General features: G+C 53.4%; 97 protein-coding genes, 1 tRNA gene, 1 pseudogene and 1 CRISPR repeat array (1 of these 100 running past the window's edge). Of the genes and pseudogenes, 40 read left to right on the forward strand and 59 right to left on the reverse strand.

Annotated features, from left to right (window positions below; all coding sequences use genetic code 11):
- Window positions 1–7: 7 nt before the first annotated feature.
- Genes LX59_RS00005 through LX59_RS15520 form a run of 4 tightly spaced genes read right to left on the reverse strand, consistent with a single transcriptional unit; the run spans window position 8 to window position 1,036 of the window.
- On the reverse strand, window positions 8–268 hold the full coding sequence (locus LX59_RS00005; protein ID WP_246118638.1) for a hypothetical protein: 261 nt from the start codon (window positions 266–268) through the stop codon (window positions 8–10).
- Complete coding sequence (locus LX59_RS00010) at window positions 265–597, reverse strand: hypothetical protein (RefSeq protein ID WP_144569801.1); 333 nt, start codon at window positions 595–597, stop codon at window positions 265–267. The genes LX59_RS00005 and LX59_RS00010 overlap by 4 nt, the downstream gene beginning before the upstream one ends.
- Window positions 597–866 (reverse strand): hypothetical protein, encoded by a 270-nt coding sequence (locus tag LX59_RS00015; RefSeq protein WP_144569802.1) that lies wholly within the window; start codon window positions 864–866, stop codon window positions 597–599. The genes LX59_RS00010 and LX59_RS00015 overlap by 1 nt, the downstream gene beginning before the upstream one ends.
- Window positions 863–1,036: a hypothetical protein gene (locus LX59_RS15520; protein WP_170234308.1), complete on the reverse strand. Its 174-nt coding sequence runs from the start codon at window positions 1,034–1,036 to the stop codon at window positions 863–865. The genes LX59_RS00015 and LX59_RS15520 overlap by 4 nt, the downstream gene beginning before the upstream one ends.
- Before the next feature lie 345 nt (window positions 1,037–1,381).
- Between LX59_RS15520 and LX59_RS00020 the strand changes: the two genes are divergently transcribed.
- Window positions 1,382–1,678, forward strand: a complete 297-nt coding sequence (locus LX59_RS00020) for a type II toxin-antitoxin system RelE/ParE family toxin (RefSeq protein ID WP_144569803.1) — start codon at window positions 1,382–1,384, stop codon at window positions 1,676–1,678.
- A 9-nt stretch (window positions 1,679–1,687) separates the two neighbouring features.
- Complete coding sequence (locus tag LX59_RS00025) at window positions 1,688–1,996, forward strand: addiction module antidote protein (protein ID WP_144569804.1); 309 nt, start codon at window positions 1,688–1,690, stop codon at window positions 1,994–1,996.
- Between the two features lie 105 nt (window positions 1,997–2,101).
- On the opposite strand, the gene LX59_RS00030 is transcribed toward LX59_RS00025, so the two are convergent.
- The 4 genes from LX59_RS00030 to LX59_RS00045 all read right to left on the reverse strand — a co-directional run bounded on the left by LX59_RS00030 (window position 2,102) and on the right by LX59_RS00045 (window position 5,386).
- The gene (locus LX59_RS00030) at window positions 2,102–2,767 is read right to left on the reverse strand and encodes a KilA-N domain-containing protein (RefSeq protein WP_144569805.1); all 666 of its coding nucleotides are present in this window, start codon (window positions 2,765–2,767) and stop codon (window positions 2,102–2,104) included.
- Complete coding sequence (locus LX59_RS00035) at window positions 2,768–3,031, reverse strand: helix-turn-helix transcriptional regulator (RefSeq protein ID WP_144569806.1); 264 nt, start codon at window positions 3,029–3,031, stop codon at window positions 2,768–2,770.
- 107 nt (window positions 3,032–3,138) lie between these two features.
- Window positions 3,139–3,822, reverse strand: a complete 684-nt coding sequence (locus LX59_RS00040) for a hypothetical protein (RefSeq protein ID WP_144569807.1) — start codon at window positions 3,820–3,822, stop codon at window positions 3,139–3,141.
- A 115-nt stretch (window positions 3,823–3,937) separates the two neighbouring features.
- A complete protein-coding gene (locus LX59_RS00045; RefSeq protein ID WP_144569808.1) occupies window positions 3,938–5,386 on the reverse strand; it encodes a tyrosine-type recombinase/integrase in 1,449 nt (482 codons plus the stop codon).
- 603 nt (window positions 5,387–5,989) lie between these two features.
- Here LX59_RS00045 and LX59_RS00050 point away from each other — a divergent pair.
- Window positions 5,990–7,102 carry a diguanylate cyclase domain-containing protein gene (locus tag LX59_RS00050; protein WP_144569809.1) on the forward strand — a complete coding sequence of 371 codons (1,113 nt, stop codon included), beginning with the start codon at window positions 5,990–5,992 and terminating at the stop codon, window positions 7,100–7,102.
- Window positions 7,103–7,468: 366 nt separating this feature from the next.
- On the opposite strand, the gene LX59_RS00055 is transcribed toward LX59_RS00050, so the two are convergent.
- Entirely contained in the window at window positions 7,469–8,008 is a 540-nt protein-coding gene (locus LX59_RS00055; RefSeq protein WP_144569810.1) for a methylated-DNA--[protein]-cysteine S-methyltransferase, read from the reverse strand.
- A gap of 18 nt (window positions 8,009–8,026) precedes the next feature.
- Window positions 8,027–8,774: direct repeats of the CRISPR family, unit length 28 nt; unit sequence TTTCTAAGCTGCCTACACGGCAGTGAAC.
- Window positions 8,775–9,049: 275 nt separating this feature from the next.
- Here LX59_RS00055 and LX59_RS00060 point away from each other — a divergent pair.
- Window positions 9,050–11,488 (forward strand): TonB-dependent siderophore receptor, encoded by a 2,439-nt coding sequence (locus tag LX59_RS00060; protein ID WP_144569811.1) that lies wholly within the window; start codon window positions 9,050–9,052, stop codon window positions 11,486–11,488.
- 48 nt (window positions 11,489–11,536) lie between these two features.
- Here the strand turns inward: LX59_RS00060 and LX59_RS00065 are convergent, their stop codons facing one another.
- From LX59_RS00065 to LX59_RS00080, 4 genes are read right to left on the reverse strand one after another with little or no spacing between them, the layout of a single operon-like run.
- Window positions 11,537–12,430: an efflux RND transporter periplasmic adaptor subunit gene (locus LX59_RS00065; protein ID WP_144569812.1), complete on the reverse strand. Its 894-nt coding sequence runs from the start codon at window positions 12,428–12,430 to the stop codon at window positions 11,537–11,539.
- 23 nt (window positions 12,431–12,453) lie between these two features.
- Window positions 12,454–12,654, reverse strand: coding sequence for a DUF1656 domain-containing protein (locus tag LX59_RS00070; RefSeq protein WP_144569813.1), 201 nt, complete (start codon window positions 12,652–12,654; stop codon window positions 12,454–12,456).
- The gene (locus tag LX59_RS00075) at window positions 12,644–14,824 is read right to left on the reverse strand and encodes an FUSC family protein (protein ID WP_144569814.1); all 2,181 of its coding nucleotides are present in this window, start codon (window positions 14,822–14,824) and stop codon (window positions 12,644–12,646) included. The genes LX59_RS00070 and LX59_RS00075 overlap by 11 nt, the downstream gene beginning before the upstream one ends.
- 6 nt (window positions 14,825–14,830) lie before the next feature.
- Window positions 14,831–16,339 carry an efflux transporter outer membrane subunit gene (locus tag LX59_RS00080; RefSeq protein WP_425457465.1) on the reverse strand — a complete coding sequence of 503 codons (1,509 nt, stop codon included), beginning with the start codon at window positions 16,337–16,339 and terminating at the stop codon, window positions 14,831–14,833.
- A 258-nt stretch (window positions 16,340–16,597) separates the two neighbouring features.
- Between LX59_RS00080 and LX59_RS00085 the strand changes: the two genes are divergently transcribed.
- The gene (locus tag LX59_RS00085; protein ID WP_144569816.1) at window positions 16,598–17,566 is read left to right on the forward strand and encodes a LysR family transcriptional regulator; all 969 of its coding nucleotides are present in this window, start codon (window positions 16,598–16,600) and stop codon (window positions 17,564–17,566) included.
- A gap of 54 nt (window positions 17,567–17,620) precedes the next feature.
- Here the strand turns inward: LX59_RS00085 and LX59_RS00090 are convergent, their stop codons facing one another.
- From LX59_RS00090 to LX59_RS00125, 8 genes are all read right to left on the reverse strand, one after another.
- Window positions 17,621–17,977 carry a hypothetical protein gene (locus tag LX59_RS00090; RefSeq protein WP_144569817.1) on the reverse strand — a complete coding sequence of 119 codons (357 nt, stop codon included), beginning with the start codon at window positions 17,975–17,977 and terminating at the stop codon, window positions 17,621–17,623.
- Window positions 17,978–18,176: 199 nt separating this feature from the next.
- Entirely contained in the window at window positions 18,177–19,352 is a 1,176-nt protein-coding gene (fadA, locus tag LX59_RS00095; protein WP_144569818.1) for an acetyl-CoA C-acyltransferase FadA, read from the reverse strand.
- A 15-nt stretch (window positions 19,353–19,367) separates the two neighbouring features.
- Window positions 19,368–21,515, reverse strand: coding sequence for a fatty acid oxidation complex subunit alpha FadB (gene fadB / locus LX59_RS00100; protein ID WP_144569819.1), 2,148 nt, complete (start codon window positions 21,513–21,515; stop codon window positions 19,368–19,370).
- 136 nt (window positions 21,516–21,651) lie between these two features.
- Entirely contained in the window at window positions 21,652–22,164 is a 513-nt protein-coding gene (locus tag LX59_RS00105; RefSeq protein WP_144569820.1) for a hypothetical protein, read from the reverse strand.
- Between the two features lie 127 nt (window positions 22,165–22,291).
- On the reverse strand, window positions 22,292–22,657 hold the full coding sequence (locus tag LX59_RS00110) for a hypothetical protein (protein WP_144569821.1): 366 nt from the start codon (window positions 22,655–22,657) through the stop codon (window positions 22,292–22,294).
- 75 nt (window positions 22,658–22,732) lie between these two features.
- Window positions 22,733–23,689, reverse strand: coding sequence for a hypothetical protein (locus LX59_RS00115; RefSeq protein ID WP_144569822.1), 957 nt, complete (start codon window positions 23,687–23,689; stop codon window positions 22,733–22,735).
- Complete coding sequence (locus tag LX59_RS00120; RefSeq protein WP_144569823.1) at window positions 23,679–24,380, reverse strand: hypothetical protein; 702 nt, start codon at window positions 24,378–24,380, stop codon at window positions 23,679–23,681. Before LX59_RS00120 ends, LX59_RS00115 begins: the two co-directional genes overlap by 11 nt.
- Window positions 24,381–24,390: 10 nt before the next feature.
- Window positions 24,391–25,290: a helix-turn-helix transcriptional regulator gene (locus LX59_RS00125; protein ID WP_144569824.1), complete on the reverse strand. Its 900-nt coding sequence runs from the start codon at window positions 25,288–25,290 to the stop codon at window positions 24,391–24,393.
- Window positions 25,291–25,500: 210 nt separating this feature from the next.
- Between LX59_RS00125 and LX59_RS00130 the strand changes: the two genes are divergently transcribed.
- Window positions 25,501–26,562 carry an RNA-guided endonuclease InsQ/TnpB family protein gene (locus LX59_RS00130; RefSeq protein WP_144569825.1) on the forward strand — a complete coding sequence of 354 codons (1,062 nt, stop codon included), beginning with the start codon at window positions 25,501–25,503 and terminating at the stop codon, window positions 26,560–26,562.
- A gap of 71 nt (window positions 26,563–26,633) precedes the next feature.
- Here the strand turns inward: LX59_RS00130 and LX59_RS00135 are convergent, their stop codons facing one another.
- Entirely contained in the window at window positions 26,634–27,860 is a 1,227-nt protein-coding gene (locus LX59_RS00135; protein WP_144570219.1) for a dicarboxylate/amino acid:cation symporter, read from the reverse strand.
- Window positions 27,861–27,971: 111 nt separating this feature from the next.
- On the opposite strand from LX59_RS00135, the gene LX59_RS00140 reads away from it, so the two are divergent.
- Together LX59_RS00140 and LX59_RS00145 are read left to right on the forward strand one after the other, a co-directional pair.
- On the forward strand, window positions 27,972–28,679 hold the full coding sequence (locus LX59_RS00140) for a queuosine precursor transporter (protein ID WP_144569826.1): 708 nt from the start codon (window positions 27,972–27,974) through the stop codon (window positions 28,677–28,679).
- Window positions 28,680–28,696: 17 nt separating this feature from the next.
- The gene (locus LX59_RS00145) at window positions 28,697–30,730 is read left to right on the forward strand and encodes a S9 family peptidase (protein ID WP_144569827.1); all 2,034 of its coding nucleotides are present in this window, start codon (window positions 28,697–28,699) and stop codon (window positions 30,728–30,730) included.
- A gap of 47 nt (window positions 30,731–30,777) precedes the next feature.
- On the opposite strand, the gene LX59_RS00150 is transcribed toward LX59_RS00145, so the two are convergent.
- Together LX59_RS00150 and LX59_RS00155 are read right to left on the reverse strand one after the other, a co-directional pair.
- Window positions 30,778–31,077, reverse strand: a complete 300-nt coding sequence (locus LX59_RS00150; RefSeq protein ID WP_144569828.1) for a topoisomerase II — start codon at window positions 31,075–31,077, stop codon at window positions 30,778–30,780.
- A gap of 25 nt (window positions 31,078–31,102) precedes the next feature.
- Window positions 31,103–32,323, reverse strand: coding sequence for an aspartate aminotransferase family protein (locus tag LX59_RS00155; protein WP_144569829.1), 1,221 nt, complete (start codon window positions 32,321–32,323; stop codon window positions 31,103–31,105).
- Window positions 32,324–32,554: 231 nt separating this feature from the next.
- Here LX59_RS00155 and LX59_RS00160 point away from each other — a divergent pair.
- The 7 genes from LX59_RS00160 to LX59_RS00190 all read left to right on the forward strand — a co-directional run bounded on the left by LX59_RS00160 (window position 32,555) and on the right by LX59_RS00190 (window position 43,244).
- Window positions 32,555–32,644 (forward strand) — tRNA-Ser (locus tag LX59_RS00160).
- Window positions 32,645–32,710: 66 nt separating this feature from the next.
- Window positions 32,711–32,977 (forward strand): type 2 periplasmic-binding domain-containing protein, encoded by a 267-nt coding sequence (locus LX59_RS00165; RefSeq protein ID WP_144569830.1) that lies wholly within the window; start codon window positions 32,711–32,713, stop codon window positions 32,975–32,977.
- Window positions 32,978–33,065: 88 nt separating this feature from the next.
- On the forward strand, window positions 33,066–35,807 hold the full coding sequence (locus LX59_RS00170) for a response regulator (protein ID WP_144569831.1): 2,742 nt from the start codon (window positions 33,066–33,068) through the stop codon (window positions 35,805–35,807).
- Window positions 35,800–36,519: a 4'-phosphopantetheinyl transferase family protein gene (locus LX59_RS00175; protein WP_144569832.1), complete on the forward strand. Its 720-nt coding sequence runs from the start codon at window positions 35,800–35,802 to the stop codon at window positions 36,517–36,519. Before LX59_RS00170 ends, LX59_RS00175 begins: the two co-directional genes overlap by 8 nt.
- A 421-nt stretch (window positions 36,520–36,940) precedes the next feature.
- Window positions 36,941–40,888, forward strand: a complete 3,948-nt coding sequence (locus LX59_RS00180; protein WP_144569833.1) for a ribonucleoside-diphosphate reductase subunit alpha — start codon at window positions 36,941–36,943, stop codon at window positions 40,886–40,888.
- 116 nt (window positions 40,889–41,004) lie between these two features.
- Window positions 41,005–42,261: a ribonucleotide-diphosphate reductase subunit beta gene (locus LX59_RS00185; RefSeq protein WP_144569834.1), complete on the forward strand. Its 1,257-nt coding sequence runs from the start codon at window positions 41,005–41,007 to the stop codon at window positions 42,259–42,261.
- Window positions 42,262–42,794: 533 nt separating this feature from the next.
- Entirely contained in the window at window positions 42,795–43,244 is a 450-nt protein-coding gene (locus tag LX59_RS00190) for a hypothetical protein (RefSeq protein WP_144569835.1), read from the forward strand.
- A 195-nt stretch (window positions 43,245–43,439) separates the two neighbouring features.
- Here LX59_RS00190 and LX59_RS00195 read toward each other — a convergent pair whose 3' ends face one another.
- Window positions 43,440–43,721 (reverse strand): DUF2790 domain-containing protein, encoded by a 282-nt coding sequence (locus LX59_RS00195; protein ID WP_144569836.1) that lies wholly within the window; start codon window positions 43,719–43,721, stop codon window positions 43,440–43,442.
- 391 nt (window positions 43,722–44,112) lie between these two features.
- Entirely contained in the window at window positions 44,113–44,748 is a 636-nt protein-coding gene (locus tag LX59_RS15800; protein ID WP_246118639.1) for a hypothetical protein, read from the reverse strand.
- Window positions 44,749–44,903: 155 nt separating this feature from the next.
- On the opposite strand from LX59_RS15800, the gene LX59_RS00205 reads away from it, so the two are divergent.
- The 3 genes from LX59_RS00205 to LX59_RS00215 all read left to right on the forward strand — a co-directional run bounded on the left by LX59_RS00205 (window position 44,904) and on the right by LX59_RS00215 (window position 47,949).
- Complete coding sequence (locus LX59_RS00205) at window positions 44,904–46,853, forward strand: peptidase U32 family protein (protein ID WP_144569837.1); 1,950 nt, start codon at window positions 44,904–44,906, stop codon at window positions 46,851–46,853.
- 177 nt (window positions 46,854–47,030) lie between these two features.
- Complete coding sequence (locus LX59_RS00210) at window positions 47,031–47,447, forward strand: Hsp20/alpha crystallin family protein (RefSeq protein WP_144569838.1); 417 nt, start codon at window positions 47,031–47,033, stop codon at window positions 47,445–47,447.
- A 163-nt stretch (window positions 47,448–47,610) separates the two neighbouring features.
- On the forward strand, window positions 47,611–47,949 hold the full coding sequence (locus tag LX59_RS00215) for a DUF3144 domain-containing protein (protein ID WP_144569839.1): 339 nt from the start codon (window positions 47,611–47,613) through the stop codon (window positions 47,947–47,949).
- A 51-nt stretch (window positions 47,950–48,000) separates the two neighbouring features.
- Here LX59_RS00215 and LX59_RS00220 read toward each other — a convergent pair whose 3' ends face one another.
- Window positions 48,001–48,405 (reverse strand): PA3611 family quorum-sensing-regulated virulence factor, encoded by a 405-nt coding sequence (locus LX59_RS00220; RefSeq protein WP_144569840.1) that lies wholly within the window; start codon window positions 48,403–48,405, stop codon window positions 48,001–48,003.
- A 97-nt stretch (window positions 48,406–48,502) separates the two neighbouring features.
- Between LX59_RS00220 and LX59_RS00225 the strand changes: the two genes are divergently transcribed.
- The 3 genes from LX59_RS00225 to LX59_RS00235 all read left to right on the forward strand — a co-directional run bounded on the left by LX59_RS00225 (window position 48,503) and on the right by LX59_RS00235 (window position 51,065).
- Window positions 48,503–49,234: a tRNA-uridine aminocarboxypropyltransferase gene (locus tag LX59_RS00225; protein ID WP_144569841.1), complete on the forward strand. Its 732-nt coding sequence runs from the start codon at window positions 48,503–48,505 to the stop codon at window positions 49,232–49,234.
- Between the two features lie 22 nt (window positions 49,235–49,256).
- A complete protein-coding gene (locus LX59_RS00230) occupies window positions 49,257–50,246 on the forward strand; it encodes a methyltransferase (protein ID WP_144569842.1) in 990 nt (329 codons plus the stop codon).
- Between the two features lie 225 nt (window positions 50,247–50,471).
- Window positions 50,472–51,065 (forward strand): TMEM165/GDT1 family protein, encoded by a 594-nt coding sequence (locus LX59_RS00235; RefSeq protein WP_144569843.1) that lies wholly within the window; start codon window positions 50,472–50,474, stop codon window positions 51,063–51,065.
- Here the strand turns inward: LX59_RS00235 and LX59_RS00240 are convergent.
- A complete protein-coding gene (locus tag LX59_RS00240) occupies window positions 51,062–51,874 on the reverse strand; it encodes a M48 family metallopeptidase (protein WP_144569844.1) in 813 nt (270 codons plus the stop codon). The two genes, LX59_RS00235 and LX59_RS00240, sit on opposite strands and share 4 nt — an antisense overlap.
- Before the next feature lie 209 nt (window positions 51,875–52,083).
- Here LX59_RS00240 and LX59_RS00245 point away from each other — a divergent pair, with 209 nt between their 5' ends.
- Entirely contained in the window at window positions 52,084–53,247 is a 1,164-nt protein-coding gene (locus LX59_RS00245) for a 1-acyl-sn-glycerol-3-phosphate acyltransferase (protein ID WP_211354795.1), read from the forward strand.
- A 45-nt stretch (window positions 53,248–53,292) separates the two neighbouring features.
- On the opposite strand, the gene LX59_RS00250 is transcribed toward LX59_RS00245, so the two are convergent.
- From LX59_RS00250 to LX59_RS00345, 20 genes are all read right to left on the reverse strand, one after another.
- On the reverse strand, window positions 53,293–53,880 hold the full coding sequence (locus LX59_RS00250) for a YajG family lipoprotein (protein ID WP_144569845.1): 588 nt from the start codon (window positions 53,878–53,880) through the stop codon (window positions 53,293–53,295).
- Between the two features lie 34 nt (window positions 53,881–53,914).
- On the reverse strand, window positions 53,915–54,790 hold the full coding sequence (locus LX59_RS00255; protein ID WP_144569846.1) for a DMT family transporter: 876 nt from the start codon (window positions 54,788–54,790) through the stop codon (window positions 53,915–53,917).
- 22 nt (window positions 54,791–54,812) lie between these two features.
- The gene (gene ligA / locus LX59_RS00260; protein WP_144569847.1) at window positions 54,813–57,161 is read right to left on the reverse strand and encodes an NAD-dependent DNA ligase LigA; all 2,349 of its coding nucleotides are present in this window, start codon (window positions 57,159–57,161) and stop codon (window positions 54,813–54,815) included.
- A gap of 14 nt (window positions 57,162–57,175) precedes the next feature.
- Window positions 57,176–59,017 carry a VWA domain-containing protein gene (locus LX59_RS00265; protein WP_144569848.1) on the reverse strand — a complete coding sequence of 614 codons (1,842 nt, stop codon included), beginning with the start codon at window positions 59,015–59,017 and terminating at the stop codon, window positions 57,176–57,178.
- 16 nt (window positions 59,018–59,033) lie between these two features.
- Window positions 59,034–59,519 carry a hypothetical protein gene (locus LX59_RS00270; RefSeq protein WP_144569849.1) on the reverse strand — a complete coding sequence of 162 codons (486 nt, stop codon included), beginning with the start codon at window positions 59,517–59,519 and terminating at the stop codon, window positions 59,034–59,036.
- A 1-nt stretch (window position 59,520) separates the two neighbouring features.
- The gene (locus LX59_RS00275; RefSeq protein WP_144569850.1) at window positions 59,521–60,222 is read right to left on the reverse strand and encodes a hypothetical protein; all 702 of its coding nucleotides are present in this window, start codon (window positions 60,220–60,222) and stop codon (window positions 59,521–59,523) included.
- Between the two features lie 9 nt (window positions 60,223–60,231).
- Window positions 60,232–61,779: a formylglycine-generating enzyme family protein gene (locus LX59_RS00280; RefSeq protein ID WP_211354796.1), complete on the reverse strand. Its 1,548-nt coding sequence runs from the start codon at window positions 61,777–61,779 to the stop codon at window positions 60,232–60,234.
- Window positions 61,772–62,974, reverse strand: a complete 1,203-nt coding sequence (locus tag LX59_RS00285; protein ID WP_144570223.1) for an ABC transporter permease — start codon at window positions 62,972–62,974, stop codon at window positions 61,772–61,774. Before LX59_RS00285 ends, LX59_RS00280 begins: the two co-directional genes overlap by 8 nt.
- 13 nt (window positions 62,975–62,987) lie before the next feature.
- Entirely contained in the window at window positions 62,988–63,665 is a 678-nt protein-coding gene (locus tag LX59_RS00290; RefSeq protein WP_144570222.1) for an ABC transporter ATP-binding protein, read from the reverse strand.
- 17 nt (window positions 63,666–63,682) lie between these two features.
- The gene (locus tag LX59_RS00295) at window positions 63,683–65,659 is read right to left on the reverse strand and encodes a vWA domain-containing protein (protein WP_144569851.1); all 1,977 of its coding nucleotides are present in this window, start codon (window positions 65,657–65,659) and stop codon (window positions 63,683–63,685) included.
- A complete protein-coding gene (locus tag LX59_RS00300) occupies window positions 65,656–66,738 on the reverse strand; it encodes a hypothetical protein (protein ID WP_144569852.1) in 1,083 nt (360 codons plus the stop codon). Before LX59_RS00300 ends, LX59_RS00295 begins: the two co-directional genes overlap by 4 nt.
- Before the next feature lie 2 nt (window positions 66,739–66,740).
- The gene (locus tag LX59_RS00305) at window positions 66,741–69,440 is read right to left on the reverse strand and encodes a putative virulence factor (RefSeq protein WP_144569853.1); all 2,700 of its coding nucleotides are present in this window, start codon (window positions 69,438–69,440) and stop codon (window positions 66,741–66,743) included.
- A gap of 140 nt (window positions 69,441–69,580) precedes the next feature.
- Complete coding sequence (locus LX59_RS00310) at window positions 69,581–71,188, reverse strand: type I restriction-modification system subunit M (RefSeq protein WP_144569854.1); 1,608 nt, start codon at window positions 71,186–71,188, stop codon at window positions 69,581–69,583.
- The gene (locus tag LX59_RS00315) at window positions 71,185–72,306 is read right to left on the reverse strand and encodes an AAA family ATPase (protein WP_144569855.1); all 1,122 of its coding nucleotides are present in this window, start codon (window positions 72,304–72,306) and stop codon (window positions 71,185–71,187) included. The genes LX59_RS00310 and LX59_RS00315 overlap by 4 nt, the downstream gene beginning before the upstream one ends.
- Window positions 72,303–73,547, reverse strand: coding sequence for a restriction endonuclease subunit S (locus tag LX59_RS00320; RefSeq protein WP_144569856.1), 1,245 nt, complete (start codon window positions 73,545–73,547; stop codon window positions 72,303–72,305). Before LX59_RS00320 ends, LX59_RS00315 begins: the two co-directional genes overlap by 4 nt.
- The gene (locus LX59_RS00325; protein WP_144569857.1) at window positions 73,537–76,518 is read right to left on the reverse strand and encodes a type I restriction endonuclease subunit R; all 2,982 of its coding nucleotides are present in this window, start codon (window positions 76,516–76,518) and stop codon (window positions 73,537–73,539) included. Before LX59_RS00325 ends, LX59_RS00320 begins: the two co-directional genes overlap by 11 nt.
- Before the next feature lie 55 nt (window positions 76,519–76,573).
- Window positions 76,574–76,933 carry a type II toxin-antitoxin system PemK/MazF family toxin gene (locus LX59_RS00330; protein ID WP_144569858.1) on the reverse strand — a complete coding sequence of 120 codons (360 nt, stop codon included), beginning with the start codon at window positions 76,931–76,933 and terminating at the stop codon, window positions 76,574–76,576.
- Window positions 76,927–77,169, reverse strand: a complete 243-nt coding sequence (locus LX59_RS00335; RefSeq protein ID WP_144569859.1) for an AbrB/MazE/SpoVT family DNA-binding domain-containing protein — start codon at window positions 77,167–77,169, stop codon at window positions 76,927–76,929. Before LX59_RS00335 ends, LX59_RS00330 begins: the two co-directional genes overlap by 7 nt.
- Before the next feature lie 144 nt (window positions 77,170–77,313).
- Window positions 77,314–80,295 carry a virulence factor SrfB gene (locus tag LX59_RS00340; RefSeq protein WP_144569860.1) on the reverse strand — a complete coding sequence of 994 codons (2,982 nt, stop codon included), beginning with the start codon at window positions 80,293–80,295 and terminating at the stop codon, window positions 77,314–77,316.
- 18 nt (window positions 80,296–80,313) lie between these two features.
- On the reverse strand, window positions 80,314–81,882 hold the full coding sequence (locus tag LX59_RS00345; RefSeq protein ID WP_246118640.1) for an SrfA family protein: 1,569 nt from the start codon (window positions 81,880–81,882) through the stop codon (window positions 80,314–80,316).
- Between the two features lie 101 nt (window positions 81,883–81,983).
- Between LX59_RS00345 and LX59_RS00350 the strand changes: the two genes are divergently transcribed.
- From LX59_RS00350 to zipA, 6 genes are all read left to right on the forward strand, one after another.
- On the forward strand, window positions 81,984–82,787 hold the full coding sequence (locus tag LX59_RS00350; RefSeq protein ID WP_144569861.1) for a sulfite exporter TauE/SafE family protein: 804 nt from the start codon (window positions 81,984–81,986) through the stop codon (window positions 82,785–82,787).
- A 95-nt stretch (window positions 82,788–82,882) separates the two neighbouring features.
- Entirely contained in the window at window positions 82,883–83,407 is a 525-nt protein-coding gene (locus tag LX59_RS00355; RefSeq protein WP_144569862.1) for a sigma-70 family RNA polymerase sigma factor, read from the forward strand.
- The gene (locus LX59_RS00360) at window positions 83,404–84,351 is read left to right on the forward strand and encodes a FecR domain-containing protein (RefSeq protein WP_144569863.1); all 948 of its coding nucleotides are present in this window, start codon (window positions 83,404–83,406) and stop codon (window positions 84,349–84,351) included. The genes LX59_RS00355 and LX59_RS00360 overlap by 4 nt, the downstream gene beginning before the upstream one ends.
- An 83-nt stretch (window positions 84,352–84,434) precedes the next feature.
- Complete coding sequence (locus LX59_RS00365; protein WP_144569864.1) at window positions 84,435–86,840, forward strand: TonB-dependent siderophore receptor; 2,406 nt, start codon at window positions 84,435–84,437, stop codon at window positions 86,838–86,840.
- Between the two features lie 193 nt (window positions 86,841–87,033).
- Window positions 87,034–90,522: a chromosome segregation protein SMC gene (gene smc / locus LX59_RS00370; protein ID WP_144569865.1), complete on the forward strand. Its 3,489-nt coding sequence runs from the start codon at window positions 87,034–87,036 to the stop codon at window positions 90,520–90,522.
- A gap of 220 nt (window positions 90,523–90,742) precedes the next feature.
- Window positions 90,743–91,597, forward strand: coding sequence for a cell division protein ZipA (gene zipA / locus LX59_RS00375; protein ID WP_144569866.1), 855 nt, complete (start codon window positions 90,743–90,745; stop codon window positions 91,595–91,597).
- Between the two features lie 31 nt (window positions 91,598–91,628).
- On the opposite strand, the gene cysB is transcribed toward zipA, so the two are convergent.
- Complete coding sequence (gene cysB / locus LX59_RS00380; RefSeq protein ID WP_144569867.1) at window positions 91,629–92,603, reverse strand: HTH-type transcriptional regulator CysB; 975 nt, start codon at window positions 92,601–92,603, stop codon at window positions 91,629–91,631.
- Between the two features lie 252 nt (window positions 92,604–92,855).
- Between cysB and LX59_RS00385 the strand changes: the two genes are divergently transcribed.
- From LX59_RS00385 to LX59_RS00405, 5 genes are all read left to right on the forward strand, one after another.
- Complete coding sequence (locus LX59_RS00385; protein ID WP_144569868.1) at window positions 92,856–93,803, forward strand: putative 2-dehydropantoate 2-reductase; 948 nt, start codon at window positions 92,856–92,858, stop codon at window positions 93,801–93,803.
- 254 nt (window positions 93,804–94,057) lie between these two features.
- Complete coding sequence (locus LX59_RS00390; protein WP_144569869.1) at window positions 94,058–94,567, forward strand: sigma-70 family RNA polymerase sigma factor; 510 nt, start codon at window positions 94,058–94,060, stop codon at window positions 94,565–94,567.
- Between the two features lie 3 nt (window positions 94,568–94,570).
- Entirely contained in the window at window positions 94,571–95,521 is a 951-nt protein-coding gene (locus LX59_RS00395; protein WP_144569870.1) for a FecR domain-containing protein, read from the forward strand.
- Between the two features lie 95 nt (window positions 95,522–95,616).
- Window positions 95,617–98,052 carry a TonB-dependent siderophore receptor gene (locus tag LX59_RS00400; protein ID WP_144569871.1) on the forward strand — a complete coding sequence of 812 codons (2,436 nt, stop codon included), beginning with the start codon at window positions 95,617–95,619 and terminating at the stop codon, window positions 98,050–98,052.
- A gap of 257 nt (window positions 98,053–98,309) precedes the next feature.
- Complete coding sequence (locus LX59_RS00405) at window positions 98,310–98,987, forward strand: thiopurine S-methyltransferase (RefSeq protein WP_144569872.1); 678 nt, start codon at window positions 98,310–98,312, stop codon at window positions 98,985–98,987.
- 280 nt (window positions 98,988–99,267) lie between these two features.
- On the opposite strand, the pseudogene LX59_RS00410 reads toward LX59_RS00405, so the two are convergent.
- The 3 genes and pseudogenes from LX59_RS00410 to LX59_RS00420 form a co-directional block, all read right to left on the reverse strand.
- Window positions 99,268–99,459 (reverse strand): annotated as a pseudogene (locus LX59_RS00410) (sigma factor); the annotation flags it as partial.
- Between the two features lie 99 nt (window positions 99,460–99,558).
- Entirely contained in the window at window positions 99,559–100,536 is a 978-nt protein-coding gene (locus LX59_RS00415; protein WP_246118641.1) for an alpha/beta hydrolase family protein, read from the reverse strand.
- Between the two features lie 23 nt (window positions 100,537–100,559).
- A complete protein-coding gene (locus tag LX59_RS00420; RefSeq protein WP_144569874.1) occupies window positions 100,560–101,531 on the reverse strand; it encodes an SDR family oxidoreductase in 972 nt (323 codons plus the stop codon).
- 108 nt (window positions 101,532–101,639) lie between these two features.
- On the opposite strand from LX59_RS00420, the gene LX59_RS00425 reads away from it, so the two are divergent.
- Complete coding sequence (locus tag LX59_RS00425) at window positions 101,640–102,251, forward strand: TetR/AcrR family transcriptional regulator (protein WP_144569875.1); 612 nt, start codon at window positions 101,640–101,642, stop codon at window positions 102,249–102,251.
- 28 nt (window positions 102,252–102,279) lie between these two features.
- On the opposite strand, the gene LX59_RS00430 is transcribed toward LX59_RS00425, so the two are convergent.
- The 3 genes from LX59_RS00430 to pgeF form a co-directional block, all read right to left on the reverse strand.
- Entirely contained in the window at window positions 102,280–102,918 is a 639-nt protein-coding gene (locus tag LX59_RS00430) for a hypothetical protein (RefSeq protein ID WP_144569876.1), read from the reverse strand.
- A gap of 162 nt (window positions 102,919–103,080) precedes the next feature.
- Window positions 103,081–105,645 carry an ATP-dependent chaperone ClpB gene (gene clpB / locus LX59_RS00435; protein WP_144569877.1) on the reverse strand — a complete coding sequence of 855 codons (2,565 nt, stop codon included), beginning with the start codon at window positions 105,643–105,645 and terminating at the stop codon, window positions 103,081–103,083.
- A gap of 127 nt (window positions 105,646–105,772) precedes the next feature.
- Entirely contained in the window at window positions 105,773–106,537 is a 765-nt protein-coding gene (gene pgeF / locus LX59_RS00440; protein ID WP_144570225.1) for a peptidoglycan editing factor PgeF, read from the reverse strand.
- A 147-nt stretch (window positions 106,538–106,684) separates the two neighbouring features.
- Here pgeF and LX59_RS00445 point away from each other — a divergent pair, with 147 nt between their 5' ends.
- Both LX59_RS00445 and LX59_RS00450 read left to right on the forward strand, forming a co-directional pair.
- Window positions 106,685–106,957: a type II toxin-antitoxin system Phd/YefM family antitoxin gene (locus LX59_RS00445; protein WP_144569878.1), complete on the forward strand. Its 273-nt coding sequence runs from the start codon at window positions 106,685–106,687 to the stop codon at window positions 106,955–106,957.
- Window positions 106,938–107,195 carry a Txe/YoeB family addiction module toxin gene (locus LX59_RS00450; protein WP_144569879.1) on the forward strand — a complete coding sequence of 86 codons (258 nt, stop codon included), beginning with the start codon at window positions 106,938–106,940 and terminating at the stop codon, window positions 107,193–107,195. Before LX59_RS00445 ends, LX59_RS00450 begins: the two co-directional genes overlap by 20 nt.
- 48 nt (window positions 107,196–107,243) lie before the next feature.
- On the opposite strand, the gene rluD is transcribed toward LX59_RS00450, so the two are convergent.
- A complete protein-coding gene (gene rluD / locus LX59_RS00455) occupies window positions 107,244–108,209 on the reverse strand; it encodes a 23S rRNA pseudouridine(1911/1915/1917) synthase RluD (RefSeq protein ID WP_144569880.1) in 966 nt (321 codons plus the stop codon).
- Between the two features lie 149 nt (window positions 108,210–108,358).
- Here rluD and LX59_RS00460 point away from each other — a divergent pair, with 149 nt between their 5' ends.
- From LX59_RS00460 to LX59_RS00475, 4 genes are read left to right on the forward strand one after another with little or no spacing between them, the layout of a single operon-like run.
- Window positions 108,359–109,411, forward strand: a complete 1,053-nt coding sequence (locus tag LX59_RS00460) for an outer membrane protein assembly factor BamD (RefSeq protein WP_144569881.1) — start codon at window positions 108,359–108,361, stop codon at window positions 109,409–109,411.
- A gap of 37 nt (window positions 109,412–109,448) precedes the next feature.
- Window positions 109,449–109,682: a PP0621 family protein gene (locus LX59_RS00465; RefSeq protein ID WP_144569882.1), complete on the forward strand. Its 234-nt coding sequence runs from the start codon at window positions 109,449–109,451 to the stop codon at window positions 109,680–109,682.
- Window positions 109,652–111,244, forward strand: a complete 1,593-nt coding sequence (locus LX59_RS00470; RefSeq protein ID WP_144570226.1) for a sensor histidine kinase — start codon at window positions 109,652–109,654, stop codon at window positions 111,242–111,244. Before LX59_RS00465 ends, LX59_RS00470 begins: the two co-directional genes overlap by 31 nt.
- A gap of 41 nt (window positions 111,245–111,285) precedes the next feature.
- Complete coding sequence (locus LX59_RS00475; RefSeq protein WP_144569883.1) at window positions 111,286–112,641, forward strand: sigma-54-dependent transcriptional regulator; 1,356 nt, start codon at window positions 111,286–111,288, stop codon at window positions 112,639–112,641.
- On the opposite strand, the gene arsJ is transcribed toward LX59_RS00475, so the two are convergent.
- The 3 genes in view from arsJ to LX59_RS00490 are tightly spaced (at most 48 nt apart) and all read right to left on the reverse strand, a layout consistent with a single transcriptional unit that may run on beyond the window.
- Window positions 112,638–113,858 (reverse strand): organoarsenical effux MFS transporter ArsJ, encoded by a 1,221-nt coding sequence (gene arsJ / locus LX59_RS00480; protein WP_144569884.1) that lies wholly within the window; start codon window positions 113,856–113,858, stop codon window positions 112,638–112,640. The two genes, LX59_RS00475 and arsJ, sit on opposite strands and share 4 nt — an antisense overlap.
- Before the next feature lie 3 nt (window positions 113,859–113,861).
- Window positions 113,862–114,866, reverse strand: a complete 1,005-nt coding sequence (locus tag LX59_RS00485; protein WP_144569885.1) for an ArsJ-associated glyceraldehyde-3-phosphate dehydrogenase — start codon at window positions 114,864–114,866, stop codon at window positions 113,862–113,864.
- 48 nt (window positions 114,867–114,914) lie between these two features.
- Window positions 114,915–115,343: the 3' portion of a cyclin-dependent kinase inhibitor 3 family protein gene (locus LX59_RS00490; RefSeq protein WP_144569886.1), read on the reverse strand. 72 nt of this gene lie beyond the right edge of the window; only the last 429 of its 501 coding nucleotides appear in the window; its start codon lies off the right edge, out of view — the gene reads right to left on this strand; it ends in the stop codon at window positions 114,915–114,917.

Below are 115,343 nucleotides of genomic sequence, written 5' to 3' on the forward strand. Positions count from 1 at the left end.
GTCATGGTTAGTCCTCGGTGGGGGCGTTCAGCAGATCAGGGTCAAACTGGTCGCACAGCTCATAACCTGTTTGTTGCACCAGCACGGCTAGGGCTTTGGCTGCATTAGCTAAACCGCTTTCCAATTCATGATGCAGGTGGTGTTCACTACCATCGGCCCCCAGCAGATCAGCAATGGCGCTTAAACCAAGTCCGGCACAGGTCAGGGTATTGGCCCGCTCATAAGCCAAAGCATCATTGTGGCGGCGATTGATCGGAGGGCGGCTCATGGAGTCACCTCCAGCGCTTGAGCCAGACTCAGACGTTCTTCAGCACCTCGGCTTAAATCCGTCATCACCAGACTGAGGTTACCCAGCTCTTGGAGTAACCAGCCAAGGCTCATTAGCTCATCGGCATTTAAGCCAAAGTCTTGGTTGTGGGCGGCACTGGCGATGCACCAGCCAATGGCAGAAACACCCGTAGTCAGGGTGCCAAAGCATGAATCCGCTGCTTGTGTAATACGTTGCAGTCGCTCGGTCTGCTCAGTGGTTAGTGGGGTATTTCTAAAGGCTGGGGCGATGCTGTCCAGATCCACCAGTAACTCACGCAGGCGGCTCATTACTTCACCTCCTGTACGGCGTTTAGGGCGTTATCCAGTCGCTCTGATTCAGCGTTTAAATACTGAGAACAGTCGTGGGCCAAGTAATGCCCCAAGCGGGCCAGATCCTTGGCTACGTCCATACGGTTTTCAGCGGGGGATGAGGCATCCAGTACCGCCGGAATAGCCGCCATCAATGCCGTGAGCCAGCGGGTGTGCTCTACGCCATAACGGACGGTTTCTAGGCTTTCATCAGCTACTTGAGCGGCACTAAAAACAGGCTGTTTCACTGAACACCTCCTAGGGTTTCCAGCGCGCGGGCCTTGTTCATGTGGTCGTTGTAGCGATTAAGGCGGGTAGAGAGGGAGGAATCAGCGTGTAAGGCAGCTAAGGCCATGCGCCGATGGGCGATTGCCCGAATTTTGGACGGATTGAGGCTGAGGATATGACGTAGTGTCATGGGTGTAGCTCCTTGATTAGTGGAGCTGCCACGAGTCGTCGCCAAACGATTTTGGGTGGCAGCTGTACGCAGGTTGGCGAACCGGGAATCAAGGCACCCGGCACACCCGAAGGTGTCCCGCGCACAGCCGCCATGACAGGACATTGCGGGCATAAAAAAACGCCACACAATGGTCATTGGGGCGCTGGTGCGCCTTGATTTGTTCGAGTCGCCAAACCCGTCCCCTGTCGCTTTCACAAGGGCAGGCACAGAGTAGCCTCTGAATGCCCCCATATCAACCCGTATGTAGACGTATGCGTCCAGTTGTGTACTAATAGGATGTAAACCATAGTTTACGGATAGAGCATGTCCATCGTCCTTCTCCAAACTCCAACGTATCAACAATGGTTTGCCAGCCTCAGAGATATGCGGGCCAAAGCACGCATTCAGGCCCGATTGCGGCGGATAGAGCTGGGTACTTTTGGGGACTGCAAGCCGGTGGGTACAGGAGTCTCCGAGTTGAGAATCGACTACGGCCCCGGTTACCGGATTTACTTCGTCCAACAAGGTTACGAGCTGGTTGTTCTGCTGGGTGGCGGTGATAAGTCCAGCCAAGAACGAGACATTAAAGCGGCTATTCAATTGGCCAACGAATACCGATAGGACACGATGATGACTGAGCACAAACTGACCCGCTGGGATGCCGCTGATTACCTGAATACAGAGGAAGATATCACCCTGTATTTGGAGGCCTGCCTTGAAGAAAATGATCCGGCTTTGTTTGCTGCGGCCTTGGGTGACGTGGCTCGTGCGCGAGGCATGATGCAACTGGCCCGTGATACAGGATTGACCCGTGAGGGCTTGTATAAGGCGCTGTCTCCTGAAGGTAATCCCAGCATGGCTACCATCATGAAGGTGATGACGGCTTTGGGTGTACGGCTGCACGTTGAGCCTTTGGCGGGCTCTAGTCATCAGGCTTAAATAAGGCACCAGCAACCCCACAGGGTTTTGGTTATACTGGTGGCGCAATATGCTGATTGTTTTAATGAGGCTGCCCTGACTGGCAGCCTTTTTTATGCCTGTCATTTAAGCAGCCTCCAAAGACTTGCCTAGCAAGCCTCGCATGTACTTCAACAGGTTCTGCTTTCGCTCAGCGTAGGGCATTCCAAGGCCGATCAGCACGGTATCCCGTAGTTCCGCTAAGGTCAGAGCCTCCAATTCAGCAGCGCTCAACTGGTCACGGTCACGGCCAGCAAAAGAACCTGCTATCACCTCATTGATGAGTTGAGCTTCATTGATGAAATGATGCCTAGCTGGTGCCTTACCGCGTAACTCGCAATTGAGCTTTACCGCATCACAAAGACCTCGGTAGCCAATAGCGGCTTCGCGTCGGGCTGCGTTCCAAGGCTTCCTGTGTCCGCGTAGAAGTTCATCGATACGCAAATCGCACCACGCCGCAAAGTCATCGGACAGCCAGCGGGCGAATGCTACAGCTAGTTTTGGGTGAATCCATGTACCACCATTCTTGCCGCGTTTGGTTCTAATGAAGTCGGGCACGTTGTAAATACCAGATTTTCCGGTATTTAAAGCACGCACCAATGCACTGATATAGCTGGTAGTGCTTGGCAGGGATGACCAGTCGTTCACACGCTTTCCAAATCGCTCGGCAATCTCTGTTGCATTGAGCCAGCCATCAGAATTGAAGCATACGGTATGGTTTTCGTAGACAAAGGGGATGATTTTAGTGGTCATTCAAGCCACTCCATCCAAGCGGGTGGCAACCCATTTATCTACCAAATCAGCATCCCAACCCACACTACGCTGACCTATTTTGACAGCCTTAGGAAACTCTCCCCTCCCCATCAAGGTATAAATCCAAGCACGGCCAAAACCAGTAGCTGCCATAACTTGAGGTAACCGATAGATACGGCGCTGAATATGATTTACTCGGCTGGTGCGGGACGGGGTAACAGAATTCGAGGTATCAGCCGAAACTTGACCAACAATGGCAGGCATAGCCAGTTCTCCTTGGCGCTCAGTGGCGCGTAGTGGAAGTGGCTAGGCAAGATATGCAATAAAATACAGCTTGTGCCTCATTGGGGTTTAGTAAAACCCCAATGGGGTCAGCTTTTATCCTTAAAAGCAGCGGCTTCACTGAGAAACTTCACTACCGTCTCAGGGCTATTTGGCATCTGTAGGCCGTATTGCGCGGCGGCGGCTCTTAAAGTCGTATCAGCAGCATAGGGTTTAGATAGATCAACATCGGCTATAGCCGCTAACGTAGCAATTATTTGATAAATACTTTTTCGTTCACTTGAGTGAAGAGGTTTGTCGGGCTGGCTCAGTTGGTTTTGGCTACCATTTATCTCTGCCTCCAAACTCAGAAGCACCTCTCCACGTAAGACCCATTGAGCTGAATCTGGCAATGTGGTCTCCAATATACGTACAACCCTGTTTTCTATATCCGAGTCAAAAACTAAAGGAAAGAGTGCGCTTTCTATCTCACCTTGTGAGTTTATACGGATAACTTGTCCACTAGGTCGTAGATCCCATACCTCAGCTATCCCACCCTCTATCGGAAAAGGATCACCGTAAAAAGTCTCTGAAAATCCTTCTACAGAGGACTTATGTACTGTTTCTGCTCTAGCTGGTGTTGGATCACCAAAATAAGCTGAAATTTTTATTTCCCCACTTACTGCTAAATGGATTAGATCCTTTTCTGTCAGCGTTTCTGTCGTTTTGGTCGACAAATAGGTTGCCGCCTCGCTTAAAGTCACCCATTTTTTACGTCTTATAAGCCAAGTCATTCCCTTCGCTCTCCCAAGCACTCCCACTAGAAAAAATCAGCCAACCAAGCGGGTGGGAAGTCCGCCTTTCGCCCCGTCGGGCTAGGTTGGCTGAGTAACTCTGATAAGCGCTGTCTTATAAGGTCTTGGTCTTTCGCATTGGAACCACATTGTCAGCCATCAATATCGCCTCAATGCGCTCCCCTAAAAGCCCCCAAGCCTGAGCTTTCTCTTGACTGTATTCATGGTGGAGGTAGTGCCGTCGAACTTTTGAGCCACCCAGTAGATGATTTTGGCAGCGGTCGATGATTTCTAAAGGAATCCCTAACTCCTGCATCATCGTAGCTCCTGTTCGGCGTAGATCGTGGGGAGTCCAAGCACCACGCGCACCAGCAGCCAATACCAATGAATCATCGTGATGGCGGCCGGCTAAGGGCTTAGCGCGGTTTTTAAACCGGCACTGGCGATCTCCCACCAGCTTTGAAACCGTTTTAAGGCAAACGTGGCCATCATTATGAGTGGCGGGAAATAAGTAGGTTGCATCACCAGTCAGACCATAAAGCTCTTTGAATTGGCGCAAAGCGAAGGGAGATAAAAACACATGGTGCTCTTGTCGCTTATTGCGCTTGCCTTTGGTGTTCTCAGCAGGAACAAACCACTCTCCTGTATCTAAGTTCACATGCCGCCATTCTGCTTTTAAGAGTTCACCAATACGGCAGAGCGTTGATAAGCAAATCCATATTGCACATTGGACTTTACGATTAACGGGACGAATACCCGTGTATTTTTTGCCTGAAGGTAAACCAGCGTAGTTTTGCTCTAACCCAACGAAGATATTGCGTAGCTCTCGAATTTCATCAGCGGACAGTACCCGGTCACGCTCTTCCTGATAGTCAGGGTCGAGTAGTTGTTCAACGTCGATTAGATCTGCTGGATTACCATCTAACATCAGCCCACGCCAAGGCTTGCGCTTTTCTGCCCATCGTAGCATTTGGCCTATGTCATTGTTCAAAACCACCACTGTACGGTTTAGGCCGCGTGCTCGGACGGTACGCAGAATATCTAGCAAATCCTTTTCCTTTAGTTCGTGTATTCGCCGTTTTCCAATAACGGGCAGCACATCTTTTTCAAAACTTCGCCGCAGCCCTGCATTCCCATCCTGTCGTGCAACGCCGTCCTTTATCCAGTCTGCGAATAAATCCGCTATGGTAAGGTTCTCAGTAGCCTTACGCTCTGCCTCGACAATAGTGGCTTCAATAGCGGCTTGGGCCTGAATCTTCACAGCCTTTTTCTCATCACAAGGATTGATGCCGTCAGCAACCTTCTGGCGAGCTTTATCGCGCTCTGCGCGAATATCTGCAACCCTAATATCAGGATAAGTACCACACTGATACCAAGCTACTTTTCCAGCCCAACGGAAAGCGTACTTAAAACGGATACTAACCGCCCCACTAGCGCCTACCCTGACCTCTCCAGATAAACCACCACCATCGCTAATAGTGTCCCCTTTCCAGTGAGCAGGTATCGCTTGCAGCTCCTTTACTGTCCATTCACCGCCTTTACCAGCTTTGGGGTATCGAGTCATGTCCGTCTCAGGGGTAAACAAAGGGGTAAACACAAAATCTGGCTTTAGGTAGAAACCAGTAGACTTCAGTAGACAACCAATATGCCTACAACCCTTATAAACACTGGAGTTAGCTTATTCCACTAACTTCTACTAACGTCCACTGAAATCTAGCTAATAATTGCATGGGGTGCAAGGGGTAGAGTGTTCAAATCACTCCGTCCCGACCAAATAAATCAACGACTTAGGCCGATCAGAAATGATCGGCCTTTTTCGTTTGCGCGAAGAAAGAGGTAAACCTAAACCAGTGTTGGAAGAGTAGCCACAAAATCGCAGGCCTTGCTCATGCACTGATTGAGCGATTTAGGTGGGTAGATTAAGAAGGAATCCGCATGTCAGGTAGCCAAAGCCAATTACCTGAATTTTACACGGATTGAGGCTAAGGACATGACACAACCTTATGGATAGTTCTCCACGAGTTAGATAGGAAAAAATCACTAAGCAGCTACCGAGCTGTAATGAAACATGCTATACAAAGCAAAATGCCACCTATACTTATCGAGTTAGTATATTTCTATCTGAATATCTAAATAGTGCTCAAGTATAAAAATTAATGGAGTAATAATGAAACAAACGGATCAGACGCTTCTTGAGCAAATGCGCATCACTGACTTTGAAGTCGAGCACCGAAAAAATTTGTTTTTATTCTCCAGCGTAGATGCACAACTACTTAAATCCTGTAAGTCGCTTATTGAGCAAAATATTGATGCAGTTGTATCCGAATTCTATCGAATGCAAACCAGTATCCCAGAAATTGCTCTATTAATTGGCGATGCGGATACATTGGCTCGACTACGCAGTGCCCAGCGCCGATATATTTTGGACTTATTCAGCGGCCTGTATGATCTTGAATATATAAATAATAGATTGCGTATAGGCCTTGTACACAAGCGTATTGGTGTAGAACCTAAACTGTATTTGTCAGCCATTTATACGCTTAAACATCTACTGCATGAAACGATAGAAAAGAACAGTCAGCCGGATATGAACCGTATCGCTATTATCTCAGCACTTGATAAGTTATTACTGTTCGATGTCACCTTAGTATTTGAAACTTATATCCGTAGCCTCGTATCAGAAATCGAAACTGCTAAAGACAAATCAGAGCAATATGCGCGCAGTATGGAGGAAAAAGTCAAGGAGCGAACGCGCCAACTAGAGGAGATATCCTGTACGGATGCCTTAACCGGATTACTCAACGTTAGGCATCTCCAAGACATTATCACTACAGCCCTACGCAGTGCCCAACGGCGTTCTGAACCCGTTTCAGTGATTTACATTGATATCGACGACTTTAAAAAAATTAATGACACACAAGGCCATCAGCGGGGCGATGAAATTCTTCGCACCGTTGGAAACCTAATAAAAGATACAGCCCGTATGGAGGATAATTGTATCCGTTATGGTGGCGATGAGTTTTGTGTTCTTTTAACCAATTGCCGAGAAGATCAAGCCAGAGAACAATTTATTAACCGTCTCACTCAAAAAATCAGTGAACGATTATCTGGTGTTACCATCAGTATTGGTGTAGCCCAAACCGGGCCTAATGAATATTTGGATGCTCATACACTCATCAAAATTGCAGATGAGCGCATGTATGCAGCAAAACAAACCCATAAGAACAACATAGCTAAAATCACCACCCTTGGTGTGGATAAACTCATTGAGTCCAGTTAAAAATCAACCCATTAAAACAGTTTACGAATACTAGACTTTAATAAATAGTTTAACAAAGCTCCATTAACAGTGTCTTAACAGAGACCCTAGCCAACGACTACAAACTTACAAATGCATATACTAAAACGCCTAAAGTTGCACTTGTGTACCAAGACCAGAGGGCATTATTGATGAGTAACTCCAAGGAGAAACTGAATCTGTTCTTGTCCTGTCGGAGCGCACTTGCAAACTACGCAGCCCTGATCACCAAAGACCGGGCCAAAACCGAGGACGTTGTGCAGATCGTTTACAGGCAGTCTGACGGCTAAGTTCTAAGAATCTGTCTGTCCCCCATGGAGCTTTTGAGGTTTTACTACGTCAGGCTCCTCAGCAAAGGGCTTTATTCTGACAGCGCTGTTCATGATTCAATAGCCACTGCTTACGATGCAAACCACCGCCATAGCCCGTTAAGGAGGCGTTGCTACCAATGACACGATGGCAGGGGATTACGATTCCAATGGGATTAGCCCCATTAGCCAAACCAACCGCTCGCACTGCTTTAGGGCGGTTAATACGCCGGGCCAGCTCGCCATAGCTGATGGTCTGCCCTTGGGGAATGCTGCACAGTGCCTTCCATACTTCACGCTGGAAATCCGTTCCGCCGGTGACCACCTGAATCTGGAGCGGTTCAATCATCGCAATGTCCCCCTCAAAGTACGCTAGCAAAGCTTGAGTAGCCGGTGACTTTTGCGGGTTCTCCTGCATGTTTATGGAGATTTTGGGGTATTGCCGACGCATCAGCAGGTGCATACGGTCTTCGTACTCCTGCCAGTCTATGGCCCGCAGATGCCCTTGCTCATCAGTAACCAACAGCATCTGGCCTAGCGGCGTTGCCACGCGCTCCAATAGAAAAGTCAGGGTTGGCATAGGTTTCTCATAGTTGCATTTCTAAGCTGCCTACACGGCAGTGAACTGGGCATCCGGGCTAGATACTCCTGCGCTAATTTTCTAAGCTGCCTACACGGCAGTGAACATTTCCCCCGTCGAATGAATGAAAGCCAAGCTTTTCTAAGCTGCCTACACGGCAGTGAACGAATCTCATCTGATTCAGACGCAAAAGTTGGCTTTCTAAGCTGCCTACACGGCAGTGAACGATATGTTCGGTGGCCTCATCCCAGCGGTTAATTTCTAAGCTGCCTACACGGCAGTGAACCGGCGAAGAACTTACGCCAACCTACACCGACATTTCTAAGCTGCCTACACGGCAGTGAACAAGTTGCGGAAAAACTATTTCAGCGCGCGACTTTTCTAAGCTGCCTACACGGCAGTGAACTGTATTCACTTAGGCATGGTGAAATACGTCATTTTCTAAGCTGCCTACACGGCAGTGAACCGAACCCTGACTCAACACTGGAGCAACATCATTTTCTAAGCTGCCTACACGGCGGTGAACGTGTCGTTATGGGGTGCGCCCGTCACGGAAGCTTTCTAAGCTGCCTACACGGCAGTGAACGATGACACTGGCGCTCTTGGTAGTTGCCTATTTTTCTAAGCTGCCTACACGGCAGTGAACGCCGTGCGGATTATCCAAGAGCAGGTTTTCTATTTCTAAGCTGCCTACACGGCAGTGAACGAGGAATTCGTCGAGGCCATCGCCCGCCTATTTTTCTAAGCTGCCTACACGGCAGTGAACAAGAGCTTAAATCATCCAACTTATTATGGCAAAAGGCAAAAACAGCTTTTTCTATCGTTTAACCCAAATTTTTACCCTACGCCACAAACCCCGAATAATGCGGGCTCTGCATCAAGATTAAAAAAAGGGTTTGAAGCGTTCACAGCACCTCGCCTTCAAATGTAAAAATATTTTCATAAATAGATGAGGACAACCCCCTGCTCCTTCGTGTCATTAGGCAGAACGCAATTATTCGCATTTATGCCTATGGCTTTAACCTAGGAGTGCTCCTTTCCATGCCACGCTTTTCCTGCGATGTAGGTCGCATTTCTTTATTACTGGCACTCGTCACCACAGGGATAGCAGGGGGCGGCTTACCTCACACCACTTGGGCGGCACAGGCCACGACTCAACTGGAACAAACCTACCCATTCAACCTAGCGGCAGGCCCATTGCCTCAGCGCCTCAATGAATTCAGCCGCCAAACGGGGTTGATCCTGATTTATACCGACAAGATTTCCTACAGCCTGCAAGCGCCCAGCGTGCGGGGAACCTACAGTGCTGAAACCGCTTTAGAGCAGCTACTGCAAAACTCAGGCTATCGTTTTCGCCCCGTGGATGAAGGCACACTTACCTTAGAACCCATTCCCCAAGACACCAGCAGCGGCACTTTAGATCTATCGGCTATGACTGTTATGGCACAAGGACCTTCACGTGGCACAGGCACCAGCTATCAGCCTGCCGAAACCACCAGCATCATGCGCACCAAAGCGCCGCTGTTGGAAATTCCGCAAACCATCAACGTAGTACCGGCCCAAGTCATTAAAGACCAAAAGCCACGCAATTTAGACGATGCCCTAAACAACATCAGCGGTATTACCCAAGCCAACACCCTAGGCGGCACTCAGGATGCGGTGATGAAGCGGGGTTTTGGCGACAACCGTGATGGCTCCATTATGCGCGACGGGATGCCCTCCTCCTTAGGACACAGTCTGACCGCCAGCGTTGATCATGTAGAGGTGCTTAAAGGCCCGGCCAGCTTGCTGTACGGCATTCAAGATCCGGGCGGGGTGGTCAACTTAGTCAGCAAAAAGCCCCAACTGACCGAGCAGCACTCCATCACCGCACGCGCTTCAGGCTATGCCCACGGGCGTAATGGCCACGGCGGACAATTCGACAGCACCGGAGCCATCGGCGACAGCAACTTTGCCTATCGACTGGTGGTGGATTACGACACCGATGACTACTGGCGTAACTTCGGCACCAACCGCGAGACCCTTGTTGCTCCCTCTCTAGCGTGGTACGGCGACAAAACACAGGTCACCTTCAGCTACGAACATCGGGAATTTTCGTATCCCTTTGATCGCGGCACGGCCATTGATCCTGCTACCGGTCGGGCACTGAATATCTCCAGACGCAAGCGCTTAGACGAAAAATTCAACATCACCGAAGGGCGCTCCGACCTCTTCCGCTTCAACCTAGACCACCAGTTTAATGATCAGTGGAGCGGCTCCTTTGCCTATGGCTGGAGCAATGAAACCTACGACGATAACCAAGCCCGCGTCACCAGCGTGAACTCCACCAAGAAAACGGTGACACGGCGGGTAGATGGAACCCACGGCGCGATCGGCACCAACAGCTTTGGCCGCCTCAGCCTCAACGGTGACTTTGAGTTGCTGGGTATGCGCCATGAACTGATGACCGGAATCGACAGCGAAAAACGCAAAATCTTTCGTGCGGATTTAATCCGAGGCAGCAACAGCACCATCAGCTATACCAATCCCGTTTATGGCACAGTCGGTACCTCTGATAACGTTGATACGAGCACCAGCGACCAAACAGATAAGCTACGTACCGACTCCTTTTACATCCAAGACTCCATCCATCTGGATGAGCGCTGGATTTTAGTACTCGGAACCCGCTATCAACGCTACGACCAATGGGCCGGTCGCGGACGACCCTTTAAAGCTAACACCGATGTGAAAGACCACGAATGGACACCACGCGCAGGCTTGGTGTACCGCATCAATGATGAAATGTCGGTGTACGGCAGCTACACCTACTCCTTTAAACCCAACTCCACTATTGCGCCTTTGTCCTCGGGTACAACTTTGGATGGTTCAACACCACCCGAAGAAGGCCGCTCGTGGGAAGTGGGTGGAAAATGGGATATTCCCGGCCGCTTTACCGCCAACTTAGCCTTATTTGATATTCACAAACGCAACGTCTTGGTGAATGAAACCGACGCTCTGGGATATACCTACAGCCGTGCCGCAGGCAAGGTGCGCTCCTACGGCGTGGAGTTAGACATCAGTGGTGAGTTGACCGAGCGCTGGAGTGTAATCGGCAGCTATGCGTGGTTGCACGCCGAAGTCACCGACGACCCAACCCTAGAGGACAATCACCTGCAAAACGTAGCCAAAACGACAGCCTCTTTATCCGCTACCTACGATGCAGGCTCTATCTTTGGTGGGGATAAATTACGCTTAGGCGGTGGTACACGCTATGTAGCTAAACGCTCTGGGGATTCGGCCAACAGCTTCACCCTACCAGCCTACACAGTAACGGACGTTTTTGCTCAGTACCAAACCCATCTGGGCGAGCGCAATCTGAGCTTCCAGTTCAACATCAAGAATCTGTTTGATAAGACTTACTACCCTTCCAGTGCCAACCAGTATTACGTCGCGGTAGGGGAAGCGCGGCAGTTTTTATTCTCCAGTACCCTAGAGTTTTAAGCCTTCAGCCGCTGGTTAAGGCCAGCGGCTTCTCAGCCGAGTTTCCCCCTAAAATAAATCGGGGTCAGGACGGGCACGATCTTCACCGGGAATCACCGTTACCGTACAGGTTAAACCCGCCGACAACACTAAGTCTGGCGGTACTTCCTCCAGCTCGATGCGCACCGGAATACGTCGAGCCAAACGCACCCAGTTAAAGGTCGGGTTCACATCCGCCACTAAGCTGCGGCTTTCCGGGTTGTCACGGTCGTAGATGCCCCGGGCAATGCTGTGTACCCGCCCCATCATCACCTGACCACTCATCAGGCGCATCTCGGCCTTATCGCCCTCACGGATCATGGGCAGGCGGGTTTCTTCAAAGTAGCCATACACATAGAAGGAGTGACTATTCACCACCGCCATCACCGCTTCCCCACGGTTGGCAAAATCACCCACAAATACGTTCAGGTTGGTGACATAGCCATCCACTGGAGCCCGTACTTCCGTGCGGTGCATGTTTAAACGGGCGGTCTCCAACTGCACCAAGGCTTGGTTATAGTCCGCCTGAGCTGAGGCTGCCAGCAAACCGGCATTGCTGCGTGACTCGCGCGAGACTACGCGCTCATCCATATCCGCGCGGCGGCTGGCATCGTCCTGACGCATTTGCCACTCCGCTTTACGGGCAGCAACTAGGGCTTCCGCTTGTTTTAAGGCATGGTGGTAGTGTTCGTGGTCAATTTGCAGCAGCAAATCGCCCTTCTTCACAAATTGGTTATCCCGAACCGCAACCTCAGTCACCAGCCCGGTAACGTCGGGGGCAATACGCACAATATCGGCCCGTACTCGACCATCCCGCGTCCAAGGCGAGTCCATATAGTGAACCCATAATAAACGCACAGTGACAGCCGCCGCACAAAACACCAGCAGCGTAAATAAGACACTGATTACTTTTTTCCAAGACATATCAGCCACTCACAGCAGCAGAACTAACGATAAATATACAGGGCCAGAACACCGTAAAAGCAGGTAAACAAGCTGACCCGCAATAAGATAGGATGCCAAGTGTGCTGATAGAACCCCGACCATGCGATAAGCCGATCAATTCCCCAGCCCACCGCCAGACAGACCAAAAACAATAGGGTGACGCTGGGCATATAAATGCCAAATAAGGCGACTTCACGAGGCAAGGTGAGACCTCCCAGCCGTAGTTGATGATCCTTCCGCCAAGGGGGAGTTGGGATCGAGTAAAGAACTACGAATAAAGTGTAGATAGCTCAACACCCGCCGCAGAGGTGAGCTATCAAACTGAGGGGGACGGGGCTCTGGGGTTTCCCGTACCGCAACAATGGCTTGCTCCACCGCATTGAGTGCCCGCTGATGATTTTCCGCATCCGGCTGAATGAATAGCCGTACTAGAGACCGCCCCAGTACTCGAACGCTTAAGCGCCATTCTGTGTCCTCTCCGTACCAAGGCTCTTTGGGCAAGCGCGCTTGCTCTTCGCGCAGCTCAATCACCGCATGGCCGATTTCCAACACGGTAAACATCCAGCGCATCAGGCGTTTTTGCACATCGGGCCTCCCTGCTGCCAGTGCATAGCCTTGGTTTAACAGATCGCGGGTTCCACTTTCAAAGCCTGCAATCATGCCCCGCAACTTACCACTGACGGCAAATACCACCCGCATGCGCAAATCCTGCTCCAAACGCCCCCATAGCCAAGGTTGGTTGGGCGGCAGAATAAAGGTTGAAGCCAGTGCCGCAATGGCAATCGACAGGATGGCCGCCAGATAATTGTTTAAGAACAGAGCTGGGTTATACAGCGTGAGGTTATTGGGCAGAGACAGAATACAAAACCAGATCAGTAACCCCACGCCATAACCTGCGGTTTGCGGACGAGCTAACCAGAAGGTGCCCAGCGTCAATATGGGAACAAAGCTGCAATACAACAGCGGGAAGCCATCAATCTGGGGATAAATCCAGAAATACAGGAAAAATCCCAAGATCCCGCTCAGGGTTGCGCCCCAAAAAATCTGGGATGCTAAACGCCCCGGATTACCTGAAATAGAGGTCAGCGCAGAAATCAAGCCCACAGTTAATACAGACGTAGGGCCACTGGGCCAAGCGGTGGCAATCCAAAAAGCACTCAAACCTAACACCAACAGAGCACAGCGCACACCCGCTACCGCCGCCGCCACTCCGTTAGCACGGGGCGTAAAGCTGTATTGCCACTGCTCGCGCTCGTGTTGGTGCTGCACCAAAGAGGCTTGGGTCAGGGTGTAGTTGTGTAGATCGTCTAAGAAGCGGAACAACAGCTCAGCGGCGGTGTTGTAGTCTAGGATCAGGGAATCACTGGCTCCCTTCATACTGAGCTGTTGCCGCCCTTCGCGAATTTGGGGCATCAGATCGCGCTTACATTGGTCTAAACGGGCTGCTTGGGCCGCTGCCTCTGAATCCATCAATAAATGTTCGGCCAAAGGCGCTAGGGCGGTGCTGATGTCGTCCAAACAGGGCTGCAAAATATCAACCACCACCTGCCCTTCTGGGGTTGCCTGTAACCGCTGCACCAACTGATACAGGGCGTGGTAGCGGGTGGAAACCACCATGAACTCGTTGTTCATGCGCGCTAAGCGGCCACTACGCACCCGAATGCGCGGATCTTCAAAGGCACTGGCATTGCGCAGGTTTTCCAAGCTCACCGCTTGGGCAGCAAAGCGGGCATGGCTTTGTTCAACCTCTAGGGGTTCTAGCTGGCCACTGAGCCCAGAACGGGCAAAACGGGCAAAGTCCCTCAGGCGGCTATTAGAGGTGGCCCGCAAGGTGGCGCTACTGGTTTGCGGCAAGATCAAGCCACTGACCAAACCGGTACACAAAATACCGACGGTGATTTCCACCACCCGCCATAACGCCTGCATAAAGGCTTCTTCAGGGTGTAGGCTGGCGGGCAAGCCGATCATGATGGCGGTGTAACCTGCCAACACGCAGGCATAGCCGCGAAAGTCCCGATAACGGGCAGCCCCTGCGGTACAGAGCCCCACCCAAAGGGCCAAACAGAGCAAAAACAGCACCCGCTCCTGATTGAACAGCGCAATCAGCGTCACCATCAGGGTTAACCCCAATAATGTGCCGATGATGCGGTAAAAGCTTTTGGCCAATACCTCACCACTTTGGCGCTGCATCACAATAAACACCGTGACCACCACCGTCCCCGGCTGCGGTAACTCCAAGCGGTACGCCACCCACAGGGCGATAAACACACTGAGCAGCGCTTTGAAGATGAAGATCCAAATCACGCCTTCACTTTGAGCCCACTCACGCAGGGCCCGTCGAAACAGGGGCCCCTGAGTCGTCATGACGGACATAGGAAATTACTCGGACTGATGGAATGGAGTGCTTAGGTTGATCTCTTTAGGCGTTAATTGGCCCTCACTGACCTTCATCTGCTTCTCATCTAACACGCCGCCACCTAACTCAACCCAAAGCCCCGCTTGGGTACTCAATTGAGCTGCCCGAATTTGCTCCTGCAAACGTTGTTGGTCAAATAACAGAGTTTGAGCCTCCAAAACCCCTCGATAATCGGTTAAACCACGCTTAAAGGCCTCCTGAGCCAATTCATAGCGCAATTCAGCGGTTTCAATACCATGGGCTACAAAACCCAGTTGCTCATGCAAAGAATGCAGGCGTACCAGATGATCTGAGATGCTTTTCAAGGCTGCCACCAAAGTCTGATTGTATTGTTCAACCGCTTGATCATAGCTGGCCGTAGCAGCCTGTAATTGACCCCGACGACGTCCGGCATCAAAAATCGGCAGATTTAAGGCGGGCCCCACGCTGTAGGTCAGTTTATCCCGTGTCAGAAACTCCAGCAGACTGCCCTCGGCCGAACGTCCGCCTAAAGCAGCCTTAAGGTTTACGTTAGGGTAAAAGTCCGCCTTAGCCACCTCAATTCCACGCGCCTGCGCCGCAACCAACCAGCGGCTAGCCACTACGTCCGGGCGATGTCCTACTAACTCTAACGGCAAGGTCGCCGGAATATTGGCTTCTGCATGCAAAGACAACTTAGGCCGTGTGAGGCTTTCCCCTGCGGCTGGGCCTTTCCCCGCTAAGGCCGCCAATTGGTTTTTGGTGAGCTTGATGTCCTCGTGCAACAAATCGACTTGGCGATGGGCTTCTGGAATGGGGGATTCCGCCTCGCTGACTTCAAACTCTGTACCCAAGCCCATGCGCAAGCGTTGTTCAGCCAGCGCCAATAGCTGCTCTTTTTGCTGGAGTGAGGCTTCGGCAATATCTAGTTCGGCGTAATACATGGCTAAATGAATGTAGCTACGCACCACATTATGTTGCAGCTCAAGGGCGGCGGCGCGCTCTTCGGTCGCGGTGACGCGCACTAAGTCTAAAGCCCGCTCTTGGTTGTTACGTAAGCCTCCCCAGAGGTCAAAGTTGAACACAAAACCCAGATCGGTCACACCATTCCAAGTGGTGGCACCGGATAAGGCACCGGGGCCATAAAAGTGAGGGTCTTTAGGCCAGCGTTTGCGCTGTACCTCAGCCATCAAGTCTACTTGGGGATCGCGCATCGCCTCGGCTACCCCGGCCATCGCCTGAGCTTTACGCACCCGAGTACCGGCTTCAGCTAATGAGGGGTTATGGGCTAAGGCTAAATCCACCCAAGCATTAAGCTGGGCGTCTCCATAAGCATGCCACCATTGATCTTTAGGCCAAACGGCTTCATGGGCCGCCTCTTGAATCGCTGAATCGGTCACTAATTCAGAGTCATCCAGCCGGCTGGCTTGGGGGAGAATGCCATTGCTGCTAATGCAACCGGCAAGGCTCGAGAACACGGCAAGCAGACTGGACAGATATACACCCGACCGCATATTGCAAGTCACTGTCATCATCCTGTTTTTTTAATAAAAGGGCTTAGTTTAGGCAAGGCAGGAAAAAGAAGAAGGCGATTTAATTCTAAAAGGAGTTTTAGGCGCAGAATAAGGGGGCTTCTGAGGATGCACTCTGTACCCAGAGACCACAATAATTGGCAGACTTCATGCTAATGCCCAGAGCCTGCCACCCCAACTACAATCAGCCTGTCACCGAATAGGCTCAGTTTTTTCCCGTGATTGCCAGAGAATCCATTCATGGACACCCTTTTTCTCATGCGTGCCTTCGTGTGTGTAGCCCAAACCGGCAGCTTTACCGCTGCCGCTATACGCATGGATTTAACTACTTCCTACGTCTCCCGCGCGATTTCTGCGCTGGAAGATCATCTGCGCACCCGCTTACTGCACCGAACCACCCGCCGCATCGCCCTAACTGAGGCTGGCCAACGCTATCTACAACGCTGTGAGCAAATATTAGGCTACATTGAGGAAGCGGAGGTCGAAGCCAGCGAAGCCCACGCCCTGCCTAACGGTAATTTAAAAATTCACTCCATGACCGGGATTGGTCATCGTTACCTGATTCGCGCCGCGGCTGAATATAGCACCCAATACCCTGAAGTGCATTTTGACCTCACCCTCGCCAACCGCCTTGTGGATATTCTGGAAGAAGGCTATGACGTTTCAGTAGTTGCAGCCCGCGAATTACCCGACTCGGGTTATATTTCCAAACATTTAGGTAAGGTGTACAGCGTGCTCTGTGCCGCTCCCAGCTACCTACAACAACAAGGAGCGCCACAGCAACCGAGCGATCTACTCCAGCACCAGTGTCTGCGTTTGGTGTATTCGGTGATGAGTTTGGATAAGTGGACGCTAGAAGGCCCGAATGGCCAAGAGGAAATCACCATCGACCATACTCACTTCCAAGTGAATACCGTAGAAGCGATGGGCGAAGCGGTTAAAGCCGGGATGGGAATTGGAGCTCTACCCATTTATTCTGCGGTACAAGGCATTCAAGAAGGTCGTTTGGTGCGGGTACTCCCCGAATACACCCTCTATCCTTTAGGGGTATTTGCGCTCTATCCCTCACGCCAGTATTTGGATGCCAAAATTCGTACTTGGCTGGAGTTTCTACGCGAGTATCTACCGAAGCATCTGGCTCAGGACGAGCAATTGTTGCTGGAATACAGTCAATCTTCTGCGCCTAATGCGGCGGTGAAATCCGACTAAGCATCCTATCTACAACTCTGCCGTGATCCTCCACCTGATCACGGCCTTTACGCATCAGCTATTCACATCTAAAGGACGCACTCGACCCCGAACGATGTGCACTTTTTCACCAACCGCAAAACGGTATTTAGGGGAGCGGTAACGGCGCACCTCACCAGAATCGGTGCGAACTAAATAGGCTTTTTGTTTGTTGCCTGAGCCCTCTTGTACGCCGCTGCCACCAAAAACACCGGCCACAGCACCTGCGACTGCGCCAATAGGGCCACCTGCGGCCGCACCCATCATCACACCAGATAAACCGCCAAAACCGCCACCGATGCTGTTGTCATCCAATTCAGCGACAATTTCGGCTGCGTTCGTCAGACCTGCGTTGAGAAAGAGGGCAAAAGAAAGGGGGAGGAATTTTTTCATGGTGGAGTTCCTGTAAAGCTTGGTATCAAATCAGTGACGTACCTAGGCCTTTCAGAAAACGTGCCAATCCACCCCCAGCCTTTATTTTCGCTTTCGTTGATACAGATCAATAAAATCAAGTTAACAATTTGGCACCAGCGCTGAGCACTGAAATAAAACCCCTGCCTAGCACTGGTGCAGAACAAGGGTTTAGAGCGGTTTACAAACGCTCAAACACCGTAGCGATGCCCTGCCCCATGCCAATGCACATGGTGGCTAAGCCCAGGGTACCGCCCTGCTGTTGCATCACGTTGAGCAAGGTGCCGGAAATGCGCACCCCAGAGCAGCCAAAGGGATGACCCAAGGCGATGGCTCCGCCGTTGAGGTTGACCTTCTGATCCAGCACTTCCAGCAGTTTGAGGTCTTTCAGCACCGGCAAGGCTTGGGCGGCGAAGGCTTCGTTCAGCTCCACATGATCAATATCGTTAATGGTTAAGCCCGCGCGTTTAAGGGCTTTTTGGCTGGCCGGAACCGGGCCATAACCCATGATCGACGGATCAACGCCCGCAATGGCCATGCTGCGAATCCGCGCGATGGGGGTAATGCCCAAATCCTGCGCCCGCTGGCCCGACATAACGATCATGCAGGAAGCGCCATCGGTGACTTGGGACGAAGTACCCGCTGTTACCGTGCCGTCCTTGGGATTAAACACTGGCTTCAGCGCTGCCAAACCCTCTAAAGTGGTGTCGGGGCGGATGGTTTCGTCGTAGTCGAATAGCTTGAGGAAGCCGTTTTCATCATGGCCTTCCAGCGGCAGGATTTCCGCCTTAAAGCGGCCCTCCTGAGTCGCGGCCCAGGCCCGTTGGTGAGAGCGCAGACCAAATTCATCTTGCTGAGCGCGGGTGATGCCGTGCATCTTGCCTAGCAATTCAGCGGTCAAGCCCATCATGCCGGAGGCTTTGGCCACATGCAACGACAGCGCCGGATTGGGATCGACGCCGTGGGTCATGCTCAGGTGGCCCATGTGCTCGACACCACCGACCACAAACACATCGCCCTGCCCGCTCATAATGGCTTGAGCAGCGGTATGCAGTGCGCTCATGGAGGAGCCACACAGACGGCTCACCGTTTGCGCGCCACTGCTGAAGGGAATACGGGTCAGCAGTGAGGCCATGCGGGCGATGTTCCAGCCCTGTTCTAGGGTTTGGTTCACACAACCCCAGATCACATCCTCCACCTCAGCGGGGTTGACCTTGGAATTGCGGGCTAACAGGGCATCTATCAGGCGCGCCGACAGCACTTCCGCACGGGTATTGCGGTGCATGCCGCCTTTGGAGCGGCCCATGGGTGTGCGACCGAAGTCGATAATCACAGCGTCTCTGGGATTTAGGCTCATAGCAAATTCTCGCGCTTAACCGTAGAAGGACTGACCGGCGGCTGCCCTTTCGCGCAGCTTGGCCGTGGGCTGATACAGCGGGCCTTGGGCGGCATAGCGATCCGCCAACGCCACAAAATTAGCCACGCCGAGCGTGTCGATGTAGCGCAGCGCACCGCCGTGGAAGGGCGGGAAGCCAATGCCATAAATCAGGCCCATGTCTACCTCAGCCGCCGTCTCCACAATGCCATCCTCCAGACAGCGTACCGCCTCCAAACACAAAGGCAGCATCATCAGGTGGATGATGTCTTCGTCCGTCCAGTCGTGACGCGCGGTCATCACCGGCTCCAGCAATACGGTAACGCTGGCATCCACCGATTTCAGTGGTTTTCCGCGCTTGTCAGCGCTGTAGGCGTAGAAGCCTTGGCCATTTTTCTGACCCAAACGCTTGGCTTGGTAGAGCGCATCCAAAGCCGAAGGCCCAGATTCCTGCATCCGATCAGGGAAACCGGCGGCCATCACGTCGCGGGCGTGTACGGCAGTATCAATGCCCACCACATCCAGCAAATAGGCTGGGCCCATCGGCCAACCGAATCGCTCCATCAGCTTGTCAACGCGCTGGAAATCCACGCCATTGCGTACCAGCTGAGTAAAGCCGCCCAAATAGGGGAACAGAATGCGGTTGACCAAAAAGCCGGGGCAGTCGTTGACCACAATCGGGGTTTTGTCCATTTTGCGCGCTAAGGCCACCACGGTTGCAATGGCTTCAGGGCTGCTTTTCTCGCCGCGAATCACCTCCACCAAGGGCATACGGTGCACGGGGTTGAAGAAGTGCATGCCACAGAAATGCTCGGGCCGCTTCAGGGCTTGGGCCAGCAAGCTGATGGAAATGGTGGAGGTGTTGGAAGCCAGAATAGTGCCTTCCTTCACCTGCCCTTCGGCCTCGGCCAACACAGCTTGTTTGACCTTGGGATTCTCTACCACGGCCTCGATCACCACATCGGTGTGGCCAAAATCACCGTAGGACAGGGTGGGGCGAATGCCGCTCAGGGCTTTGGCCATTTCTTCGGGCGTGGCGCGGCCTCGCTCGACCTTTTGCGTCAGCAGCTTGGCTGCTTCCTTCAGGCCCAACTGTAAGGCTTCTTCGCGGATGTCCTTCATCAGAATCGGCGTGCCCTTAGAGGCCGACTGATAGGCAATACCGCCACCCATAATACCCGCGCCTAGTACGGCAGCTTCTTTGACCGGATGGGCCAGTTTTTCAGCCGCTTTGCCTTTGCGCTTCAACTCTTGATCGTTGAGGAACAAGCCGACCAAGCTGCTGGCTACCGTGGTTTTGGCGACTTTGATAAAGCCCAGCGCCTCGACTTCTAGCGCTTTGTCCCGATCCAAGGCAGCGGCTTTTTGCATCACCTTCACTGACTCCAACGGCGCGGGATAGTGCGGCCCCGCTTGTTGGGCGACCACGGCTTTGCAGCTTTCAAAGGCCAGCATCTGCTCCATGATGCTGAGTTTAAGCGGCTCCAGCTTGGGTTTACGGCGGGCCTTGTAATCCAACTCACCGGAAATAGCGCGCTTAAGCAGATCCAAAGCGGCTTCACGCAGCAGCTCAGGAGCCACCACCGCATCGGCAACCCCAACTTTCAAGGCGGCTTCAGCCGTATGTTCCTTGCCAGCGGCGATCCACTCCACCGAATTATCTACCCCAATGAGGCGCGGCAGACGCACTGTACCGCCCCAACCGGGGAAAATACCCAGCTTGGTTTCTGGCAACCCGACCTTGGCGTTGCTGGCCAATACCCGGAAATCGCAAGACAAACACACCTCAAAACCACCGCCCAAAGCTAAACCGTTAATGGCTACTACTGTGGGTACGGGCAAATCTTCCAAGTCACTGAAGATACGGTTGACGGCACGGTTGCTGTTTAACAAAACCTCATCCGGTTCGCGGAACATGCCTAAGAATTCGGTAATATCCGCTCCGACCACAAAAGCCTCTTTGCCGCTACTGAGCAAAACGCCCCGCAGCTCCGCATTCGCTTTGAGTTGATCAACGGCTTGGCGCAGTTCAGCCAAGGTTTGCCGGTTGAATTTATTGACCGAGGAGTCCGGCAGATTGATGTTCAGCTCGACGATGCCCTCGTCCAGCACAATCAGGCGGATGGCGTTGCCTTCATCACTCATGGGCTAGTCCCTTTTATGGCGTGTGAAAATCGTTCAATCAAAAGCTATTGGTGATGACAGGTTAATGGAAGCGGTGGGAGTGGGATAGGTGGCGAAATGATAGATAGGTAAGTAAGCCATTGCCCAGCTCATACGCTTAATTTAATGAACGCATTTTGGGGCGTAATGCCTCTGGAACGTCCTCTAGCAATACGATGGAAAAACCCTGTTCGCCGCTATACCTTGACTGGCTTTCTTTGGCATCCAAATGTGCATTAAGCTGTTCAGGAGAAAGGTTATACATGGCACCGTTATAAGGATCGACAATAAACCAGCCGATTAATCCACCAAAAATTATATTCCCACCGATATACCAACCGTTAGCACTGGCTGTAATGGGGATAATCTGAGTTTCGTAACCATGTTTATGCACTTTCAAGATAAAGCTCTTCTTACCCCAGTAACTTCCATCACTTTTTTGCAAGGTTACGCTAGTAGGTGTTACTCCTTTGAATACCTCTACCCCTTTTTCGTCAGTAATTAAAATACTGGCATCACTCGGTGTACTACTAATAGGGATCACCTGTGTTTTATCCCCTACGATAGTGGCGCAAGCGGTAATTAATAGGCAAAAAGCGACCATAGCCGCATTATAGATACAACGACTCATACAAGCATTTCCTAATTAATAAAACCACTATTGCTTACCAAAAAGCAATATATCCCCATCCAAAACTAAATAAGCTTTGGGTATTTAATTATGATTAAAATTAAAAAAACAGCTTATAAAGTCTCAGCTATCCACCTAAAGCTTTCCCAGCCACTGTCACAACCGTTGTTGTTACTTGCTCTGCAACCTTTGATAGCACCTCTTCTGCCACCATATTTGCTCCCTCATCAGCAACACTTATAGCAGCACGATCTTTAAAATTAATATTTTCTCTATAACTCCCGCCTCTAAACCGCAAAACTAAACCTCGAAAAATAAATTTAATAAATGAAAAAGGCAGCTTTACAAAAACAAATATAAGTACAACCTTTAAAATCTTAAAAAACAACACAAAAACCCAAGATATCGCACTTAAAATCGACTTAAAAAATAAAAACGCTAACTTAAAATAAAGTGCGACAACCAAGTATACTAAAGTAACAATAGAAGCCAATAGAAGCAAATACCCAAAATATAGCGTTAGAAATAAATCGCATCATTTAAAGATACCCATCTTAGATAACTAAATCTAAGCTTCCAACAAAATTATCGGATGCTTTGTATTAGCATTCATTTCAGAAATAAATTGATTTCCACTAATGCTTTTATCTATCAGATGCTCAATCAGCAATACTTTGGTTAATGAGCTGTTAGTAACTTCACTAAGACCTTCAGTTACCTTACTCGCATCCCACTCTATTTTTTTATAATCAATGAGCGATTTTTCATCCGTATTGGCCAGTATTTTATTACTGAGCTTTACCGGCCCCATCGCATCAAATAAATCACAATAGGTTTCAGCAATTTTAGCTGAGGTATGTTTAGCCGCTGACATTTCATCGGACATCAATAAGCATTGAATACGGGATGAATCACAAACAAGCAAACAGGATACTAATGTATTAAACCAGTTCAAATCGAATTTATCCTGATCCCAGTGATGGGCTATTTCGCCACACAAGAACTCACTGGAAAAGCAAAGACCGCTTTCAATATCAACGCTACGTGTTCGTTTATAGTCTAAACTTGAAAAATGCTGAAGTTGCTCAAGCTGCCCGAATAACGCATGAATATCTACAAACCTTCTACGCATTTCACGCTCATAAAGTTCCTGAAAATGCTTATCCATTTTCTTGGATAAAGTTTCTATAGAAGACTCTAATCCCTTTATCTTCTTATGTAGATGAATAAATCCAATAACACTCACACCTAGGCTTACCGCAGCAATGCCTATATTGGTGTACTGCAATAAAGCTAGATGCTCCATCATTTGTTTTAATTGTAGATTTTGGGCCAAACCAACAGGATCAAAACTAAATGGAGAAAAAGGCAAGCTTAAAGCTTGGCCTAATCCAGATTCTTGAACATGAGCAAGAATCTTTCCAGTTTCCGCATCCTTGAGTAAGGTTCCAATACGAACAATACTGCCATCCGTTAAACCACTGGCAAATTGCTCAGGAATGGAGAAAGGTATATTATGCAGCATGGCTTAATTCCTTATACTTCAACTCCTTTAAGACACCCTCCGCCGTTTGCTCAATAGCTTTTCTCAAAACCTGTCGTAAGGCCGTTCCACCTTTATTAAAAATAATATCTGCATATACTCTTGAATTAGTAGTTTCTTTTAATCGTTGTTGCTGGCTAGACTTTACATTAGCAATCCTATTACGCGCTAAAAACCCAGCAGCAGTGACTACAACAACACCTGCTAATACTATGGGTGCAGCAATGGTGGTAGCACCAAAAAGACCTGCAATCCCACCCGCAGATACTACGGAAAGACTTGCTGTAACAGGAACCGCAGCAATGGCTACACTTGTAGAAGCTGTAGCACCAGCGAGATCCAATACTTTATCCATCAGTGGTTGATCGGCTAAATTATTATCAACCAAATTAGCTACAACAGATTTTTTAGACTTACTGGCTAAATCCTTTTCAGCCTCTAAAACTATAGAGTTAAGTCTATCAAGCTTCCATTTTAAGATAATGGGGTCTAATGTTTTCTCAACAAAACTATCAGTAAAAACAATATCCTTTACTGAAAAATTATCAATTTCAGTATTTAAATTCAGATTCAGCATATAGAGCTTATCCGCTATACGCTTATCCACTTCATTCAGCCAACGATTTCGCCACGCAATGATTGAGTGACGCGCCTCAATATACTGAACACCCATAATTTAAATCCTATTTATCCAAATAAGCTGCTAACCCCAGCTCTAGCTCTGATCTAATATCTTCAGGGCTTATGATTCTTAAATGGGGTATCCAATATCGCACAATAGGCAATACTTGCTTAGTATGCCCAATCAGTGCAGAAATAATTAATCCACCCTCTTCCAGCTCTTTCTCAATCACCTGATTATTAATCAGCTTGCGGCGTTTAAAGTGTATGGCAGCCTCTTTATCCACCTGAATCATCACTTTGACTTTATCTTTACCCAACCAAATTCCATCTTCCTCAATTAAAATCTTCTCTACGGTAGGATCAAAGTCAAAGCCTTGCTCTAAAACCTGTACCTGTTCAATATGGCTAAAACCAAAGGTTTTAAGCTGTCCGGCATCGCGTGCGGCTAAATACCAAACACCTCTGTGGTTTACCATTTTATAAGGTTCTACATTCTGGTAATGCTTTTTACGGCTTTCAGTTTTGCAGAACACAAAACTCACACAGCATCGCTTAACAATGGCGCGCTCTAATCGGCGGAATAGCTCTTCACGTCCCTCTAAACTTTCGTAATGTTGACCTTTAATCAACAGAGCCGACTGAATGCGGTTATCAAAAATATCGCGCAAAAAGTCATTGGATAGGGAAGGAAATAAACCTCGCACCCCAGCTAAACTGGCAAAACGCTCAATGTCTTTCAAACCGATTTTGCCCAAGCAGGCCGGATCAAGGCGGTAGCGAGTACCATTTTTCTCTAACGGCAGATAGCCAAAACGCTCGCTTAAATCACGCTGGGCTGTGCGGATACTGATATTGAACTCTTCGGCCAGTGATTTGGCATCTAGCTCTTCCCCTTGGTTCAACTTGACCAATATCTGACACAGGCGAAATACCAAGGGATCATGGGCAGCTTTGGACATAGGGGAAAACAATTCCTTGTAACTTCAGGATGGCTTCAACCAGCGAATACCATCATAAAGGCTCCCCGCGACAGGGTATGTCGTCGCGCCAGTCCGTGGGCTATTATTTTATCAATTTTGCGCGAAAAACCCCTTACTTTAGTGCAGGGACGGATAGCGCGGGAGGGCATAGCCTCTCTAAAGTGGCCTTAATTCAGTTAGCAGTGACTTATGAAACAGACCAAGACCCTCAAAGTTCGGGTTCGAGATAAGCATGCTGCGCTCCTGCAACAGATGGCTCGGAGTGTGAACTGTGTCTGGAACTATCTGAACGAACTCAGCACTCGATCCATTCGGGAGCGTGGCCGGTTTTTGTCTGCCTTTGACCTGCATCCTTACACCAAGGGCGCGAACAAAGAATTGGGGCTGCACTCTCAAACTTTGCAAGAAATCGCCCGCGAATACGTCACGCGCCGTAAGCAGTTTAAAAAGTCACGCCTGAACTGGCGCAAGTCGGGTGGAGTGCGCCGCTCACTGGGTTGGATACCCATCAATACCGGCGCAGCCAGCTGGAAGAATGGTCAGGTTTACCACAACGGCCATTACTTCAAGGTTTGGGACTCCTATGGCTTGAGCCAGTATCAGTTCCGCTCCAGCAGCTTTAACGAAGATGCCCGAGGCCGCTGGTATTTCAATGTAGTGGTTGAAGTAGAGGCTATTGTTCCAGCGGGTCAGGACAAGATCGGCATTGATCTGGGCTTAAAAGATACGGCTACCTGTTCCGATGGTACAAAATTGGAAGCAGGCCGTTTCTATCGTGAATTAGAGCCCAAACTAGCCATTGCCCAACGCGCCAAAAATAAAAAACGCGTGAAAGCGATCCACGCCAAAATCGCCAACCGACGTAAAGATGCACTACACAAATTCACGCGGCAACTGGTGAACCGTGCCGGTGCAATCTACGTTGGTAATGTGAAATCTTCCTCACTCACTCAAACCAAGATGGCCAAATCCGTACTGGATGCGGGATGGGGCCTGCTCAAAACAATGCTGGAATACAAGTGCGCGGGCGCAGGCATTGTTTTTAAAGCAGTGAATGAGGCGTACACCACCCAAACCTGCTCAAATTGTGGCGCATTGCCCGATTCAAGGCCGAAAGGTATCGCAGGGCTTGGAATAAGAGAATGGACATGCAGTGCCTGTGGTGTCAGGCACGACCGCGATATCAACGCGGCTCAAAACATGCTTGCGGTCGGGCATGGCCGTCCAGCAGTGGGAATCCCCGTCCTTTAGGGCGGGGAGGATGTCAATTTCAATCCAACAATCTCTGTTCGGCATCCTTTGAACAGATCTAAAGCACCGCTTTAGCTTTTATCCGCCCATCGCTGCACAATCACACTCCCCACCAAATCCCCTTGTACATTCACTGCTGTGCGCACCGTATCCAGCACCCGATCAATAGGCAGCAAAATGGCAATCGCCTCTGCTGGTAAGCCCACCGCTTGTAGCACCATCACCATAGTCACCATCCCCGCACTGGGAATTCCCGGCGCACCGATAGAAGCAATCATAGCGGTAAAGAACACCACCAACTGTTGAGACAGACTTAAATCTATTCCCACCAAATTAGCCACAAAGAGCGCGGCGGCAGCCTCGTACAGGGCGGTGCCGTCCATATTCATGGTTGCGCCTAGGGGCACCACAAAGCCAGACACCTCTTGGCGTACCTGTAGTTGCTCGGCACAGCCTAGAGTGATGGGCAAAGTCGCGGAACTGGAGCTGGTAGCAAAAGCAGTAATCAATGCGGCCCGCGCACCGCGCCAAAACCACAAGGGAGAGCGTCCTGTGCTCAAATACAGCAATCCGGGTAACACCACTATGCCGTGGAACAGAGTGGTAGCAAAAATCAGAATTACAAATCCCAGTACCGCGTTTAACAGCGCTAGGTTTTGTTCAGCCACCAACTGCACCAGCAAAGCCAAAATACCCAAGGGAGCCAAACGCATAATCCAACCCACCATGCGCATCACTAACTCTAAAAAATCTTGCAGCACCTTTAAAATATACTGATGACGCTCACCTCCAACCACCAGAGCAACGCCAAGCAGTAAGGCGAATACCACCACGGGCAATACGCTGTTATTGGCCAAAGCCGCAAAGGGATTTTGAAAAATACCGCTCACAAAGTGGGTGAAAAACTCGGACAAACTAAGCTGCTTAGCCTGAAACCCTTGCGTTGCATCGGCAAATAGCTCTAAAGACAAACCGGCACCGGGTTTAAACAGGTTGGATACCAGCAACGCCTCTAACATGGCCAAGCTGCTGCTGAGGGCGAAAAAAATCAGGGTGATCTTCCACACCCGATTCGCTTGATGATGGGCCTGCAAATTAGCGACACCCACCACAATTGAAGTAAAAATCAGCGGCATCAATACCATTTTCAGCAGCCCTATAAACAGGCCACTGACTAATGAGCTTCCATAAAGCACGCCTTGGCGTAGCTCGGATTCCGCCGGTACTAGGCTTAACAAAGCACCCAACACTAATCCCGTAATGGCGGCGATCAGAATTTGCAGGTTTAAACTGGGCATGGATGCATCGGCTCCCTTGGCAATCCGGCAAAACAGACATCTTAGGGACAAATCCCCATCCTTGCCTATGCGCAGGCATAATGCCGATTATTTCTGCCAAGGATTCCGGCCATGCCCAGCGCCCGCTCCTACCGCTACTATGATTTTGTGATGGCTGCCTTTGTCTGCGTGCTGCTGTGCGCCAACCTGATCGGCGCGGCCAAGGTCACGGAAATCAATCTACCCTTAATAGGCAGTGTCACCTTTGCCGCTGGGGTGTTGTTCTTCCCCATCTCGTACCTGTTTGGCGATGTGCTGACCGAGGTCTACGGCTATGGCCGCGACCGACGGGTAATTTGGGCCGGTTTTGGGGCACTGGTGTTTGCCGCAGTGATGTCCGCCGTGGTGGTGGGATTACCGCCGCCAGCAGATGCTTTTAACAGCGCTTACCAAAGCCATTTAGAAGGAGTTTTTGGCAACACCCCGCGCATTGTGGCCGGATCGGTGATTGCCTTTTGGTGCGGCAGCTTCGTCAACAGCTATGTGATGGCGCGGATGAAGGTCTGGATGCAAGGCCGCCATCTGTGGATGCGCACCATCGGCTCGACTCTGTGCGGTGAGCTGGTGGATTCGGGGCTGTTTTACGTCATTGCCTTTGGCGGAATCTGGCCGCAGGAGCAGTTGATTAAGGTCATCATCGCCCAATATGCACTCAAAACCGCGTGGGAAGTGCTGATGACCCCCGTCACGTACCGCGTGGTGGCCTTCCTCAAACGTCAGGAACAGGAAGATTATTACGACCGCGATACCCACTTTAACCCTTTCCGCCTCAAGCCCTAAACGCCGGAGTCTTTGCCATGTCCCCTGCCCCCATCGCCCGCATTGAGCCGGGCCAAGATCCCTACCGCTGGCTAGAACAACGCGATGCCCCTGAAGTCTTAGCCTATCTGGAGGCGGAAAACGCTTACCTCGAAGCCCAGCTTCAAGACCAAGCGCCGCTGCGCGAACAGCTGTTCCAAGAGATCAAAGGCCGCATTCGTGAAACCGACCTGTCGTTGCCGGTACCCTGGGGGCCGTACCTGTACTACAAACGCACCACGGCGGGCGATGAGTACCCGCGCCACTACCGCTGCCCACGTCCTACGGACAACAGCCTTAAGGTCGATGAGGCGCAAGAACAACTCTTGCTTGACCCTAATGCGCTGGCCGGGGATGGCTTTCTGTCTATTGGTGCCTTCAGTATCAGCCCCGACCATCAAAAACTGGCCTACAGCCTAGACACACAGGGCGATGAGATGTACCGGCTGTACGTCAAAGACCTCAGCAACAATGCTTTGCACGAACTTCCGTTTGAGGATTGCGACGGCAGTCTAGTCTGGGCCAGCGACAGCCAAACCCTGTTCTTCGGCGAACTGGACGAAACCCACCGCCCACACCGCATCCAGCGCCATAAGCTCGGCGAATCGGGCAGCACTGAGGTTTTTCACGAAGCCGATGGCCGCTATTTTGTCGGCTGCCACCTGAGCAGCTCCGAGCAACAACTGATCATCCTCAGCCACAGCAAAACCACCAGTGAGGCTTGGGTGCTGGCAGCGGATCAACCCGAAGGTACGTGGCGCTGCGTGGCTCCGCGTGAGGAAGGCCACGAATACTTCCCCGACCACGGCCAGTACCAAGACCAAGCCGCTTGGCTGATTCGTACCAACCAAGACGGCATCAACTTCGCCCTTTACTACAGCGCTGAAGAGCAACCCGAGCGCACCCACTGGAAATCCCTCATCCCCCAGGATCCAGAGGTGATGCTGGAAGGCGTGAGCCTGAACGCCAGCGCCCTGACCCTCAGCCTGCGCCACAACGCTCTGAGCCTGATTGAAGTCCATCCCGCCCAGAGTGCGCCCTACCGCGTCAGCCTGCCGGATGAGGTTTACAGTCTGGAAGTGCAGGACACGCTGGAATTTCACAGCCCGGTGATTCGGCTGCGCTACGAATCTTTGAACCGTCCAGCCCAAATTCGGCAACTGACTCTGGCTAACGGCCAGCAGCAGATTCTGAAGGAAACGCCGGTCGAAGGCTCCTTCACAGCCGATGACTACATCAGCCAACGCCTGTGGGCCACCGCTGGGGACGGCACCCAGATTCCCATCAGCTTAGTCGCCCGCCGCGATACGCTGGGCCAACCAGCGCCGCTGTATCTGTACGGATACGGTGCCTACGGACACAGCCTTGATCCTTGGTTCTCCCATGCACGGCTGTCGTTACTGGAGCGTGGTTTTGTGTTTGCCATTGCCCATGTACGCGGCGGCGGTGAACTGGGCGAGGCGTGGTATCGCGCTGGAAAGTTGGAGCACAAAACCAACACCTTCGCTGACTTTATCACCTGCGCCGAACACCTGATTGCCGAGGGCTATACCGACCATAATCAGCTCGCCATCAGTGGGGGCAGTGCGGGCGGACTGTTGATCGGCGCGGTGCTCAACCAACGGCCTGAGCTGTTTGCCGCCGCCATCGCCGAAGTGCCCTTCGTGGACGTACTCAACACCATGCTCAACCCCGAATTGCCCTTAACCGTGACGGAATACGATGAATGGGGCGACCCCAATCAATCCGAAGTTTATGAACGCCTGAAAAGCTACGCCCCCTACGAAAACGTGCGCACCCAAGCCTATCCCGCGCTGTTAGCGGTAGCCGGTTATCATGACACGCGGGTGCAATATTGGGAGGCAGCCAAATGGGTAGCGAAATTACGCGCCCAACGTAGAGACCAAAACCTGCTGCTGTTAAAAACCGAATTCGCCGCCGGACATGGCGGCCTCAGCGGACGCTATCAAGCACTGCATGATGTGGCGTTGGAGTACGCCTTTATCTTGAAGGTATTCGGGTTGAGTCAGTAAGCCAGACAACCTGCACCCCGCCCCTTGGAGTGCAGGTTTGTAGCTTGTTAATGATGGTGATCGTGGTCTTGGCAGCAGTGTTCTTCTTGATAAACACTGTGCTCTTCGTCAGCATGGGGCTCCATTTCTAACTCCAAACTGACCAAATTCACCGCCAGCGGGCGAATCAGCAGATTGGCGTATTCAACATCCCCTTCCTCATCATCCACACCGATCAACAACTGGCCGTCATCACCGGGTTGAATCCAGAGCTCACGGCCTTGCCAAATCACGGCTAGGCGCTGGCAGCCTAAGGTTTTCTCCTGCCCTTCGGCCTCTTCCAGAATAATCTGCAACGCATCGCTCATCATCGAGACTCCTGTTTGCGGAATATTAAGCCTTCACCACGCGGGCAACGGCACGCTCAAAGCGGCTCAAGCCTTCATCAATATCAGCTTCACTGATAATCAGGCTGGGCGTGAAACGCAAAACGTCCGGCCCCGCTTGCAAAATCATCAGGGCTTCTTTTTCCGAAGCATCGAAAAAGTCCTTGGCTTTACCTTTCCAAGCCTCGGCCAGCACACAGCCTATTAGTAAGCCTGCGCCCCGTACTTCAGTAAAGATGCCGTAATGCTGGCCAATTTCCAGCAATCGTGCTTTGAATTGCTCATGGCGGGATTTTACACCACCCAATACTTCAGGTGTGTTGACGATGTCCAATACGCGCTCAGCTACAGCACTGGCCAGCGGGTTGCCGCCGTAGGTAGTACCGTGAACCCCCACACTGAAGTATTTGGCCACCGCATTAGTCGTCAACATCACACCGATGGGGAAACCACCGCCCAAGCCTTTGGCGTTGGTGAGGATATCCGGCGTTACCCCGTAATCCATATAGGCATACAGGGAGCCGGTACGACCCATACCGCATTGCACTTCGTCGAAAATCAACAGAGCGTCATGGGCCGAGCAGAGTTCGCGGGCTCCTTCTAGGTAAGCTTGCTCCGCTGGGAGCACACCGCCCTCCCCCTGAATCGGCTCTAACACCACCGCGCAGGTTTTATCGGAAATGGCGGCTTTTAGCGCCTCCAGATCGTTGTAGGGGACATGGGTGATGCCTTGGATTTTTGGCCCAAAACCGTCGGAATACTTGGGCTGCCCGGCCACGGTCACGGTAAATAACGTCCGACCGTGGAAGCTGTTCAGCGCGGCGATGATCTCGCACTTCTCCGGGCCATGCCGATCATGGGCATAACGGCGGGCCAGCTTAAAGGCGGCTTCGTTGGCCTCAGCCCCGGAGTTACAGAAGAAGGCACGGTCGGCAAAGGTGGCTGCCACCAGCTTTTTCGCCAAACGCAGCACCGGCTCATTAGTGAAGATGTTGGAGATATGCCACAGTTGTTGGGCTTGCTCGGTCAGAGCCTCCACCAAAGCAGGATGGGCATGCCCCAGCACGTTGACTGCAATACCGCCTGCAAAATCCACCAGCTCGCGCCCGCTCTGATCCCAGACGCGAGAGCCTTGGCCTCGCACCGGAATAAAGGCGGCAGGTGCAAAGGTAGGAACCATCACTTGGTCAAAATCGGCCCGTTCTACCGGGAGATGGGAAGCAGACATCAGGTTCTCCTGAAAGCAGCGTGTGAATATCCAATCCACCCTAAATAGGGATGGAGCGCAAAGTGTACTCTTGGAAATAGGTTACTGGTGCAGTTCCCTACAAATTATCTGTACTTAATGAAGAAATGGAGATGCTCTGGTTTGGAGGAAAAAAGCTAAAAAGTTTTTGCTTTTTTCAAAAGCTTAGGCTAGATTAGCGCGCCTCAAAGCTGATGAGGCTTTTGAGACTCTGGTGAGGTGTCCGAGCGGTTGAAGGAGCACGCCTGGAAAGTGTGTATACGAGAAATCGTATCGAGGGTTCGAATCCCTCCCTCACCGCCAGATCGAATATATAAACCCCTGATTACTAACAAGTTTTCAGGGGTTTTTGCTTTCTAGCTTCCGAGCATGTCGAAAAACCGTCGCAAGGATTTAGCAACACCGCCTCTTGTAGACACTCGCCGACAGCTCGATGACCTGCTGGCAAGCGGTGAATTACAGCCGCTGCTGCCTAGCTATTCGCTCACCCCAATGTCGTTCAACATGCTGATCGGGCCGGAACGCGCTAAGGTAGCACGCGTCCGATTGTTGATTGATTACCTCGTAGAAGAAGCCGCTCGTTTGCTGGGAATCGAGAGCGCAAAGCCTCTTCTGGGGAGCATGCCAAATAGCTAATTTATTGCTTCATACCGATACCTAAAGGGATTGGAGTCGCTACACTGGAAAAGTTATTTTCTTCATCATTAGCGAAGGCTTACCTCCTGTGTTGAATACTTTAGGAATCCGTAGCCACTTACTTATCTTGACCTTAGCCCCCAGCTTGTTACTGGCACTTAGCCTAGGCATCCACTACACACGCCTTCAGTTTGTGGATATGCAGCAACAACTGGAAGAACGTGGTCAGTTACTGGCAGAACAGCTAGCCGTTTTGGCGGCTCCACTGCTCAGTCAAGGTCAAGAACAAAGCTTACAACGGGTTCTCAACCAAGCACTCAATCAAGCCGATGTACGCACCTTAACCGCGCTCAGCCCCGACCGCAGCCTGCGTGCCCATGCAGGGCCAAGTATGCTGACCTCATCGCCGCCTAGTGATCCTTTGTCGATCACCTATGTACAAGGCCAAACTACCACCCGCCTGCTGATGCCTGTACTTAGCCGCCATCTATATAGCCTTGAACAGCGCCTTGGGGATGAAACACGCCTGTTAGGCTGGTTAGAGTTGGAGCTTTCAAACCAAGCGCCTTTACTAGGCTTACACCGCAACCTACTGGTGTCCTTGGGAATTATAGGATTTATCTTAATCGTGACGGCTTTGCTGGCGTTACACCTGAGTACAAACCTATGCCGCCCTCTCAACCAAATCACACAGGCCATTGCTCGAATTCGTGAAGGTCACTTGGAAACGCGCCTTCCTCCTTTAGGCAGCTCGGAACTCAATGAGCTGGCCGAGGGAGTCAACAGCATGGCCGAGGCTTTGCTCAAAGCCCATGAGGATCTGCAACAAAACATTGAGCAGACCATGGAAGACATCCAACAAAACATGGAAACCATCGAAATCCAAAATATCGAGTTGGATCTGGCGCGCAAAGAAGCCGAAAAAGCCAGCCGCATTAAATCCGAATTTCTCGCCAACATCAGCCACGAAATCCGCACCCCGCTGAACAGCATTTTGGGGTTCACCACCTTATTACAAAAAAACCAACTCAATGCACGTCAACAAGATCAGCTCAATGCCATCGAAATCTCAGCTAAAAACCTGATGGCCATCATTAATGAAATTTTGGATTTTTCCCGAATCGAAGCAGGCAAACTGATCCTAGAACCCGCGCCCTTTGATCTACGGGATTTGATTGAGGAAACCCTCAACAGCCTAGCGCCCTCAGCCCACGACAAACACTTAGAATTAGCCTGCCTGATCTACCACGATACCCCCACACAGCTAGTCGGTGATGCGGCCCGCTTACGCCAAGTGCTCACTAACTTGGTCAATAATGCGATTAAATTCACGGATAAAGGCAGCGTGGTAGTACGCGCCCTCCTAGAGGATGAAACCGAGCATCAGGCTCAACTTTGTATCAGCGTGCAAGACACTGGCGTTGGCTTAACCCAGCAGGACATAACCCAACTGTTTCAAGCTTTTTGCCAGACGGATAACTCTTTGTCGCGCCAATCGGGTGGTACTGGGTTAGGGCTGGCGATTTCTAAACATCTGATTGAGCAGATGAAAGGTAAAATTCATGTAGACAGCCAACTGGAGGTAGGCTCCTGCTTTTCAATCAGTATTAGCTTGCCCAAAGTCCACAAACATCAAAACTTACGCATCCCCCTTAGCCACTCAAACATCCGTGTGGCTTTGGTGGAGCCCTATAGCATTACCCGGCAAGCCCTCATCCATCAATTAGAAGACCTAGGTTTACACACGCTGATTTTTGAACAGATATCGACCCTGCATCAGCACCTACAAGACCATCCTGATGCGGCCCAATCCATGCCCATACTGCTCCTAGATCAGCAGGCCGCTTCCGCATACAGCCAGTGGCCTGAGTTAGCCCAGTATTTAGAGCAGCACAATTATCACTGCATCTTAATCTGTGAGCACAACAGCCAAAGTCCACTGCTGGATACACCCAATGTTCACGCCTTAACCAAGCCAGTACGCACCAGCAAACTACGGCAACTGCTGATTGAGCTGACCCAAGGATCTGCTCCTAAGCCTGCCCCCACAGAACCTTTAAATGCACAGACACCTCGGATTCTGTGCGTGGATGACAACCCAAGTAATCTACGGTTGATAGAAACCTTCTTACATGACATGGGCGCAGAAGTCTGTGCCGTGAGCAGCGGAGCAGCCGCTTTAGAAGCCATCCAACGCCAGCATTTTGACCTGGTGTTTATGGACATACAGATGCCAGTTATGGATGGCCGCCAAACCACACTGGCTATTCGTCAATGGGAAAATACTCGCGATACCCCACCGCTACCCATTGTAGCCCTTACCGCCCACGCGTTAACCAGTGAAAAACGCACGCTCCTGCAAAAAGGTTTAGATGATTACCTCACCAAACCCATTAACGAACAGCAATTGGCAAAAACCGTCTTAAAGTGGACAGGACGTGCCTTAAATCCGCAAGCAACGGCTACCGCTAACACCTTATTACTCCCCGAGCCCCGCTTTGCCGTACTCGACCCAGAAGAAGGCTTGAGAAGGGCTGCTGGCAAAACGGAGTTAGCCCAAGAAATGCTCAGCATGTTGCTCACATCCTTACCCAAGGAGCGCCAAGCCATTCAGCAGGCGCGGTACAGCGGTAATCAAGAAGCCCTTATCCAACAGGTACACCATCTGCACGGTGCGACCCAATATTGCGGTGTTCCACAACTACGCCAAGCCTGTTACCGCTGTGAGACACTCCTTAATCAGCAGCATCCAGCCAGCGAAGCGGCCTTAGATGAACTGGATGCCGCCATTGAGCGTTTACTACTAGAGGTAACGCCTCAGCATGCCTAAGCTAGACGGGACTCCCCCTAATGGATTTTGGCCCCTCGCAGAACATTGGCCCATTACCGACGCACTCCCCCGGCTCAGTCTGTATAAATTGAAATTCGATTCCGTAGAGCCGAGCACCCAAGATTTTGAGCGCTGGAATATTCCCATTCCTAGGGGGGTGGCTAAGCGCAAAGCGGAGTTTTTTGCCGGGCGTTTTTGTGCCTACCAAGCCATTCAGCAACTGACTGGCCAAGGCTGTGTACCCGGCAGTGCAGAAGATCGTGCCCCCCAATGGCCCAAAGGTCTGGTTGGCTCCATCAGCCACGGCCACAACCGAGCCGCCGCCATCGTTGCCGAGCAGCAATATTGGCATGGATTAGGCCTAGATATTGAGCAGCACCTAAGCTCAGAACGAGCCGATTATTTAGCCTCAGAAATATTAACTCCGCAGGAACTCGCTCAGTATCAATTACGACCAGCTCCTCAACGGGCTTTGCAGCTAACCCTAAGCTTTTCCCTAAAAGAAAGTTTATTTAAGGCCTTGTATCCTCTCACTCAACGCCACTTTTATTTTCAGGATGCGCAGTGCCTCTACCAGCCCCAGAGACAACCCATTGCCCTACGCCTGCTCACAGACTTATCCGAGGAGTGGCCTAAAGGCCGTTATCTTCAAGGGCATTACTGGGTTTTTGAGGATTATGTGGTCACATGGGTAGCCATTCCTCCGCCCTAAATCAGATGCTCATACCACAATATTTAGGATTTGTGACCCTGAGCGCAAAACCTTTTTTTCATCCCTAAGACGACTGAAGGCGCAGGCCTTTACCCACAAGGGATAGAGACATTTAGTCACCCAAATCCACAAATTTTGCCAATTGATTTTCCGGGGGATGCCGTTTATTTTGTGCCTCCTTACAGAAAGCAGCACTAGATATTGTGGGAGGCAAACGTGATCCATCAATTTTTGTCAAGCCCCTCAAGCTGCACTTTTCTCCCCTTTTCCACGCCCACCCTTAGGGGGCGACAGCGAATCCCTAAGGGTTAAGACCGTCACCGTATCCTGAGATACCCTCTACATCTAGTGGGTACTAGCTCTTTGCTTTTTCATTCACCCACCTCTTACGACCCAGACCGCATAAGGACTGACACACCTCATGTCACACGAAATTGCCCGCGAGACCCAAGCCAGCCCTGAAGAGCTCAACGCCCTCACACCCGGCCAACTGCACGTTATCAAACGCAACGGCACCGTTGTGGGCTACAGTGATGACAAAATCAGTCTGGCCATCAGCAAAGCCTTTCTGGCTGTGGAGGGTAGCTCAGCCGCCACCTCATCGCGCATCCATGACCGTGTACAGGAGCTAACCACTCAGGTGTCGGCGGTATTCAAACGCCGCTTACCTTCGGGCGGCACCATCCATATCGAAGAAATCCAAGACCAAGTAGAGCTAGCCCTAATGCGCGCCGGAGAACACAAAGTAGCCCGCAGCTACGTCATCTACCGCGAAGGCCGGGCCCAAGAGCGTAAACAGCGTGAAGCCGCAGGATCGGTAGCTCAACCTCACCCCAGCCTTCGCGTGACCAAAGCCGATGGCACACTGGTAGCCTTGGACATGGGCCGCCTGCAAACCCTGACTCGCGAAGCTTGCGAAGGTTTAGAGGAAGTGGACGGGGCGCTGATCGAACGCGAAACCCTAAAAAACCTCTACGACGGCGTGGCCGAAAAAGACGTAACCACCGCTCTGGTGATGACCGCCCGCACCCTAGTAGAACGCGAGCCTAATTACAGTCTGGTCACAGCACGCCTATTGACCGATAGCCTGCGCGCCGAGGCGTTAAGCTTTCTGGGACTGGCCGAAAGCGCCACCTACCACGATATGGCCGAACTCTACAGCCGTGCCTTACCGCTGTATATCGAAGCCGGTATTAAGCACGAGCTGCTCAGCCCAGAGTTACGCACCTTTGACCTCAATGCTTTAGGGGCTGCGTTAGACCATACCCGCGATCAACAATTTAACTATCTGGGCCTGCAAACCCTGTACGATCGTTACTTCATCCATAAAGACGGCGTGCGCTTTGAGTTGCCGCAAATCTTCTTCATGCGCGTGGCTATGGGCCTGAGCCTAAATGAGCCCCAGAAGAACCAACGCGCCATTGAGTTTTACCACCTGCTGTCCAGCTTTGATTACATGGCCAGCACCCCGACGCTGTTCAACGCCGGAACCCTGCGCCCGCAGCTCTCCTCCTGCTACCTGACCACCGTGCCGGATGATCTGTCCGGTATTTATGGCGCGATCCATGACAACGCCATGCTGTCTAAATACGCAGGCGGCTTGGGCAATGACTGGACACCTGTGCGCGCCATGGGCTCCCACATCAAGGGCACCAACGGTAAGAGCCAAGGCGTAGTGCCCTTCCTGAAAGTGGTGAACGACACGGCGGTAGCGGTGAATCAAGGCGGAAAAAGGCGCGGAGCTGTTTGCGCTTACTTGGAATCCTGGCACATGGATATCGAGGAATTTCTTGACCTGCGCAAGAATACGGGCGATGAGCGCCGCCGTACCCACGACATGAACACCGCCAACTGGATTCCTGACCTGTTTATGAAACGGGTGTTTGACGATGGCCAGTGGACGCTGTTCTCCCCCTCCGAAGTCCCCGATCTGCACGACCTGACTGGCCGAGCCTTTGAGGAGCGTTACGAGTATTACGAAGCCCTGACCCAGTACGGCAAGATCAAGCTGTTCAAGACTCTGCCCGCCAAAGACCTGTGGCGCAAAATGCTCTCCATGCTGTTTGAAACTGGCCACCCGTGGCTGACCTTCAAAGACCCGTGCAACCTGCGCAGCCCGCAGCAGCATGTCGGCGTGGTACACAGCTCCAACCTGTGCTGCATTGCTGCTGATCAGCGCGTAGTTACCGATCGCGGTCTGCTGACCATCGGCGAACTTTACAAGCTCGGCGGCCAAAACAAGGTAGTGGGGTTAGATGGGGTGTATTCCGCCTCGGAAATGCTACTGCCGCGCCCCAACGCGCCGATGGTGCGCATCAATACCCATGAAGGCTACAGCCATAAAGTCACGCCCGATCACAAAGTCTGGGTCAAGGATGTGGGTTGGGTTGAGGCTCAAGACCTCAAGGCAGGCGATAAGCTGCTGATTCAACAGTTGGAAGGTCTATGGGGTACAGAACACAATCCTGACCTCAGCTACCTGATGGGCTTAATTGCCGGAGACGGTACCTTCGACAAAGAAAAAGGCGCGGCCTATATCGACGTTTGGGCCAATGACTTTGAACATCTGCCCGCTATCGAACAGTGTGTTCACAGCCTGCTGGAAGGTAATACCCTACTGCGCACTACCTCCACCAATACGCCCAGCTTTGCCATCAGCGAAGCCCTAGGCCGTGCCCGCCTCAGTTCCGCCCCGCTGTCACGCTTACTAGCAGAGCATCAGTTCACCCCGGATAACAAGCTACAGGTTCCCGAGCTGGTTTGGCGCGGTGATCGTGACACCGTCGCCGCTTATCTGCGCGGGCTGTATCAGGCCGATGGCAATGTGGTCAGCTCTGATGAAGTAACTACCCTAGCGCTGGCCTCTACTTCGCTGGAGTTTATTCAGGAACTGCAAATCCTCTGGGCTAACTTTGGGGTTAAAAGCAGCATCAATCAGATGCGCAGCCACGAGTTAAAAGCCATGCCCGATGGCAAAGGCAGCACTAAAGAATACTGGAGCAAACCGCTGTACCGGCTGCTGATCACCTCCATCAAGGGCTGTCAGATTGCTGAAGACATCACCCAGTTGGCGGCCAATAAAACCTCTCCAGCAGCGGCTCAGTACCTGCGTAATCTGCAAAAAGAAGGCTACAGCCAGAAGCTCTACGCCACCTTTACTGATCTGACCGAGCTGCCCAACGAAGATGCCTACTGCCTAACCGTGGACTCCGATACCCACGCTTGGACGGTCAACGGCATGATCACCAAAAATACCGAAATTACCCTGAACACCAGCGCCGACGAAATCGCGGTGTGTAACCTCGGTTCAGTGAACTTGGTGCAGCACATCAAAGACGGCCAATTGGATATGGCCAAGCTGGAGCGCACCGTCAAAACCGCCGTGCGGATGCTGGATAACGTCATCGAGATCAACTACTACTCGGTGCCCCAAGCGCGCAATTCCAACCTCAAGCACCGTCCGGTGGGCTTGGGCGTGATGGGCTTCCAAGATGCCCTCTATCTGCTGAAAACCCCCTACAGCTCCGAAGCAGCCGTGCGCTTTGCTGACCAATCCATGGAAGCCCTGAGTTACTTCGCCATCCAAGCCTCCTGCGATCTGGCGGACGAACGTGGCACCTACAGCACCTTCGAAGGCTCTCTGTGGTCGAAAGGCGTGCTGCCTTTGGATTCGCTGGACATTCTGACCGAAGCCCGTGGCCACAAGTACATCGAAGTGGATCGCAGCACCACGCTGGATTGGGCTCCGGTGCGCGCTCGGGTGCAACGCGGCGTGCGTAACTCCAACATCATGGCGATTGCGCCGACGGCGACCATTTCCAACATCGTGGGCGTGTCGCAATCCATCGAGCCGACCTACCAAAACCTCTACGTGAAGTCGAACCTGTCCGGCGAATTCACCGTCATCAACCCCTACTTGGTACACGACCTCAAAGCCCGTGGTCTGTGGGACGAAGTGATGGTCAACGACCTCAAGTACTACGATGGTTCTTTGCAGAAAATCGAGCGCATTCCACAGGACTTGAAAGACCTCTACGCCACCGCCTTCGAAGTAGAAACCAAGTGGATTGTCGAAGCCGCCAGCCGCCGTCAGAAGTGGATTGACCAGTCTCAGTCCCTCAACCTCTACATTGCCGGAGCCAGTGGCAAGAAGCTGGACGTGACCTACCGCATGGCGTGGTATCGCGGCCTGAAAACCACCTACTACCTCCGTGCCTTGGCCGCCACCAGCGCCGAGAAGTCCACCATCACCACCGGCGCGTTGAATGCCGTGTCCTCCGTGATTGATGAGAGCTTGGCTGCGCCCCAACCGGCGCCGGTTCCGCAGGCATGCAGCATCGACAACCCCGACTGCGAGGCTTGCCAATAACAGCAGCCTTCAGCGGCTAGCCTCAAGCAACACGCTGGCCGCTGACTTCTAAAATTTCGATTATGGCTTGCAGCTTGACGCTTGACGCTAAAAGCTGCGACTGAAAGGAGCCCCCCATGCTGAGCTGGGACGAATTTGACCAACCCGAAGAAACTCCTGCCCGCGCCCAAGCGGCCAAACCCGTAGTTCAAGAGCCTGACCTCGACAGCCTCGAAAAACTCGACAACGCCGGTGATGCAGCGGCCCACAATGCCCGCGTCGTCAACGCCGGAGACTCCGAGGCCCTCGCCCGCGCCAAAGCCGCGCTGGATGCGCTGGACGTCGAAGAAGGTCTTGAGGAACTGGAAGGGGCTGCGGTGCGCGTGCGCGTGGACGAAAAGCGCATGATCAACTGCCGCGCCGACCTCAACCAGCTCGTACCCTTCAAGTACGACTGGGCGTGGCAAAAGTACCTCGACGGCTGCGCCAACCACTGGATGCCGCAAGAGGTCAACATGACCGCCGACATCGCCCTGTGGAAAAGCCCCGATGGCCTAACCGAAGACGAGCGCCGCATCGTCAAGCGTAACCTCGGCTTCTTCTCCACCGCCGACTCACTGGTAGCCAACAACTTGGTGCTGGCCGTGTACCGCCTGATCACCAACCCCGAATGCCGCCAGTACATCCTGCGCCAAGCCTTCGAGGAAGCCATCCACACCCACGCCTACCAATACTGCATTGAATCGCTGGGCATGGATGAAGGCGAAATCTTCAACATGTACCACGAAGTTCCAAGCGTTGCTAAGAAAGCCAGCTGGGGCCTCAAGTACACCCGCTCCATCTCTGACCCCACCTTCACCACTGGAACACCAGAGGCCGATCGGCAATTCCTGAAAAACCTGATCGCCTACTACTGCGTGTTGGAAGGTATCTTCTTCTACTGCGGCTTTACCCAAATTCTATCCATGGGCCGGCGCAACAAAATGAGCGGCACCGCCGAGCAGTTCCAATACATCCTGCGCGACGAATCCATGCACCTGAACTTCGGCATCGACATGATCAACCAGATCAAGATCGAAAACCCGCACCTGTGGGATGCTGAAATGAAGGACGAAGTGACCCAAATGCTGCTGCAAGGCACGCAACTGGAGATCGAATACGCCCGCGATACCATGCCGCGCGGTGTACTGGGCATGAACGCCGCGGTGATGGAGGAATACCTCAAGTTCATCGCCAACCGCCGCCTCAACCAGATCGGCCTGAAGGAAGAGTTCCCCGGCGCTACCAACCCCTTCCCGTGGATGAGTGAAATGCTCGACCTGAAGAAAGAGAAAAACTTCTTCGAAACACGGGTCACAGAATATCAAACTGGTGGGGCACTGAGCTGGGACTAATAAAAAGCTTTAGCTTTTAAGTGTGAAGTAAGCGACATAACTAATTAAATAGCCATCAAAAACAAACAATAAGTTTTTCTCTATTACTTAACTAAAAACTATTATAGGGTGAATAAAGTTTTATTGATTCACCCTATAATTTTTATCCCGTGCAACACACTACTTAAACCTATTGATGGGTTTTGTTACCTCTGCTAGCAAGGATAGTGAGCCCCTTGAAGGCTTCTTGTTACCTCTGTACTCAACCCTGCGACTGCTTCACATCCCGCTACACTCTGCACCATTATGGACAGTCTGTGCTCAGTCTTAGCCAAAAGCTGCTCAAAACGGCACAAAAACCCCGCAAGTGTTTCAGGCCCAAATAGCTGATTTAGCCTCACTGCTCTCGTCAATCATTGTCGCTAAATCAGTGGCATAGAAACTGCATTTGCATTGGCATGGGTCAGCAAAAAGCGTCCCTGTATGCCTTGTGCGATTTGTCACATTTTATGAAAATTATCGCAAGCTGGCCTATGTGCAGAAGGAAGTTTGACATGCGTGTGAAGAAGTTCGTTGCCATCGCACTCTCCTTGTTCATCGAGAGTGGTGTAACCCAAGCAGCCGACCGTTCGGTGACTATCCCCGAAACCCGAGTAGTAGCTACACGGGGGGGAACCATTGGCGAGGTTAAGGCCGCTATTAACGATGCTGCTGTGGGTAAGGGTTTTGGCGGTCTGTCTGGTGTTATGGCGGGTGCGGCTTCTGGTGGCCCCATTGGTGCGGTAGTGGGCGCTGTTGCCGGTATGTTCGCAGGGGGTACAGCGGAGCATGCTGTGGCTGATCCAGCACACACAGTAAATGATACCGGACGTAATGCACGCCGCGCCTACATCATACTGAAGGAAGATGGAGAAGAAATTCGGGTTCGCTCTCCCAACCGTGTATTCCAAGTGGGGGATAAGGTTGAAATTGTAAAAGGTAGACTGTACGCCATTGAGGGATAAAACCCCAAGCACTGACTTAGATAAAAATAGCCTTAATCGTAATGAATGATTCTTTGCGTGCCATTTAAAATTAGATTTAGTAAAAACTATTATTAGCTTCAGTAGGGTCTTTATTGTTGTTATTGCCTACTACTCGTTTCCGGTAAAATTTTATCGTTATCCTTAAAGCACCGTTAGAGTGTTTTCAAAGTATAATTAGCCACCGCAAGTAAAATTGGCGACCCTATAGTCCAAGATTTTATGCTCTCCTTCTGAGCTCTCATAAAGCATTTGTGCGGAGCGGATTGGGCAATCATGGATTGAGCCATAGTTGATCTCAATCACCCGTTTAATATCCAAAGGCTTGGGATCGGGAATAGATTCTAAAACTTCAACCACCTCTGATCGCACCTCTGCACTGACTCCGGTGGAAAAAATTAATGCATCAAAAAAGTAGGCAAAAAATATTGCCAAAATTAAGTTACTGATTAGGGCCATATAAACAGTTTCCTTAACAAGGAACGGGGCATTGGCTCTCAAAGAGCTATACCCATCCGGTTAAGCCCAAACGGGCATCGCCGATTCTATAGCCTCTGCCTGAGTTAATTGCCTATAAACTGTCATCAATATGTAACACACATTGCGAAATATAAATTTAATCTTACAAAAATTAAGATCCAGATTCAGTATTTTTTATTAACCAATATCTATAAATAACTAAAGCAGCCCTGAAATCACTCAAGGAGAAAGACTTTTATAATTGAGCGATCCCAACTATAAAAATAAATAACACCCTATTCCTATTAAGTTTGAATTCAGATAAATGGCCTCTTACTCTTAAAATAGAGGCCAAACCTCAAACCTAATACTTAAGTCCAATTAATATAACTTACTGATTGACTATAGCCCGATAGCGTCTTTGGTACTCTTCATAAGAAACTCCTTTTTCATTCATCAACTGCTGTAGTTGATGCTCCTGCCACTGACTTTTAGTCATCCCCGTGGAAGGTACAGTCTGATCGACTGAATTACGGGCGGGAGTCACTACACTTTCTTCCAGTTTATAGCTGGGCTTTGAAAAGCCTATAGGCTCGTAATTATCAAAATTGTATTTATCTTCAATTCTCTTTTTTTCCAGCAAATAAATATTTCTACTTAGATGCCCGCTAGAATAGTTATATTCTAAATCGGCCAACTCGGCCTGCTTCTTCATCTTCAGTCTCTGTTTGGTGGCGTTATAGTTAATAAACTGAGCACCATCATAACCATTAACAGGATCCCACAAGATCGACAGTGGCCAACAAAGTAAATTAACAATGCCCATGCCAGGCTCACGCGAATAAAAAGAACCACCACCCGGCAATAAACCAAGCCATGCCCCCGATGATGGGCTTTTTTCTTCGACCAAAACATTGGCAGCTTCCATAGCGGCATATTCTTGCTTCTGCACAGAGTTTAAATTGGATACACATCCAGAACCTGCAACCACTATTACTGCTATTGCAGTCCAATTTATTCGAGTCACGCTAGCTTCCTTGTCCAAAGGGCATAAAAGCCACAAATAATATCAAAACAACATCTAAACACCCAGATGACTGGGTATTTACCTGCAAAGCAGCTATCAAACAGATCTTGGGCCGCTACAATGGCGTACCTTCCCTCTGTACCAGCCTCCAAACCATGCCCCAATCCAAGCGCCTTCTGGAACTACTCAGCCCCGCCCGCGATGCCAGCATTGGCCGGGAAGCGATTCTGCATGGAGCCGATGCTGTCTATATCGGTGGCCCTAGCTTTGGGGCGCGGCATAATGCCGGTAACAGCGTAGCCGATATCGCCGAGTTGGTGAATTTTGCCCATCAGTACCGAGCGCGGATCTTCGTCACCCTGAATACCATCCTCCACGACCACGAGTTAGAGGAAGCCCGCCAACTGATCGGGCAACTGTACGAAGCCGGAATCGACGCGCTGATCGTGCAGGACATGGGTATTTTGGAGTTAGATATTCCGCCGCTGGAAATCCACGCCAGCACCCAATGCGATATTCGCACTTTGGAGAAAGCCCAGTTCCTCGACCAAGTGGGCTTCTCCCAACTGGTATTGGCCCGCGAGCTGAGTTTGGAGCAAATCCACGCCATCAGCAGCCGAGTAGAGGCTACGATTGAATTTTTCATCCACGGCGCGCTCTGTGTGGCCTATTCCGGGCAGTGCTATATCTCCCACGCCCACACGGGCCGCAGTGCCAACCGAGGTGAATGCTCCCAAGCCTGTCGCCTGCCCTACACCCTAAAGGACGATCAAGGCCAAGTCGTGGCCTTTGATAAGCACCTGCTGTCCTTGAAGGACAACAATCAAAGCAACAACCTGCGAGCCCTTGTGGATGCAGGCGTGCGCTCATTCAAAATCGAAGGCCGCTACAAAGATATGGCCTATGTAAAAAACATCACCGCCCATTACCGGCAATTGCTGGATGAGGTTTTGAATCAGCGCCCTGACTTGGCCCGTACCTCCAGTGGCCGTACCGAGCATTTCTTCATCCCCAACCCTGACAAGACCTTTAACCGTGGCAGTACGGATTATTTCGTCAATGACCGTCATGCCGATATCGGGGCTTTTGACTCGCCCAAGTTCACCGGATTAGCCGTCGGTGAAGTGGTGAAAATCAATAAGCGTGACCTGATCGCCAACACCTTCGAGCCACTCAGCAATGGCGATGGCTTAAACCTGCTGCACCAGCGCGAATTGGTGGGTTTTCGGGCCAGTGTGGTAGAACTGCTCAGCCAATCGGTGCAAGAGGGCCAAACCCGCTGGCAATACCGCATCCAACCCCACGAGATGCCGCCTGAGCTTAAACAGCTTCGCCTACCCCAAACCCTGAACCGCAATTTGGATCACAACTGGCAGCAGGCACTGCTGAAAACCTCAGCAGAGCGGCGGATTGCTGTGCGTTGGCAGGTCACATTGAGCCGTGAGTCCTTATCCATCACTGCCATTAGTGAGGAAGGTATTTCCGCTCATGCTAGCCTCACCGGCCCCTTTGAACCGGCCAAAAAACCGGAGCAACTCCCAGCCCAGCTCACCGATACTCTAAGCCAACTCGGTACCACAATTTACCATGCAGAAGCGGTGTCTATTGATGCACCGGAAGCCTTCTTCCTACCCAACTCCCAACTGAAAGCCCTGCGCCGCGAAGCCATTGAAGCCTTAACCGCAGCGCGTTTGGCCAGCCATCCACGAAGCATACGCAAGCCGGTCAGCGTACCGCCACCGGTTTACCCCGAATCGCATCTGAGCTTTTTGGCTAATGTGTACAACGAAAAAGCCCGCGCTTTTTACCAGCGTTACGGCGTGCAATTGATCGACGCTGCTTACGAAGCCCAGCAAGAAACCGGCGAAATCCCGGTGATGATCACCAAGCATTGCCTGCGTTTTGCCTTCAATCTGTGCCCCAAACAGGCTAAGGAAGGCGGCCAGAAAATCCGTCCAACACCGATGCAATTGGTACATCAGGATGAGGTATTAACCCTGAAGTTCGACTGCAAAGCCTGCGAAATGCACGTCATAGGCAAAATTCGTGGCCATGTGCTGAGTTTACCGCTGGTGGGCAGCATCCCGATTAAATCCATTTCCTGAGCGGCGTACACACGACAGACAGCTAAGCTGAGTAGAAAGGCTCTATCACTACCGCCCATCTACTGAGCAAAAATTAATCAATCCATCCCTTGAAGCTTCAGGATTACGCGCCTATATAAGCAGTGAGCCCCTATAAAAATGGCTCTACCACATACAAGGCAAGATAGGAGAATGGACATGAGCAACATTACTCGCCGCGATCCTTTCGACGAGTTCTTCCGTGGTTTTTTTGTACGCCCCGTTGAATTCGGCGGTGCTGGCGATGCTGCGCCCCCTATTCGGCTGGATGTCAAGGAAGATGCCGAAATGTATCACATACACGCCGAACTCCCCGGTGTGAAAAAAGAAGATATTCATGTGCAGATCGACGGCCCTATGGTCGCCATCAGCGCCGAACGTAAGCAGGAAAAAGAAGTGAAAGAGGGTGAACGTATCCTGCGTACCGAGCGGTACTTCGGGCAGGTATCTCGCAGCTTCCAACTGAGTCACGACATTGACGATGTCCACGCTACCGCCAAATTCTCCGACGGCGTACTGGAGCTGAGCCTACCGAAGAAATCCACACCTCAGGCCAAACACTTGACCGTCCAATAAGCAGCAACTGCCTCTGCGCCCGTATGCTAACCCGCATACGGGCCGCTGCCTTACCCAGAACCTCATCATTCCCGCTATAATTTGTGCTATTGGGTACAAAATACCCCTATGAAATACCGCTCGTATCGGTATTGCTCCTTACCTCTCGCACAGGATTTTCATTATGTCCGCCACCAACCCAGCCGAAGAAGAAGTCAGCTCCTTTTTTGACTTGGCGAATCAGTTTATTGAAGTCGCCAACCGTCAACTGGAAGAAGAGGAAAAAACTCTGGAAGAAGTGGCCAGCGCCTTCCGTTACGCGGTCGCTCGCTTTACCGCTTATGAGACCGTCACCCGCTTGGGCGCGATTTTCAGCGCTGAAATTGAAGGTCTACCCAACCCCGACCAAGTCAAAGAAGAGTTATTGGCTAAATTTGTAGAACAGTTCCGCAGCATGCTGGATGAGAACCTATCCGAGCAAATCCAAGCAATGTCGGAGTCGGAAGAAGAAAAACAGCACTGATAGGCTGTTAATCCCCGCCTCAACGGAAGCGGGGATTGCTAAATCAACCGGCTATTTTTTGCCAGCGCAGGACTTAGCCGTAAACCGCTCGACCGCGATGGGCCTGTTGGTTTTGTATTCGCTAAAGTCATAGCGCAGGGTAGCGCCATCGCTCATCAATTTCCGAAAGCCTTGATTGGCACACACGCTGTCATGCAGTTGTGCACGCACCAGCTTAGGATTATCGCGCATCATCGCCGCATGATGAGGCTGCACACTGATGTAGTTAATCAGCTCAGTACCGTCCACATCATAGCCCTGATCCAATAAATTTTCGTTGATGGCTCGTGGTGTTCCCGCACTGCTTTCCTTAGCAACCTGTTTAAGTAACAGGTTCAACTCATGATCCTTTAAGGAAGCAGCCTGAACACTCAGACTGAAGAAACAGAGTACACACAACACCCATAGCCGTTTCATTAAATATCCTCTTAGCATCACCTAGCCTGACGGCCTCTTCTGTCGGTTATCAAGACAGACTGTTAGACTGATCTGCCCTGTTCCGGTTTCAGTGTACATGCCCCATGCCGTAGCTCGCTTGCGTGACCAACGTCTGGCACGCAGCCTTAAGCCTTTTTTAGCCCGTGGAGCCCGCGTTGAACGCTGCCCCCGCTGCCGTGTCTCACGCGCCTACTGTGTGTGCGCTTGGCAACCTAGGATCAGCAGCCAAGCCGGTGTTTGTCTGCTGATGCACGATACCGAACCCCTTAAGCCTAGCAATACTGGCTGGCTGATTGCGGATATTATCCCCGATACCTGGGCTTTTGGCTGGCAACGCACGGAAACTGATCCTCAATTACTGGCTCTGCTCAAAGATCCGCGCTGGCAACCATTGGTGGTTTTCCCCGGAGAATACGCCGCCCCTGAGCGCGTGATCAGCCATGTATCGCTACCCTCGGGAAAACGCCCGCTGTTTATTTTACTGGATGCCACTTGGACCGAGGCGCGGAAAATTTTCCGCAAAAGTCCCTATTTGGATGGCTTTCCCGTGCTCAGCATCCAGCCGGAGCAACTGTCTCGCTATCGGCTGCGGCGCTCCACCCGTGAGGAGCATCTGTGTACGGCGGAAGTAGCTGCAGTGTGCTTGGAGCTGGCCCAAGAGCCAGAAACTGCCCAAGCCCTGAATCTATGGTTGGATGCCTTTACTCAACACTATTTGGCCGCCAAACAGAATCAGCGGGTTGATACTTCTGATCTGCTCCACTACCAGTTGAGCCAATACAGCGCTGCCCGCCCCAAAGCGCCTTAAAACCCTGTATTCAAGAGGCTTTATGCACCCCCAAAGCCAAGTGTTATTACGCCAATCGGAGTTATTTACTGGCCCCCTGTTACTGGCTGGATTACCGGCTGATGCGCTGCTCGATGAGTTACCTCAAGCCATCGGTTGGAGTTGGCATGCCGGTGAATACCGTTGGCTGAATACGGCCTATGCCCAACGCAGCCATTTTGGTATTCAGCCACCCAGAGCAGATTGGGCAGCAGCGGTGCTGTTTTTGCCTAAATCCCGCGAACTCACCGAATATTTGCTGCAGGCTTTGGCCCACCAAGTACCGGACAAGCCACTGTATTTAGTCGGCGAAAAACGAGCCGGTGTTGAGCGGGCTGCTAAACAGCTCAGTATCTTCGGACAGCCTCGCAAATTGGACAGCGCCCGCCACTGCCAACTCTGGCAAGTGCGGGTGACTTCTGCGCCTGAACCGGTGTTAGAGCCTCACACTTTCACAGTGGCTTTAGCACAGGGCGCTTTATCGGTGCGCAGTCTGCCCGGTGTCTTCAGTCATGGGCGTTTGGATGTAGGCACGGCTTTGCTATTACAACACCTCGAAGATCTGCCCCAAGGCGATTGGCTGGACTATGGCTGTGGAGCCGGCGTATTAGGCGCAGCCCTCAAACAAAGTTATCCGCACAATCATCTGCACTTATTGGATGTGGATGCCTTTGCACTGGAGAGCAGCCATCTCACCTTAGCGGCTAATCAACTAAGCGCCGAGGTGATCGCTGGAGACAGTCTCGCCGACGCACCTACCAATCTTGCCGCCATCATCACCAATCCACCCTTCCACCAAGGAGTGCATACGGATTACCAAGCTACAGAGCGCCTAATCCGGGAAGCCAAACAGCATTTAAAACCGGGGGGCGTATTACGTCTGGTGGCTAACAGCTTCCTGCGCTACCCCGAGCTGATTGAGCAACACCTTGGCCCTTGTCGTATTTTGGCTGAGCAACAAGGATTTCGTATCTATGAAGCACGCCGCCCGTAATCAAGGCTTGCATCAAGTACGGAGCTTGGGCACACTGCGCTCGTCCTGAGGGAGTAGTCTCGGCCAGCTTCGCTGTCCGGCCCCTGTCAACAGGCTGAGTCCAACGACTCTGGCAGTGGCGGCCCTACCTAAAGCGGCCTGACAAGACTCATGACGCACAAAACCTGAACCGAGGGCGGGCAGGTTTGTGTGTCATGTCGCTATTCCCGCCCTTCAGGAAATCCCGTGGAAGCCTTCTTTATCCCTACGCTGATCGTCGCTTTAGCTGAGATCGGCGACAAAACCCAATTATTGGCTCTGGTATTGGCGGCCCGTTACCGCAAACCTTGGCCCATTATTCTCGGTATTTTAGTAGCCACCCTAGCCAATCACTTTGCCGCCGGTGCTTTAGGCAGTTGGGTGGCCGGTTTATTCTCTCCCCAAACCCTGACTTGGCTGCTGGCAGGCTCCTTCGCTGCAGTGGCTCTTTGGACGCTGATTCCGGATAAATTGGACGATGATGAGGGCAACACGGCCAAAAACTTTGGCCCCTTCGTCGCCACCCTGATTGCTTTTTTTATGGCGGAAATGGGCGATAAGACCCAAGTAGCTACGGTGATGCTGGCGGCCCAATACGATGCCTTTGTGCTGGTTATTTTAGGCACCACAGTGGGCATGCTGTTAGCCAACGTTCCCGTGGTACTGATCGGCAACTTTGCCGCCGAGCGTTTACCCCTTGATCTGATCCGTCGCCTCGCAGCCGCTGCCTTTGGTCTTTTGGCTTTGTACGCGGCCTACGAGGCATGGACTATGGGCGCTGTAGCCACAGCAGCCGCCTAACGGCGGGCTTTGGCCTGCTCATACAGCGGCATGACCTTAGGGATTGCCGCCTGTAGCGCCGCCATACGGTTGCTAGGGGCTGGATGGGTACTCAAAAACTCCGGCGGATTACCTCCTGCAGCACTCATTTTTTGCCATAAGGTGAGGGCTGCGTTGGGGTTGTATCCAGCGCGGGCGGCGAGTTCTAGGCCAATCAAGTCCGCTTCGTTTTCATTCTGCCGACTGTTAGGCAGCGTCATCAGGTACTTAACGCCTGTATTTGCCAGATCCGCCCCCGCACCAAAGCCAAATGCAGTGCCCACTTGCGTGGCCATTTGCACGCCATAGGCTTTCGACATAGCCTCACGCCCGTGCTCGCGTAGGGCGTGGGCGATTTCATGCCCCATCACGGCGGCAATTTCGTCGTCGGTCAATTTGAGTTTGTTGATCAGTCCGGTGTAGAAAATAATTTTCCCACCCGGCCCACAGTTGGCGTTTAGCTCATCGCTGTCAATGACGTTGACTTCCCAATTCCAGCTCAAAGCGTCCTGACGAAACACGCCTACTTGGGCAATCAAGCGCTTGGCAATGCCTTGAATGCGCTGATTTACGGTTCCACTTTGCTCTAACACTCCTTCTTTGGCGGCGGTGGTTAGGGTCTCTTGATAGGATTGAGCATACATCTGATTCACCTGTGCCTCGGACAGCATGCTGAACATGTACTGTTCCCGATGCACACCGAGGGCTCCGCCTTCGGTTGTATTCACTGGCTGACAGGCCGACAGCATCACCGATACGGCGACGATCCCCATAGAACTGCGTTGGTACATAATAACCTCTCCTGAATGCGGGCCGATTATGCTAAAGCCAGTCCTCAAGCACTACCGTCAAAGAGCACTGATACATAGACAGATAGGGGCCTCATTCATTCCCTAGGCAAAGCCTGCAAAGAATTTGCAACCTTTAGTTTCCCTCAAGACAGTTCGCTTTATAATTCGCAGCTTTCCCGCCCTGAACCCCCTTGCCGACCGAGAACCTGATGGACGCCTTCGAAGCCATCCGCCCTTATTCCGACGCTGAAGTAACCCCCGTGCTACAGCGACTGCTCAATGACTCAGAGCTTTTGAACACTCTGGCGCATTTTCGCTTTCCCCGACTGGCTCCATATGCAGATTGGGCCCTGCGCCCCCTGATTGCTTGGCGCTTACGTCGCGAATTTGCCGGCATTAACACGGTTGATGCCCTGCAAAAGAAAATCGAGCTCTATGTAGACTACACCGTGGAACAGGCCACCGATGGCATCAGTTACTCCGGATTAGAGCACCTGAGCGCGGGGCAGGCTTATCTGTTTTTATCCAATCACCGCGACATTGTGATGGATCCGGCCTTCGTCAACTATGTGCTCTTCCACGCCAAGCTCCCTACACCACGCATTGCCATCGGTGACAACCTGCTGCAAAAGCCCTTTGTCAGCGATCTGATGCGTCTGAATAAGAGTTTTATCGTACATCGCTCGCTAACAGGACGGCGTGAGAAACTGGCGGCTTATCAGCTACTGTCAGCCTACATCAATCACTCGCTGATTAAAGATCAGCACTCCATCTGGATTGCACAGGCGGAAGGACGTGCTAAGGATGGGGATGACCGTACCGATTCAGCCATCCTAAAAATGCTGCATATGAGCCGCAAGGATGAGTCCTTCGCTCAGGTGATGCAGGAGCTGCACATTGTGCCGGTCTCCATCAGCTATGAGTACGATCCCTGCGACCAAGCTAAAGCACGGGAGCTGTGCATTCGTGCCCAAACCGGCAGCTATACCAAGGTTCCGGGCGAGGATGACAACAGCATTGCCAAAGGCATCACCGGCTACAAGGGACGGGTACACATTCACTTTGGCACGCCTGTGAGCCACTCCCCGGAAGAAGCTAAGCAACTGGCCAATCAGCTGGATCGGCAGATTTTATCCAGCTATCGCCTATTTCCGGTGCATTACTTAGCTTATGCCCAGTGGGATCAGCGCGAGACGGACTTGGGGATTCCAGCCCTCGATCAGCTATTTAAAGGCTCTGAGATTCACCAAGCTCAAGAAACTTGGGAAAAACGCTTAGAAGCCTGCCCAGAAGAGCAACGTCCCTACCTGATTCAGCAGTACGCCATGCCGGTACGCAATCAGTATCGTTTGGCCGCAGGACGAGCGCTCTAAGCCGCCGATTCTCCAAGGGCAGCGCAAAGCTGCCCTCCTTTGCCTTTAACGCCCTAACATCAGTTGACCAATGCCCTGATCCTTGAACACGCGGCTAAGCACATCGCTTAACACTTCGCTAACCAGCTCATTATTGGTTTGCTCGTTAGGCGCCATGCCAAACTTCTGATCCAAAGTCGCTGAGTAACGTCCGTTATAGGAGCGATTAGCTACCCGCACCTCAACCAACAAGGTGGCACGAATCACCGCCTCAGTGACGTATACCGAGTCCTTGGGTGATTGATACTTCAACTCCGCCACCGTCAGGGTGAGGTGCGGGATATTCTGCGGGCCGGATGCTGGAGTAAAACCCATCAAACGCACTCCTGCCTCAGTTTCAGACTGTAAACGCGCCCGCAAGCGCTCCGCAGGTACAGTTACTGCGCTGGTTTCAGGATACAAACCACCTCGGGTTCCCAACACTGGGGATGGCCGATTGTCCACGATCTGCACCACCACAGGCTGTCCCTGACCTACGGGGGTGATTGGCCCTTTCAGCTTAGGAATAGGGTCCAGTTGCTGCGGGCTGTGCGCACAGCCCATCAAAACCAACACACAGGCCGCCATTCCTGCCCACAACAGGCGTTGCAACATGCCGCTTCTCCTCAGCCAGATAACTATTTTGATATTAAGCACACGCTGGTTTAGCCTGTATCACCAAGGCTACACCGCCTAAAACAGCCAAAGCGCACCAGAACAGACGCTCAGTCAGAGGCTCTCCCAACCAAAGCACTGCACCCAGCGCTGCAATAACCGGTACGGTCAATTGCACACTGGCCGCAGTGGTGGTGGATATTTGCCCCATTACGCTGTACCAAAGCGCATAACCGACCCCCGATGCCACCGCTCCAGCTAATACGGCATACAGCACGCCCGTCAGATTCAAACGCAGGGTGGGCATAATCACTAAGGTCAGCACCAGCGCTAATACGCTAGCACGCCAGAAATTCCCGGCGGTGGCGGCCATAAAATCCTTTGAGCGCGCACCGCGCAGTGAGTAAATACCCCAAGCAGCTCCCGCCAACAGCATCAGTAAGGCCATCGGCCAAGAAGGAGTTTCGGCACCGGGCAATAACATCACCACCAAACCCGCACAGGCCAGCAGTAAACCGAACCATTGTAGGGTTTTAAAAGGCTCCCCTCGATACAAGGCCCAGCCCATCATGGTGACTTGAACCGCCCCAAATAACAGCAGGGCTCCTGTGGCCGCCGATAGGCTGACATAAGCCCAAGAAAATCCAGCGGCATACACAAACAACGCCGCTGCTGAACACCAGTCACCCGCTGCTTCCGTTGCTGTAGAGTGCGTCTGCCGCCAACGCAAAATCAGCCACAGCACCAAGGCTCCTGCCACTAAACGTATACTGGTAAAACTGGTGGCATCCATGCCGGTACTTTTTAAGGCCAGACGGCACAGCAGTGAATTACCGGCAAAGGCCAGCATCGCCAACGCCACTGCTAATACCTTATATCCTAGGTTCCAGCCTACCGATCCAACTTGCATGGAAGTCACCATCCCACTGTTATTATTGTGTTTCAAGCTGAGCTAAGTAGGCTAAAAAAGCCGCCTCGTCCAGCACACTAATGCCTAAGTCTTGCGCTTTATCTAATTTTGAACCGGCCTCAGCTCCGGCCACGACACAGTGGGTCTTAGCCGACACTGAACCGGCAACCTTAGCTCCGAGCTGTTCCAATCGAGCTTTGGCTTGTGGGCGTGTCAGGCTACTAAGCGTGCCTGTTAATACCCACGTCTGACCTGCCAAGGGTAAAGCAGTATTCTGGGCTTTGGGCGAGTCCCAGTGCATACCAAAGTCCCGCAACTGAGCTTCAAGGGCTAAGGCGTACTTTTGACGCTCAGCGTGGCTAAAATACTCCGACAAACTGCGGCGGGCTTTTTCGTTCACGCCTTTAACCCCAGCTAACTCCAGCCAATCAGCGGTTATCAGCGCCTCTAGGGTTTTGAAGTGGCTGGCCAGTTTTTGTGCGCCTGTACGGGCAATACCGGGGATATTCAGACGCTCCAACAACTCGGCCAAGGTAGCGCAGGCGGAAAAATCCGAATGCAGAACTCCCTCCTCCTGCGCTTGCACACCTAAAGCCGCTAAGCGCTCCAATACCTGCTGATTGTGTGCGTCTTGGAAGAAGTGGTGAATCTCCCCCGCCACCTCTAAGCCCACATCAGGAAGCCACAACAGCACCTCCGGCAGTGCCTGACGAATCCGCGCCAAAGAGCCCAACGCCAAGGCCAAACGGCGGGCGGTTTCTTCACCCACTTCGGGGATGCCGAGGGCATAAATAAAGCGCGCCAAGCTCGGTTGCTTACTGGCCTCAATGGCTGCCAACAGATTGCGAGTGGAGACTTCAGCAAAGCCTTCAAGGACGATGATTTGCTCGTAAGTCAGGGCGTAAAGATCGGCAGGCGAACGAATTAGGGATTGCGCCACCAACTGCTCCACAATTTTCTCGCCCAAACCCTCAATGTCCATGGCTTTGCGCGATACAAAGTGGATGATGGCCTGCTGTACCTGCGCCTGACAGGCCAGACGACCCACGCAACGGTAAATTGCGCCCTCGGTTTGGCTTTCGCTGCCTTTGCTGTGGCGGGTTAAACGGGTGCGCTCCACCTGAGCACCACATACGGGACAGACTTCCGGAATCGCGACCGGACGTGCCTCGGCGGGCCGCTGCTCCGGCACAATGCCCAAGATCTGCGGAATTACATCCCCGGCACGACGCAGAATCACCTGATCACCGATGCGGATATCCAGCCGCGCCACCTCGTCCATATTGTGCAGGCTGGCGTTGGAGACCATCACCCCGCCTACTGCTACCGGCTGCAAGCGCGCTACCGGGGTAATGGCTCCGGTACGACCCACTTGGAATTCCACATCCAGCAATTCGGTGACGGCTTCTTGGGCAGGGAACTTATGGGCAATAGCCCAGCGCGGCTCACGGGCACGAAAGCCTAAAGTCTGCTGATCGGCCAAGGCGTTCAGTTTGAACACCACACCGTCAATTTCGTAAGGCAGTTGATCGCGGCGGGCAGCGATGTCTTGGTAATAGGCCAAGCACCCTTCTGCTCCCTCAACTAAACGCTGTTCCGGGCTGATGGGCAAACCCCAGCTTTTGAGCGCCTGTAGCACAGCGGTTTGAGTATCAGGCAGATCGCCTACCACTTCACCAATGCCGTAGCTGCAAAACGCTAAAGGCCGAGTGGCGGTGATGCGTGAATCCAACTGGCGCAAGCTGCCCGCCGCCGCATTGCGCGGATTGGCAAAGGGCTTGGCCCCGGCTTCAAGCTGGCGGGCATTTAAGGCTTCAAAACCCGCTTTGGGCATATAGACTTCGCCGCGCACCTCCAGCACTTCCGGCCAATCCTGGCCGTGCAGACGCAACGGGATGTTTTTAATAGTGCGCAGGTTGAGGCTAATGTCCTCACCCACGGCTCCATTGCCACGGGTAGCCCCAGACACTAGCACACCCTGCTCGTAGCGCAGATTGACGGCCAAGCCGTCCAGTTTCGGCTCGCAGCAGTAGGCCAATCGCGCTTGGGGTTGCTCTAAAGCCTCGCGGATACGGCGATCGAAGTCCCACAAATCTTGCTCGCTGAAGGCATTGCCCAAGCTGAGCATCGGCACGCGGTGTTGAATCTGACCAAAGGCCTCTAGGGCCTCGCCGCCCACACGCTGGGTTGGTGAGTCCGAGGTGAGCAGTTCAGGGTATTCGGCTTCCAGTGCCTGTAGTTCGCGAAACAGCCGGTCGTATTCGGCATCAGGGATGCTGGGTTCGTCCAGCACGTAGTAGCGGTGGTTATGGGTTTCCAGTTCGCGGCGCAGCTGTTGGGCGCGCGCCGCTGTCGTTGCATCTACAGGCATGAGTGAGCTTCAAATCAAGGACGACAATGGGCTGGCGGCAGTACATCGCGCGCAGCCTGTGTGGTCATAAAGTTTAACTCGTTCATGTTGCGGGCGGTAAATACACGCCCTCCGGTAGCCTGAGCTAAGCAGTTACCCGCTCCTGTACCCAGAATGTCCACCACATTGATTTTAAGGTGCGGTTTACGCCGCGCTAGATCACGGGCTACGGCGCAGGGGTCTTCATGGCAACTTTCTTTACCGTCCGAGACCACCAAAATCACCGATTCTCGATTCACGCCATCCACCATTTGCCCAGCTTTGGCAATGCCATCGGCCAGCGGAGTGCCATCTACCGGCTGAATACGCTGCAAATTACCCAGCATTTGGCCGCGTTGAGCCGCTGAGAAGAAGCCAACACTGCGCGCCCGATCGCAACGCTCGACCAACACCAAACCGGCATTCACGTCAGAGGGCAGTTGCTGTACTACGGCGGTAGTGGCTTGCTTGGCCACGGTGATGCGTTTGGGCTCGCGGTATAGATGTCCGGTAGTGTCGATACCGGGGTTGCCGCCTAAAATGAGGCGTGCTGCAAAATCCGTTACCCCCTGAGTCATCAGGGCACGATCAATTTCCTGCTCCGTAGCTAACATGCTCAGATCCATAGAGCCAGAAGCATCGAACACAATTACCAATTCGGGAGCTACTTCTTTGGGGCGCTCGTTGGGACAGAGGTTTTTGGCGTTGGTGATCATTTGCTCACGGCAGCGGCTGGCCAAGGTGCGCTGAATATCGGCTTTAATGTCCACCGCTTTGCCTTCAGGACGTTGCAGTAAGGGGTCTTGCAGCAGACGTTGCAAGTTGTCGCACTGATTGCCAGCAGCCTGTACCCGTTTTTCCAGTTGTTCAATCGGGCTGGGTGGCGGCGGTGGAACGGGCTTGGGCGGTGGAGCGGGTTTCGGAGGTTCTGGTTTCACAGGCTCGGGCTTAGGGGCAGGAGGTACGACAGCAGGCTTAGGCACTTCCACAGGTTTCACCGGAACCACGGGTTTCACAGGCTCAGGCTCTGGAGCTTTTTCAGGCACTTTTTCCTCAACCTTGGGCTCAGGCTCGGGTTCGGGCTTAGGCTCCTCGGCCTTGGGTTCTTCTTTTTTCGGCTCTTCTTCCTTAACCGGCTCCGGTTCAGGCTTGGGCTCTTCGGGTTTTACTTCCGGCTTCGGCTCCTCGGGCTTCACCTCGGGGACAGGCGGCACAACAGGCGGCTCCGGCTGCTGCTGTTGATTCCACCACCACCAAAGACCCGCGCCTAAACCGGCTAACAGCAACAGCGCCAACAACCAAGGCCAAATGCGCCGACCCGCAGTAGCCGCTGCTATCGGAGCGGCTGCGGCGGCACCCGTACCTAAAGCAGCCGCTCCCGCAACTCCAGCACCGGCAACCGCCGCAGGAGGTATGGGAGGCACAGGTGGTTTCCCACCGCCCCAAAAGGTTACTAAGGGCTGGCCATTGAGCGAGTACAGGTTCTTAAGATCTGGATAAGCCGCCGCCTGACGCAATAAAGCCGCCTGACGTGCACCCTCCTCACCTTGGGTTTGTAACTGAGTCGCCAGTTGTTCAATGGAGGTTAAACGCTCCTGCACATTGTTTTGCAGCGCTTCAGCATCGGCTTTATTTAGCTGATTGAAGGGTACGGGCTGGCCATCCAGATCCGAATACCATTCGATAATACCGCCCTCGGTTTGCTTAGGGCGGGCAAACAGCGCTGCGGTGCTGGGAGACAGATGGCGGCGCAGCAAAGACTCCAGCTCAGTGTATCCGGCTAAGGCTTCGCTGACTTGGGGCTGACCTTCAGCAGGCTGGCGGGCGACTCGTTTCATGTTGGTATCCTTCAGCCTAACGCAGACCCAAATCGCCTTCTAATTCGCTCAAGCGCGTGCGCAACTGTTGCAACTGCACCTGCTTTTGCATCACTGAGGCATTTTGTTGCTGGTTGACGTTTTTCATTTGCTGCTCTAACCCGGCAATTTCTTTTTGGGCCTTTTGATTGTTGGCAGCTCGGCGTTTCAAGTCGGCTAATAAAGCACTCAGGGAGCGGTTCAATTCGGCGGATTGGCGCTGCTGGGTAGCCAAATCCTGACTCACCGCCCACTGCTGTTGCTCAATAGCGCGGTAGGTATCTCGGAACAGTTGGTTGGCCTGCTGCTCCTGTTGCAACGTGCGCTGCTTTTGCTCCACTCGCTGGTCGTAAACCCCTTGGGAAGAGCAATTAAATTTGGTGATAAAGCCTATATCGGCGTTACGCGGATCGCACTCCGCCGGAGTCACCGAGCACGCGCCCACACTCAGAGCCAGCAATACCATTAAAGCCCGAGCGTACATATCAACCCAACCGAATGGCAGAACGCTGCCGATAAAGTTGCTCCATTTCCGACTCCAACTGATTGATTTGGCGCTGCATGCTGTAAATTTCGGCATTCAGGGTATCCACTCGGGCTCCACCTCCGTTACGCCGCTCAACCTCGGCCACTTGCTGCCATTCTTGCTGGCGTTTGCGGGTATCGGCCAGGGTTTTGCGCAAAAACGCCGCATTAGCATCCACAGTGGCCAATTGTTGGCGCGCTTGGGCTACCTGTAATCGCTTACTGGCCATGTCGTTTTGAATTTGCGCCAGTTTGCGTTGATCGTCCGCCATCACCGCGCGAGCGGTCTGGGTCAACTGCTGCAACTGCATATTGTCTTTGCGCACATCAGCAATGGTGGCATCCAGACGCTGCTCAGCATTGGCGTACTGGCTGCGGCGTTGATCCAGATAGTAGTTCGCCCCCATGCCCACGCCACAACCAATGGCGGCGGCGGCCAACATGCAGGTTTTCTTATTATCCGCATCGCCCAAAATACACAGCAAAGCCCCCGCACCACCGCCCAGAGCGCAGGCTTGCATCCCTGAGGTACTAAAGAACTGGGCTGAGTTGCTGTTGGTCAAACGCGGATCGGCTTGCTGACCATAACCTCCAGTTGTCTGGCAGCCTGACAACAAAGCCAATGCCACAGTCCACACACCCAAGCGGTACCATGCTGTCATAGGTTTCAATTACCCGGCTTTAATAGATTTACAAGAGTTCAGCCACTGGGTTCGGGACACCTTACCATTGCCCATATAGCCTTTGAGGTTACGCCAGTGGGTATCGAGGTATTGGCGCAGATTGCTCTTACCCCGCGCCTCGAACTGCTGGGTTACAGTATTGACCTGCGGCGCGATCAGTTGTTCGCTGTAGTTGAGCGAGGCGCTGACCACCGTATCGGCATAATAACTCAACAGGAAATCCAGTACCTTGCGATGGCTCTCAAGCTGCTCATTTCGAGACTTACAGCGATCCGCCGAAAGGTCGGTGCCACCGGCGGCACAGCTACGCTGATAGTTAGCGTCCAGCATGTCTAAAAACTCGCCGTCATCCTTGAGTTTGGTGCAGAGAAAAGCGCCCAATTGCAGCTCGGAGCGGATGGCTTGATCACGCTGCTCGTCGCGGGCTTGGGTGTTGGCGCGTAGATCGTTGCGCAGTTGCTCCAATTGTTTTTTCAGCGCCTCATCTTCGGTGCGGTTAGCAATGGAGGCAATCTGGGCCTCTGGAGCAGCGGGGGCGGCTCCACCCGCCTTGGTTTGACTGCCGAGTGTCTTCCACTCTTGCTCAATGCTCTGGATGCGGTCACGGGAGGTCAGGGTGGGAGCCACTAAGGCCAACCGCGCACCCCCAGTTTTCAGGGCGGTAGCTTCGGCTCCGTTAGCGCTGTAGTAAGGCTGCTCTTGGCGCAGGGCGGTACGCAATTCAGCTTGGGGCGTAAGGTAGTTGCCACCGCGCACAATGTAGCCGCCTGCTTGCCCGTGCTGCCGATCCAGCTTGTTCAGGCGGAAGGGCTCAAACAGCATCTCATCGGCATTGCCCAAAATATCGTGCAACCCCAGCGGGTTAGGCTCCAGCAAACCGGTGAGTTGCAGTTTGCCATTGGCCGATTGGGAACCGGCAAACCAAGCATAGGCATTCAAACCATCGGGCATGGGGAAGCGCAGGTCTCGAAATTCGGCATTGGACACCGCCAAGCCGCCCCGCGCGGCAAACTCCCATTCAGCCTCGGTGGGGAGACGCACAAAACCGGCCACGCCATCCTCTTTCGGCAACTTAGCCAAAGCATTCTGGCGCAACCAACGGTTGTAGCGATCAGCGGCTTGCATGGCCTCAAACCAACTGACTTGGGTTTGCGGCAGGCGCAAGCCCATATTGGGATTCGGGCAGGTACTGGCGGTAAGCGCTTGATATTGCAATTGGCTGAGTTCGTACTTAGCCATCAAGTAATAACGGCCCGGTTCCGGTTTTTTCACCGTAAAACTGCCGGCAATGTGGGTCGGATAGGTTTGCTCTAAATAGCCCCAATCATCCGAGTTTTGACCCAAGGTTACGGGGTAATCGCCCAGCGGATCAGCCACCGGAATCTGCACCTTACGAAACACCATCGCTCCGTCACAGGGCATGGGCAAAATCACATCGTCCGCTTGAGGCTTGGGGTTATAGAGTTTCTCCTCCCACGCCGCCTGCGCTGACAGGCTGCTGAGCAGCAGTACAGTCAAAAGGGTCTGTTTATACATCGCGCAGGGTCTCCGCCGGTTGAATCTGTAACGCCCGCCAACTGCCCAACGCAGCCACCAAGGCTGCTAAGGCCAAGGTTGAACCTAAGGCCAAAGCCAAATGCACGGGCTCCAAACGACACACAAAGGCAGTATCCGATAGCGACACCGCCAAGCTTTGGTTAAAAATCCAACTACCCACCGCATACAAGCCATAGCCAAGAGCAAAGGCTAAAGCCGTTAGCAACAAGGCTTGCAGCATGATATAGCAGCCCATCGCCGAGCGCCGAAAGCCCAAGAGTTGCAGCAAGGCCAAGTCGCGCCGCTTGCGCTCGATGTTGGCCAAGAATGCGCCCATCAGCGAAGCCGCACAGCCAATGGCCGCCGTCCAAGCGATCACGGCGAAGATCAAGCCCAAAACACGGTTGATGGCCTTTACCGATTCGATTTCCCGCAGCTTGGTGCTGCTTTCAATCTGGCGCGCACTCAGCCAATCAGCCAGTACCGAGACCTGATCCAAATCCTTGGCATACAGACGAGCCCGCGCATACTGACGGGGCGTGTCGGGGCGCAGGGTTCCGGTTTCCAAGCCCAACATAGGCACACGGAAACCATCACGGAAATCCTCCATTGCCAGCAGCAAATCCAAATGCACCAAAGCGGCGGGACGGCTAAAGGCTTCAGGTGGAAGGATGCCGATGACCTCGACTTCTAACTGGCCGCGCTCGTGTTGGCCACTGAGTTGGCGCATCACCACCAGCTTGAATGTACTGCCCTTCTGCACGCCTAGTTTTTGCGCGGCGCTGGCACTGAGTACAACTTGATTGGCCTGCGTCGGCGGCGGCACAGTGCCCAGCAAAGGATCACCGACAGCACTGGGGATCATCTCGGCATTGGCTACAAAGCGCTGGCTGTCCCACACCAAATCAGCTTGGGTGTTCAAAGAGCGGGTGAGCGGCACGACAAAGGCCGCACCCGGCTGGGCCGCCAGTTCATTTAGCCAGGCTTGGGACAGTTGGCCATTGCCGAGCATCCGCACTTCAAGGGTGTAAGAGTCTTTGAGCAAGGCATCCCGTAGTTGAGAAACCACGCCGTATTTGAGGCCAAACAACAACAGCAGGGGCGCAATCACTGCCACCAAGGAAGCCACAATGCACAATGAAAGTTTGCGGTCGTGCCAGAGGTCGCGCAGGGCCAAGTCAGTCAGCAGGCCCATACCGGGGCGGGCGTTAACAGGGGACAAAACAGCTTCCTCCGGCAGTGGTTTGCGCGGCCAAACGCGACAGGCCGCAGTCCTGCACCAGCGCCCAATCGTGGCTGACCAGCAAGGCGGCCATGTTCAAGCCCTGCACCAGCTCGATCATCAGCTCCAGCAAACGCCGCGCTTGAGGCGGATCAAGGGCCGCCGTGGGTTCATCGGCCAACAGTAAGGCGGGTTCGTGGGCGATGGCGCGCACAAAGGCCACCCGCTGCCGCTCACCGATGGACAGCTGGGACGGCTGTTGATGCAGCAACGGCTTGAGCCCCAAGCAATCAACCGCTTGGGCCACCGCATCGCTGTGTAGCGGCAAACCCAGCATGCGCCGAGGCAGCTGGATGTTCTGCTGCACACTCAAAAATGGCAGCAGGCCGCCGCTTTGCAGTACAAAGCCCAACTGCTGGGCGCGGGTGTCTGCCAAGCGCGCTTGGTCGTCCGCTTGCAGCCATTGACCGATGTCCTGCTGGCCCAAACGGTAGCAACCCAACTGCTCCGGCTTGAGCACCAAGCCAATCAACTCCAGCAGGGTACTTTTGCCGCATCCGCTGGCTCCGGTGATGGCTTTCAACTCACCTTTGGCCAAGTGCAACTCCGGTAACTGGATGTGCCATTGGCCACGGTGAATCGCCAGATCGCGGATTTCCAGCAAGGGTGCGGCACGGGTGGTCATGGCAAGGCTTCCAGCGGTACCGGATACACATGGTCACGCGGGTCGCTGCCTTGAGCCAAGGACACCCAACGATCCACGTCGGCGTTGTAGCGCTGGTAGTACTTGAGTTTGGTGTTCAGGCGGCGGATGAATTTCTCCTGCTCCAAGCCCTCCATGCCCTTCCAGGTTTCCTCGTCCAGACTCAGCACTTCGCTCTTGTAGGGCAAGCCCTCCAGATACTCGGCCATCAAGCCCATTTGGCCCAAGCTGGCTTTGCTGTTTTGCTTGAGTTGGTTGGGGTCTTGGCCCATGGTTGCGGCCACGGAGCGCAGGCGCTCGAACATATCCGAGGGCGAGATCAAACCTTGGTTGGCTGCATCGGCAATTTGCTTGACTACATCGCTTAGGTCGCTGAGCTGGCCCTTGGTCAGCAGCACCCGCACATCGGTGGTGGGCACGTTTTGGCGCACCGGATCGCGGTCGCTGATCCAGGCCTTAAACACCGGCGGCGCACTGCTGCCCGAAACCTCACCCAAATAAGCCAAGCGCATGGCATGCCCCAAGAGTTCAGCATCCTTCAGCAGCGGGTCTTTTTTGCCTTTGTCGTCCGCTTTGGCGTAATTAGCATCCGCGCCCAAGGCACTGCCAGCCGCCATATCGCCCTTATATGCGGCTTTGACCTGCGCGGTGATGGCCTCGGCCAGTGCATCCACTTTTTGGCCGAACTCGTTTACATCACCCGCATTCACCGGATAGTAGAGCGGCTTGTTCAGGTAGGCATTTTGGGTCAGGTCGCGGTATTGGGCTTCGGCGGTGTCGTGGTTTTTCGCGCCGCTGGGAGTTTTCAGGTGCAAGCCGTAGATGGCCACGCCGCGATACTGGGCTTCAAGGCGCACCTGATCGGCATTCAGTCCGGTGGAGGACAGTGGATCGTCGCCCGCCAAAGCGCCGGCGTCGGTAATCAGCACCACATAGCGCGCGCCAAAGTTGTTCCAATCCACCTGATCCAGCGCTTGCATCACACCGGCGTAGGCATCCTCATCAAAACGCGGCGAAGACACGCTGGCTTGCTTGAGGCTGGAAACCTTGTTCAAGAAGTCGTCGCCGCCCTTGACCTTGGAAGGATCAACAAACAGCTTGCTGACGTATTCCAGCGCCGGCACTTCCTTGGTATTGGAGCGGAAAGCCACCAGACCAAACTTCACCTGATCGCCCAGTTTTTCCTGTTCGATCTGCTGGTAGACCTTGCGCACTGCCTCGCGGGTACGGTCGATGTAGGGCCCCATGGAAATGGTGGAGTCGATGACAAACACCACCGCCGCCGAGAAGCCTTTCAGCATGTGCTGTTCTTGCTTGGCAGAGGTTCTAGCGGGGCTTTCTTTATCCTTCGCCGTCACCGAAGCCACGTTCAACACCCGCACTTGGAAGCCTTTTTCGGTGAAGATTTCCTTGGCTTCCAACACCGGCAGCAGGTAGAAGTTTTTGTCCAAATCCACCGCGTAATCGGGCTCACGGGCCAGCACGTTGGGGTCTTGGCCTTTGCTGCTCAGATTGGCGCGGATAGGTTTGAGCAAGGTGGCGGGATCTTTCGCACCAAAGACCTTTTCTAGGGTGGCCTCATCCTTGAAGAACAGCAAAGGATCGCGGCCCGCCGGATTGGTCAGCGCCAAGGTCATTTGCATCTTCCAATCCACGGCGCAGCTGGCCTTGATCCAACCGAGGGTTTTGCCGTAACTGTCGGGGCCGACTTGCAACCACTCCTCTGCTCCGCTGCCTTGGCGTTGGTAGACGTAAAAGCGGGTAAAAGCCGGTTGCACTTTGCCCGGTTGCGGCGCGGGGGTATCCGTAAGTTGGCAGGAGGGCGTGGTCAGTACCCGTTGGTAGAGGGTCTTTTTACCCGCTTGGAGCAAGGGTTTGTCTGCCGCCCACAGCGGGCTGCTCATCAGGCCAAGACTGAGGGCCAAGAGGCTGGGCATTAACTGAGGTCGAATCATTTTTTCAGCACCTCCAGACGTTCACGGGCCTGTGCGTTGTTAGGGTCGGCCACCAAGGCTTGCTCGTACCAGTACTGAGCGGTTTCCTTATCCGCCGATTTGATGCAACCCTCGGCCTTAAAGGTTTTAGGGTCGTACTCCGCCGCATAGGCCACCGCTACCGCCGCATTGCCTGACTGAGCAGTGAAGGCGTAGAGGCGCTGCACCACATTACAACGCTTGGCCGCTTTGGCGCGCTCAATCACTGCCAGCACTTGCTCCGCATTGGGCTTGCTGTCCAAGCAACCGCGAATAAAGGCCAGATCATCGCTGTTTTGCTGCAAAGCTTCAGTGGCGCAAGCGGCTTCACCCGTAGGCGTCGAAACGGTTGGAGCGGAAGCCGGAGCAGGCTCAGTGCTAGCAGTCGGCTCAGGCGTGGGCTCGGTTTTGGCTGGCCGCTGTTGCAACCACCACCAAACGCCCGCACCAATGGCTCCTGCTAATAGCAGGCCCAGCAGAATCCACAACCACGCTTTAGAACGCGGCTTTGGCGGCGGAGTTGGCCGTGTTTCGCGGGGCTCGGCGGCTAAGCTGGAGCCGTCGGCCAGATCATCGGCTTCGTCACGTTGGGCGCTGAAGTGTTCTTCCTTGGACGCTGGCGTGGGTTCAGGTGCAGGCTCGGGCAGCGGCTCCGGTTTCGGTGCGGGCTTGGGCGTGCGGTCGAGATGGGCTTCTTGATGCAACGACTGCCCCGCCGCCTGCGACGACAATAAATTGCCCTTCAAGCGCAGCACGCCTTTATCGTTCAGGGCGTTTTGGCGCAGGTAGAGCATATAGACCATCTGTGGCTCTAGGAGCAGCGCGTCCACCAGCCAAGGGCCGACTTCGGCAACCAAATTCGGGCCATCGGCTTGGGCGTCGAGGCTGATGCCAAACCACACCGGCTGGCCACTCCAACTGCCCTGATCGCCCAGATAGTATTGGTCTTGGTTGCGCTGGATGCTCAGCTCCAAAGCGCCGGCATCGCCCGTCCAACCTTGGATATTGAGTAACGCATGGCCGGGTTTGCTGCCCGCCGCGACGAGTTCAACTTTTAACATCCTTAGCCCACCTGTGCCTGTTTAAAGCGGGCCAAGACGCGGCCCAAGGCTTCATTTTGTTCGGGAGTGATTTCACGGCCAGCGCTGTGACCGGCGTTGTCTTCCGCCAGACGAATCAAGGCGCTCATCCAATCGGCCAAATAGCGCTCGCTGTGGTTTTGCGGCAGCGCGGCCATTTTCGGCAATTGACCGTAGGGAATGGGCGCTGGCGTTTGAAACAGCTTCTGGCCCGCCGCAAAACGGCTGTCGGGGCGCTCGGTCAAGGGCTGTTCGGCCATGCCCAGCCAGCCGATAAAATCGCCCAATACGGTGCGCGCACTCAACACTTGGCGGCCCACCAGTTGTTCGCGTTTGCTGCCGACTTGCTCGGTGGTGGCAACTGCATCCAGCAGGCGTTGTTGCAGACTCACCCGCGTGCTGGCGGTGATCAGCTCATCCATCAGAGCTTCAATGGCCTCACGGGAAATCCCCAAGTAGCCCACCAACGCCGTTTGCTCTGGGATGTGGCGCAAATGGCTGATCCACTCGCGCAGCACCGCTTGGGCAAAGCGCGCATCGCTGCCTCGGGCGCTCGGCTCAGCAGGTTTAATCGCGGCCACGGGCGCAGGTTCGGCAAAGGGATCGAAGCTGCTGCTCAGGTCTGAACCAAAATCCAGAGCCAAGCTGGGCGCGGCGGCAGGCTCCGCAGTTTGGGGTTTTGGCGCACTGACTTCCACCTGATCGGCACTCAGGTACAGGGCGCGCAGACGCTCATCCGGCAGTTGCATGCGCTGCATCAGCTCGCCCAACAACGGACGGCGCGGCCACACCGCTTCAAAAATCTGTTTGGCGATGCGGCGTTTTTTCTCCAGCTCGCCTGCACCCTCGGCATGGAACCAATGGCCAAGGCGGTTTTCCAGTTGATGCAATACGGCAGAAAGCTGCTCAGCGATGCGCTCCAGCTTCACCTCGACTCGCGCCACTTGCTGCAAGTAGTCGCTGATCCGGCCCATACCGCCATCATTCAACGCCAACATGGCATCCCACGCCTGAGGCGCTTGGGCAATATGGCGGTTGACGGTGGCATCCTCAATAAAGGTCTGGCGGATTAAGCCTAACTGCGGCTCGGTGGCAGGGTTGAAGCCCAACTCCTCGCCATCGGCTTGCAGGTTGAGGAAGGCCACGCCCTTCATGCGCGGTTTACGCACCAAGAAGGTATTGGCAAAGGGCTGACCGGCCACCCATTCCTGCAACCAGTCGTACTGGCCGAACCGCTCCAGCATGGTGGCTTTCATCATCCCACCCCAACCGAGGCGCAACAGGTCTTCGTTTTGGTTGAGATCGTTGCCGATCCGCAAATCGAACATGGTGATGGCCCAGAGCAAACCGGAACGGCGTTTGGCCCGCTCCTCCGGCGTTTCGCCCTGAGTTTTGCCGATCCATTTACTGAGCACCGGCCCCACGCTGGTCACGTCCGATTGCCGGTTGGATGGCGTACAGACGATCAGCACGTTCATTTCTTGGGCGTCGGTGTAGCGCTCAAACAGATAGGCCACCTTGCCGCGCAGCAGCAACTGCGCCACCGGACTGACTTCATCGCTGCCCAGCTTGCGCCGCACATCCTCAATGGATTCCGCGCCCACCCGCCCGCGATAACCGGGGAAGTCCAGCAAGTCCACCTGCTCGAATAAGGGCTCGCGGGTCGGCTCAGCCAAGGGCACCACCAGCTCCACAGTCAGAGCGGCCAACTGAGCCAAAGACAGGCTGACTTCCGGCTGAATCGCGCCGTTACGCCAAGGCCGCACCTTGATTTGTTGATCCGAGGGCTGACCGAGGCGCTCCAGAATGTCCACGTTCATGATGCTGTCGGACTGGGAAAAACCACCCTGTGGCCGCGCATGCACCAGCGCACTCAAAGGCGCATACACCTGTTCCGCGTGGCCTAAAGCGCTCAGGGTGCGGGCAAAGCCCAAATAACTTTCGCTGAGCTCATCCAGCCCACCCCAGAAAATGGCAAACAGCTGGGTGCGGTCTTCCGGCGACAGATAGGGCGCTAATTCCACCGCCTGCGGCCAGTAGTAACCGTTCAGGCTACGGATCAGCGCAGGGAAGCTTTCTTCCAAATAATCCCACAGCGACACCACGTCATCCGCCGTCACACCGGGTACGGGCTGGGCATAGCGGCGTGCGGCCAGTTGGCTCAATTGCGCGCGCAACTCCGACTCATGGAAGCTGTATTGCAGTTTTTTGTGGTCGAAGTCGTTGAAGAAGGCATTCGCCAGCACTTTGGCCAGCTCAATCTCGCTGAACAGTTTGAGTACCAGCGGATAATCCCCCGGCCCCGGCTGCGCGGTACGGCTAAAGCGAGTCACCAAGCCCGTGGCCTCTTTACCGCCGCCGGAGGGATTTATGTGCTCGATAAAATCCAGACGACTGCCGGCCAGATCGGTTTCCAGCTTGCCGTTTTCACCCGCCGCCAAGCTGGAAATCAGGTAAGACTTGCCCGCCTGCGACAAACCAAAAAAGCCCACCGTCATCGGCCTTTCCGCCACCGAACCCAAACGCCGCGACAAATTACGAATACGGCGCAGGCTGAGGGTTAAATCCTCGGCTTCGTTGTCCAGCCGTTTGGCGGTAGGACGCACTGCGCTAATCCAATCAATGGCCTCAGCCGCGCCCTGATGCACCGCCGCCCATGCCTGTGCCAGTTGTTGCCCGCTCATTGGCGCTCTCCCTCAACCGCCCTCCATGCGAAAGGATGGGGCGTGATTCTGTAGTAATACCTACCTTGGATCGGCCTCATCTGCTGGCGTTCAACCGCTCTCAAGGTTTCTTGGGCACACAAAGCTAAAATCCGAATAACTCAAGGTAAAGGCGATAAACCCAACTCCTTCAAAAAGGCATTGTGTTTATCCCTTGCTACTTTGATCTTGTCATCCAGCGTCAGTAATTCACTGTGAACAGCAGCTAAATCAATAACCTCTTCCGCCTGCGCTGTGCTGATGTAGCGCGAGATATTCAGGTTGTAGCCGTTCTTCTCGATTTCCTCGATTGATACACGGCGGGCATAGCGATTTTCTTCCTTGCGGAACTGGTAGGTACCGATGATCTTTTCAATGTGCTCAGGCGATAGGCGATTTTGCCGCTTGCCCTTCTCAAACTGCTCGGCGGCATTGATGAACAGCACGTCATCTGGCTTCTTGCACTTTTTCAGCACCAAAATGCACACCGGAATGCCCGTAGAGAAAAACAGATTGGCCGGTAGACCAATCACCGTATCAATGTTGCCGTCTTTGAGCAGCTTGGTGCGAATACGCTCCTCCACGCCACCACGGAACAGCACACCATGGGGCAAGATAATGGCCATCACGCCATCTTGTTTGAGGTAATGGAAACCGTGCAGTAAAAAGGCAAAATCAGCGGCGGACTTGGGCGCTAGACCGTAATTTTTAAAACGCATGTCCTCGCCCAGCGCTTCGGAAGGTTCCCAGCGGTAACTGAAGGGCGGATTTGCCACCACCGCATCAAACTTGGGCATTTTGGCCGGGTTCATCTCACGCAGCATGTCCCATTCATTAATGAGGGTATCGCCGTGGTAAATATCAAACTCGGAATCCTTCACCCCGTGCAACAACATGTTCATGCGTGCCAAGTTGTAGGTGGTGATGTTCTTTTCCTGTCCGACAATTTTACCGATGCTGTTTGGCCCCATGCGGTTACGTACATTCAGCAATAAGGAGCCAGAACCGCACGCAAAGTCGAACACGCTGTCCAATTGCGTCTTTTGGCCCAAAGCCGGGTCTTGACTGTCCAGCGTGACAATGGCCGATAAAATGCTGGATATCTGCTGCGGTGTATAAAACTCGCCTGCTTTTTTGCCAGAACCGGCAGCAAACTGGCCGATTAGGTATTCATAGGCATCGCCCAGCGTATCTTTATCGGTAGAGAACTTTGCCAGACCATCGGCAATGGCTTTAATAACCGTACAGAGTTTGGCATTGCGAGCCTCATAACCTTTACCCAGCTTTTCCGAATCTAAGTTGATTTCGGAGAATAACCCGCCAAAAGTACTGGCAAAGGACTCGGTCTCAATGTATTTGAAACCCTCTTGCAAGGTACTCAACAGCTCCTTATTTTGGGTACGAGCCATCTCAGCGATATTGCCCCACAAGTAAGCGGGCTGAATCACATAATGCGTTTTACGGCGCATCTGCTTTTCAAATTCAGCCGTATCATCTGGGTTTTCGGCGTACCACACCGCCAACGGTGTACGGCGGTCATCCTCTTCTAGCTGGGGATAATCCGAGCCCAGCTCCTTTTGTGCGGCAACCTCGTAGTTATCCGACAAGTAACGCAAGAACAGGAACGACAGCATATAGTCGCGGAAGTCGTCCGCATTCATCGCGCCGCGTAGTTGGTCGGCAATACCCCAAAGGGTGGAGCCCAGTTGTTTTTGGTCTTGCTCGGTCATGGTGTTTCCTGTTCTTGCGATTCTGGCGTTAATTCTGGATTGAAGGGATAAAACTCCAAAAAGTCCGCCAGTATTTTTTCAAAGTGCGCCTTATTCTCCGGGAGCATTTCCACCGGATCATAGAACGAATAATTGCCGTGGCTCAGAATATTGACGAGCCTGCTGTACAGTGTTTCGTCGGGGTCATCTTCCTGATGTTTGATACAGACCGTAAACTTTTTATGTCCGTGGAAGATAGATGATTTTTCCAGCAAGCTGCGCAAGGCGTTGAAGTGATGCGTGTAAATTTTGCCTGCTTCTTTCGCCCGCCAAATCTCTTGGAGCAGCGTTAAATGGTGGAAAAACGGCGTATCCCCCGAATAAGAAAGATGATATTCGCCCGTCTTTTTGCTATGCGACAGAAAGTGTGGCGCGAACTGCTTTCTACTTTTGTCAATTTCTTTCAACTCATTCCATAACACATTAAAAAACAACGTGTGGTGCGATGAAATGACTGCCTTAATAGAGTGGTCTTTGCGCTTTAAGAATTGCGCTAAATGATTACCCACCGCGATAGCGTTATGCTCATCCAGCGACGAAATAGGGTCATCAATATAGATGTACTTAACCCACTGGTAAGCCTCTGCCCCATCCATTGCCAACTGAACAATGGCCAGAAAAAAGCACCAGATAAATAGGTTTTCTTCGCCACGCGATACCTTAATGCTGTCAATGGTTTGTGTGCTCTCGCCCACAAGTACGTCGCGCGAAAAGCGAATAGTCCACTGTGCATAGTCAATGCTGAAATCAAAATCTACATAACGATGCAAAAAGGGACGGATGCGGCTTTCCATCTCCAAAGCTTCCAGCCCCGCGAAAAAGCAGGAGGCAGCGTTCATCTTCAGCACCCGCGTACTGTCGCCAGCTAGATCGTTATCCCAGGTGAATAGATCTTCAGTAAAGGCGTTGAAGTAAAGTGTATCCCTTGTGTCACCTTGCTTGCCGATGTCTTTGAAGGCCATCGAAAGCCGCGTCTTTCCCGTACCGTTATAAGCGTAAAGCAGGATAAACTTTTTTGTTTCCAGCTCGGTGCGCAGATGCGTAGCCAGAGTATCCAAACTGGTAAAATCAGCGCTCATCCCTGCACCTCATCCAGCGCCGGAAAAAGTTGTTGCAGCAGCCCTTTTTTATGGGTTTTGAGTACATCGAGTTTTTGGGTTTGGACAGCTATAAGGTCATCAATAGAAGAGAGACAACACGCAATTGTAGTTTGCTCTTCAACTTTTTCGGGGGAAAGAAACTCTAATTTCTCAAATTCCTTTTGGCCTAATGTCTTATTTCTCCCGGCTCCACCGGGAGACGCTATTCCTAGCAACTCTCGCCCCTTACAGGTTAGGAAAAAATATTTGATGAATTCAACATCAGACTTGTGCTCTCTAGGTTTGTACATAGGAAACCGATGGGAAGCGATCATGCCTTTTTCTGCTACCGAGGTCACTGCAACTGCTTGCTCCCAAGCAAACACGATATTTAGTACAAAGGCACTTTCTTCCACATGGAAAACTCGCTTATCTCCCAGCGATTTCCCAAGCACAGGCTCTTTATGAAATATTCCCTTTCCATGGGAACGGATGCCTATCTCCCGATATGTTTCTTCAATCTTGACACTTAACGGACGTACTGCCCTTACGAGCAGGCTAGATATTCTTTGCTTTTTCCACTCACTAGCCTCCCTAAACTCAGGAAAGCGCAACTTCGGCACTGTTTTCCCTTCAGCGGGAAAAAGCTGCTGCATTAGCCCTTTTTTATGGGTTTTAAGTGTGTCGAGCTTTTGGGCCTCTAGGGTGATGAGCTCATCAAGGGAAGTGAGGCAGTCGGCGATTTTTTGTTGTTCTGGCTCCTGAGGAACAAAACTTTGAACTTTATCCAAAACTTCAACAGATAAACCTGGCTGTGCTTGTCCAGTTGCAAATCTATTCAAGTTAAGTAAATCAAGCATGTAGTAGAGCCAATCTACATTAACTTCACTTTTAGGTGTGGTAACAACAGCATGCTCAGTTGCATGAAATTGGCCATTGACTAGGTTCACATTTCCACACAAAGCACCTTGGCGACCAATAAGTGGATATTTTCCAGAATGGGTATGAGTTTTTGTATAGCCTCGTAAACCGTTACCGCCGTAACATGGATAAAGGTCATATCTGCTATTCTCAAAAATATCCGCAGCAGCAACAAACTTACCAGCCTGCATAACACAAATAGATTTAAGGGGCTTTCTCTCCCATTCTCCCACCTTCCGAAACTCAGGAAAGCGCAGCTTAGGCACCAAGGCTTGTTTTTCCGCTGGCATCAGCGTTTTATCTTCCTGCTTACTGCTCATACGCCCCTAACCCTGCAATCTCATGCCCTTGGGCCAATTTGTGTAGCAGCGGAATCAAGTCATCCATCAAGGCCAATTCAGCCTTGGTGCGTGCTTTCCAGCCCAGTTCTAGCGGGGCCATCAGGTCGCTGAGTTGGTCGCCATCAAATACCTTGCGGCGCAAAATGCCGTCCACAAAGGTCTGTAGCGCCGTAGCCTCCAGCCCATGCTTACCTGCTAGTTCCGCCAACTGTTGGCTGTGTTTGTTCGCTTTGAAGCGTTCAAACCCAGTGCAGATGGCTTTTTTATCCAATGCCTTGCCCATTTCCAAGGTGCTGATGTACTCGGCAATCTCCTCGCGCTCATCCATAAACTTGGCATCGGACTGAATCAGGCCAATCAATTCTTCTCGCCCCATCTCCTGCTTGTCCGGTGTTTGCTGGGAGTAGCGGGCAATCAGGGTCATGATGTAGTCGTAATCAATCACCGCGCTGGCAAAGAGCACAAACTCAAAATCAAGTTGCTGTACTTCAGGCGAGGTATTTTCTTCACCCTTTTTGTCGCCTCTGTCCTGTTGCTCTTTCAGGCGCTGGGCGGTGTCGAGGTAAACGCCCTTAAAACCCTGCAATTGATCTTTGGGCAATACGTGCTCAATGGTGGCTTTGTTATCGTCCGTTAGGTCGGTGTATTGATCGAGCTGGGTGTTTAGGCGCTGTACTTCTTTAAACAGGTTAATGAATTGAGCGCGGGCGGCATCGCCTTTGAGGTTAGGCACCGCTTCGGGCTTGTTCTCCAAGCCTTGGGATTGCATAAAGTCATCCAACTGCTGGACGGCGGTTTTTAGTTTTCCGATCACCACCGGAGCTTTGTCCACCAGCCAGATTTCTTTAGCCGATTTATTGGTGGCCTCACCAGAAAAGAGGCTAATGGCGCTGTCCACTGCCTCTTGCTGCTGACGGAAGTCGAGGATATTGCCGTAAGGCTTGGTATCGTTGAGCACACGATTGGTACGCGAAAACGCCTGAATCAGGCCGTGGTATTTGAGGTTCTTATCCACGTACAGGGTGTTCAGGAACTTGGAATCGAAACCGGTTAGCAGCATGTCCACCACAATGGTGATGTCGATTTTCTGGGCGTGGGGCAAGTCGCTGTTGGGGTATTGCTGATCTTTAATACGCTTTTGTACATCCTGATAGTACAGATCGAACTCGCCAATACGATGGTTGGTACCGTATTGGGTGTTGTAGTCCGACAGAATGGCCTTAAGGGCTTCTTTCTTTTGCTCAGGGTTCTGCTGGTTATCGGCTTTTTCTTGGGGCAGGTCTTCCTGAATTTGCTGTACGTCTTTGTTGCCTTCAGCGGGCGGCGAAAACACGCAGGCAATGTTCAGCGGCTGAAAGGCGGCCTCTTCGGCGGGCTTTTGGGCTTGCAGGGTTTTGAACAGATCATAGTATTCAATGGCATCGTTGATGCTGGCGGTGGCCAATACGGCGTTGAACTTACGCCCGGCGGTGGCGGCCTCATGCTTGGCAAGGATGGCCTCAACAATGGCTTTTTTCGCCAGCGCCTCACCCGGTTTAGGTGGTTTTTTACCTTCGGGCTTGTAGTAATCCACATGAAAGCGCAGCACATTGCGGTCTTCAATGGCGTGGGTGATGGTGTAAGCGTGCAGTTGCTGCTGAAAAATGTCTGCCGTGGTTTTGTAGCTGGCCTGCTGACCTTCAATCTGCTGGGCGCTGGCGTTTTGCTCAAAAATGGGCGTGCCGGTAAAGCCGAACAACTGAGCCTTGGGGAAAAACTCCTTAATGGCCTTGTGGTTTTCACCAAATTGCGAGCGGTGGCATTCGTCAAAAATAAACACGATACGCTGATTGCGTAATGGCTCTAGGCGCTCTTTGTAGTTGCGCTTATTGGTGCCGTCCAGCGCAAGGCCCAGCTTTTGGATGGTGGTAACAATTACCTTATCCACATAGTCATCAGACAGTAACCGCTGCACCAGCGTTTCGGTGTTGGTATTTTCTTCGACGCAGCCTTCTTGAAACTTATTAAATTCCTCCCGCGTCTGTCGGTCGAGGTCTTTGCGATCCACGACGAACAAGCATTTATCAATATCGGAATTGTCTTTAAGCAGCGTGGAGGCTTTGAACGAAGTAAGGGTTTTACCACTGCCGGTGGTGTGCCAAATATAACCATTGCCGCAGTGCCGATGAATGCACTCAATCATCGCTTTAACCGCATAAATCTGATAGGGGCGCATCATCAGCAGCTTTTGCTCGCTGGCCACCAGCACCATGTAACGGCTGATCATTTCGCCCAGCGTACACTTGATGAGGAAGGTCTCGGCGAAGCTGTCCAGATGGGTAATTTTGCTGTTGTCTTCGCGGGCGAACTGGTAGAGCGGCAAAAAGCGCTCATCGGCGTTAAAGCTGAAATGGCGGCTATTGTTGTTGGCGAAGTACCAAGTATCGCTGCGATTGCTGACGATAAAAAGTTGCAGGAAGCACAGCAGCGTTTTGCCATAACCATTGCCGGGATCGTTTTTATAATCAACGATCTGCTGCATGGCTCGGCGCGGGCTGATGGTTAATGTCTTCAGCTCAATCTGCACTACCGGCACACCATTAATCAGCAACATCACGTCATAACGGTGGTGGCTGTTGTCGGTGTTCATTCGCAGTTGGTTAATGACCTCAAAGGTGTTCTTGCACCAATCTTTGATGTTCACCAGCGTGTAATAAAGCGGTGTGCCGTCATCACGCTCGAAACTATTACGCTCGCGCAGATGTTTAGCAGCCGCAAAAACATCAGGGGTAATGATGGAATCCAGCAGCCGCGCGAATTCGCTGTCGGTCAAATTAACCCGATTTAGGCTCTCAAAATGCTGGCGGAAGTTGGCTTCCAATGCCGTGCGGTCGCGGATGTCGGAGCGATAGGTATATTTGAGGTCGCACAGTTTCTCGATCAGCGCTTGTTCAATTTCTTGCTCGGTCATTTATCTGTCTCTGGGATATTCGGGCCGTACTTTGCTGACTATTTGAGTTTTATCCTCAATCCTCCAACAACACAGTCACCCGCTCCAAAACCTGCTGAGTAATCTCAACCGGGGCCTTTTCCTTAAAGCTTGCTCTACGAATACGCCAATCTAAGGTTCTGACTTGATGAGCATGCACATTGCCTTGGGTCTGAGTTCCTGCCCCCATGAGGGTTACTAAAAATCCTTGGTTGCGCGCTTGAGCGGCTGCGCCTTGGGAAATAGGACAGACTAAAGCCAATCCAAAATGGTCATTAAACTCGCGTTTGGACAGCACTAGGCAAAAGTGCTCCCCCAGCATTTCTCGCCCAGTTGAGGGATCAAAGTTTAAATGCCAAATTTCTCCGCGATCAGGGCAGCTAGGGCGTTTTACCACGACTCTACTCCTGCTGGGGCTAGCTCATCCCAGCTTTCCACGCGCGCTTCTTTTGGAGTATCGGCAATCAAATCGGATAGCTTGGATTTTTTCTTCAGAGGTTTAACGACCAAGGCGTTATCCACGATAGTGCATTCCAGCTCACACCCCGCTTGCAGTTGATTTTGAGCGGCAAAAGCGGCCGGAATAGCGATAATCAGTGACCCACCGGAGCGGCGCAAGGTAGCTGTAGTCATGGCTTGACTCCCTGAAATTAAGTCAGTAGCGGATGACTAAACAGCCTAGCATGTTTTCTATTTAGAAAACATTTTACCCTTCACAAGCCGTTAGCTTTAAAACCCAGTGCACGACTGGGTTTTAAAGAAGCCCTCAGTCCCGCCTTAGCTGCGAAACACACTCCCACTGTCCAACCAATACTGCGACTCGCCCATACCGGCATCGGACAGGGTATTCAGGGTCAAACGCAGGTTGTTCAGGCTGACTGCACCGTTGCTGGATTCCACACCCGCCAACACAAAGCGCTCGCTGCCGGCACTGGGGTTACGCGAGGGTTTGATGCCGAGGCGCACCTTGAGCACCAGCCCTTGGGCCGCCACTTCTTCACGCAAACGCGGATTTTCGATGCTCAGGGTATAGAGCGGCGCCGCCGTCCAGCGTTCACAGTCCAACTGCCTGAATCCCAAACGCATCGTGCCGCGCACATCAAAGCTCTGCTCCGGCAACTCGTAGTCGGGATTGTCCAGATCAATGTCGCGGTAATAGAGGTTGTTATCGCGGATCACGTTGTTGTTGTCGATCAGGCCCAGATACTTCAGGGTCGAATAGGGCTTGAGGGCTGCCGCCCTAAAGAAGAAATTCGGCAAGCGCAGGCTACGGCTGAGCAAGCACAGCATCGCCCCCACCGCTGCGGTGGTTTTGGGGTCGTCGATGTAGTCTTGGCGGTTGAAAGGATACCAGCCGCCCGTGCGGTACTGACTCAGAGGCAAAATACGACCCGGAGGCAGCGGCAGCAGTTTGCGGAACAGGGCTTGAATCCCCGGCAAGCGCGAAGGCCGTCCGGTGAGCAGCAGCACATCGCAGGAATACTGTTGCAGCACTTCGCACAGGGCTTGCAGGCTTTTGCTGATGTTCAGGCGCTCGGCGATAAAGGCCTCATGGATACGGCGCAGGTTCAGGTTGATCGGCGTATCCAGCAGGTTGAAGCTGTGGCCGTTGTTCAGTTGCCGCCGCACCGCTTGGTTGAAGTAGTTCAGCACATCCTCGGTCGGTTGCTCGCCGGCTTGGGCCAGCAGCTCGCCGAAGCTGGCATTCAGGCTTTGGGCGGCATCCAGCGGATCGTACTGCTCATAGGCTTTCAGCAGGCGCAGGCCGATGGGTTGGAACACTTGCAGGGTCAGCTGTTGGCGCAACACTGCTTCCTGCACCGCCAAGGGCTCTTTGCCACACAGACGCGACAGCAAGGCCTCGGGCGCTGCTACACCGGCTTGCTTCAGGGCTTCGCTCAAGGGTGGCAGCACAAACAGGCGGATCACATCCAACAGAATGTCGTCCCCCGCCACCTTGAAGCCGTCGCGGAAGCGCTGTTCGGGGTTGATGTAGACGTTATCTCCTACGCCATCGTCCAGCCGGTATTCAGTGACCACCAGATCACTGGTGCCACCGCCGATGTCGAGGGAGGCAATGGTGATGCGGTCTTTGCGCGGTTGATCGGGACGGGCCAAGGTGGCGAAGAACTCTTGGGGCCGTCCGGCAAAGGTGTTTTGGGTTTCGTTGAACAGATAGACCACTTGGGCGCAGGTGGCTTCGTCCCACTGCACATGCACCTCCGGCAGCCACGGCCAAGCCTGAGCGCGGCTGGCCGGATCGCTGACGTTCACCGGATCGTCTTCCGGATGCCAGCCCATGCTTTTCCACACCAAACCGATGGCTTGCTCCATGCACTTGGCGAAAATCTCCCGCTCCGGTTTGGGCATGGAGGGCGGTACGGTGAGGATGATGGAACGCAAATGGCGCGGCACCCGTGAATGGCTCATGCACAGGCGCTGCGAGGGGCTGTTAATCTGCATCAACGCCTGCGCCAACACCTCAGACAGCATGAAAGTCATCAGCGAGCTGCGCGAATAATGCGGATGGAACACCGGCATGCGGTCGTCGTAATCCAGCGTGTACAGGGCTTGGCCTTTCTCGTTGATCAAGCCAGCAACCGGCGCGGCCGTGGCGTGGGGCTCACTTTCGGCTTTATTGAAGGCACAGTTAAAGCGCCAGCCGGGAACGTACAGCTCCTCATCCCACAGATAACGCTTGGGACTGGACAAGCCCGTTGAGCCCTCCGTCCCGCGCCGACGGCTGGCCAGCCGCCCCGCCTCGCGCCCGACACGGGCAATGGTCGGCCACAGAAAGGCATCGCGCCGCCCACTTTTCACCGAGTGATGATCCTTACCAAATACGGCTTGGGCAAACTCGACCCGGCTTTCAAAGGGTTCGGGATACACATGCTCCGGTTGGGTCAGGTCGCGCAACTCCAGCTCGTAGCGCTTGCTCAGGCCGTCATTTTCCTGCGGATGATCTTCGATCAGGATGCCACAGGTGCGCGAGTTGCCCACGTCCAGCACCATATCTACCGGAATGGCTTTATGCAGGTCGCTTTCCCGATTGGACACCACCTTGATTTCCGGCACCGGCAAGCAACTGCCCAACAAATGCAGCAGGTTCAGGTAATGGCCTTGGTGGTAGAGGGCTTGACATTCGGACTGAATATCGTCCATCTGCATGCGTACCGGCGGCTTTTGCGCTTGCTCGATGAAGACTTCTTTTAGCCACTCGTTGACCCACACCAAGTCCAGAAACCAACCCATTTCGTTGGCCTGCACCGCCAAGGCAAAGTTGCTGCCAGAGCGCACATCGTCTTCGGTGGGCGCGAGGTAGGCGCTGTCGCTACTACCGGGGAACACCTTGGTGTCAAAGGCCAAGGTGATGCGGTGGGTGTTGCCATCTTCGTCGGGCTCGGGCAGTTCAATCAGGCGCATACGCGCCCAGTTGCTGGGGCCATCGTCAAAGCGGCGCGGCGGGTTGAAGCGGAAAAACGGCAACGGCAGCCACAGACCTTTCAGCAGTTTGGCCGATTGCTCCATAGTGATATTGAACTCCGGTGTCACCGGACGCGCCGGATCGGACGGATGAAAATAGCGGTTGCTGCGCTCATCGAACTGTAAACGCACCAGCGGCGCGTCGCTGCGCGGGCGCAGAAACTCGCCGGGCATCATCTTGCGCAGTTCTAGGGAGACGGCGAAATCCAGAAACTGGACGCCGCTGCCCATGATCAGGGTAATTTTGTCTTCGTATTCGGTCTTTGCTGGAAACATGATTCTAATGCCCGCCTGTTACTGGCTGCCCTGCTTCATGGACAGGGGGAATTGCTGATTGCCGTAGCGTCCAGTGCACTCCGCCGAACTGCTGCCGGGCGCACAGGTCACTTCCGGCAGTTTGTACTGGCTGCCGTCGTTACAGGTGGCCTGTCCCTGATTGCTGATCGCCAATTGGCCGCCTTGCATATTGGCACTCACCGCGCCTTTGCATTCAAGGCCGTTGCTGCCGCGTACGACCACTTGGCCTTTGCCGTCTTCAAAACGGTAGTCCAACTGCATCGGTTTGCCGGTGCGCGCGTCTTGAATGCCGGAACCGGCTTTCCAACTGCCATCTAAAAACTCCGTACTGCCCGCTTTAGCGGCATCAGCGGGAATGTTTAGCGGCTTACCCGCAGCGGCTTTGTCATTGAGCTGAGGCGGCACGGGCGGTGTGTTTTTTGGCGCATCTTTATTGGCCGGATTGTTGGCATTGGCCTTGGGGTCATTGCCCAGCAAGTCCTTAGGTGCTTGAGGATCTTGGCCTTTTGCCGCTGGATCATTGGGCTTGGGAGCGGCTTCAGGATTTTGTGCCCCCTCTTTATTCCCTTGAGCATCCTTTTGGGCATCGGCGGGCAGCTCAGGTTGCTTACCGGCTTCAGCGCCCAAATCTTTGGCGGCATCGGTGGGTAGCGCACCTGCTGCATCCGGCGCTGCTACGGAGCCATCGGGTACTGCCGTGGTGCTATCTCCGGTAAAACCACCGACAAATTGGCCCAACCAGCCGCTATGCCACCAAGGTACTTGAGCGCTCAGATCTTGCGCCAACTCAGGATCTTTGGTCGCTTCAGCTACCGGCACACCCGGTAACTCAAGCTGGGATAAACCAAAGGGCAAGGTGATGGTGGGCGCACAGGCACGCATAAAAAACAGCAGCAGAGCCAACAACAGCAATAAAGCCAGTAACCACCACAACCACCGCCAAGGTGAGCGCGTCACTGTGATGGGATTTACCGCAGGGGTGGGTTCTGGCGTGGGAATCACGGGCGGTGCTTTGGTTAGGGAAGGTGCGGGAATCACCGTCGCAGGCTTTAACGCCAACAGAGGGTTGTAGTTTTCCGGCGCGTTGCGACTGGCAAAGCCCCAAAAAGTCACCACCGGCTTGCCATTGACTAGGTACAGATGCTCAGGCTCGGGAAAATACAGGGCTTTCTCCAGCAGGCGGCCAAACAGCTGTTTTTCGCGATTCTGATTACCCAACTGCATGCGCTGGCTGGCATCCTGCAAACGGGCCTGAATCTGTTCTAACTGCTGAAAGGCTTGGCTGCGCTCATCCGGGGTTGCAGCCGACCAAGGCACTACATCTCCCGCCTCAGGCGCATACCAATCAATGCGATCCCCACTCTCATGGGGCTGTGGAATAGCTAGGCAATCGGCGGCCTCGCGCCCAATTTTCAAGCGCACGGCCTCACGCAACTGTAAGGCGGCACTGTAAACCGGCTGGCCGTCTACCCCTAGTGTTTTGAACTCCTGAAGCGTTCCTGTACGCAGCAATGCACCCGACACCTTGGCAGCCTCATGTTGCAAATTTAAGTTGGAGGCTAGCATAGCCAGTTTGTTCAAAAATCTTCAGCCAACCAGTCTTAACATTTTAAGAGGGGTCTTAGTATATTTTTATATACACAATTACTGTTAAACCAAGGATTAAAATGATTGCAAAACAGCTTTCCCCCAGCATTCAACTGCCTCTGGCTCTATTAGGAGGTTGGTTGATTGGTAGTCTGGGCGGTCTGATTGGCTTAGGCGGCGCCGAGTTTCGTTTACCCCTACTGATCGGTGTATTTGGCTTTGCGGCCCTATCCGCTGTGATCCTCAACAAAACCATGAGTTTAGTGGTAGTGGCAGCCGCTCTGCTGTTTCGCACCAAGGCAGTCCCTCTTGAGGAAGTAATGAGCCATTGGCCCATTATTCTCAACTTGCTATCCGGAAGTTTGCTGGGCGCTTGGCTAGGCGCAGGTTGGGCGGTACGCATGACAAGCAAAACCCTGTATCGCATTCTGGCTGTTTTGCTGGTGCTGATTGCCTCAGTCCTGCTGTTTGGGCATGGCTACCATAACCAAACGCCTCTGTTCAGTGGGTGGCTACAACTGGTTGCGGGAGTCGCCAGTGGTTTTGCGATTGGAGTGATTGCTTCACTGATGGGTGTGGCTGGGGGCGAGTTTTTAATTCCAACCCTCGTATTGCTCTTTGGCGTGGACATCAAGTTAGCGGGTAGCCTATCACTGGCTGTCAGCCTACCCACCATGATTGCCGGTTTTGCCCGCTACAGCCGCGACAGTAGTTTTGCCGTTATTAGCCAGAACCGTACCTTTGTGTTGATGATGGCCGCAGGTTCCCTGCTGGGTGCCTGGACGGGTGGACAACTGCTGGGCGTAGTGTCAGACAGTATCCTGTTGCCGTTGTTAGCCATCATTCTGCTGATCTCTTCGATCAAAGTGTGGCGACATCATTAAGGCTAAAAGCTGTTAACTTGACTGTTGGTGCTTGCCGCTTGGATCGGTTTCATTAATGATATTACTTCTCATTAAAATCAATCCAAGCGAATACTATGCCTCCTTCTTCGCCCTTACCCTCAACAGAGCGGACACAGATTTTGCAGCGTCTGTTTGGCGAACATCATGGCTGGTTATTTGGACGGTTACGGGCACGACTGGGATGTCGCCATGATGCTGCCGATATTGCCTCAGAAACCTTCACCCAAGTGGTAGCCCTGAGCGATCCGGGCGCGATCCGCGAACCGCGCGCTCTGCTCACCACCATCGCCAAGCGTTTAATCTATACCAGTTGGCGACGGCGAGACTTAGAGCGCGCTTATCTGGAAGCACTGGCCCTACAACCGGAGGCCACCCATCCTTCGCCTGAAGACTCCGCCCTAGCACTGGAAGCCTTAGTTGCCATTGATGAACTGCTGGATGGATTATCGCCCAAAGCGCGGGCCGCCTTTTTGTATAGCCAGTTGGAAGGTTTAACCTATACCGAAATCGCCCGTCGTTTGGATATATCCGTCACCCGTGTGCATCAATACGTGGTGAAGGGGCTGACCGCCTGTTACCTGCTGCTGGATTCTGAATGAAACGCACCCTACGCCCTGAAGAACAGGCGGCCATCGAATGGCTAGCGCGGCACCGCTCCGGCCTGATGAACAACGCCGAACAGCAAAAATTTGAACTCTGGCTAGCGGCCAACGAACAGCACCAGCACGCATGGCGCGCCTTACAACAGCGCCTGAGCCGAGCCTTTTCCGGCCTCGCTGAACAGCCTGCCGGTTTAGCCCAAAAAGCCTTACTCAGCGCTAACAGCAGCCGTCGCCAACTGCTGCGCGGAGCGTTAACGGTGGCCGGATTGGGGGTGACTGGCTTTTGGCTCACCCGCTCTGGCATGCCCCTAGATGGACTGGTCGCCGATTTAAGCACCGCCGTGGGCGAGCGCAAACGCTTCGCTCTGGAAGATGGCAGCAGTGTGCTGCTCAACGCCGAAAGTCGGGTGGATTTGGCGTTTAGCCCTCAAGAGCGCCGTCTGCTGCTGCGCCGAGGAGCCCTAGAGGTGGATGCCAAACCCAACGACCTACCCTTAGTCGTGGAAACGGCTTGGGGACGGACTCAAACTTCAAGCGCGCGCTTTAGTGTGGCCCACAGCGAAACAGCCAGCACGGTTTGGGTACAGCAAGCACAGGTGCAGCTGTACAGCCGTTTAGGCAGTAGCCTACTGCTGAAAGCCGGGGAAGGCGCGCAACTCAATCAGCAAGGTTGTCAGCGACTGGAACCCCAACGACACAGCGAGTTTGCATGGCAAGAAGGCTGGCTGGAGTTGCACGATCGTCCGCTGTCAGCACTGATTGATGCTTTACGCCCTTATCACTCCGGCCCGCTACGGCTTTCACCTAAGGCAGCGGATTTACGGATTTCAGGCTTATTTTCGCTGGATAACAGTCCACAGGTGCTGGCCTCTTTACAGGAGACTCTGCCGCTACGGGTGTACAGCTATTTTGGCTGGTGGACGACCATCGAACCCAGTTAATAATAATTTTTTTCAGTTACCCCTGAAAATTTATCTCACTCGTTGCACATGAAGGCAATGCCCACATTTTTCCCGGAGCCTTCATGTCTCGTTTGAGCCGCCTTGCCCTGCTTCCAGCACCCTCCCTATTGGCGTTAATGCTGGGCTGCTTTAGCCCAGTGATTCAGGCGGAGCCACCCGCTACCCAGCAACAAAGGCTGGTGTTTGATCTGCCCGCCGGATCGCTGGAGCGCAGCCTGACCGCCATTGCCCGCCAAAGTGGGCTCAGTATTATTTTTGATCCGACTTTAGTGCGAGGCCAGCAAGCGGCTGCTTTGCGCGGCTCCTTCAGCATTGAGCAGGCCATTCAACAATTGCTGCAAGGACGTAATTTGCAGCTGCGCCATACCGACAGCGGTGCATTGAGTATTGAACCGATCTCCGACAACAGCGGCAATATGGAGCTATCCTCCATGCTGGTGGATGACCAACACCGGGAAGACGCACGCGGCCCTGCCTATGGCTTAGTGGCTACCCGCAGCGCGACTGCGACCAAAACCGACACAGCCTTGCGCGAAACCCCGCAAGCCATCTCCATCATCACCCGCGAGGAAATGCAAACCCGCCGCCAAGACAGTCTGGCCAATACCCTGCAATACACGGCGGGGGTGGTGACACAACCCAATGGCTATAGCCGAGTGGCGGATGATTACCGGCTACGTGGATTTGACATTGGCCCACGCACCGGCGGCGTACTGCGCGATGGCTTAAAGCTGCAAAGTACCCAGTTTGAAGGCGGCCAAGAACCCTATGGACTGGAGCGGGTTGAGGTGCTCAAAGGCGCGTCCTCCGTATTGTATGGACAGTTGGCTCCCGGCGGTTTGGTGAATACCGTCAGCAAGCGACCCACGGATGAGGAACTACACGAAATCAACTTTGAGTACGGTAACTTTCAACGCCGCCAAGTCTCCACCGATCACGGCGGACGTTTGGACGATCAAGGCCGTTTTACCTATCGCCTGACCGCTCTGTGGCGGGACAGTGAAACCCAATACACCTCCATCGACGACGATAAGCGCTTCATCGCTCCCGCCCTGACTTGGAACATTGATGACGACACGCGCCTGACTTTGATGGCCAGCTATCAGGAAACCCGTACTACCCTAACCCCGCCGATGCACTACAACATCACCAAGTACAGCAATACACCCGGACGCAAGGTTCCTTACGACCTATTCGCCGGTGAGCCTAGCTTTGATGACTACTCTGGCGACATGGGAACCCTTGGCTACCTGTTCGAGCACCAACTGGACGAAGGCTTAAAACTGCGCCATGCGCTGCGCTACTTTGAATCCGAAACCGATTACGACTACATCAGCCTGAGCAGCAGCCGTGTTACTGGGCCGAACCTATCCAACCTAAGCCGCAGCTATAACTCCCGCGAAGACCGCGCCACCGGCTGGGCCAGCGACACCAACCTGCAATGGAATTTTGACAGCGGACGCTGGGAGCACACCCTATTAGCGGGGCTGGATTACTACTACAAAACCTACGACAGTCATCGTTTCAGCGGTAATGCCCCCAGCTTTGACCTCGCCAACCCCAGCTACGGCAATCTTCCTACCGTCAACACTAACATCGACCGTGGTTCCGACCTGCATAGCCGCCAAGCCGGCTTTTATCTGCAAGAACAAGCCAAATTCGACCAGCGTTGGGTGTTTGTATTGGGTTTGCGTCAAGACTGGGCCCGCAGCTACACCAACAACTATCGGGACAAAACCCGCACCAGCAAAAGCGATCAGGAGCTTTCAGGGCGAATCGGTATGGTTTATCTGGCTGATAATGGTTTGTCGCCCTACATCAGCTACAGCCAATCCTTTTTACCCACCGACGGCATCGACAGTTCTGGTAAGAGCTTTGAGCCTACCGAAGGGGAACAGTACGAAATCGGCCTGCGCTACCAACCACCCGGCTATAACCTAATGCTCAGCGCGGCGGTGTATCGTTTAACCCAAGAAAATGTGGTCAGCTCTATTCCCGGCTCCGACTACGACGAGCAAACCGGCAAAGAACGCAGCAAAGGCTTGGAGTTAGAACTCAAAGCGGGCCTGACACCCGATCTCAACCTGAGCGTGGCCTACAGCTACACCGATGCCCACATTATTAAAGACAATGATCCAGTGCTTGAAGGCTCACGCATTGAGGGCATTCCCTACCACAGTGCCTCTTTATGGTTAGATTACCGCCTCACCCAGTTTGGGCTACCAGGACTAAAGGTTGGAGCGGGAGCGCGCTATAACGGAACTACCAAAACATCCGCCAGTATTACTGACCGTAATATTCCGGCCTACACCCTAGTGGATGCCCTCATTAGCTATGACATCAACAGCCATTGGCAACTGAGTGCCAAGGTACAAAATCTGGCCAACAAGCGTTATCTATACTGTGCCAACTCCTGCCGCTATGGGGATGAGCGTACCGCCATCAGCAGCCTGAGCTATCGCTGGTGATGACTAGCAGCCCTTAAAAAACCAGAATGGGGTACTGCTGTCCCCTAATGAGTTATTCAGGCCTCCCCCAATGCCCTGAATGCATACCCTCATGCTAGACTGCGCACCCTATTGACTCCCCTAGCCAAGGAATCGTGCCCGTGCTCAGCTTTGTTCATCCGCACCAGCAGCCCTACCTCCAAGAGCCTCTGGCATGCGTCTGAAAAGCATCAAGCTGGCGGGCTTTAAATCCTTTGTCGACCCCACCACCGTCAGCTTTCCCAGCAATATGTCGGCGGTGGTGGGGCCGAACGGGTGCGGCAAATCCAACATCATCGACGCTGTGCGTTGGGTGATGGGTGAAAGCTCGGCCAAGCACTTGCGCGGCGAGTCGATGACCGATGTGATCTTCAACGGCTCCACGGGCCGCAAACCGGTCTCCCAAGCCAGTATTGAGCTGATCTTCGATAACACTGACGGCACCCTGCGTGGTGAATACGCGGCCTTTGCCGAAATTTCCATCCGCCGCCAAGTCACCCGTGATGGCCAGAACACCTATTTTTTAAACGGTACTCGCTGCCGCCGCCGCGACATTACCGATATTTTCCTCGGTACAGGTTTGGGGCCGCGCAGTTACGCCATCATCGAACAGGGCATGATTTCGCGCCTGATCGAAGCGCGTCCGGAAGATCTGCGCCACTTTATTGAGGAGGCGGCGGGGATTTCCAAATACAAAGAGCGGCGGCGCGAGACAGAGACCCGCATTCGCCATACCCAAGAAAACCTCGCCCGTCTGAGCGATTTGCGCTCCGAGCTGGAGCGGCAACTGGAACGCCTGCACCGCCAAGCCCAAACAGCGGAAAAATACCGTCAGTACAAGGCTGAAGAGCGTCAACTGAAGGCCCAACTCAGTGCGGTGCGGTGGCGGCAGTTCAACGAGCAGGTGGCGGCATGCGAACAGCGCAGCAGCCAACAGGAAATCACCTTTGAAGCCCTGCTTGCTACTCAGCGCCACGCCGAAGCGGCCATCGAGCAACTGCGCGAAACGCACCACGAACACAACCAAGCCTTCCAGCAGGCCCAAGAAGGCTTTTATGGCGTGAGTGCGGAAATTGGCCGTTTGGAGCAAAGCCTCCAACACCGCCAGCAGCAGCTCAACCAGCTAAAAACCGATCTGGACGAAGGCCGCCGCCAACGACAAGAAGCCGAGTCGCATCTGGAGCAAGATCAAGCCCTGATCGCCCAACTGGATGAAGAACTGGCACACCTTGAGCCCGAGCGCGAGCTGGCCCAAGAAGAAGCCCTCGAAGCGGATGCACGACTGGACGAGGCCGAAGCCGCGCTGCAAGACTGGCAAGAGCGCTGGGAGCAGTTCAACCTGCACAGCGCTGAGCCCCAACGTAATGCTGAAGTTCAGCAGGCGCTGATCCAACAGTTAGAGCACAGCCTAGAACGGTTAGCCGAGCGCCAGCGCCGGGTTAAAGACGAACAATTACTGCTGGGCGATGCTCAAGAAGAAGCCCTGCAACAATCCTTAGAAGAACAGCTTGCCCTCAGCCAAGAGCAGCTGGAAGCCCTGAGCGACACCGAAGCCCAACTGCACCAGCAACTCGAAGGCACACTGGCCGAGCTGAAACAAATCCAACCGCGCCAACAGCAGACTCAAGCCGCGTTGCAACGATTGGAAGGCCAGATCAGCTCCCTCGAACAACTGTGGCAATCCAGCTTGCAACCCGGCAATGGACTGGCTGAATGGCTGGAAGCGCAGCAACTTCAGCAGCACCCCAAGTTGGCTGAATGCCTCAAAGCCGAAGCGGGCTGGGAGCGCGCGTTAGAAACCGTCCTCGCCCAAGACCTGCAAGCCCTTGTGTTGGAAGAGGATTTTAGCCCTCTGCCGCTGGAGCAACTGCAACAGGGTGAACTGCGACTGATCCAGCAGCACACCCCCCAGCTTGCGCCTCAGGGTAGCCTGCTGGAACAGGTGCAAGCGCCCTGCGACCTCAGCCCTTGGTTGGCGCAGGTGTATACCGCAGAGTCCCTAGCTGAAGCACTGGAGCGTCGCCCTCAACTCGAAGACGGGCAAAGCCTGATTACCCGCGAAGGCTACTGGCTGAGCCGTCACTGGCTGCGGATTCAGCACAGCAGCGAAGGCCAAGGTGGTTTGTTAGCGCAGGCCAAAAACCTCGAACAACTGCGCGCCCAACAACACGACACCGAAGCCGAGCTGCACCAGCTCAGCGAGCAACTGGAACAGCTCCAGACTCAGCGCCAACAGCAAGAGAACGCCCGCGAGCAGCAACGCCAACAATTGCAGCAGCTAAGTCGCCAACACAGCCAATGGGAAAGCCAGTACTCCGCCTGTCTGAGTAAACGCGAACAACTGCGCCTGCGCTGCCAACGGCTGGAGCAAGAATTAGCGGAAATATCCGAACAGCGCACCCTCGAAACCGAGCAGCTCGGTGAAGCGCGCTTGATCCTGCAAGAAGCCGTGGATGCCATGGCACAGGTCATTGAGGAGCGCGACCTTCTGCACGCCGGTCGCAGCCAACTGCGCGAACAACTGGAGCAGCTGCGCCAAGGCACGCGCCAGCACAAAGACAGGGCGCAACAATTGGCGATACAACTGGGTGCCCTACGCGCCCGTCACAGCAGCACCCTGCAAGGCTTAGAACGCCTGCACTCACAACGGGAACGCGCCCAAGAGCGCTGTGAACAGCTGAGCCTGATGCTGGAAGAAACCGCCGCACCTCAAGATGAACTGCATTTACAATTAGATGTGCTGCTCGAACAACGCCTTGAGCGCGAAACACTGCTGCAACAGACCCGCCAAGCCTTGGACGAGGTCGATCAGCAACTGCGTGACGAAGAAAAACGCCGCACTCAAAGCGAGCAACAAGCCCTAGCCCTACGCGGTCAGCTGGAACAGCAACGGCTGGAAACCCAAGCGCTACACCTGCAACGCCAAGCGCTCTACGACCATCTGCGAGCCGACGGCTATGAAGTTCAGGGGGTACTGGCCAACCTTCCTCCAGAGGCTAACGAGCCGGACTGGGTGCAGCGACTGGAAACCCTCGGCGAGCAAATTCAACGTCTTGGAGCTATTAACCTTGCGGCGATTGAGGAATATCAGCAGCAGTCCGAGCGCAAAGCCTATTTAGACGCGCAAAATGCCGACCTAGAAGAAGCCCTCAACACGCTGGATTCCGTGATCCGTAAAATTGACCAAGAAACCCGCCAGCGCTTTAAAGACACCTTCGACCAAATTAACGGCGGCCTACAAAACCTATTCCCCAAGGTTTTTGGCGGCGGCACGGCGTGGCTGGAATTAACCGGGGAAGACCTACTGGACACAGGCGTAGCCATCATGGCCCGCCCACCGGGGAAAAAGAACAGCACCATTCACCTGCTCTCGGGTGGGGAAAAAGCCCTAACCGCGCTGGCCTTGGTGTTTGCCATCTTCCAGCTTAACCCTGCGCCCTTTTGCATGCTGGACGAAGTAGACGCCCCGCTGGACGATGCCAACGTGGGTCGCTACGCCCGTCTCGTAAAAGAAATGTCAGACCGGGTGCAATTCATCTACATTTCGCACAACAAAATTGCCATGGAAATGGCCGATCAGCTCATGGGCGTTACCATGCACGAACCCGGTTGTTCTAGGCTCGTTTCAGTCAATATGGAGCAGGCATTAGCCATGGCAGAATAGATTGAACATAGACGGCGTTTCTGCCCTTAAAATATGTTGTTAAATAGCGGGCATTTCTTACCGGCTATAACCTACGGGAGACTCAAGCGATGCGGTACAAAAACATCCGAGGTCATGCTAGTTTGAAAATGCTCAACCATAGGCTAACGCCCCTGCGTCTGTCTAACACCCAGAGCAGCCAGCTGTCGGCTGTGATCATCACTGGACTTAGAGGTTATTAATGGAAATCGGTCTGCGCGAATGGCTGATCCTCATCGGCATTGTAGTTATCCTGATCATCCTGTTTGATGGATGGCGACGCATGCAGGGCGGGAAAAGTAAACTCAAATTAGAGCTGGATCAGAACGCCCATCCTTTGCCCGATGAACCCAATGATGCCGCCCCCCCAACCGAAGTGGTGGGCCCTGCACGCGTGGTAAATCGCCCCCGTGATCGTGACCCCTTACTTGAGGACGATTTGCCCTCCATCAGCACCGAACCTCGTTCCCGCTCTGGGCACTTAGAGCCTGACCTTCAGGAATCCTTTGTGCTGGATATCCCTGACGACCCCCAGCGTCCAGAACTCAAAACCTACGACGAAGGAACCAGCCCTCGCCGTCCCTCCCAAGAAACAGCCTCCAAAAAGGATTTGCTGCCCATTGAGGAAGTGCTGGTTATTAATGTGATTGCCCGTGATAACCCAGGATTTCGTGGCCCAGCGCTGCTGCAAAACATCTTGGAAAGCGGCCTGCGCTTTGGCGATATGAACATCTTCCACCGCCACGAAAGCATGACCGGCAATGGTGAAGTGTTGTTTTCTATGGCCAATGCGGTCAAACCCGGCACCTTTGACCTAGATGACATTGACCATTTCCACACCCGCGCTGTCAGCTTTTTCTTAGGGCTTCCGGGGCCACGTCATCCCAAACAAGCCTTTGATTTAATGCTGTCGGCGGCGCGTAAACTGTCCCAAGAGCTCAATGGTGAGTTGAAGGACGATCAGCGCAGCGTATTGACCTCGCAGACCATTGAGCATTACCGGCAGCGCATCGTGGAATTTGAGCGCCGCCAGATGACCCTGTTTAAAAAACGCTGATTTTACTTCGCTCTGTGTGCCGGTTTGCCCCTTAGTGAACCGGCAGAGCAATATCCTTAAACAGCTCTTCCTGTTCTGCTTTGTTCTGGCAATGGATCACGCGCTCAATGGCATCGCGGGTCAGATGTGGGGCGAACTGCTGGATAAAATCATACATAAAGCCCCGCAGGAAAGTACCGCGTCTAAAGCCAATCTTGGTGATGCTCGACTCAAACAGATCGCTGGCATCCAATACCACCAAGTCCTTATCTTGCTCCTCATCCACCGACATACGCGCCACGATGCCCACACCCAAACCTAGGCGTACATAGGTTTTAATTACGTCCGCATCGGCGGCGGTAAAGATCACCTTGGGCTCTAGGTTTTTACGGCTAAAGGCTTCGTCCAGTTTGGAGCGTCCGGTAAAACCAAACACATAGGTGACGATGGGTTGCTCGGCTAATGCTTCAAGGGTCAGCTTTTTCAGCTTAGTTAAGGGGTGATCCTTAGGCACGATGACGCAACGGTTCCAGCGATAACAGGGCATCATCACCAGATCGCCAAACAGCTCTAAACCCTCAGTGGCGATGGCAAAATCTACCGTACCGTCAGCGGCCATTTCTGCAATTTGGGTCGGTGTTCCTTGGTGCATGTGCAAAGCTACTTCCGGGTAGCGACTCATAAAACTGCTGATCACTGTGGGTAGAGCGTAACGCGCTTGGGTGTGGGTTGTGGCAATGCTCAGGCTGCCTTTTTTCTCGTTGGAGAACTCTTGGGCAATTTGCTTGATGCTTTCGCACTTACGCAGCACCTCACCTGCGGCGGCAATAATGCGCTCACCGGCTGGAGTTACGCGGGTTAGATGCTTACCGCTCCGGGCAAAAACCTCAACGCCTAACTCGTCCTCTAACAAACGAATTTGCTTACTGATACCCGGCTGTGAAGTGTAGAGGCTCTGCGCGGTAGCGGATACATTCAGATCGTGATGGGCTACTTCCCAGATATAGCGCAGTTGTTGAAGCTTCATGGAGCGCTCCTCAATAAGGTCGGACGGACTGGATCTTTTTTATAACTGTACAAACTAAAATTCCGGCCATTATAGAACTTTTTTGAAGTTTTGCGGCCCCCTGTGCGGTATTTTTCTGTCCAGAGTTTTGTCCTGATTGCGTACATTTACATCCCTTAGAACGCGCTCAGAAAATGATACAGACATTTTTTAGAAAAGCGCTTTATTATCCCAAAAGAACCATAATTCAGAACTTATTCAAGGATTATCCTTATGCATCAGCCTCGTATCGGTATTCTCGGTACTGGAGCCATCGGCGGTTTTTACGGCTTAATGCTGGCAAAAGCGGCGCAGGAAGTTCATTTTCTGCTGCGTAGTGATTACGAGCAGGTGGCTAAGCATGGATTACGCGTAAACAGCGTGACCCAAGGACAATTGCAACTGAGTCCACCGATTTACCGAGATGCGGCGGATATGCCCCCTTGTGACTGGATTTTTATCGCCACCAAAACCACCAGTAACCCAGATCTGGTACCGGCGATCCTCAAGGTGGCTGCTCCCGAAGCCAAGATTGTGCTGATGCAAAACGGCCTAGGGGTTGAAGATGCCCTACGCCCACTACTGCCAGGCAATCTGCATCTATTAGGCGGGCTGTGTTTTATCTGTGCTCACCGAGGCGAACAGGGCATTATCGAACATGAAGCCATGGGCGGAATTAACCTCGCCTACCACTCCGGCCCCGCATCCGATCCGGCTCAGCAACTGGCTATCGCGCAACAGGCAGCGAATTGGTTTAAGTCCGCAGGCTTAGATGCCAACGCCATGCAGGATTTAGCCACCGCCCGCTGGCAAAAACTGGTATGGAATGCGCCCTATAACGGCCTTTCTGTGGTGCTCAATAGCGGTACGGAAGCTCTGATGCAACACCCTGATACCTTGGCCCTGATTCAAGACATCATGCAGGAAGTGACAGGAGCAGCACGGGCCTGTGGTCATCCCTTGCCGGAAGACTTAGTTGGGAAAATGCTGAAAAACACCCAACGCATGTCCGACTATCTGCCCAGTATGTACCATGACTTTGCCCTCAAGCGCCCGATGGAACTCGAAGCCATCTACGAACGAGCGTTACAACAAGCCCACCAAGTAGGCTTTGCCATGCCTAAAACCCAAATGCTGCTGCACAGCCTAAAATTCTTGGAACAACGTAGCCTAAGTCACTGAATATACTGGGCCTATGCCAGTACAGAGCTTTTAGTACTAAGACAGAGCCTCTTGTAAGGCTCTGTCTACTGAGACTCGACACTACCTCGCAGCATCCGCTATCCTATATCAAATGATATAATTTCTCATTTCAACGAGCACACCTAGTTACACATCCCAATACCTGCCTGACGCACTGCGCCCCTATGCACCAGACGCATGACGGGGATGAATGGCAATGCCTCTTGGGACATCCTCAGTAGGAGTGATGCGCTATGCCGGTTTCCGATATAAGAGAGCAACAGACGGTCGATAGCCTTTATCGTCAACATCATGACTGGCTCAAGGCTTGGCTCTACAAACGCTTGGCCTGTTCAGCCACCGCCGCTGATCTGGCCCACGACACCTTTTTGCGTTTAATCACCAGCCGCCAAGTGGGCCAAGTACAACAGCCCAAAGCGTACCTAGGTAATATCGCGCGGGGTTTGCTGATTGACCGTTACCGTCGGCATGCCTTGGAACAAGCCTATCTGGAAAGCCTAGCGGCCCTGCCTGAACCCCTAGAGATTTCATCCGAACAGCGCTTGATGATTTTGGAAACCCTGCTAGAAATCGACCGCATGTTAGATGGGCTGAGTGAGCGCACCCGGACGATTTTCTGCATGACCCAGTTTGATGGCTTGAGCTATGTGCAAATCAGCCAACGGCTGAATATTTCCACCAATACCGTGCGCAAACATTTTGTACAGGCGCTGACCCAATGCCTGTTACTGATTGAGGATTAGGTCGTGCAACCTCCCCGCCCACTGGAGCACGACATCTTAGAGGCCGCAGCGCGCTGGTACGCTGACCTGCATATATCTCCCGACTGCCCGGACACACGCAAAGCCCATCAGCAATGGTTGGCATCAGATCCGCGCCACCGTCAGGCTTGGGCTCGGGTGGAAAAGCTGCAACACAAGCTGGGCATTTTACCCACTCCTATTGCCCATCCCAGCCTGCGCGGGGCGCAACTACGGCGGCGGGAGATGCTTAAGCTGTGCAGCCTGCTCTTGGTGGGTACAGGCGGCGCTATGAGCGCTTGGCATCTGCCTTGGTACGACTGGACAGCCGATCAGCGCACCGCTACCGGCGAACGCCGCCGCATACGGCTGGCCGATGGTGGGCATCTGGAGTTAAACACCAATACCGCACTGGATATTCGCTACAGTGAACAGTGGCGGGAGATTCGGTTGTATTCCGGGGAAATTTGGATTGAAACCGCCCCTGACTCTTTAGCCCGCCCCTTTATCGTTAATACAGCACAAGGCCGCGTACAGGCTCTAGGTACTCGGTTTCTGGTACGCACCGAAGCTGATAAGACCTCTGTGGGCGTACTCCAACACCGAGTCGCCATCCAGCCTACGGCCTTACCCGAAGCCAACGTACAACTGGAGGCAGGCCAATATTTGGAATTTTCCGCACGGCATATTGGCCCCATCCAACTGCTGGATCGCAACGCCGATGCGTGGACGCGGGATATGCTGATTATCAACGACTGGCGCTTAGGGGATTTTATCGCAGAGCTTTCCCGCTACCGTTCCGGGCACCTAAGCTGTGACCCCAGCGTGGCTGAGCTGCGCATTTCCGGGGCCTTCCACCTTAAAAATACAGATCTGGTGTTAGAAAATCTGTCCGGCACTCTGCCGGTACGCCCCCTGTATTTCACCCGTTATTGGACACGGTTAGTCGCCCGTTAAGCGCAATTTTTTGGAAGGATGTTGTTGATTTTGATTTTCGTTCGGCTTGGTAGGTAGAGCAACTCCAATCACTACCTACAGACTCAGGAGTCAGCATGTCCCCTCAGCCGAACCACCGCCATCACCTGATTCACATCACCCGCCGATGGTCACTGGAGCGCGCCATTCACCTCAGTCTACTGAGTACGGCCTTAACATCCTTCGATTCTGTGCTGTTCAACACGCCCGCTTGGGCACAAACCACGGCTTACGAATACGACTTCAATATTCCCTCAGGCTCGCTGGATTCTGCACTAGCACACTTCGCTAAAGTAACCGGCATCACCCTTTCCTTTAGCCCAGACAACGCCCGTAATCAGCAATCCCAAGGCTTACAAGGCCGCTACAGCCCTGACCAAGCCCTACAACGTCTGCTGGAATCCAGCAACCTTCGAGCAACCCCTCAAGCCAACGGCAGCTTTTCCCTGCACCCGATTAGTGATGGCAGCAGCAACGACAGCGATATGGAGCTATCGGCCATTGCCGTGGTGGAAGACCAAGAGCACAGCGGAAGTTATCGTGCGCCCCAAACGGCTATTGGAGACAAATTCAACACCCCTTTTTTAGACCAAACCCAAACCAGCTACAGCGTCACTCAACAGGTGCTGAACGATTTTGCGGTGGAAAACCTTGAGGAAACCATCAAATTCGTTCCCGGCATCACGGTGGGCAACAATTTTGGCGGTACTCAGGACTCCTTGGTTAAACGCGGTTTTGGCAGCGGTACGGATGGCGGGGTTTTGCGCGATGGCATCCGTACCAGCCGTGGACGCAACTTCAACAGCATCACCACCGAACGGGTCGAAGTGCTTAAAGGCCCTGCATCCCTGCTCTACGGCATGCAAGAGCCCGGTGGGGTGATTAACGTCATCACTAAAAAGCCCACCTACGAATGGCGCGCTACTCTGGGCGGCCAAATGATTGATGAGGGGGGCGGAAGTAGTTACATCGACGTATCCGGCCCACTGGGTGCAGGCTTTGCCTTTCGACTGATCGGCCAATACCGAGATGAGGATTATTGGCGTAACTTTGGAGTCAACCGTGACAAGGTAATCGCCCCCTCACTGGCCTTTGAGAACGACAAACTCTCGTTCAACCTGTCCTACGAATACTCCGACTACTCCACCGTACTGGATCGGGGAGCCTTTTTCTACAATGGCCGCCATGTCGGTAGTCGCTCTCGCCGGCTGGATGAACATTGGACACGCATCAACGGCCACCGCCAGTATGCCAGTACCACCTTGGAATACCGTTTTTCACCCACCTCGCGCCTACGTTTTAACTACGGTTGGAACGAGGACTCCTCAGCCGACTACCAAGCCGACCCCAACAGCTACAACCCAAGTACCGGAGACTTACGGCGGCGCTTTCGCAGTAACCCCAACTTTGAGAAAGACCGTTACTACGCCGCCTTAGATTGGCTCAATGAACTTAACCTGCTGGGGATGCGCCACGAATTAACTCTGGGTGCTGACCACGAACGCCACGATGAATCAACAGACGTATTTCTACAGGGCCCTAACCAGTGGGGCTTTTTCCCCGATTCACCGCAGTATGGAAATCTGCACCCCGTTGGCTCACCGAACTTAAGCAACAGTAATCAAAACTCAAGGGTACGAATGCTGTCCCTATACGCCAAAGACAACATCCATATCGGTGAACACTGGATTCTTTCTCTGGGTCTACGCCACCAAAGGTTTCGCCAGCGGGATGGCCAGGGTATTCCCTATCAAATCGGAACTAATGTAAACAAAAGCAAAAACCTGCCTTTTGCGGGAATCGTCTATAAAATCAACGATCAGTTTTCCCTCTACGCCAACTACAGCGAATCCTATAAACCCAATACCATCACGGCCGGACAACCTACTGAAGGAGGAAGCGAGCCTGAGGAAGGCCGTCAGTATGAGTTTGGTCTGCGTTACGACAACGGCTGGTTGTCGGGCTTGATTACTTGGTACGACATCTTCAAAGAAAATATTCAGGTGAATGAAAATGTTGGCGGCCAACTGGTTACTCGCACTGTGGGTGAAGCCCGTTCACGGGGTTGGGAAGCTAGCCTCAACGGGCAGCTAAACGAACACTGGAATCTGATCGCCAACTACGCCTACACCGATGCCGAAATATCCAAGGACATACCCGCCAACCGGAACAATGATATGGTCAACGTCGCCCGCAATGTGGCCGGTATGTTCCTCTCTTACGATGTTTCACAAAACCTAGTACCCGGCAAGCTACGGATCGGAGGGGGAGCCCGTTACGTGGGTAAACGCGAAGGGGACGTGGCCAACACTTTTGAGCTCTCCAGCTATACCACCTACGATGCCTTTGTGTCTTGGAGTATGCCGCACCTAATTGACAAAAATGCGCGCCTGCAACTGAACGTCGATAACCTAACGGATAAGCACTACTTCGTATCCAGTGGCGGTACGAACAACCGAGTCTCTTGGGGGCCTGAGCGCATCTTTAGCCTATCCGGTAGTGTGGATTTTTAAAGCAAAACCATCTTTAATCACTGGCCCCTTAGGGCAAGGGTTCGCTAATGGGGGCCTCAATATTGTCCATTTCCGCTGCATTCCCAGAATGACTCAACAGCTTTTCCAGTATTCATGCTTGAATGCTCCAGCACACTCAGCCTGTGCTGGATAGCGGCCCCTCGCTATCTTCCAATGGAGAAGCATTTGAGCTTACCTAATCCGCTGTATGCAACCCTATCGGCCATCCCTCACTGCTCTTCTTGGCGGGCGGCCTTATGACGGGCCGGGATGATCACCTTTGGCTACAACTCTGGCGCGAACAACGCAGTACCGAATTCCATCAGAGTGCCGTCAATCCACTGCTGGCGCGGTTTTGGCCCGACCTAAAATTAGCTCCCCAAAGCCGTATCTTTGTCCCACTGTGTGGCAAAAGCCTCGACCTAATCTGGCTGGCCGAACAAGGCCATGAGGTCATTGGCGTTGAACTCAGCCCCCTAGCAGTGCAAAGCTTCTTTGCCGAACAAGGTTGGCAGCCTGTCCAACGTCAGAGTGGAGCCTTTAGCCTCTGGCAGTACCAGAATATCAGCATTCTGTGCGGTGATTATTTTGCCCTAAATGCCAGTGACCTTGGTGCGGTAGATGTAGTTTACGACCGCGCGGCCCTCACTGCCCTGTCAGGAGCCGTCCGCCAACGCTACATTGAACACCTAAGACGCATCGTGCCCCAGTCGGCCAGCGTATTTTTGCTGACTATCGAAGATGCGGCCGAGGGTGATAGCCTGCAACAAGCCCTTGGCATAGATAAGGAGCTGGAATGCCTCTGTGCCCCACATTACCAAGTCGAACTGACCCATGTGGAAAGCCTACTCGAAACAAATACCGAAGCCCCTGAACAAGCGCCCTGTCGCGTGGAATACAAAGTGTATCGGCTAAGTGGGCGGCCCGCTCCATGACAAGCTGGCTTCGCCTTTAAACTCCAATCCCGTAGGGTGGCCTCCTATCTTAGAGGCTACCATACCCCTGCCAGCCCTAAACCAGTTGCATCCTCTCTGCTCTAAAGGACAGGGATTCCCTCTACAGGACGGCCATGCCCGACCGCAAGAATGTTCGTAGCCGCGTTAATGTCACACTCGTGCCTGACACCATAGGCACTGTCCATTCTCTTATTTCAAGCCCTGCGCTACCTTACAGCCTTAAACCAGGCAGTGCGCCGCAATTCGAGCAGGTTTGGGTAGTAGCCAGATAGGCACGCGGCTGATTCAGCTCCTCGGTATCAATGCGGGAAGCCAGTAGCTGACAGAAGGTTTCGGCGGCAGTGTCCTCGGCATCGGCTCGGTTATGCAGTTGCCGCTGCACATGCTGTAACAGCCAAGGGTGATGGCTGCTAAAAAAAGAGCCTAACTTGCTGCTCGTTGAGCGGGACACGGGAGCCTCTCCCACAGATGAAAAACGTTCTCATCTTAAAGATTGGCAATGCTTTCAGCAATCGCTACCCAAAGAACTCCCTTCAGCGGCATAGGTTACTTAGCTTAATTGTGGGCCGGAGATCATCTGAGCCTGCGCCAAAATGGGATACCAATCATTTTCCCAGCGCACAAAAGCCGCGTTATCGCCCTCAAAAACCGCATCAAAAAACGCTACAGCCAGCTCTGCGGTGGCGACCTTCACCTTGGCATTGAGTGAAAATCCGCCGGTAAAGCTACGATCGGTGAACATGCTGTGGGAGCCGCCATGAAATACGGCCAGCATCTTGGGCGCATGAACCAGTGCATCAAAAATCGCCAGTCGATCCTCCAGCCCTGAGCGGTAGCCCGGAATCTCGATCACATCATCGGTGGCTGTCACATGGATGGTGGGGACGGATACCTTGCTCAGTATCGCGGCCAGATTGGACTCCCCGTAAAAAGGCGGGGCCGAGATAATCACCGCCGCCGAGAAGCGCGAATCCAAACAGTCAATCGTCTGGCCGTTCCTCACCACCTGCGCGCCAATGCTGAGCAGTGTGGTATTTGCGCCATAGGAATGACCGGCCATGATCAGGCGTTGAGGATTCACCGCAGCACCAAAGCGATTGGATTCGTCTGTGAGCAATTGATCGAGGGCAAAATGCACGTCAGCGGCGCGGGCGATGGCTTCTTTCTCCTGAGCGGCGGCCTGCAAACGGCCAACCACCCCGAAGGGATTGCCCCGCCACAGTGCTGAGTCACTGCCCACATGCTGAACATGCAAACTAGCGATGCCATTGGATGACCAGTGTTTTCCGAGATAACTATAACCTTGCCGCGAACCGCCAATGCCGTGCGAGAACACCACCAAGGGCACGGGCCTATCAGGGGATGCCACTACCGGCCAATACAGGCGCGCAGGCACCGAGCGATCGCGTGTTTGGTCGATCCAATCAAAATCGGTAATCGAATACGGAACTGTGGGTTGTGCCTGTATAGGGCAAGAGGCGGCCAAAGCCGTCAGCAGCAGTGCCGTATTCACCTGCCGACGAGTCATACCCACCCGCATACTTGACGGCCTCATGCGTGCAAAGACCGGACGACAGGGAACAACACTTTAGGCTCTTGGCTTCCATCGCTGGGGAAGCTTAAGCCGGTAAGCCGTTCTGACTCAGTCCATAGCCGTGTGGAGCCGTTTATATCCAGCGCCTGCGCGGGAATCTTAGCAACAGCAGGATAGCCTCTGATTTCGCCAAACTTATCCGGGCCGTAATAAGCACCGCCTTGGGCCTGTGGCGCAGTCGCGGCAAACAGCGTTGGCAACGCCCCCTGAGCGGCGGGCTGGAACAAGAACCACAGAAAACGCCGCGCCATCCCCGGAGCACTCCATGCACCCGCGCCATTGGGCAGTAAATCAGTGCGCGAAATACCGGGATGAGCGGCAATGCTTTGAATACCCCAACCCGCTGCATCACTACGGCGTTGCAATTCGAGGGCGAACATCAGGCAGGCTAACTTTGACTGGCCATAAACCGACATCGGCTGGTAGCTGCGCCGCGCGTGCAAATCCTCAAAGTTGATGCTGCCGTTTCGCGCTGCAATGCTGGACAACGTGACCACTCGCGCTTGCTTGCCTTTGCATAACAGCGGCAACAGTTGGGCGGTCAAAGCAAAGTGGCCGAGGTAATTCGTCCCCCATTGCAGCTCGAATCCATCAGAGGTTTCCTGCCGCTTGGGTGGGGTCATCACGGCAGCGTTGTTGATCAGCAGGTCGAGGCTATCGCACGAACTGCCTAGGCTCTCAGCGAATGCTTTGATGGAGCTGAGGCTGGCCAGATCCAAGACCTCAAAAACCACCTTCGCGCTCGGGACACTTTGGCGAATCTGCTGGACAGCGGCGGCTCCCTTTAGTGGATTGCGCCCGGCGATGATGACCTTTGCACCCGCGCGGGCCAGCGCCAGCGCATCTTGAAACCCTAAGCCGCCCGTTCCAGTGACCACAGCGGTGCGGCCCTGTTGTGAGGGAATATCGGAAGTGGTCCAGTCAACCATGGTCGATCCTTGTCTGACGAGGAGTGGAAGGGTAAACTTGGCACATCAATAAATGCACTTAGTGCAAATAATATTGCACTAAGTGCATTTATAAAACAAGCCATCGACATGTCAGAAATTTCCCCGCCCACCAATACAGCTCCCGTAAAGGGTTTACGGGAACGCAAACGCCGCGAAACCAGTCAGCGGATTGCCGAAACCGCGCTGCAGCTATTCCTAACCCATGGCTATAACAGCACCACGCTGGATGCGGTTGCAGAAGCCGCCGGTATTTCGCGCCGCACCTTCTTCTCCTACTTCAAGTCGAAGGAGGACATCATCCTGTTTGGGCTGGAAGCAGATATGGCCGAGCTGATTGCCGATCTGCTGAAGACATCGCCCGACATACCGCCACTGGATGTGGTGCGCGATGTGATGGTGCAGCGCATTGCACGCCACACCACAGAACAGATGACTGCCATCGACAACCTGATGCTATCCAGTGAATCGCTACTGGCGCGCAAACAAGGGTTTTATCTGAAGCAGGAACAGGCGATTTTCAGTGCGCTGTGTGAGGTGTGGCGACAACCCGAGCGCCGAACGGCGCTGCGGATGGTAGCTATGGTATCCATCGGTGCGATGAGGGTCGCTATTCAGGCATGGAGGGAACAGACTGGCCCGCGAAAACCGGCTGCCCAATTCCTCAAGGAAGCTTTCGACAGCCTGCGTACAGAGCTGTGATTGCGCTTTGCTGAACAACCCAAAGCCTTTAGTGGCTTGGCCCCGCTTTAAAGCTCAGGCTCACGGTATGCAGCACGTCTTTATACACCTTGCCGTCGATGGTGGTGGAACCATTGAGCTTGGCGCTCAAATCCAACACATAGGTGGCTGGAAACGGCGTGCTTAGGGTGACGTTACCATTGGCATCTGGGCGTAATACACGGTTCCAACCCTGCTCCGAGGTGGTCAGCATGGCCTGTGGAATGGCCACTTTCTGTCCCTTCCAAATCAACTGGAAGGTATTGCCATTGGGCGTGGTGGGAACTAACTCTAAATCGTTAGCAGGCTTAATGTCATTGCGCCCTTCTTTGGCTTGGAAGAGTACTAAGGTGCCTTCTGGAGTTACGCGGTGCCCAACCACACGCACATCACCGGAACGGCTGGTAGTGACCTTCATCGCCTTGCCGTCTGCCTGCACGGGCAGATTTTTAGTATCACCCTGTGAGGCTTGCAGCCCTGATACTTCAGTCATCGGCAACTGTTTACCGTCCAAAGTACCGTACTTGACTTGAACCCCACCGGCGACTGGCTCCATCCATAGATAATCAGCAGCGGAAGTGGACAAAGAGACCACTAATACACTCAGGGTTGCCATCCATTGCAAACTACGTTTAACAGCAATACACATGATTCCTATCTCATAATGATAAATCCTATTAATTAAAATACCCCCTATGCTCAGGCACTGAAAAGCCTATTTTTACCGGGCTTTTTATTTAGGCTCCTATATAAGCTTTATGCAGCCATAAAAAAGCCCAGCACTTAGGCTGGGCTTTTTTTGAGTTTGGGATCAGGCAAACAGGATTTCGTCGCCCTCTACCTTGGCGTGGATGGTCGTACCCGGCTCGAATTTCCCGGCCAGAATCTGTTGCGCCAAGGGGTTTTCGATCCAGCGTTGGATGGCACGTTTTAGCGGCCGCGCACCGTATACCGGGTCGTACCCTACAGCCACCAGCTTGTCTAAAGCCTCTGGAGTCAGGTCTAAACTCAGCTCGCGCTCGGCCAAGCGTTGACGCAGACGACTGAGCTGGATATTGGCAATGCCGTTGATCTGGTCTTTACCGAGCGGGTCGAACACCACCACCTCGTCAATCCGGTTAATAAACTCAGGCCGGAAGTGCACACTCACTGCGTCCATCACCGCCGCCCGCTGTGCTTCGCGGTCGCCCACCAACTCCTGAATCTGCGCTGAACCCAAGTTGGAAGTCATGACAATCACGGTATTGCGGAAATCCACGGTGCGGCCATGACTGTCGGTGAGGCGGCCATCTTCCAGCACTTGCAGCAGGATGTTGAACACATCAGGGTGGGCTTTTTCCACCTCATCCAACAGCACCACCGCGTAGGGCTTACGGCGCACGGCTTCGGTTAAATAACCGCCTTCTTCATAACCCACGTAGCCCGGAGGGGCTCCGATCAAACGGGCTACCGAGTGTTTTTCCATAAACTCGGACATATCAATGCGGATCATGGCCTCTTCGGTGTCGAACAGGAACTCAGCCAGCGCTTTACACAGCTCGGTTTTACCCACCCCGGTTGGGCCAAGGAACAGGAAGGAGCCGCTGGGACGGTTCGGATCAGCCAGCCCCGCACGAGAACGACGCACCGCGTTAGCCACTGCCGTTACGGCCTCATGCTGACCAATCACCCGCTTGTGCAGGTCATCTTCCATACGCAGCAGTTTTTCCCGCTCGCCTTCCATCATTTTGGAGACGGGGATGCCCGTCCACTTGGACACGACTTCGGCGATCTCTTCCTCCGTGACCTTGTTACGCAACAGTTGATTTTCGGCCTTACCGTGCTGATCCACCATTTGCAGGCTGCGTTCTAAGTCGGGCAATACGCCGTATTGCAGCTCCGCCATACGGTTTAAATCACCTTTACGGCGTGCCAGCTCCAGCTCGGTTTTAGCCTGTTCGATTTTTTGCTGGATTTGCGCCGAACCCTGCACCTCGGCTTTTTCCGATTTCCAGATTTCCTCTAAATCGGCGTATTCCTTCTCCAGCTTGGCGATGTCTTCTTCCAGTTTCAGCAGACGTTTTTTGGTAGCCTCGTCGTCCTCTTTACTCAGGGCTTGGCGTTCTACCTTGAGTTGAATCAGGCGACGGTCTAAGCGATCCAACTCTTCCGGCTTGGAGTCGATTTCCATACGGATACGGCTGGCGGCTTCGTCGATCAAGTCAATGGCCTTATCCGGTAACTGACGGTCGGTGATGTAGCGATGGGATAACTTAGCCGCCGCAATAATGGCGCTGTCGGTGATGCCCACTTTATGGTGAACTTCATAACGCTCTTTCAGGCCGCGCAAAATGGCGATGGTATCTTCTTCGCTCGGCTCATCCACCAGCACTTTTTGGAACCGACGCTCTAAGGCCGCATCCTTTTCAATGTATTGGCGGTATTCGTCCAGCGTGGTTGCGCCGACGCAATGCAGTTCACCGCGCGCCAAGGCGGGTTTGAGCATATTGCCCGCGTCCATAGCGCCCTCGCCTTTACCAGCACCCACCATAGTGTGCAGTTCGTCGATAAACAGGATGATGCGGCCTTCCTGCTTTGACAGTTCATTGAGCACAGATTTTAGGCGTTCCTCAAACTCACCCCGGTATTTAGCACCCGCGATTAAAGCGCCCATATCCAAGGCCAGCAGGCGCTTGTCTTTCAGGCCGTCCGGCACTTCGCCGTTGACGATACGCTGGGCCAAGCCCTCGACAATGGCGGTTTTACCCACACCGGGCTCACCGATTAAAACGGGGTTGTTTTTGGTACGGCGTTGCAGCACTTGGATGGTACGGCGGATTTCGTCGTCACGGCCAATCACCGGATCAAGCTTGCCTTCTTCGGCGCGCTTGGTCATGTCGGTGGTGAATTTATCCAAGGCTTGGCGCGACTCCTCCGCGTTAGCATCTTTGACTGACTCACCGCCGCGCAGGTTGTTGATGGCATTTTCCAGCGCTTTTTTGGATACGCCCTGCGCCAAGAGTAATTTGCCCAGCTTGGTGCTGTCGTCCAACGCCGCTAACAACACCAGCTCACTGGAGATAAATTGGTCGCCCTTTTGCTGCGCCAGACGATCGGCTTGGTTGAGCAGACGACCCAATTCTGGCGAAGCACTCATGTCGCCGGTGGGATTTTGCAGGCGCGGCAGGTTATTCAGCTCACGGCCTAGGACATCACGCAGGCTAGCTACATCAAAGCCCACTTGCATGAGCAAAGGTTTGATGGAGCCGCCCTGCTGCTCCAATAACGCCTGCATCAAGTGCAAAGGCTCAATCGCTGAATGATCCAAACCAATCGCAATGGATTGGGCATCAGATAATGCCAATTGCAACTTGCTGGTTAAACGGTCAATACGCATAGGTTCACCCTGTCCATAAGTAAGAGCAGGCTGATGTCTTAATGCAACTCACCGACTAAAGCCTGCGGGATTGATCCATAGATAGGGATAATTGAAGGATATTCAAGCGCTCTTTGCCTGACAAAAATCAAGATATCTGCATATTGGGCTCAACCAGCCAGATAAGAGAAGCAAAACGCCCCGTGTTAGCCTGACGACGGTAGGAATAAAAGCGCGCCTCTTGATAGGTACAAAAACCCCCGCCATACACAGCGGTAATCCCTAAAGTGGCTAAACGAATCCGCGCCAGTTGGTATAAGTCCGCCAAGTAACGTCCTGCATTAGGACTGGGCTTAAAGGCTTCCTCAGCTTGTGCATGGGCGGACACAAAAGCCTCCCGTACTTCCGGCCCCACTTCAAATACTTCAGGGCCAATGGCGGGGCCAAGCCAGACTAACAGCTCCTGTGGCGCAACCGCTAAAGCCTGCACCGTACGCTCCAAAACTCCGGCGGCGAGTCCACGCCAACCCGCATGGGCTGCTGCGACCTTAGATCCGGCGCGATCACACAACAGCACGGGCAGGCAATCAGCGGTTAGAACACTACAGGCTTGATGGGGCTGATCCGTCCAGCAGGCATCGGCGGTTAATACGTGAGTGGGATCGGCTTTGACCACATCAGTAGAGTGCACTTGGCTTAACCAAGCTGGCGTACATCCTAGGGTTTCAGCCAAGAAGTCACGGTTCTGGGCCACAGCCTGTGGATCATCGCCTACATGATCACCCAAGTTAAAACCCTCAAAGGGTGATTGGCTGACGCCTCCGGCACGAGTAGTGATACAGGCTCGAACTTGAGCAGGGGCTGGCCAATCGGGAATCAGCCAATCGGTGGGCCAAGGAATATGGGTAGTCATGGGAATAGGTAAAGGTCTGAGGGTATGGAACATTGGATTTTGGTGGATCAGCCAAGCCTTATCCATCGGTCAATAGCCTCAACAACTTGCCCCCTTGATGCGCTCACCTCATATTCGTACGGAATTACCGTACAAAAGGTGGTAATCATGGATAGCGTCAGCGTTAATCAATTTCGAAACAATCTAAAAAACTTTGTAGAGCAGATGGTAAATAACCACACACCTCTAAAAGTCACCCGCCGCGCTGGAGAGGCTTTTGTCGTTATCAATGCCGACGATTGGGAGCGCGAGCAAGAAACCCTTTATATTTTGCAAAATCAAAACTTGATGCAGCAAATTGCGGTTTCATTAGCAACCCACACCCAGCAAACAGGCTACACCCCAAATGCTAGGGAATTAGATGAGATCACTGGTATTTGAAGGGAACACTTGGGCCGCTTACGAGGCAATACGGGAAAAAGATAAGGTGCTGCACAAGGCGCTGTGTAAGCTCCTCAAGGAGATGTTGCGGGCCGATCCCGCTACAGGTCTGGGTAAACCGGAACCCCTAAAACACAATCTTGCAGGATTATGGTCACGGCGTATCTCCCAAAAAGATCGCTTAATCTATCGTTTTGATGAAAGAGCTATTTATAGCTTTGCCATCGGTGGGCATTAGGATCAGGGTGGATGAGCAAACAAAGCCTCATCCACTCTGGCCCTCTCACTACCCCACAAAAGCCCCGCGATCCTGCTGCAATAGCGTCAACAACCACACAAAGTCATCCGGTAGGTCGCAAATCCACTTCATACGCTGCCCGGTGGTGGGATGCTCCAATTCTAAAAAGCGCGCATGTAAGGCTTGGCGGGGAAACTCTTTTAGGGCCTCTACCAGAGTGGGACTGGCCGCGGGCGGAATTTTAAAACGACCACCGTATTGAGGATCACCTACCAAGGGGAAACCAATATGGGTCATATGCACCCGAATCTGGTGGGTACGGCCCGTTTCCAATTTCACCCGCACATGGGTATGGGCGCGAAAACGCTCTAATACACGGTAATGACTGACGGCAGGCTTACCGCTCTCCGCAATGGCCATGCGTTGCCGCTGTACACCGTGCCGACCAATGGGTGCATCCACGGTGCCGCCGGAAGTCACCACCCCCACCACAATGGCCTCATAAACCCGGCTGACGGTGCGGGCTTGAAGCTGCTCGACCAAACGGGTTTGTGCTTGTAGGGTTTTGGCTACCACCATCAGGCCGGTGGTGTCTTTATCCAAGCGGTGCACAATACCCGCACGCGGCACATTAATCAGATCCGGAGCATGGTGCAGTAGGGCATTGAGCAAGGTGCCATCGGCATGGCCTGCAGCAGGATGTACCACTAATCCCGCCGGTTTATTGAGCACTAAAATGTGCTCGTCTTCATACTGAATATCCAGCTCTATATCTTCGGCTTGCCACTCGCCTTGGGCCTCTTGCTCGGCTTGCAAGGCCAAAACCGATCCGGCATGAACGGGGTCACGAGGGCGCAAAGTTTGACCATCAACGGTCAGCGCGCCTTCTTTAATCCAAGCGGCAAGCCGGGAGCGCGAATATTCGGGAAAAAGCTGCGCCGCAATTTGATCGAGGCGCTGGCCCCCCAAATCAAAGGGTACTTCGGCGTGGTGTTGGATAGCCTGCTTGGACATAGGAATTTTGAATATCAACTGGAGGGAGCAGGTACTTTGGTACTGCTTAGGGGCTTGTGTTTAAATAGGAGATTCTATCCTAATCGGGCCTGTTCGTCATAACGACCGCCTAGGGCATGTCCCTTGCCGTCATCGGAACGCACGCTACCATGCCAGTGAAACATCTGTTGCTGATCGTCTTGCTTGTGCTCTCTGCCGGATGCGCAGAGCTCAAGTCTTTAATCCCCTCCTTTTTACGAGGCGGAGAATCACGCGAAGTCATTGACGAAAACCTCACCGAGGCTGAGCTGTACAAGCTGGCGCAGAATGATCTGAATGTAGAAAACTACACCAGTGCTGTCGCTAAACTAAAGGCGCTGGAATCTCGTTATCCCTTCGGTCGTTATGCCGAACAATCCCAGTTAGAGCTGATCTACGCCTACCACAAGAATGCAGAGCCTGAAGCGGCCCGTGCAGCGGCAGATCGCTTTATCCGGTTGCATCCTCAGCATGCTAATGTGGATTACGCCTACTATCTGCGCGGCCTTAGCTCCTTTGAGCAGGATCGCGGCTTAATGACCCGGTTTTTGCCCCTCGACTTAACCAAGCGCGATCCGGGAGCCGCTCGGGATTCTTTTAACGACTTCTCACAGTTGACTTCTCGTTTTCCACAAAGCCGCTACGCTCCCGATGCTAAAGCACGCATGGTTTACCTGCGTAACCTGCTGGCGGCGGGGGAAATCCATGTGGGCTATTACTACCTGCGCCGCAAGGCTTATGTAGCCGCCGCTAACCGAGGCCGCTATGTGGTAGAAACCATGCAGGGCTCCCCTACTGTAGGCGATGGCTTGGCGCTGATGATTGAGTCTTACCAAAACATGGGTTTGGATGATCTGGCCGATACCAGCTTGCACATGTTGAAAACTAACTATCCAGACCACCCTACCCTGAACGGAGGCCGTTTTACGCCAGTTGAAGGACTGCCTAAATATCCTTGGATCGCCCAAAAAGCCTTGGCCTTCATTGAGGATAACAGCACAGCTCCGCCACCACCGCAAAACAGCGCCAGCCGCGATTTAGACCGCCAATACCAAACAGCCGAGCAAGAAATTTCAGAAGACCTGTTAGCGCCTTGGCAACGAGAACAACGCCAACAAGCTGCTGCCAAGGAAGAAGAGGAACGCTCATGGTGGAGTCGGCTGACCTTTGGCCTGTTTGATTGAGCTCAGTGGCATCACCTATGAAGGGAGCCTCTAACGGATGGGACTGTTTCGTATGCTGTTTTGGATTTTATTGATCCTAGGAGCTCTGTGGATTTGGCAGCGTCTACGCTTAGCTCGTCAAGCCAAGCACCGCGCCAATCCAGAACTTAAACCTATGGTGCGTTGTGCCCATTGCCGCCTACATCTCCCTAAAGATCAGGCGTTACAGGTCGGAGGGAACTGGTATTGCTCTCAGGAACATTGGGCTCAGCATCAAAAAAATCACCATTAACCCCCAAGGTATTAACCCAAGCCCAGACGCGCCAGGTATTACGTCTTTATCACGTCTACCGTCTGGCAATTGGGCTGGTTTTGCTGCTGTTAACCCACAGCGACCTGTTAGCCTTGGCGAACTTCACCGCGCTGCAATACAGCCTTTGGGTGTATCTGGGGCTGAATCTGATTTTAGCCCTGAGCTTTAATCGCACAGAACCCTCTTGGTTACTGGGATTAGCGCTGCTGGATATTCTGCTACTGCTAAGTCTATTTTACTGGGCGGGTGGCACCAGCAGTGGGATTGGTAGCTTAGTAGTGGTATCGGTAGCTATCGTGAATATTCTGCTGCACGGGCAATTAGGTTTTTTTTTAGCGGCCATCGCGTCACTAGGGCTGATCTACCTAACCTTCTACCTCAGCCTAAGCCACAGCGCCGCGAACAATCAATTGGTACAGGCCGGAACCCTAGGCGCACTATGCTTCGCCGCCGCCCTATTAGTGCAGGGTTTAAGTCGGCGCTGGCAACACAGTGAAGAGTTAGCCCGCCGCCGCGCTAAAGACGTTGCACATCTGGAAACCCTCAACGCCCTCATTTTGCAGCGCATTCACTTGGGAATCTTAGTGGTTGATGCTCAGTATCAAGTGGTACTCACCAACCAACGAGCCCTGCATTTATTGGGACTGGAAACCCTCTCTGGCCATCTATTGACCCAATACAGCGCTCCGCTGTTTTTGCGCCTGCAACAGTGGCAACACAACCCTAGCCGTTGGCCTGAAAGTATTTCTACGCCCAAGGCACGCTTGCAGCCGGGGTTTACCGCCTTACAGGACGATCAGCGGCAAACCCTGATTTTTTTAGAAGACCTATCCCCCATCGCCCAACAAGCCCAGCAACTCAAACTGGCCTCTTTAGGACGATTGACCGCCAGCATTGCCCATGAAATTCGCAATCCCCTGGGGGCCATCAGCCATGCCGCTCAATTACTGCTGGAGTCTGAGCAATTGCCTGAGGCCGATCTGCGGCTGGCACAGATTATTTACGCTCAAACCCAGCGGGTAAATCAGATCATTGAAAACGTGCTCTATGTATCGCGCCGCCGCCCCGCTAATCCTCAGCATCTGGTGCTCAACCCGTGGCTTGGTCAGTGTGTAGACGAGTTACGCACCCATCTAACGCCAGAACAACAGATCCATCTGGACATGGCCAAGCAGCCACTCTCAACCCATATCGACCCCAGCCAACTGGCGCAGGTACTGACCAACCTAGTTCAGAATGGATTACGCTATAGCAAGCGCCAGCATTCTAAGGCTCAAGTTTGGCTTAGGCTCTATGCCGATGCGCGCTCAGGATTGGCGGTACTGGAGGTATTAGACGATGGGCCGGGTATCGCATCAACGCACGTCCAGCATATCTTTGAACCCTTTTTCACCACCGACCATCAAGGGACAGGGCTGGGACTTTATTTATGCCGGGAACTGTGCGACAGCAACCAAGCTCGTATTGACTACCATCCTCGCCTAGAGGGTGGAAGCTGTTTTCGGATTACCTTCGCTCACCCCAATCGGCTCCCGCTGTAATATTTGAGCAATACAGGATGCACCCTAGGACTGGAATGCCTATGACCAGCTATCGAAATGTGTTGATTGTGGACGATGAGCCTCCCATTCGGGAGCTGTTGGAAATCACGCTCAGCCGCATGCAGTTAAAGGCTTACAGTACGGGCAGCCTTCAGGAAGCACGCGCACAACTGATGCAGCATCATTTTGACCTGTGCCTAACCGACATGCGCCTACCCGACGGCAATGGCCTTGAGTTAGTGCAGTACATCCAACAGCAGCATCCGCACATGCCCGTAGCCATGATTACCGCCTACGGTAGCGTAGAAACGGCCATTACTGCCTTAAAAGCGGGAGCCTTTGATTTTCTGACCAAACCTGTGGACATCAAACGCCTACGCGAGTTGATTAACAATGCCCTGCGCTTAAAGCATAAAGTGCCCCCCAGCCTTCCCAACGAACAGACAGAACACACCCAGTTATTGGGCCAAGCACCGGCCATGCAGGCTTTAAGGCAACAGATCTTGAAACTGGCCCGCAGTCAGGCTCCGGTTTATATCAGCGGTGAGTCCGGTACGGGCAAAGAGCTGGCGGCCCGTTTAATCCACGAGCAAGGCCCCCGTGCTCAAGCTGCTTTTGTTCCTGTCAACTGTGGCGCTATCCCCAGCGAATTGATGGAGCGTGAATTCTTCGGCCACCGCAAAGGCAGCTTTACCGGAGCCACCGAAGACAAACCTGGCCTATTTCAAGCCGCCCAAGGCGGGACGCTGTTTTTAGATGAGGTGGCCGACCTGCCCCTTGCCATGCAAGTAAAGCTACTGCGGGCGATTCAGGAAAAAGCCATACGCCCCTTAGGGAGCCAAGAAGAACAGGCTGTGGATGTACGCATTTTGTGCGCCACTCATAAAGATTTAGCGGCTGAAGTACAGGCCGGTCGTTTCCGCCAAGACCTGTATTATCGACTCAACGTCATTGAGCTGAGTATTCCTCCCTTACGAGAGCGGCGTGAGGACATTCCCCTATTAGCGGAACATATCTTAAGGCGACTGGCCCAAAGCAGCGGACAACCTCAAGCCAATCTACAACCTCAAGCGATGCAACAGCTTTTGCTCTACCCGTTTCCCGGAAATGTACGCGAACTGGAGAATATACTGGAGCGCGCCTATACCCTCTGCGACCATCAGTGCATCCGGCCAGAAGATTTACAGCCCACTGAGCCCAACACACCCTCCTATAGCAAAGAACAGCCGATCAGCACACAGGTGCATAATCTAGAGGAGCATCTGGAGGCCGTTGAACGCAATCTGATCATGCAAGCACTTGAGGAAACGCGCTGGAACCGCACGGCGGCGGCTCAGCGCTTGGGACTTTCCTTTCGCTCCATGCGCTACCGGCTGAAAAAACTGGGGCTGGATTAGGCTTCAGCCGCTCCAGCCTGCCGAGGTAAGCCCATGGAAATCAGCGCTGCTACGAGCACAAAGAGGCTGGACAACCACAGGCAGGCACTCAGCCCCCAAAGCTGAAAGACTCCGCCAGAAAGCAGGGTGCCCAACAAACGCCCCGCCGCATTGGACATGTAGTAAAAGCCCACATCCAAAGACACGCCATCTGCCTTAGCATAGGAAACGATCAGGTAGCTGTGCAGAGAGGAGTTAACCGCGAACACCACTCCAAACACCAGCAACCCACCGACCAACACCGATTGCACCCAAGGCGTGGCCTCCAAGCCCAGCGCAATAGCGGCTGGAATGCCCGTCAAGGCCAAAGCCCACAGCAAGGCGGCGCGCCCGTCTGGCACACGGCCTTGGCGTTTACCGGTCAACCAAGGAGCTAGGGTCTGCACTCCGCCGTAACCGATCACCCAAAAAGCCAAAAAGCCGCCCACCTGCCAAAAATCCCAGCCCAGTTGGGTCGCTAAATACACCGGTAAGGCCACCACAAACCAGACATCCCGCGCCGCAAACAAAAACAAACGCGCCGCCGACAAGCGATTAATGGCCGGACTTTTGGACAACAACTCGCGAAACTTCGGCTTTTGCTTGGCCTTGCCCATATCCTGCTGCAAGGCTTTGAGGCTCAGCAGCCAGACCAGCATCAAGGCCGCTGCCAAAGTCAGTACCGCCGCACTGAAGCCTAGGGCCGCTAAAAGCGCGCCACCGAGGAAAAATCCCACGCCCTTCAGCGCGTTCTTGGAGCCGGTTAGCAGAGCAACCCAGTGATAGAGACGGCCTTGTTGTCCTTCCGGCAACAGGCTCTTAATGGCGCTTTTGGCGCTCATCTTATTCAAGTCTTTAGCAATACCGGACAGCGCCTGCGCCGCCATCACCCAAGGTACCGTCAGCCAAGCGGCTGGCAGGGTCAGCATCAGCAAGGCCAACACCTGTAGGCCGAGGCCAAGGTTCATGGTGCGGTTGAGGCCCAAACGCGCGCCCAGCCAGCCCCCGACTAAGTTGGTCACTACGCCAAAGAACTCATAGAACAAAAACAGCGCGGCAATTTCCAACGGCTGATAGCCCAACTGATGGAAGTACAGCACCACCAGCATGCGTAAAGCGCCGTCGGTGAGGGTAAAAGTCCAGTAATTGGCGGTAATCAGCGCGTATTGGCGCACAGCGGGAGACAAGGCCTGTTGCATGATTTAATCCGCCAAACCCACCAAACGCGCCAATTCGACGGTGCGATTGGCATAGCCCCACTCATTGTCGTACCAAGCGTAGAGCTTCACCTGTGTGCCATTAACCACCATGGTGGACAGCGCATCAATGATGGAGGAACGGGGATCGGTGCGGTAATCAATGGATACCAGAGGCCGCTCCTCATAGCCCAAAATACCCTTCAAGGGGCCTTCCGCAGCGGCTTTAAGCAAGGCGTTCACGGCTTCTACGGTAGTCGGCTGCTCCACCTCAAACACGCAATCGGTTAGGGAGGCATTGGCCAAAGGCACCCGCACGGCATGGCCGTTCAGGCGGCCACGCAGTTCAGGGAAGATCTCCGCAATCGCGGTCGCTGAGCCGGTCGTAGTCGGAATCAGGCTCAACCCCGAAGCGCGGGCGCGGCGCAAATCCTTGTGCGGGGTGTCGAGGATGCTTTGGGTGTTGGTCAAATCATGAATGGTGGTGATGGAGCCGTGACGAATCCCCAGATTTTCGTGAATCACCTTCACCACTGGAGCCAAGCAGTTAGTGGTGCAGGAAGCGGCGGTCACAATCCGGTGCTGGGCGGGATCAAAAAGCTGATGATTTACCCCCATCACCACGTTCAGCGCTCCGGCCTCCTTCACCGGCGCACTGACCACCACTCGTTTCACGCCTTGCTCTAAGTAAGGTTGCAATGAAGCCACCTTGGTCATTTTACCGCTGGCCTCAATCACCAGATCGCAGCCGCTCCAATCGGTATCAGCAAGGGCTTTATTGGCGGTCACGGGAATGCGTTTACCACCGATCAGCAGGTTATTGCCCTCACTCTGAGCCTCGTGCTGCCAACGGCCATGCACCGAGTCGAAGTTGAGCAAATGGGCATGGGTGGCGGCATCACCCGCCGGATCGTTGATCTGCACAAAGTCCAGCTCCGGCCAATCCCAAGCCGCCCGCAACGCCAAACGTCCGATACGGCCAAAACCGTTGATGCCTACCTTAATGCTCATGCTGTCCTCTTCTTTTTCGAATGATGGGGGCTGTTGTAATTCGTGCGGCTATTGTTGGGGCGTGTCGAACTGAGCTAACCACGCAACATGCGCCGGGTGCTGAATAGCCTTTGGACGCAATGCCTGTACCTGTGCCACCGCCTGATCCCGACTCAGCCCGCGCTCCATCAATAAGCGAGCAACGATCAAACCGGTACGCCCAGAGCCACCCTTGCAGTGAATGGCCACAGAACGGCCTTGATCCAGCAATTGCTGCAACCGTCTGTGGCTATGCGCCCAAGCGCTGTCAAAGTCAGCCAAGGGGATTTGCTCATCGGCAATGGGCAGGTGGAACCACTCCAGCTGCTGCTCTGCACACAGACTGGGCAAGGCATCAACGCTCTGAGCCTCCAACTCCTCCTCCGGCATCAGGGTCACGAGGGCCGAAGCACCCGCGGCTTTGAGGTCTTTTAAAGCCTCAGCCACTGAGGTCTCCTT

The organism is Azomonas agilis (genome assembly GCF_007830255.1).
Classification (GTDB): domain Bacteria; phylum Pseudomonadota; class Gammaproteobacteria; order Pseudomonadales; family Pseudomonadaceae; genus Azomonas; species Azomonas agilis.

Coding starts and splice junctions, on each gene's coding strand:
- LX59_RS00310 (WP_144569854.1), bottom strand. CDS start 71,188: ATGACCGAGCAAGACCAAAAACAACTGGGCTCCACCCTTTGGGGTATT.
- LX59_RS00030 (WP_144569805.1), bottom strand. CDS start 2,767: ATGACCACTAAAATCATCCCCTTTGTCTACGAAAACCATACCGTATGC.
- LX59_RS00105 (WP_144569820.1), bottom strand. CDS start 22,164: ATGAGTCGTTGTATCTATAATGCGGCTATGGTCGCTTTTTGCCTATTA.
- LX59_RS00230 (WP_144569842.1), top strand. CDS start 49,257: ATGCACCCCCAAAGCCAAGTGTTATTACGCCAATCGGAGTTATTTACT.
- LX59_RS00080 (WP_425457465.1), bottom strand. CDS start 16,339: ATGCGGTCGGGTGTATATCTGTCCAGTCTGCTTGCCGTGTTCTCGAGC.
- LX59_RS00245 (WP_211354795.1), top strand. CDS start 52,084: ATGGACGCCTTCGAAGCCATCCGCCCTTATTCCGACGCTGAAGTAACC.
- LX59_RS00255 (WP_144569846.1), bottom strand. CDS start 54,790: ATGCAAGTTGGATCGGTAGGCTGGAACCTAGGATATAAGGTATTAGCA.
- LX59_RS00025 (WP_144569804.1), top strand. CDS start 1,688: ATGACTGAGCACAAACTGACCCGCTGGGATGCCGCTGATTACCTGAAT.
- LX59_RS00225 (WP_144569841.1), top strand. CDS start 48,503: ATGCCCCATGCCGTAGCTCGCTTGCGTGACCAACGTCTGGCACGCAGC.
- LX59_RS00355 (WP_144569862.1), top strand. CDS start 82,883: ATGCCTCCTTCTTCGCCCTTACCCTCAACAGAGCGGACACAGATTTTG.
- LX59_RS00195 (WP_144569836.1), bottom strand. CDS start 43,721: ATGGCCCTAATCAGTAACTTAATTTTGGCAATATTTTTTGCCTACTTT.
- LX59_RS00175 (WP_144569832.1), top strand. CDS start 35,800: ATGCCTAAGCTAGACGGGACTCCCCCTAATGGATTTTGGCCCCTCGCA.
- smc (WP_144569865.1), top strand. CDS start 87,034: ATGCGTCTGAAAAGCATCAAGCTGGCGGGCTTTAAATCCTTTGTCGAC.
- LX59_RS00155 (WP_144569829.1), bottom strand. CDS start 32,323: ATGTCTGCTTCCCATCTCCCGGTAGAACGGGCCGATTTTGACCAAGTG.
- clpB (WP_144569877.1), bottom strand. CDS start 105,645: ATGCGTATTGACCGTTTAACCAGCAAGTTGCAATTGGCATTATCTGAT.
- arsJ (WP_144569884.1), bottom strand. CDS start 113,858: ATGCAACAGGCCTTGTCTCCCGCTGTGCGCCAATACGCGCTGATTACC.
- LX59_RS00280 (WP_211354796.1), bottom strand. CDS start 61,779: ATGTATAAACAGACCCTTTTGACTGTACTGCTGCTCAGCAGCCTGTCA.
- LX59_RS00125 (WP_144569824.1), bottom strand. CDS start 25,290: ATGTCCAAAGCTGCCCATGATCCCTTGGTATTTCGCCTGTGTCAGATA.
- LX59_RS00060 (WP_144569811.1), top strand. CDS start 9,050: ATGCCACGCTTTTCCTGCGATGTAGGTCGCATTTCTTTATTACTGGCA.
- LX59_RS00185 (WP_144569834.1), top strand. CDS start 41,005: ATGCTGAGCTGGGACGAATTTGACCAACCCGAAGAAACTCCTGCCCGC.
- LX59_RS00475 (WP_144569883.1), top strand. CDS start 111,286: ATGACCAGCTATCGAAATGTGTTGATTGTGGACGATGAGCCTCCCATT.
- LX59_RS00360 (WP_144569863.1), top strand. CDS start 83,404: ATGAAACGCACCCTACGCCCTGAAGAACAGGCGGCCATCGAATGGCTA.
- rluD (WP_144569880.1), bottom strand. CDS start 108,209: ATGTCCAAGCAGGCTATCCAACACCACGCCGAAGTACCCTTTGATTTG.
- zipA (WP_144569866.1), top strand. CDS start 90,743: ATGGAAATCGGTCTGCGCGAATGGCTGATCCTCATCGGCATTGTAGTT.
- LX59_RS00050 (WP_144569809.1), top strand. CDS start 5,990: ATGAAACAAACGGATCAGACGCTTCTTGAGCAAATGCGCATCACTGAC.
- LX59_RS00180 (WP_144569833.1), top strand. CDS start 36,941: ATGTCACACGAAATTGCCCGCGAGACCCAAGCCAGCCCTGAAGAGCTC.
- LX59_RS00430 (WP_144569876.1), bottom strand. CDS start 102,918: ATGTGTATTGCTGTTAAACGTAGTTTGCAATGGATGGCAACCCTGAGT.
- LX59_RS00390 (WP_144569869.1), top strand. CDS start 94,058: ATGCCGGTTTCCGATATAAGAGAGCAACAGACGGTCGATAGCCTTTAT.
- LX59_RS00320 (WP_144569856.1), bottom strand. CDS start 73,547: ATGAGCAGTAAGCAGGAAGATAAAACGCTGATGCCAGCGGAAAAACAA.
- LX59_RS00190 (WP_144569835.1), top strand. CDS start 42,795: ATGCGTGTGAAGAAGTTCGTTGCCATCGCACTCTCCTTGTTCATCGAG.
- LX59_RS00140 (WP_144569826.1), top strand. CDS start 27,972: ATGCCCAGCGCCCGCTCCTACCGCTACTATGATTTTGTGATGGCTGCC.
- LX59_RS00040 (WP_144569807.1), bottom strand. CDS start 3,822: ATGACTTGGCTTATAAGACGTAAAAAATGGGTGACTTTAAGCGAGGCG.
- LX59_RS00085 (WP_144569816.1), top strand. CDS start 16,598: ATGGACACCCTTTTTCTCATGCGTGCCTTCGTGTGTGTAGCCCAAACC.
- LX59_RS00150 (WP_144569828.1), bottom strand. CDS start 31,077: ATGAGCGATGCGTTGCAGATTATTCTGGAAGAGGCCGAAGGGCAGGAG.
- pgeF (WP_144570225.1), bottom strand. CDS start 106,537: ATGACTACCCATATTCCTTGGCCCACCGATTGGCTGATTCCCGATTGG.
- LX59_RS00065 (WP_144569812.1), bottom strand. CDS start 12,430: ATGTCTTGGAAAAAAGTAATCAGTGTCTTATTTACGCTGCTGGTGTTT.
- LX59_RS00325 (WP_144569857.1), bottom strand. CDS start 76,518: ATGACCGAGCAAGAAATTGAACAAGCGCTGATCGAGAAACTGTGCGAC.
- LX59_RS00165 (WP_144569830.1), top strand. CDS start 32,711: ATGTCGAAAAACCGTCGCAAGGATTTAGCAACACCGCCTCTTGTAGAC.
- LX59_RS00335 (WP_144569859.1), bottom strand. CDS start 77,169: ATGACTACAGCTACCTTGCGCCGCTCCGGTGGGTCACTGATTATCGCT.
- LX59_RS00120 (WP_144569823.1), bottom strand. CDS start 24,380: ATGGGTGTTCAGTATATTGAGGCGCGTCACTCAATCATTGCGTGGCGA.
- LX59_RS00045 (WP_144569808.1), bottom strand. CDS start 5,386: ATGACTCGATACCCCAAAGCTGGTAAAGGCGGTGAATGGACAGTAAAG.
- LX59_RS00465 (WP_144569882.1), top strand. CDS start 109,449: ATGGGACTGTTTCGTATGCTGTTTTGGATTTTATTGATCCTAGGAGCT.
- LX59_RS00460 (WP_144569881.1), top strand. CDS start 108,359: ATGCCAGTGAAACATCTGTTGCTGATCGTCTTGCTTGTGCTCTCTGCC.
- LX59_RS00265 (WP_144569848.1), bottom strand. CDS start 59,017: ATGAAACGAGTCGCCCGCCAGCCTGCTGAAGGTCAGCCCCAAGTCAGC.
- LX59_RS00400 (WP_144569871.1), top strand. CDS start 95,617: ATGTCCCCTCAGCCGAACCACCGCCATCACCTGATTCACATCACCCGC.
- LX59_RS00055 (WP_144569810.1), bottom strand. CDS start 8,008: ATGCCAACCCTGACTTTTCTATTGGAGCGCGTGGCAACGCCGCTAGGC.
- LX59_RS00285 (WP_144570223.1), bottom strand. CDS start 62,974: ATGGGCCTGCTGACTGACTTGGCCCTGCGCGACCTCTGGCACGACCGC.
- LX59_RS00420 (WP_144569874.1), bottom strand. CDS start 101,531: ATGGTTGACTGGACCACTTCCGATATTCCCTCACAACAGGGCCGCACC.
- LX59_RS00210 (WP_144569838.1), top strand. CDS start 47,031: ATGAGCAACATTACTCGCCGCGATCCTTTCGACGAGTTCTTCCGTGGT.
- LX59_RS00220 (WP_144569840.1), bottom strand. CDS start 48,405: ATGAAACGGCTATGGGTGTTGTGTGTACTCTGTTTCTTCAGTCTGAGT.
- LX59_RS00350 (WP_144569861.1), top strand. CDS start 81,984: ATGATTGCAAAACAGCTTTCCCCCAGCATTCAACTGCCTCTGGCTCTA.
- LX59_RS00300 (WP_144569852.1), bottom strand. CDS start 66,738: ATGTTAAAAGTTGAACTCGTCGCGGCGGGCAGCAAACCCGGCCATGCG.
- LX59_RS00020 (WP_144569803.1), top strand. CDS start 1,382: ATGTCCATCGTCCTTCTCCAAACTCCAACGTATCAACAATGGTTTGCC.
- LX59_RS00250 (WP_144569845.1), bottom strand. CDS start 53,880: ATGTTGCAACGCCTGTTGTGGGCAGGAATGGCGGCCTGTGTGTTGGTT.
- LX59_RS00115 (WP_144569822.1), bottom strand. CDS start 23,689: ATGCTGCATAATATACCTTTCTCCATTCCTGAGCAATTTGCCAGTGGT.
- ligA (WP_144569847.1), bottom strand. CDS start 57,161: ATGCCTGTAGATGCAACGACAGCGGCGCGCGCCCAACAGCTGCGCCGC.
- LX59_RS00075 (WP_144569814.1), bottom strand. CDS start 14,824: ATGTCCGTCATGACGACTCAGGGGCCCCTGTTTCGACGGGCCCTGCGT.
- LX59_RS00275 (WP_144569850.1), bottom strand. CDS start 60,222: ATGACAGCATGGTACCGCTTGGGTGTGTGGACTGTGGCATTGGCTTTG.
- LX59_RS00090 (WP_144569817.1), bottom strand. CDS start 17,977: ATGAAAAAATTCCTCCCCCTTTCTTTTGCCCTCTTTCTCAACGCAGGT.
- LX59_RS00240 (WP_144569844.1), bottom strand. CDS start 51,874: ATGTACCAACGCAGTTCTATGGGGATCGTCGCCGTATCGGTGATGCTG.
- LX59_RS00425 (WP_144569875.1), top strand. CDS start 101,640: ATGTCAGAAATTTCCCCGCCCACCAATACAGCTCCCGTAAAGGGTTTA.
- LX59_RS00315 (WP_144569855.1), bottom strand. CDS start 72,306: ATGAGCGCTGATTTTACCAGTTTGGATACTCTGGCTACGCATCTGCGC.
- fadB (WP_144569819.1), bottom strand. CDS start 21,515: ATGAGTGATGAAGGCAACGCCATCCGCCTGATTGTGCTGGACGAGGGC.
- LX59_RS00445 (WP_144569878.1), top strand. CDS start 106,685: ATGGATAGCGTCAGCGTTAATCAATTTCGAAACAATCTAAAAAACTTT.
- LX59_RS00035 (WP_144569806.1), bottom strand. CDS start 3,031: ATGCCTGCCATTGTTGGTCAAGTTTCGGCTGATACCTCGAATTCTGTT.
- LX59_RS00135 (WP_144570219.1), bottom strand. CDS start 27,860: ATGCCCAGTTTAAACCTGCAAATTCTGATCGCCGCCATTACGGGATTA.
- LX59_RS15520 (WP_170234308.1), bottom strand. CDS start 1,036: ATGACACTACGTCATATCCTCAGCCTCAATCCGTCCAAAATTCGGGCA.
- LX59_RS00405 (WP_144569872.1), top strand. CDS start 98,310: ATGACGGGCCGGGATGATCACCTTTGGCTACAACTCTGGCGCGAACAA.
- LX59_RS00145 (WP_144569827.1), top strand. CDS start 28,697: ATGTCCCCTGCCCCCATCGCCCGCATTGAGCCGGGCCAAGATCCCTAC.
- LX59_RS00205 (WP_144569837.1), top strand. CDS start 44,904: ATGCCCCAATCCAAGCGCCTTCTGGAACTACTCAGCCCCGCCCGCGAT.
- LX59_RS00010 (WP_144569801.1), bottom strand. CDS start 597: ATGAGCCGCCTGCGTGAGTTACTGGTGGATCTGGACAGCATCGCCCCA.
- cysB (WP_144569867.1), bottom strand. CDS start 92,603: ATGAAGCTTCAACAACTGCGCTATATCTGGGAAGTAGCCCATCACGAT.
- LX59_RS00415 (WP_246118641.1), bottom strand. CDS start 100,536: ATGACTCGTCGGCAGGTGAATACGGCACTGCTGCTGACGGCTTTGGCC.
- LX59_RS00305 (WP_144569853.1), bottom strand. CDS start 69,440: ATGAGCGGGCAACAACTGGCACAGGCATGGGCGGCGGTGCATCAGGGC.
- LX59_RS00345 (WP_246118640.1), bottom strand. CDS start 81,882: ATGCTAGCCTCCAACTTAAATTTGCAACATGAGGCTGCCAAGGTGTCG.
- LX59_RS00365 (WP_144569864.1), top strand. CDS start 84,435: ATGTCTCGTTTGAGCCGCCTTGCCCTGCTTCCAGCACCCTCCCTATTG.
- LX59_RS00295 (WP_144569851.1), bottom strand. CDS start 65,659: ATGATTCGACCTCAGTTAATGCCCAGCCTCTTGGCCCTCAGTCTTGGC.
- LX59_RS00270 (WP_144569849.1), bottom strand. CDS start 59,519: ATGTACGCTCGGGCTTTAATGGTATTGCTGGCTCTGAGTGTGGGCGCG.
- LX59_RS00340 (WP_144569860.1), bottom strand. CDS start 80,295: ATGTTTCCAGCAAAGACCGAATACGAAGACAAAATTACCCTGATCATG.
- LX59_RS00385 (WP_144569868.1), top strand. CDS start 92,856: ATGCATCAGCCTCGTATCGGTATTCTCGGTACTGGAGCCATCGGCGGT.
- LX59_RS00130 (WP_144569825.1), top strand. CDS start 25,501: ATGAAACAGACCAAGACCCTCAAAGTTCGGGTTCGAGATAAGCATGCT.
- LX59_RS00005 (WP_246118638.1), bottom strand. CDS start 268: ATGAGCCGCCCTCCGATCAATCGCCGCCACAATGATGCTTTGGCTTAT.
- LX59_RS00215 (WP_144569839.1), top strand. CDS start 47,611: ATGTCCGCCACCAACCCAGCCGAAGAAGAAGTCAGCTCCTTTTTTGAC.
- fadA (WP_144569818.1), bottom strand. CDS start 19,352: ATGAGCCTAAATCCCAGAGACGCTGTGATTATCGACTTCGGTCGCACA.
- LX59_RS00450 (WP_144569879.1), top strand. CDS start 106,938: ATGAGATCACTGGTATTTGAAGGGAACACTTGGGCCGCTTACGAGGCA.
- LX59_RS00485 (WP_144569885.1), bottom strand. CDS start 114,866: ATGAGCATTAAGGTAGGCATCAACGGTTTTGGCCGTATCGGACGTTTG.